Raw genomic sequence first — 112,269 nt, forward strand, 5'->3', positions numbered from 1 at the left:
GTGGCAGACCTCGTGACGGTGGCGCCCTACGAGGCGCTGCTCGCTGGTTGAGTAGGCCGCCCGCGGCCGTATCGAAACCCGGCGGGTTGAGTAGGCGCTATAGCGCCGTATCGAAACCCGGCGGGTTGAGTAGGCCGCCCGCGGCCGTATCGAAACCACGCCGTCGCACACCCGGTTTCGATACAGGCGCCAGAGCGCCTTACTCAACCCGCCAACAGGCCGGCGGAGCCCATCGCCGTCTCGACGTCGACGACGATCGCGACGCGCAGCGGGTTGACCCGCGGCTGGCGGTAGCGCGCGGCGTACAGCTCGACCGCGAGCTGCACCGAGGCCGGATCCTCGAGGACGCGGGCGGTTCCCGCCAGCGTGAGCCAGCGACCGCCGTCGACCTGGGAGACGGTGGCGCGGGCATCCCGCCGCAGGTTCTGCACTTTCTGCGACGGGCCGGAGGTGATGATGCGCACGAGTCCGTCGCGGTACGTGAAGCCGACCGGCACCACGTGGAGGCGGCCGTCGGGGCCGAGCGTGGAGAGCGTCGCGAGGTGGCGCTCGGTGGTGAAGTCGATGCCCTCGGGGGTCAGGAGCTCGCTCACAGGTTCATGGTACGGGGTCGAGGTTTCGATACGCGCGCTGGAGCGCACTACTCAACCAGCGCATAACGATATATCGTTGACCTATCGTCGAGCCGTGGTGGCTCGGCGCAGAGGAGGTCATCATGAGCAACTCATTCTTCGGCAGCGGTTTCCCCGGCGGTCGTGGCGGCGGCAAGGGCTGGCCCGACGGGATGTGGGAGGCCATGGACCAGCTCCGCGGCCAGTTCGAGCAGAAGGTCGGCAGCCGGATGGGGCGCGGCGACGTGCGCACCGCGGTTCTCGCGCTGCTCGCCGAGAAGCCGATGCACGGCTACCAGCTCATCCAGGAGATCCAGGAGCGCAGCGGAGGCGCGTGGAAGCCGAGCCCCGGCTCGGTCTACCCGACGCTCCAGCTGCTCGCCGACGAGGGCCTGATCAGCGCCGAGGAGTCCAACGGCCGCAAGACGTACTCTCTGACGACCGAGGGCAGGGCCGCGGCCGATGCCGCCGGTCCCTGGGAGGCGCCGGCGGCACGCGAGGGCGGCCACCGCTCCGGGCTCGCGAAGGCCGGGATGGAGCTCGCCCAGGCCGCGGCGCAGGTGGGCCGCTCGGGCAGCCCCGACCAGGTGGACAAGGCTGTCGCCGTTCTCGACGAGGCGCGACGTAAGCTCTATTCCATCCTCGCCCAGGACTGAGCGGGCCGACCACCGAGGCCAGATGACTGATCCAGCGCCCATGCGCGCCCGCTACCGCCGCATCCTGCGCTTCGCGACCCGCTACCTCGTCCAGGCCTGGTGGTTCGAGCTGTTCCTCCCCCGGATCGGCCTCGCGCGCTTCTCCGCGCGCGGCCGCGCCCGGCGGCTGCAGCGCATCGCCCAGCGCTTCCACGTGCTCGCCGTCGACCTCGGCGGCCTCATGATCAAGGTCGGCCAGTTCATGTCGTCGCGCCTCGACGTGCTGCCGCCCGAGATCACCAAGGAGCTCGAGGGGCTGCAGGACGAGGTGCCGGCGGTGCCGTTCCCCGAGATCCGCGCGCTTGCCGAGGCGGAGCTCGGCGTGCCGCTGGAGCGGGCGTTCTCGTTCGTCGATCCGGTGCCGCTGGCTGCGGCATCCCTCGGCCAGGCCCACCGCGCGCGCCTGGCGCCCGACGACGCCGCGCAGACCGGGCTGCTCGATGTGGTGCTGAAGATCCAGCGGCCGGGAATCGACCAGGTGGTCGACGTCGACCTGCGGGCGCTCCGCAAGGTGGCCGGATGGCTCAGCCGCGTGCGCCTCGTTGCCGACCGTGTGGACATGCCCTCCCTGGTCGAGGAGTTCGCGGTCACGAGCCTCGCCGAGATCGACTACCTGCACGAGGCCGCGAGCGCGGAGCGGTTCGGCGAGATGTTCGCCGACGACGCCCGGGTCAGCGTGCCCGAGCTCGTCTGGGAGCGCACCACCCGCCGCGTGCTCACCCTGCAGGACGTCACGGCGATCAAGATCAACGACGTCGATGCGCTCCGGGCCGCCGGCATCGACCCGTCGGCCGTCGCCGCGGAGTTCGCCGCCGTGATGTTCGACCAGCTGTTCGTGCACGGCTTCTTCCACGCCGACCCGCACCCCGGTAACATCTTCGTCACCCCGCGCGGAGACGGTGCGTGGACCTTCACCTTCATCGACTTCGGCATGATGGGCGAGGTTCCGGATGGGCTGCGCCGCGGCCTGCGCCAACTGCTGATCGCCGCGGCGTCGCGCGACGGGAAGGGCATGGTGGCGGGCATCCGGGATGTCGGCGTGCTGCTGCCCTCGGCCGACACCGCCGAGCTCGAGCGCGCCATGACCACCCTGTTCGCGCGATTCGGGGGGATGGGCTTCGCGGAGTTGCAGGAGGTCGACCCGCGGGAGTTCCGCGCGTTCGCGGTGGAGTTCGGCGATGTCGTGCGGTCGCTGCCGTTCCAGCTGCCGGAGAACTTCCTGCTGATCATCCGGGCCATGTCCCTGACCTCGGGCATGTGCAGCTCACTGGACCCGGCGTTCAACATCTGGGACGCGGTCGAGCCCTACTCGGCGCAGCTGATCCGCACCGAGGGCGGGAACATCGTGCAGGACCTCGCGAAGCGCGCCGTGTCGACGGCGGGGCTCATCGCCCGGCTGCCCCAGCGCCTCGACGATCTGCTGACGAACGTCGACGAGGGGCGCATGACGGTGCAGGTGCCGCGGCTGGAGCGGCGGCTCGAGAACCTCGACCGCACCGGGCGGCGGATCATCTCCGTGATCCTGTTCGCCGTGCTGCTGCTCGGCGGGGTGCTGCTGCGGGCACAGGACACGGTGTTCGGCACGGTCGTGATGGCGGCCTCGGTGCTGCCGCTGCTGCACGCGCTCTTCGCCGGCATCGTGGCGCGGCGCCGGCCCTAGCCCGAGATCGATCTAGCCCGAGATCGAGTACACCAGCCGGGCGAACGGGCCGAAGGCGGACGCCGACTTGAGATGCACCCGGTCGGACTCGATGCGCCGCGGCAGCAGGGGCGCGCCTCCGTCGAGGAACACGGGCGCGATGGACAGCGCCACCTCGTCGAGCGCGCCCGCGTCGAAGAACTGGCCGACGAGCTCGCCGCCGCCGATGACCCACACGTCCCCGTCGCCCGCAGCCTCGCGGATCGCGGGCAGGGCGTCGGCCACCGCGCCGCGCACGAACCGGATGTCCGCGCCCTCGGGGGCGGGGAGGTCGCGGGTGGTGAACACGAAGGTCGGCCGGTCGCCGTGGAACTCCTTCCACTTCTCGGGGTGCGCGAGGATGTCGGACTCGTTCAGGACCCACTCGTACGTGGTGGAGCCCTCGACCATGACCGTCGCGTTCTGCGGCAGCATGGCCGGATCCGGCTCAGAACCGCCCTCCACGGAGAACAGCCAGCTGAGCGAGTTCTGCTGGTCGGCGATCCAGCCGTTGATGGTCGTGGCGGTGTCGAAGACGAACCTGGTCATACGACGACGCTAGCCAGAGCCCCCGACGTCGGAGTCAGCGTCCCTTCCGCGTGAAGACGTAGTGCACGACTCCGGATGCCGACGCCGTCACCTCCACGTCGAACCTCTGCTCGAGGCCCTCCTGGCCGTCCCACAGCCGCACGCCGCGGCCGAGGATGATCGGCGAGACGACGACGTGCAGGTAGTCGACCAGGTCCGCTTCGAGGAACTCGCGCACGACGGTCGGGCCCCCGCCGAGCCGCACGTCGAGGCCGCCGGCCAGGTCTGCGGCGAGGTCGAGGGCCTCGCGGGGCGAGGCATCCCGGAACAGGAACCGGGTCTCGCCCACGGTCAGATCGGGGCGCGAGTGGTGCGTGAGGACCACGACCGGGGAGTGGAACGGCGGCTCCTCGCCCCACCAGCCGCGCCAGGACTCGTCCTCCCACGGGCCCTCCTGCGGGCCGAACTTGCCGCGCCCCATGATCTCGGCGCCGATGCCGTCGTTGGTGGCCGCAGCGAACGCGTCGTCGACCCCGCGGGTGCCGCTGCCGATCGCCTCGTCCTCGTGGCCGGACATGCTCACGAACGTTCGGGTCGGGAAGAACCACCCCATCAGCCGCTGGCCGGCGTGGCCGAACGGGGCCTCGAAGGTCCTGCCCTCGCCCGTGGCGAATCCGTCGAGGGAGATGGCGAGGTTGTGCACTCTGAGCTTGGTCACGCGATCGACGGTACCCGCTCAGGCCGCCAGGTGGAACGTGCTCGCGAACCGCTCGAGAAGATCCGCGCGGCCGTGGCGCACTTCGACGACGCCGGTCGCGATCGCGCGCTCCGGGGCGAGCTCGCCCGAGATGAGCCGGTGGATGCCCGGCCCCGCCGTGAACGCCAGGTCGACGGGCCCGTCGCCGCGGGCGACGTCGAGCGCCGGGCCGTCCACCCTGATGAGCAGGTCCGCCGAGTCCACCCGCGCCGAGTAGGACGTGGACGGCAGGCCCGCGGCCACGTTCGCGCGGAACGCCGTGCGGAGGTCGATCGTCATCGAGTCGGGTGTGATGATCTGCTCCTCGCGCTGCTCGTCCAGCGCCTTGAAGCCCCAGGCGCCGAGCGCGAGGACGACCGGCTCGAGCTCACGGCCGTAGGGGGTCAGCTCGTAGACGATGACGCGGGAGCGCGGCATCCGGTGGATCACCCCTGCTTCCTGCAGCTCTTTGAGCCGCGCCGCCAGGATGTTGCTCGGGATGCGCGGGAGGCCCCCGGCGAGCTCGCCGTAGCGGCGCGGCCCCACGAGCAGGTCGCGGACGATGAGGAGGGCCCAGCGCTCTCCCACGAGCTCAAGGGCGCGCGTGATGCCGCCGAACTGCCCGTAGTCGCGCGCGGCCATCGGCCTCAGCCCTGCTGGTCGGCGTACGCCTCGGGGCCCTGAGCGGCGGCGGTCGGGTCCATCCAGCCGAACTCGATGAGGTTGCCGTCGGGGTCGCTGAGCTGGCGCTGGTACATGAAGCCGTAGTCCGACGCGGGGCGCGCCTCCTTGCCGCCGGCGGCGAGGCCGTCGGTGACCGCCTTGTCGACCGCGTCGCGGCTCTCGACGAAGATCGCGGTGGCGACCGACGGGTTGACCGCGGGGTCGCCGATCGGGAGGTCGCTGAAGGTCTGGAAGTACTCGCGCGTGAGGATCATGAAGTAGTTGTGGTCCTCCTCCACCACCACGCACGCGGCGTTGTGGTCGGTGAAGAGCGGGTTGATCCGGAAGCCGAGCGCCTCGTAGAACGACTTGGCCCGATCAAGGTCGGTGACCGGCAGGTTGACGAACATCTGGGGCATGGCGTTCTCGCTTTCGTGGAGTCCCGTAGTGGATGGGTACACACTTGCAAAAAACAAGTAGAACGTCAAGAGCCGGGGTTGATTCGCCCCGAGCATCCCCGACAAGATGAAGTGCACGCGGCCTTCGGGGCTGCGCTACGTCTAGGGGGTTCTCGTGGCAGCAGAGCCCGCACCGCAGTTCCGCGCTCGACGCCCGCTCCCGGAGCTGGATCCGACCACCGAGACCGCCCTCGACTGGGTGTTCTTCGTCCTCGGCGGCATCGCCGCGGTGTGGCTCGCCTGGGTACTCCTGCGCGAGAGCTTCAGCTTCGGCTGGTGGCAGATCGCCTTCGTCATCGTCTTCTGGGGCCTGCTCGCGTACCTGGTGCTCCCGAGGCTCCACGGCATCCTGACCCGGATCTACGTGCCCGACTACTTCATCGGCCGCGCCCGGACCAGCGACGGCCTCCTCGGCGACCCCGTCAACATCGCCATCCTCGGCGCGGAGGAGCAGATCCACGCGGCCATGCTCGCCGCCGGCTGGACGCGGGCGGACGACCTCTCGGTACGAACGGGGCTCCGGATAGTGCGGTCCACCCTTCTGCGCCGCAGCTACCTCGAGGCTCCCGTCAGTCCTCTGCTCCTGTTCGGCCGCAAGCAGGACTTCGCGTACCAGCAGGAGGTCGACGGCACCCCCGGCAAGCGGCACCACGTCCGGTTCTGGCGCTGCCCCGACGGGTGGCTGCTCCCGGGAGGCCGCCAGACCGACTGGCTGGCGGCCGGCACCTACGACCGCAGCGTCGGCTTCTCGCTGTTCACCCTGCAGGTGACGCACAAGATCGCGGCCGACACCGACGTCGAGCGCGACCACGTTGTCACCACGGTCCTCGCCGCGAACGACTCCGCGACCTCCAGCACGATCGAGGGGTTCTCCGCCGGCTACCACGCCCGCAACGGGGGCGGCGACTCGATAGTCACCGACGGCGACCTGCCGGTCCTCGACCTGCGGGCGACACCGCGGCACGGCGATCAGCAGGATGCCGCGACCGACAGCCGCGACCGGCGGCCCGCCCCGATCGTGGTCGGCGCCGCACTCCTCGCCCTGAGCGGGCTGGCATCGCTCGTGAACGGGGTGGTGGAGCTCGTCGAGGCCGGGCCCGAGGGGGCGGCGATCAGTCCGGACGCGCCGGAGCTGGGCGCGGGCATCCTGATCGCCGCCGCCGTGGTGTTCTTCGTCGTCGGCTTCGCCAACACGCTCATCGCCTGGCGGGTGTTCCTGGGCCGGCCGCTCGCGCGCATCGTCTCCATGGCCCTCTCCGTGGTGGGCATCGCGGGGCAGATCGTCACGACCGAGCTGGGCGGCACGGAGTCTCTCACCGCGAACCTGCCGTCGGTGGCGCTGTCGGTGCTGGTGCTGCTCGCGCTCTCGAGCGGACGGGCCGCGATCTACAGCCACCGCATCCGCAAGGCCCCGAAGCGCATCTCAGGGCTGCCGGGAGACGCGGCCCCGTTCTAGCCGGGCCCGCGCCCTCCCTGCGTCACTTCGTCGAGCGACGCCGCCATCCGAGCAGCACCATCAGGGCGCCGAGCCCCAGCGCGATGGCCGAGCCGGCGGCCCACCACCCCAGCGAGTCCGAGCCGGTGCGCGCCAGGCCGGTGGACAGGTCGACGGCCACCACCGCGGTCGAGGCGGCTGACGTCACCGTCACGGGGAGGCCCGCCCGGCTGTAGGTCGCACTCGCATCGGCGGTGTTGGAGATCTTCGTGCTCTGCGAGTCCGTCGCGACGACCGTGTAGTCGGCCGTGCAGGTGGTCTGCTGCGTCGGAGCGAGCGTGGCGACCGGGCACGTCACCGCGCTCATCGTGCCCGCACCCGTGAACGCGGTCTCGTCGACCGTGAGCCCGTTGAGCGTCGTGTTGCCGTTGTTGACCACGAGGAAGCTGTACCGGATGACCGTGCCCGGTTTGGTGACGCTCGCAGTGCTGGCCGTCTTCGTGACGGTGAGCGCAGGAGCGAGCACCACAGCTACGGACACGCTGGACGTCGGCACCGTCGGCACCGGGGTCCCGGCGGGGTCGTCGCCCGCGACCTGCGCCGTGTTGTCGATGGAGCCGGCGTCGATGTCCGCCTGCGTGGCCGAGTAGGTGGCGGTGCAGGTCATATCTGCGCTCGGTGCGAGGGATGCTGCGGGGCAGCTGATCGCGCTGACAGTCCCTGTGCCGCTGAACGCCGTCTCGGTCACGACGATGCCGTCGATTGTGACGTTGCCGTCGTTGGTCACGAGGAACGAGTAGGTGAGCGCCTGTCCGGCCGTGCCGATCGAGGCAAGACTTGCAGACTTCGTGAGGGCGAGCGACGGGTTCTGGTCCACGGTGACCAGGGCCGAGTCGGGAGTCGACTGGATGCCCGCGCCGTCGAACTCGGCGGTCGCGATCGCGGTGTTGTCCACCGATCCGGCGTCGATGTCGTCCTGCGTCATCGTGTAGCTGGCCGTGCACGTGACCGAGCCCGCCGGGGCGAGCGTCGTGCTCGGGCAGGTCGCGGCCGGAGTGGGGCCGCTGCCGCCGAACGACGTCTCGGTCACTCCGAGGGACGTGAGCGTGACATTGCCCGTGTTGGTGATGAGGAACGAGTACGCGACGGCATCTCCGACACCGTCGACGGACGTCGGGCTCACCGACTTGCCCACGGTCAGGGCGGGCGACTGCACAGCGGTCACCGTCACGGCGTTCGAGGTGTTCGACAGCGCCGGGCCGCGCAGCGGCGAAGCCGAGACGGTCGCCCGGTCAGTGATCACGCCGTGCTCGAGGTCCGCCTGCCGCACCGTGTAGGTCATCGTGAAGGTCGCGGTCTGGTTCGCGAGAAGGTCGGTCGACGCCGCCGAGGTGCAGGCGCCGTTCGGGCCGGTGAGCGAGACGCAGGTCACGGCACCGGGGGTCGACCCCGCGGCAGCGTTCGTGAACTGGTCGGTCACCGAGACGCCGAACACGGGCACCGAGGCCTCGTTGGTCACGGTGTACGTGAACGTCAGCGAGTTGCCGACCGCGTTGTAGGTCGGTGCGCTCGACGTCTTCACGATGGCCGGCTGGCCATCGGCCTCGAGGCCCACGCTGGTGGACTCGGCAGCCCCGACCGGGGAGCCGGCCGCGTTGGCGTTAGCACCGGCACTGTTCCACGCGATGCGACCGGCGGTGATCGCAGGGGTCGTCACGTCGTAGCTGACGGTGAAACTCGAGGTGCCGCCACCGACGACCGCGAGCGTTCCGGCTCGGAAGTACCGCAGCGCGGTGGTGGAGGAGAGCGGGGTGGGCGCGGTCGAGCTCCAGTCGTTCGCGCACCCGGGGTTCGTCGCCAGCACTTCGGGCCGGCAGGGATTCTCCGAGGTCGAGTACTGCACGGTGACGCCGGGCGGAAGAGCCCCCAGCGACGTGAGGGTCACGGCGAACTGCGAGTTCCGCGGGTCGAGCGTCGTGGCCTTGGTGTCGCCGACGCGCGGGAGCAGGTCGTAGAAGACAGGGTCGGTCAAGACGGAGTCGCCGCTGTTCGAGAAGGTGACCGAGTATGTCGCCTCGCCACCGCTGGCGCCCACCTTGCCGGTTGTGCCCAGGGGCGCGGGCGCGGCATCCAGACTGCCCTGCACTTCTTTGTCGACGCTGAAGCCCGCGTTGACCGCGTCCACCGTGATCGGGTTGGAGTAGCCGCAGTAGTTGCCCGGGAGCGGGCTGCCGTTGGTGTTGAGGTCGTTGTTGTCCGTGGGCGCCAGGGGCGGTGCCTGCACGAACGGCGAGACGAAGTTGGTCCACATGCACGAGGCGAGCGGTGCGCCGTATCCGAGTGTCATGTCGCTCGGGTAGGTGCCGGCGCATCCCGCGGGGAGAGTGAGTGTGAACTGGAAGGACAGGATGTCGTAGACGCCCGGGAGCTGCACCGTGCCGGCGGGGATCGTCCAGGCGTACATCGTGCGCCCGGTGCCGTTGTAGTTCGCGGTGACCGTCGCCGTCAGCGCCCCCGCCGGGTACTGCCGGCTGGTGCTGTAGATCTCGCGAAGGGTCGGGCTCACGGTGGAACTGGCGATCGTGGCGCCGGGCGGCGCGAGGTAGTTGATGTAGATCGCCTCGCTCGGCCCCTTGGTGATCTCAAGGTTGTTGGCGCGGCCGGACGAGGTGCGCAGGCCGACGCTGGAGGTGCACGTTCCCGTGAGCGTGTTGACGAGGAGCGGCTGGAAGATGGCGGCTCCTGTGCCCGCGGCCTTCTGGTCGACGATGCCCGCGTTGGCGACGCCGGTCTGCGGGTTTCCGATCGGGCTGCCGGTCGGGTTGGCCGCGTCGGAGAGGTACGCCTGCGTGGTCATGGTGTTCCGCAGAACGCGGCCCGGGACGGCGGCAGACGACGCGTAGCCGTCGACGGAGATGACCATGGTGCCGCCGCTGTTGGTGCCCTCTGAGGCGAACGGTGGGAACTGCAGTTCGGCGATCGGGCTGGCCGGGGCGACCGGCATCGTCCAGGCCCCGCCGGTGAACGGGATGTCCGTCGTCGTGCCGTCGGCGAAAAGCACGTGCACGGAGTCGGTGGCCGCGGGGGTGAACGACGCAGCGGTGATCCGTACCGGGATGAACGCGGGGTTCTGGCAGAGCGTCCCGCTCGCGTTGCTGGAGTAGATGATGCCGCTCAGGGTGTCGAGGCACGGCAGCGGGTCGCTCACCGCGTACGAGACGCCGGCGGCGATGGCCGCTGGAGTCGTCGCCAGCTTGATGTCGTACGAGAGGGATGCCTTGGTCTGATCCCAGTCGCCGGGGTAGGTGTAGGGGTAGCGGACGGAGTTGAAGGTGTACTGGCCGACGTTGCCCAATGACTGGGTGAGGGCGGACTTGGAGACGACCGTCGCCAGCGTGACGATCGTCGGGCACACCGTGGTGGCGGCGTTCTGGGTCTCGGGCACCGTGCGGTCGATGTAGGTGAAGGTCGAGCTCGCCGACGCGCAGGCCGTCGTGCCCGCCGGCCCCGTGATCGATCCGCGGATCGTGATGATAATGGCATTGTCGACGTTGAGCGGCGGGTTGCCGCAGGTCGCCCCGGTCGGGTCGTCGTACGTCAGGGTACCGCCCGAACTGCCGACCGCCGGTGCTGTGTAGGTGCCCGGGAAGCCGTTGCGGGGCGTGTAGCCGGCAAACACGAAGTTCGGTGGCAGGGTCGCCTCGAGATGGATGGCGCTCAGCCCGATGTCGCCGTCGTACTGCCGATTTGCGCCGCAGCTCAAGGAGAGGCTGTACGAGAACGGCGCGCCGGAGAGGACCTTGGCCTGGCCGGAGATCGCGGTCGAGACGTTGTGCCCCGCACTCAGCGTGAGCTTGACCGCCGCGCCCGCCACGGTGGGCAGGCCGGGGCCGCTCACGGTGGGAGTGAGGGTCGCGACGGCACCGTTGAGCGTTGTGTACTCGGGGGACCGGACGGTGAAGGCGCAGTTCTGCGAGCCGGGCGCGAGGGTCGCGTAGGTGAAGGTCAGCTGTCCGCCGGTGACCGCTCGGGTGATACCGGGGCAGGCCGCTCCGCCGATCCAGGTACCGAAGTCGGTCCGGGTGCCGTTGCCGGTGACGGCGTTGGTCGGTATCGAGACGACCATGCCGTTGCAGTTGCCGGGGCCGTTGCACGTCACGCCGAGCGTGAAAGTGGTGCTGGTGTTGCTCTCCGCCGTGGTCGCGGAGGCGTTGAGGACAACGGAAGCCGTGGCCGCGCTCGCGGGCCCGGCCGTCAGCACGGCCGACCCCACCGCGAGCACGAACGCCGCGAGCGCGCCGACCAGGGCTCGCGCCCGAGCAGATCGTCCTGTGTGTGCGCCGGACATAGCCGTGCTCCCCTCCCCCGATGAGACTGTCTTCCACGACAGTGGCAGCGGGGGCGGCACGAAGCCGGGCTATGAGGCGAAATTCACCCCCGGTTTAATCGCGGAGGAGTCCCTGTAGCTGGGCGGCCCGAAGCGCCTCATCGCGGTTGGCGACGCCGAGCTTGCGGTACAGGGTCCGCACCTGCGACTTCACCGTGTTCGCCGAGACGCTCAGCTCCGCAGCGATCTCAGCGAGGCTCGCGGTGTTCCGCAAGTGCTGCAGCACCGCGGACTCGCGCGGGGTCAGCAGCACCCGGGTGGCGACGACACGAAGGGGCGAGGGGATGCCGCGGAGGGCGGCGATCACGTCGGCATCAACTCCCGCGCGCGACGCGAAGGCCCAGAGCGGCTGGCGGTGCTCGGCCGGGATGAGGAGCACCGGGCTCGAGACGCCGTGGACGTCGCGGACGGCGATGGCCCGGTGCAGTGAGGCTGCGGCGAGCGCCTCGTCGCCGCGGAGGAGGGATGCGCAGGCGGTGAGCAGCTCGGTGGCGGCACGCAGGCGCGGACCCGGGTCTCCGGAGGTGGCCCTGAGCCGCTCGATCACCAAGTCGGGGCTCTGCTCTTGGAGCAGAAGTGCCGCATGGAGGACAGCGGCCAGCGGATCGCCACGATCCAGGCGGCGCAGCGCCGCATACGCCGGGCCGGACTGGCCGAGGCCGGCGTGCAGCAGCACACGGGCGGCGGCGACGAGACGGCGGTCCTCGCCCGTGAGGCGGGCACGCGGCAGATCGGCGCTCTCGCGCAAGTCGAGAAGCTGGAGGCCGACCTCCGGCTGGCCGCGCCAGAGAGCGATCGCCGACTGCAACAGGGTGAAGAGCATCCCGTACTCCAGGTTCCTGCGGTCGCGGAAGAAGTCGGCGTGCGCCGCAGCGGCCTCGACGTCGTTCTGCTCCAGTGCGAGAATCCCCCGCGCCAGGTGGGCAAGCGCGCCAGCATAGGCATCGAGCAGTTCTGACGAGAACCCTGCCCCGTCGATGCGGTCCACCATGATCGTGGCTGCGCCGTCGCCGCGCGCTGCCTCGATCGCCGCGATGAGGGACGCCGCACCCAGGGACTCCGAACTCCCGTGGGCGAGAGAGGCCGCCGACACACCGACGTGCTCGGCAGCGGTGAGGGCCTCCGACGCGCGGCCGGACCGGAACAGCGACAGTGCGGCCTGCAGCCGGTATGACCCGAGCTGGTCGGCGATCTCGTCCAGGTCGACCGGCGCTGCGCTGTCGAGCAGGATCAGCATGCGGCGGGCCGCCACCACCGAGTCGGCCGCGCGACCCGTGATGCGCAGCACGACGGTCTCGATGAGGGCGAGGCCCGCACGCTCGGCCACCCGCTGCCTGCCGCGGCCAGCGCGGCTCGCCGCCAAGGCCAGGGTGAGCAGCTCGAGCGCCCTCAGGCGCTCACCGCGGGCATTCGCGGCGAGGCCGAGCACGACCGCGATGAACGGCAGGCGCGCAATGTACCGAACCGGTACCCGCTGGAGAGCCGCCGCCGCCCCGCCCGACCGGATCAGGCTGAAGCCGCCGTGGAGGATGACGTCGGAGGCACGGCCGAAGTCCTCGGCGTCCACCGCGTGCCGCAGCGAGGCCACGTACTGCTTGCGCGCCTCGGCGTCAGCGCTGGACAGCAGGCTGGCATGGCGGTATTCATCGGCGTTCGCGAGGCGGAACTGGCTGCGCAGCACCTCTCGGATCAGGGGGTGATACCGGAACCGAGCGCCGTCGGCATCCTCCCGCCTCATCACGAGGCCGTCTGACTCGAGCCCCGCTAAGAACTCCTCGATACGCTCGGCGTCGAGCCGGCCAAGACGCCCCGCCGAGGAGACGTCGAAGTCGTCCGGCACTGACGTCGCGGACGCGAATGCGGCGAACTCAGCACCGTGCCGCGCGAAGAGCACACGCAGATGATCGCGGACGACGGCCTCGGGCGAAATGCCGGAGGAGCCGGCGAGAATGGCGCGCAGCAGAAGCGGATTGCCGCCCGAGGCCTCGAGCAGCTCGTCGGTGCTGCCGAACGGCGAGCCTTCTGCACCAGCGAGCCGGCCGACTTCGTCGGAGCTCAGCATCAGGCTGGCGGGGTCTATCACCGCGATGTCGAGGGTGAGGGCGTTGGCCGGCGCCTCCAGCTCGCCGCGCGTGCGCGTCCCCACGATCGCGATCACATTCCGCGACGCGTGCAGAATCGCCAGCAGATCCTCGAGCGCTGCGTCGCCGTGCAATTCGTGGGCGTCGTCGACGACGAGGACCGCGGGCTCGGAGATTGCCTGGAACGCGCGCACCAGGGCGCTCCGGTCGGTGTCGGGCAGCTGAATCCCGAGGGCCTCGGCGACGATCGCCCAGAATGCTGCGCGGTCCCCGATATCGGGCTCGACGGTCACCCACGCGCCCGATCGCGCACTCGCCTCCGCCCACTGGGCCATGAGCACGGTCTTGCCACTGCCGCCGGGGGCACGCACCACGGTAAGCGGCGTGCGTCCCATCCGGTCGATGAGGGCAGCGCGTGACATCATCCCGTCGGGCACGCGCGGAACACCGCGGATCCCGTGATTCCCCATACCACTCCGCGATGTTGATCGGCGTCGCATCCCCTCGCGCGACTTCTCGGTCTCACCCTATCGGCGCTTTTCCGTCGTCGGCGGCCGGTCGATATCCTCGGACGAGTGAGTGAGTCGAACGTCACGCAGTTGCCCGGGGGGCGGGTCCTCGTCGGCCAGGTCGTCGTCAAGCTGGCTCTCTTCGCGACCTATGCCGCCTTCATCTCGGTGCTGCTACCGGCGCGGGTCGCCGAGCTCGACCCGTCCAACAAGGTCGCCGCTCTCGCCACGATCTCGACCTCGGCCTTCGCGGTGACCGCGATCGCTCAGCCCCTGGTGGGCGCCCTCAGCGACCGCACACGCACCCGCCTCGGCCGACGTCTCCCCTGGATGATCGCCGGGGCCGCTCTCGGCGGTCTCGCTATCGGCATGATGGGCGATGCGCCGACGGTGCTGGCTGTGGGGCTGCTCTGGGCTGTCGCCCAGCTCGCGCTCCACGGCCTCGAGGTCTCCGCGGACGCCTACCTCGTCGACGCCTTCGCTCCGCAGCGACGAGGCATCGCGGCCGGGGTGACGGGGTTCGCACTCGTGGCGGGCACTGCGGTCGGAGCGGTGCTGACCGGATCGTTCGCGGCCAGGCCAGTCGTGGCATCCTGGTCGCTTGCCGCGGCCGTAGGCCTATCGGTCGTGGTGTTCGCTATGCTCGTGCGCGACCGAGCGGCGCCCGCGCGCCAGGCACGGCAGCCCTTCCTCGTCGCCCTCCGGGCAGCAGCGGCAGCCTCGGCGGCGCACCCGGATTTCGTGAAGATCCTGGTCTGGCGCATCGCCTACTCGATTGCCTACAGCGTCGTCTTCGCCTACCTGCTGTATGTCCTGACCGACCTGGTCGGCGTACCGAGAGACGATGCCGCGCGGATGGTCGCCGTCGCGACGGTGTCCGGCAGCGCAGCCGCAGCCGTCACGGTCATCGGCGGCGGCTGGTTGAGCGACCGGCTGGGACGTCGGCGCCTCTTCATCCTCGTCGGCAACGGGGCGATCATCGCTGGGGACCTTCTGCTGCTCATCCGCCCGACTGCACCGACGGTGATCGTCGCGGCCATCCTGTTCGGGGCGGGCCTTGGCCTGTCCATCTCGTGCGGCCGCGCCCTCGCGAGCCAGGTGCTGCCGAGCCCCGAGAACGGGGCCGCCACCGGCCTCGGGCTGCTCAGCACGGCCGCGAACGTCGGCCAGGCAGCTGCGCCGGCGATCGGCGGACTGGTGATCGGCCTCGGCGGCTACCCTGCGGCGTTCGCAGTGAGTATCGCCGGGGCCGGGGTCGGCGCGGTCGCGGTCGCGGTGGTCAGGACGGTCAGGTAGCTCCAATCCCCGCGACGTCGGTCTTCACGCGCGCCGATCCATGGGCGAGCCCTAGAACACCACCCGCCGGAGGGCCGGTACCGCGGCGAGCGAGACAGTCGCCGAGCCGTGCGCCGCGCTCGTCGCCGTGATCGTGACGGGCCCTGGAGCGCCGGTGGAGCGGATGATCGCCAGCGCGCGCCCGTAGTAGAGCCGCGTGGTGGACCCGGTGAAGGAGAGCTCGGTGGTCGGCGACGCACTGCCGAGGCCGGCCAGAGTAGCGGCGCCGGTGACAGTGACGGTGACCTCGTCGCCGTCGAGCATCTCGACCACGCCGAAGTCGTCCGCGAGGTCGATGCTCACGAAGGCGAGGTCCTGGCCGTCGGCGGCGAGTTCGAGCGACTCGGGGCCTAGGGTCAGTCGCGGGCTCTCAGCCGATCGCAGCGTAGAGCGGCTCACCTCGCGACCCTCCCGATAGCCGATGGCTTCGAGAATTCCGGGCTCGTACCGTGCGCGGAAGCGCGCGAGGAAGCCGCGGGCGCGGCCTGCCCGGCGCCGCCCCAGGGAGACACCGTTGAGCAGCAGCTCCACCTCGTCATCGGAGGAGTAGACCTCGATCTCGGCGCGCTTGCCCTCGGAGCCCCGCCAGGCCCAGCTCGAGATCGCGTCGGTGCTGCGCCACGCCACTCGGTGGGTGGACTCGCCAGCGTGGTCGAGCGGCCGAACCGCGATGCCGGGTGCGGGGAGGTCGCTCCAGAGCGCTCGCAAGTGGAGGGCGGGTGCTCCGGGGTTGCCGAGGATGTCGATGACGCCGCAGCCCGCCAGCACGTGCGGGTAGGCCTTGCTGAGGAGGACATCGCCGCCGCCGTAGGTCCAGGTGCCGAGCCCGGTCTCACCGAGGTAGTCCCAGCCGCTCCAGACGAAGTCGCCGATCACGTTCGGCGATCCCTCGACGAGCGCCCACGCCTTCACGACATCGCCCATGAGCGTCTCGCTGCCGTAGATGACCCTCTCCGGGTACTTCTTGGTGTCGCCCCTGTATCGGCCCCACGCGTAGTTGTACCCGATCACGTCGACCTCGGGTATGGCGTCCCTCGTCACACGATCGGCGACGGGCAGCTTGGAGACCGTCTGCATGATGCTGCCGATCCGGTTCATCATGATGTTCGCCATGGTGCTGCTGGCGGCGGACTTCTTGCGCGGCGCGGGGCGCTCGGCCCCCTGCTCGTTGGCCTTGAAGAGGTCGGTCCCGCGGCTGGACATGACGTTGACCAGGAAGTTCATGGCGAGCGTTGTCGGCCGCGCGGGGTCGAGGTCGTGGAAGAAGGCGTTGAGCTCGCGCGCGGTCTCGACGCCTTTCGCGGTGGCCGTTTCGCCGACCTCGTTGCCGATCGAGTACATGATCACCGACGGGTGGTTGCGGGCCTTGTCGACCATCGATCGTGCGTCCTCCCGCCACGACTCCTCCCAGAGCGGGGCGGCGTCGTGGGGCGTCTTGCGCTGGTACCAGGTGTCCGCGAGCTCGTCGATGACGTAGAGCCCCACCTCATCGGCGGCGTCGAGGAGGTCCCGGGAGATCGGCTGGTGGGCGCTGCGGATCGCGTTGAATCCATTCGCCTTGAGGATGCGCGCCCGGCGGAACTCCGCCGCACGCAGCGTCGCGGAGCCCAGCAGCCCGTTGTCGTGGTGCACCGCGGCGCCCTTGAGCAGCACCGCCTCCCCGTTGACGCAGAGCCCGTGCGCTGCATCGATCACGATGGTCCGCAGCCCGAAGGAGAGCTCGCGCTCGTCGACGACCGTGGTGCCGCGGGTGACCTCGACCGAGACGGAGTAGAGGTACGGGTCATCGTGCGACCACGCGCGGGCGTGGCCGACGAGGATCTCGAGGGATGCCGCGCCCGCTTCGACCGGCGCAGACGCTTCAGCCACGACGCCCGACCCGTCGGCCAGGGTTACCCGGGCCACGAGGTCGCGAGCGTCTCCGTCCACGAGGATCGTCGCGTCCACCACGGCGTCGACGCCGACAGACCTGGTGTGCAGCCGGATGCCGCCGTCCGCGATCCGCGTGGCCTCGAGATCCTCCAGCCAGACCCTGCGGTAGATCCCGGATCCCGTGTACCAGCGGCTGTTCGGCGTCTGCGAGTTGTCCACCTCCACCTCGAGGACGTTCGCGCCGGCCACGAGTGCCGGCTCCAGCTCCACGGCGAACTCCCGGTAGCCGCTCCGGTTGGTCGCCACAGTCACGCCGTTGAGTCGTACTGTCGTGTCACCGTAGACGCCCTCGAACACGAGCCTGAGCATCCCGCCGCTCTCCCGCTTGGGCACGTCCCAGGTCTTGGTGTACAGGTACGTGCCGCCGGGGAAGAAGCCGCCGTGGTGCGAGGTTCCGCCCTGCGGCGTGCGCGCCTCGTGGATCATCGCGTCGTGCGGCAGGGTCACCGCCACCGACTCTGTGTCGTCGGCTCGACGGAACGTCCAGCCGTCGTTGAAGGGTTCCGGGGTCATGGTCAGCTTCCGACGGCCGTGCTCGTGGTGTCGAGGGTCGCGCGGCGACCGATCGAGATGGGGAGGATAGCGAGCGCACCGAGCACGGAGACGATAGCTCCGACGATGTACACGATCGTGTAGTTGCCCGCCGCGAGCGCGATCAGGCCGCCCGCGATGAGCGGGCCGACCGCCTGCGGCACCTGGTTGGCGAGTTGGATGATCCCGAGGTAGCGGCCGTTCTGCTTCTCGGCGTGAGGCAGCACATCGAGCTGGATCGCCTGGTCCACGGCGCCGTAGACGCCGATGGCCAACGAGGTGATGAGGCCGCCGATGATGTACTGGGTGGTGCTCTGCGTGGCGGCGACGACCACCATGCCGATCGCGAGCAGAGCCGCGCTGGCCACGAGGAACGGCTTGCGGCTGTGCAGCTTGTCGGAGAGGAATCCGCTGATCAGGGCGCCCGCGATAGCCACGATGATGCTCAATCCGCCGGCCGTGGCCACGATTCCCGCGATCACCGCGGGCTCGAGGCCGAGTCGAGAGCCGAGCAGGTAGACGCCGTAGGTCGTGGAGAAGGACAGTGCGAGGAAGATGAACGCGCGGCTGATCCAGACCCAGCCGAGGTTGGAGTACTTGCGCGGGTTGAAGTAGAAGCCCCGAACGAGCTCCTTGACGTCGACGGGACCCGGGCGGGTGGTGATCGCCCTGTCCTTCATGACGATCACGAAGATCACCGCGAAGACGAAGGCGAAGCCGGCGGGCGCCAGGAACATGATGAGCGGCACGCCGACGAAGATGCCGGCGAAGACGATGCCGATGATCGGCCCCACCTGGGTCACCGCGCCAGAGATGCCGGCCACCTTGCCGCGCTGCTCCTCCGGCAGGAGGTCGCTGAGGTGGGTGAGGATCATGGCGCCGCACGCGGAGTAGCCGATGTACGCGATCGACCAGCCGATGACGACAACCGCGACGCTCGGCGCGAGGCCCACCATCGCGGAGCCGACCACACCGAGGACGGCACCGCCGAAGAACCACGGACGGCGCCGGCCGAAGCGCGACAGGGTGCGGTCGCTGAGCACGCCGATGAGCGGGCTCGTGAAGACGACGATGATGCCGGGGATTCCGACAGCCAGGGCCAGGGCGGTGTCCTTGCCCGCGGGATCGATCTGCTGCACGCGGATTGCCAGCGAGAACCCGATCGGGGTGATCCAGGCCACGTAGAGGGCCATGTAGGCCGCGATGAGGGGAACGAGGTAGCGGCGGCGCACCTTGGTCAGGGGAGCATCGGCATCGCTCAGTGCGGCGCCGATATCCTCCGCTCCCAGTTCGAGTCCCGCCGCAGTGCCGAGCGGCACGTCTGTCGTTTTGGCCATGTCATAACTCCATTGTCGTGATCGGGTGAGGTGTATCTAGTGGTCGCTAGATTAGACCTAGTGCTCGGTAGATTACAATACGAAGCGTGACCGCGCAGACCGTTCCGCCGAAGAAGCGGGTTCAGACGCGGCTTGCGCCGGCCGTTCGGCGCCGGCAGATCGTCGAAGAAGCAACTCGCCTCATCTCGATCTCGGGCTTCAAGTCGGTCTCCCTCGTCGATATCGCGGAGGCGTGCGGCATCCGCGGCCCGTCAGTCCTTCACCACTTCCCCTCGATGAACGACCTGCTCGCCGCCGTCCTCGACCACCGGGACGAGGTCGATACCGAGGAATCTCCCACGCTCGAGGAGACCGCCTCCCCGAGCTCGACGAGCGCCTTCCTGCGCAGGGCGGCGGAGCGCAACCTGGCCAGGCCCGAGCTGATCCGCCTCTACGTGATTCTGGGCGCCGAGGCCGTGGACGCGGCCCACCCCGCACACCAGTACTTCCTCGATCGCGAGGAGCGGAACTACAACGGGTTCGCGCAACTGCTCAGCTGGAAGGCGAACCCGCTGTGGGCGGCCCGGGAGCTCATGGCGTTCTGGACGGGCCTCGAACGCCAGTGGGTCATGGACCCCGCCGTCGACTTCCTCGCGATCTGGGACAACTTCGCCGAGCGGTTCTTCGTCAGCGACTAGCGCCCCGCGCGGAGTTCGACTACACGCGTTCTTGCGCAGCCCCGGTCTGGGTGCTACTTTCGTCGAAGCGGTTCGACGATGAGCAAGGGATGACACGTGGCAACCATCGAGGATGTGGCCAGGGCAGCGGGCGTTTCCCGCAGCACGGTGTCGTACGCCCTCTCGGGGAAGCGGTCGATCTCGAGGGAGACCCGGGAGCGCATCGAGGCGGCGATCGCCGAGCTCGGCTTCACCGTAAATGCTGGTGCGAGGGCACTTGCCACCTCTCAAACGATGTCCATCGGGCTCCTCTCGCAGTTCCACCAGGACGAGTTCGCCCCCGCGATGCTGCAGTACATCAGGTCCGTCTCCGACGCCTCGCGCGAGCTCGGCTACGACGTGCTGTTCGTCACCGACTCGGACGGCGCAGCCGCGGTGCAGCGCATCACGTCGTCGAACATGGTTGACGGCGTCGTGCTGCTCGACGTGACCCACCAAGACCCGCGCCTCGTGCCGCTGCGCGCCGCGCGCCAGCCGGGCGCCCTGATCGGGCTGCCGGGCGACACCGAGGATCTCGACGTCTTCGACCTCGACTTCGGCGAGTCCGCACGGGTTGTCGTCGACCACCTCTACGGCATGGGGCACCGCGAGATCATCCTCATCAGCCCCCCTCAGCACGTCTTCGACCGCGGTGGCGCCTACGGCTGGCGGTTCAGGGACGCCGCCGTCGAGCGGGCCGGCCGCTACGGCATCCGGATCCACGCCTACTACGGCGAGTCGCAGCAGCCCGCGATCACCACGAACATCAATGCGATCCTGGATGCCCGGCCCACCGCAACCGCGCTCATCGTGCACAACGACGCGACGATCGCCGCGCTCCCCCTAGTCCTCCAGGCCCGAGGCGTGGCGGTCCCCCAGGACCTCTCCGTCATCAGCCTCTACTCCCGCGATTTCGGGCGGATCTTCTCACTGCAGTACACCGCGGTGGAGAGCTCGCCCGACAAACTGGCCCGTTTCGCGGTCCAGCAGTTGGTGCGACGAATCATCGACCCCGACCAGGCTGGTCCGGCGGTCGTGAAGTTCATCGCACCCGAGTTAGTGGATCGAGGAAGCACCGCCTGAGCGGAGGAGCGCTCAGCGCGCTTTTCTCAGGGGCGTTGTCGAACCGGTTCGACACCCGCACCACCCACAGATGCAGTATTCAGAGAGGAATATCGTGATCACCACAACCCACCGGGTGCGCGCAGGCGCTGCCCTTCTCCTGGCCACGGCCTTCATCGGAACGCTCGCCGCGTGCTCGACCCCCAGCACCGGCGGTGACTCCGCCGGCGGCGGCACCTACACGCTCTGGGACCCGTACCCCGACCGTGACGCCTCGTCGACCTGGGCCAAGGCTATCGACGCCTGCGCCACGACGCTGGGCATCACGATCGAGCGGAACTCCGGCAACACCGGAGACACCGTCAAGGACATGACGACCGCCGCCGCGAACCTTCCGGACATCGCGATGGTCGACAACCCCAAGGTCTCGACCCTCGCGGACGCCGGGCTCCTCACCAAGGCGGCGGAGAACGGCCTCGATGTCTCGAACATCGAGCCGAACATCCTGAGCGCCGGCGAGATCGACGGTGACGTCTACGGAGTGCCCGTCGGGGCGAACACCCTCGGCCTGTACTACAACCCCACCGTGCTCGAGGGTGCGGGCGTCGACATCGCGTCGGTGACCGACTACGCCTCGCTCACCGCCGCTCTGGAGAAGATCGTGGCATCCGGCAAGAAGGGCATCACCTTCTCCGCCGTCGGAACCGAGGAGGGCTCCTTCCAGTTCCTCCCCTGGTTCTGGGGAGCGGGCGCCGACCTCACGAAGCTCGACTCGAGCGAGGCCGACGCGGCCCTGCAGCTCTGGACGGACTGGGTCACGAAGGGCTACGCGCCCAACTCCGTGATCTCGAACACGCAGGGCACGAGCTGGGACGAGTTCAAGACCGGTGACTTCGGGTTCGCCGAGAACGGCTCCTGGTTCAAGGGCGACGCGGACGCGGCCGGCTACCTCTCGATCCAGATCCCGGGCATCGACGGCGGTGCGGCTCCCGCTCCGACCGGCGGCGAGTTCATCACCATCCCGGTGCAGAAGGATGCCTCGCGCTACGCCACCTCGGCGAAGATCGTCGAGTGCCTGAGTGACGGCTCGGCCGGTGCCGACGCCCTCGGCTACGTCGCCCCGACCGCCGACGGACAGGCTGCCCAGCTCGCCGCCGACCCGACCCTCAAGTTCTGGATCGGCGCGGTCGGAGACGCGAAGCCGCGCACCGCCGACAACCTCGGCATCTCGTACGGCATCATCTCCGAGCAGCTCTACACGGCAGTGCAGAACGCCCTGAGCGGCGCGGCCTCCCCGGCCGACGCGCTCAAGGAGGCGCAGGCAGCTGCCGCCGAGAAGCTCAAGTAGTACAACTCACCTCACGTAAGGAACTTGCCATGTCAGTCATCAAGGCCATCGACGGGTCGGCTGTGCGTGGCAGTACACGGGGGGCGGGGTCCGCGTCCGCGGATGCCGCCCCCCTGCCCCTGCGCCGCAAGCGCCAGGGGCAGGGGCTCAAGGCCCAGCTCGCCGCGTGGGCCTTCATCGCCCCCGTCGTCATCTACCTGGTCGTGTTCTACGCGTACCCCCTGTACCGCAACCTCGACCTGAGCTTCCGCGACTACACACTGCGCTCGTTCATCGACGGAACCGCCGACTTCGTCGGGTTCGACAACTACGTCGAGGTGCTCACGAGCTCGACATTCGGGCCGGCGATCCTCAACACGGCAGTCTTCACCTTCGTCTCCATCGCCTTCCAGTTCACGCTCGGCCTGGCCCTTGCCGTGTTCTTCTTCCGCAAGTTTCCGCTCGGGTCGACCCTGCGCGCCCTCTTCCTGGTGCCGTGGCTCCTGCCTCTACTGGTCTCCGCGTCGGTGTGGGCCTGGATGCTCAACAGCGACTCCGGCGTCATCAACTCGCTGCTCGGGGCTGTCGGCATCCCGCAGATCAACTGGCTCACCTCGCCGCAGTGGGCGATGGTCTCGGTGCTCATCGCCAACATCTGGATCGGCATCCCGTTCAATCTCGTGCTGCTCTACAGCGGGCTGCAGAACATCCCCGACGAGGTATATGAGGCGGCGTCGCTGGACGGCGCGAACGGCTGGCAGGTGTTCTGGCGCATCACGTTCCCCCTCCTGCGGCCGGTCTCGGCGATCACCCTGCTGCTGGGTCTCGTGTACACGCTCAAGGTCTTCGACATCATCTGGATAATGACCAGGGGCGGGCCCGGCAACTCGTCGACGACGCTCGCCATCTGGTCGTACCGGCTGGGGTTCGGCAGCGGCTCGCCCGACCTGAGCCCTGCGGCGGCCGTGGCGAACCTGCTCATCCTGCTGGCGTTCGTCTTCGGCCTCATCTACATCCGACTGCAGTCACGAATGGCGAGAGCATGAGAACTACCTCGATGCGGAGAACGCGCTCCCTCACGACAACGGCGGTCGGTGTCATCCTCACCGCCATCATGCTGTTCCCCCTCTACTGGATGATCAACGTCTCGCTCACCCAGCCGACGGACCTCCGTAAGGACCCGCCCAACCTGTTCCCCGTGAACCCGAACTTCGAGGGCTACACCCGGGTGCTCGGGGAGCAGCTGCCGTACCTCGGCACGAGCCTCGTCATCGGGCTCGGGACGGTCGCGCTCACCCTCGTGCTCTCCGCGCCCGCCGCCTATGCTCTGGCGAAGCTCCGCCCACGTGGAGCGACGACCCTGAGCTTCGTGCTGCTGACCGCCCAGATGATCCCGGGCATCATCATGGCGATGGGCTTCTACCTGATCTTCAACAGCTGGGGCATCCTCGATACCCCTGGCGGGCTGATCCTCGCCGACTCGACTCTCGCCGTGCCGTTCGGGGTGCTCATCTTCACCGCCTTCATGTCGGGAATCCCCGACGAGCTGATCGCCGCGGCGAAGATCGACGGCGCGGGCGCCTGGCGCACCTTCCGGTCGATAGTGCTCCCGGTCAGCCGCAACTCGATAGTGACGGTGTCGCTCTTCACGTTCCTGTGGGCGTGGTCTGACTTCATCTTCGCGTCGACGCTCGACCGGGGCGGCGACTTCCAGCCGATCACCATGGGCATCTACCGCTACATCGGCAACAACACCCAGGACTGGAACGCGATCATGGCCACCGCCGTCGTCGCCTCCATCCCCGCGGCCGTCTTGCTCGTCGTGGCCCAGCGGTACGTCGCCGCCGGGGTCACCGCCGGCGCCATCAAGGACTAGCCGTCCCCCGACCACCCTCATTCAGGAGAACCATGCCCAGTTTCGACATCGACGAGATCCCGTTTAGCATCAGGGGGTCGTGGCTCGACATCTCGCGGGTCGTCGCCCTGCACACGCGCGCCGAGGACCTGCACGTCGTCTCCCATCAGAACGGGATGCACGGGGTGCTGGCACTGATCCCCCTCGCTCACGGCGAGCGCGCGGACGTGGGGGTGACCGCGACGGAGTCGATCCTGCGCCTGTCCCACCCGACGGGAACCATTGAGGCCGCCTTCGACGGCACCGAGACCGTGCGCCTCAGAGGGCGTGGGCTGGGCATCCGGATCAAGGACGCCGCTGCCGGCCTCACGCCGTTCACCGGCACCTACCTGTTCACCGAGCCGGGTACGGACTCGGCCGTGTTCACCTCCTACGAGACCGGCCGCCGGTACCGGGTCACTCCGTTGGCGGGGGCGGTTGCCGTCGAGGGCGCCGGAGCGCTCGGGGTGGGCGAGCGCGCGGTGGTTGCCGAGGCCGGCGACTGGGAGGTGGCCATCGAGGAGTTCACCGCGGCACGCAGCCCGTACGTGCCCGCCCGCCAGTTCGACGAGGTGGTGGCCTCGGCAGCGCGCGAGTTCGGCGACTACGCCGAGGCGATTGCGCCGTGGCGCAGCGAACGCACTCCCGCGGCCGATCGTGCCGCCTACGTCCTCTGGTCGGCGACGGTGCGGCCCCTGGGCTACCTCGGCCGCGAGTCGATCCTGATGTCGAAGCACTGGATGGACAAGGTGTGGAGCTGGGACCACGCGTTCAACGCCCTCGCCCTGGCGCCGGGCCTCCCGTCCCTCGCCCTCGACCAGTTCCTGGCGCCGTTCGACCACCAGGACGAGACGGGCGCCCCGCCGGACTCGGTCACGCACTCCGAGATCCTCTACAACTACGTCAAGCCGCCCATCCACGGCTGGGCGCTGGCCAAGCTGCGCAAGCTCTCTCCCGAGGGCCTCTCCGGCGCGCAGCTCGAGGACGTCTACGACAGGCTCGCGCGCTGGACCGGCTTCTGGCTCGACCACCGCCGCGTCGAAGGCCATGCCCTGCCCTACTACCAGCACGGCAACGACAGTGGCTGGGACAACGCGACCACGTTCGACCGCGACCGGCTCATCGAGTCGCCGGATCTCGCGGCGTTCCTCGTCGTGCAGCTCGACGTTCTGGCCGGCATCGCGGACGACCTCGGCCACGACTCGGGCCGGTGGCGCACGGAGGGAGAGCTCATCCTCACCGCCCTGGTCGAGGAACTGTGGGACGGGAGCGACCTCATCGCGAAGGGTGCCGACTCTGGACTGCCCAGCTCCGCAACGAGCCTGCTCACTCTCCTGCCGATCCTCATCGGCGACCGCCTCCCCGACCAGATTCGCGAGCGGCTCGCCGAGGGCATCCGGTCCCATCTCACGGCGTTCGGCCCGGCCACGGAGATCCCCGGCACGGCGCACTACGAGCCCGACGGGTACTGGCGCGGCCCGATCTGGGCACCCTCCACGGTGCTGATCGAATCGGGTCTGCGCACGAGCGGCTTCGTCGAACTTGCCGATCTCGTGAGTGAGAGGTTCCGGTCGCTGTGCGAGCTCTCGGGGTTCGCGGAGAACTTCGACGCCGTGACAGGCGCCGGCCTCAGGGACCGGGCGTACTCGTGGACGGCGAGCGCGTACCTGCTGCTGGCGGCGGAGGCGGAGGCGCGGGAGTCCTAGCTCCAGGCCACGGACTCGTCGATCGTGCCGCCCTCGAGAGAGAACTGCTCCCGCCCCGGCAAGCGCACGGTCGCCCGCACTCCCGCGGGCACCTGGGCTTCAACGCGCAGAACCCCGTCGGCGATCGTCCAGTGCACGGACACCCGGCCGCGCCTCGTCTCGATCGCTGTCGAGACATCCGTCAGGCCACCGCCCGGCTGGGGTGCGATGAGCACCTCGCTGTACCCGGGCGCGAGCGGGCTGATGCCCCCGACCACCCTGTGCATCCAGTCCGCGACCGCGCCGAGGGCGTAGTGGTTGAACGAGGTCATCTCGCCCGGGTTGATACTGCCGTCCGGCAGCATGGAGTCCCACCGCTCCCAGATGGTGGTCGCGCCCATGGTCACGGGGTAGAGCCAGGACGGGCACTCCTCCTCCAGCAGGAGACGGTAGGCCTCGTCGAGGTGGCCGGTCTGCGAGAGCGCGTCGCAGATGAACGGGGTGCCCGCGAATCCTGTCGAAATGCGGTAGCCGCTGGCCGCCGCGAGCTCGGCGAGCCGGTTGCCGGCGAACACGGCATCCGGAGCGTCGAGGATGTCGAAGACGATCGCCAGAGCGTAGACGGTCGTGCAGTCGCTCCGAATGACTCCGTGATCGAGGTAGTGCTCGGTGAACGCCGCGCGGAGCCTCGACGCGATCGCGCCGAACTCCTCGGCCTCCGCCTGCCGGCCGAGTACCGCCGCGGCATCCTGGACGATCCGCGCCGAGTGGTACAGGCTGACGGTCGCGACGACGCCGGTGTCGGCCTTCGCCGCCGCCGGGTCCTCGGGCGGGGCATCCGGGTCGAGCCAGTCGCCGAACTGGAAGCCCGTGTCCCACAGGCCGGTCGGCGAGAGCAGCGTCTCGACGTGCCGCACGTGGGAGGCCATCGAGTCGAACTGGGCGGCGAGCACGGCGCTGTCGCCATAGGCCTCGTACAGGTCCCACGGCACCCAGACGCCGGCGTCGCTCCACACCGCCGTCGACTCCTGCTCGGTGGTGATCTCCACCGGGATCTCGAGGTACTTCAGCGGGTCGGGCACGACGTACGGGATCACGCCGTTCGCGTGACCCTGCTCCAGCGCGACATCCACCAACCATTCCGCGAGGAAGGCCTCGACGTCGAAGAGGTAGGCGGCTGTCGGGGCGAAGGCGGCGATGTCGCCCGTCCAGCCGAGACGCTCGTCGCGCTGCGGGCAGTCGGTGGGCACGCCGACGAAGTTGCCGCGCATGCCCCACACGACGTTCTCGTGGAACTTGTCGAGAAGCGGATTGGACGACGCGAAGGTGCCGGTGCGCTCGAGCTCTGAGCCCACCACGACGGCGGTGATGTCGCCAGCCGTCAGTTCGCCCGGCCAGCCGGTGACCTCGGCGTAGCGGAAGCCGTGGAAGGTAAAGGTGGGCTCGAAGACATCGGGCCCGCCACTCAGGATGTACCGGTCGGTCGCCAGCGCCGTGCGCAGCGGTCGCGTGCCCAACTCGTCGTGCTCGAGCACTTCTGCATGTCGGATCACGATCTCGGTGCCGACCGGGCCCTGCACCGTGGCGCGCACGTAGCCGACGAGGTTCTGGCCGAAGTCGACGAGCGTGGCGCCCGCGGGCGACCGCCAGACGGCCACCGGGGCCACCTCGGCGAGCGGCCGGATGGGCGGGCCCGCGTTCGGCACCAGAGTCGCCAGGTCGAACTCGAGCTCGTGCACGCCTGCCCAGCCGGATTCCTCGAACCCGGGCTCGAGCCAGGCCCGGCTGTCGCGGCGGGCGTCGATGGTCTGCCCGTCGTAGAGGTCGTTGGCGGTCACGGCGCTGGGGCCGGCGGCCCAGCTGCTGTCCGTGCCCAGCACCTCGACGTGCCCGTCGGCGTAGGTCACCTCCAGCTGCGCGAAGCCCCCGAGGGTGTCGCCGTAGATGCCGCTCTTGCCCGACCAGCCGAGGCGCCCCCGGTACCAGCCGTTGCCGAGGGCGAGCCCCAGCACGTTGGTGTCGCCGAGAAGCGCACTCACGTCGTACTCGGTGTACCGCACCCGCCACTCGTAGCTGGTCCAACCGGGTGTCAGCAGGTCGGGCGAGACCCGCTCCCCGTTCAGCCACGCCTCGACGACGCCGAGCGCCGACAGAGTCAGTCTCGCCGCGACCACGTCACCGTGCCCGGCCTCGAGCGCGAACTCGCGACGGAGCAACGGCGCACCGTCGAAGTCGAGGTCGGCGGCGATCATGCGGGCGTGCCAGTTCATGGTGGTTCCTGTCGTAGTTGTGGAGCGGGAAGAGAGGGATCAGCCCTTGACCGCGCCGCTGGTGAGGCCGGCGACGATCTGGCGGTTGAAGAAGATGAACGCCACGAGCGGCGGGATGGTGATGAGCAGCATGTCCATGAACAGCAGGTTCGGGTAGCTCATGTTCTGCCCCTGGAACTGGTAGAGCGTGAGCTGCACTGTCGCGTTCTCCGACCCGGGCAGGAAGTACAGCGGCCCGCTGAAGTCGTTGAACACGAACACCGACTGCACGACGATCACCGTCACCATCACCGGCCGCAGCAGCGGCGCGATGACGAGGAAGAAGAGCCTGATCGGCCCGGCGCCGTCGATGATCGCGGCCTCGTCGAGCTCCTTCGGGATGGTGCCCACGAAGGCCCGGAACAGCAGGATGCAGAACGACAGCCCGAACGTGGCCTCGATCAGGATCATCCCGGGCATGGTCTTGAACAGGCCGATGCCCTGCAGCAGCCAGATGGTCGGCACCACGGCCGGCGGCACGATGAGCCCGGCGAGGATCAGGAAGTTGGCCACCGGGTTGATGCGGCTGCGCTTGCGCTGCAGCACGTAGCCGACCATCGCCGAGACGACGACCATGATCGCCACCGACCCGACGGTCAGGATCGCGCTGTTGAGGAACGCCCGCCAGATCAGCCCGTCGCTCGCCGCGAGCACGGCGACGAGGTTCTCGAAGAACTGCCACTGCGTGGGCAGCGAGAACGCCTGGTCGGATGCCTCGGTCGAGGTCTTGGACGCCTGCAGCACCACGAACGCGAACGGGACCAGGAACACGCCGACCGACACCGCGATCGCGGCGATGCCGACAGTCCACTTGCGGATGCGCTGGCGCTTCACAGCTCGACCGGCCTTCTGTTGATGAAGTACGAGATCGGCACCATGATCGCGGTGACGACGATGAACAGGACGACGTTGCCCGCCGTCGAGAGCCCGTAGAACCCGGCCTGGTACTGCTTGTAGATCACCGAGGCGATCACGTCGCTCGTGAAGCCGGGGCCGCCGCCGGTGGTCGCCCAGATGAGGTCGAACGACCGCAGGCCGCCGATCAGGGAGAGGATGATGACGGTGCCGGTGGCGGCGCGCGACAGCGGGATCGTGATGGTGCGGAGAATGCGCCAGGGGCTCGCCCCGTCCATGCGCGCAGCCTCGTAGTACTCCGTGGGGATCGCCACGATGCCCGCCATGAAGATCAGGGTCGCGATGCCCACACCCTTCCAGACGTCGACGCCGGCGATGGTGAACAGCGCGAGGTTCGGGTCGGTGAACCAGCCCGGCTGGGGCAGGCCGAAGACCCCGAGGATGCCGTTGACGAGCCCGTGGAACGGATCGAGCAGCGACTTGAACATGATGCCGACGCCAATCGTCGAGATCAGGACCGGGAAGAACACGACCGCCCGCAGGTACCCGCGGCCGAGGATCGGGGAGGTCAGCAGCACCGCGAGCGCGAACCCGATCACGACCTTCAGGCCCGAAGTGAGGAAGCCGTAGATGAAGGTGTGGATGAACGCGTTGTAGAGCTGCGGGTCTTGGAAGAACGTGACGAAGTTGGCGAACCCGACGAACTGCACGCTGAACAGCGACCACCGCGTGAAGGCGAAGTAGAACGACGCGAACGTGGGGACGGCGAAGAACACGAGGTAGAGCGCTGCCGCCGGAAGGTAGAACCACGACGGGTACGTCGATCTCATCTTCCTGCGGGGTGGCGCGAGGGCTGCCGTCGTCATGTCCTGTGGTCTCCGTCGTCGTTGTCGGGGGATGGGAGGGTGGGGCCGCACGCGCGGCCCCACCCCGCTCAGAGGTCTACCAGCCGGGGAGCCCGAGCTGCTGCGCCTGTGCCTTCACGTCGTTGTCGTACAGCCCGGCGCCAGCCTCGGCCGTGGTGATGCCGGAGCCCACCTCGACGAGGATCTTCTCCAGGTTCGGGCCCTTCACCGGAGACAGGAACTCGAGCGCGGGGCTGGTCTTGCCCGCGTCCTGGTACGCCTGCTCGTCCGCGACCAGGGCGGGCGCGTCATCCGGGACCTTGCAGGTGCTGATCGCGTACGGGCCCGCAACCGTGCCGGCCGCGTTCTGCACCTCGCAGCCGGCGGGAGAGTTGATGAACGCCACGAACTTCTTGGCGGCCTCGAGCTTCGCGCCCGTCGTGCTCTTCGGGATGTATGCGCCGTTGGCCTCCCACACCGTCGCGTGGGAGTCGCCCGCGTCGGACGGCATCGCGAAGTAGCCGATGTCGTCGACGTTGTCGGGGTTGTTCTGGATGACGTTGCCGATGGTCACGGTCAGCATCGGGTACTGGGCGGCCGCGCCGGTGGCGAGCAGCTTCAGCGCGTCGACGTTGGTGAGCGAGGCGAAGTCCTCGTTGAGGAGGCCGAGGTCGTGCACCTCGGCGGTGTGCTCGAACGACGAGAACGCGGGAGCGTCGACGAACTTGGCCTTGTTCGCCGTGTAGTCGTCTGCCCAGTTCGAGTCGGCGGCGTTGACGTTCGCGAAGTCGGCGAGCACGAACAGCTGGCTCGTCCAGGTGTCACCGTACGACTGGAGCACGGGGATGATGCCCGCGGCCTTGATCGCCTGGCTGTTGCTGATGAAGTCGTCCCAGGTGTCGGGCACCTCGAGGCCCAGCTGCTCGTAGACCTTCTTGTTGTAGAGGATGCCCCCGTCGAACGTCGAGCCCCACGGCGCTCCGTAGACGCCGTTCTCCGTGCTGACGGTGGTCTTGAAGTCGTCGGAGAGGTCGGCGACCCACGGCTCGTCGGTCAGCGGCGCGAGGGTCGAGTCGGGGTTGAGCGCCTGGAACAGCGAGCCCGAGTTGTAGAAGAAGACGTCGTCCATCGTGCCCGTGGAGAGCTGGGTCTTGATGAGGTTGTCGCCGTCAGTACCGGCCGGTCGGGTGTCGATCTTGACCGTGATATCCGGATTCTCCTTCTCAAAGGCATCGACGAGGCCGTTCGCCAGCGCGATGGCCGCTGCGTCATTGCCGCCCGCGAGGAAGGTTATGGATGTGGCGCCGCCCGAGTCGCCGGAGGGCGCGCAGCCCGCGAGGCCGATGCCGAGGAGGGTCACACCCCCGACCGCTGCGATTCGGAGGGCGGATCGGCGCAGGCTTGTTCCCTGGTGCTTTCTCAACATTGAGAGTCCTTTCGAGGGTGCTGGGTGAGGGAAGTCAAGCACAATGTAGAGCGATCTACAATGTGCTGCGTACGATTATGCACGTTTGTAGATCCATCTACAACAGCTAATATCAGAATCCCGCTCCCCACAGCGGAATCTCGATCAAGGCCGCGCTGCGGCGGAGGACCCATGGCCAAGCCCGGCGAACGCGCGGCGACTATCGAGGATGTCGCTCGTGCCGCGGGGGTCTCCCGGGCCGCCGTGTCGAAGGTGCTGCGCAATGCCTACGGGGTGAGCCCGGCGATGCGCCAGCGGGTCGGAGATGCGATCGAGGAGCTGCACTACCGCCCTAGCGTTGCCGCCAGGGCGATGCGCGGGTCGAGCTTCACCCTCGGGATCGAGATACCGGATTTCGGCAACCCCTTCTTCGCCAAAGTGCTCCTGGGAGCCACCGGCGCGCTCGTCGGCACGCCCTACCAGCTCATCATCGCTCCCGCCGAGGCCGGGTACCGGGTCGGCTACCGCGCCATCGAGGCCCTCGTCGACCAGCAGGTGGACGGCGTGATCGGCGTCGCGCCCCTCGTCACCCGGGAGTGGCTCGAGAGCATCGCCGACCGCACTCCGGTGGTCATGTTCGGGCGGCACGACCTCTCCGACATCTACGACACGGTGGCGGGCGACGACGAGAAGGGCGCGCTCGCCATCATGAACCACCTGTTCGAGCTCGGCCACGACGACATCCTCCACCTGAGCATCGAGGTTGTGGAGAGCGAGCAGCAGACCCACACCCCGCACGACGTGCGCCGGCGCACCTACCTCCGCGCGATGGAGGAGTCCGGGCGCGCCGAGTACATCCGCATCGCGCGGGTCGAGGACAGCCGCGACTTCTCCGAGGTGGCCCTCGAGATCTTGAGCGAGGCCGTCGCCTCGGGCACCGCGCCTACCGCGATCTTCGCCGCCCACGACGAACTGGCACTGGCCGCCCTGGGCGCGATCACAGAGCTCGGCGTGGATATCTCGGTGGTCGGCTACGACGATGTGCCCATGGCGGCGCATCCGAAAGTCTCGCTCACCTCGGTCGACCAGAAGGGCCAGCAGATGGGCGCCCGGGCGATCGAGATGCTGCTCGAGCGGCTGCAGGGCCGCACCGAGGCCCTGCACGAGACGTTCGACCCCACCCTGCGGATCCGCGGAACGACGCGCCCGCCGCGGAGCCCGTAGCTCTCGGGGCGTCAGTTCGCACCAGTCGCGCGGCGCAACGGGCACTGGGCACCGCGCACCGGGCACCGGGCACCGCGAAAGCGGGATGTCAACCGAGAGTGACATCCCACTTGTCGTGGTGGGCCCGGAGGGATCTGACTCCCCTACTGAGCCGCCAGAAAACAGCGCGGTTAGGCGTCGGCGAGAAGTAGTGGCCGGGCGCTATTTTCTGGACTGCTCAGCGGGGGCCCACGAGTAGCTTCGCGTCCACCCGGGCGCACCGATAGATCGAGACATCCGGTTAAACAGATCGAGACGCCACTCGAAAGTGACGTCTCGATCTATCGGTGCGCCCGGAGGGATTTGAACTCTATTAAGCCGCCCGGATGAACCACGTTCTCCGCCTCGATCCCAGTGTTCATAAGGCATCTCCCGCAACTATGATCATGTCGTCACCCGTTGGGTTCGACACGTTTGTAGGGTTTTTGTAGGGATTCCGAGCTGTCTCGCTTGACCGTTTGAGGTCTCTCTACCTCGCTCACAGGCTGAATCAGCCAGCCGCCCTTCGTGGTCGCTCGCTTGCAGTACGACCACGAAGCACACAGCGCGAGCCACATCTACGTCCGCGAACTCGGCGAGGCGACACGACCCCCGCTCAATGATTAGACACTCTGTCTGTAGCGTTCGGCGACGTATGGTGTAGCCGCGCGGCAGAGCTGCGTCCAAGGGTCGGGATCTCCCGACCCTTCTTGTTTCGTGAGACCATGGGAACACTCAGGTGAGGTGTGCCCGCATTCGAGTTGACACAAGTGGCACAGCGCGGCGCTAGGCTCGCCTCGAGGCCATGGGCGTGCGAGTCGCTGGCTTGACAGTGACCACCTCGCCGTTAGATTGAGCCTGTCTCCCTTCGTGACACTCTGAAGGATGCTTGACAAGGTTTCGAGATCTCGCGATACATTCGCTAGGCGCTGCATCTCTGCGCCCATAACTTGCCAGCCGTCGCGCTGGCTTTTTTGATGCGCGACGATGACACACTTTCGGATGTACTCTAAATCCGCTTGGTGCATCTGCGCCCACTGCCGGCCAGTCCACGGAGTGGGTTCCTTCTTGCATAACGACTTCATAGTCGCGGCAGTAGACTCGCCTCAGCACGGCACGTCTGTGCCAATTCCTAGCCCGCCATCGAGCGGGCTTTTTCTATGCCCAACTTCTAGGTAGTACTTCATAGACCCTGCGCCCGTACTCACGGGAGCAGCACTCGCCAGCTCTCCCCATGGGGCTGGCACCCTCCATCGAGGAAGGGGGACGCCCATGTGCACGCTCATGGACTCTCTCGGATCGTTGCTGGGCGGCTTGGGTAACTTCGCGCTCGGTGTGGTGGCCATTTGGACCATCGTCACCGTCAAGCGCAAGAAGCCTAAAAAGCGCAAGAAGCGCCGCTAAGCGAAAACGACCACCCCCATGGGTAGGGAGAACTCTGCCCAAAATCGACTCCACATGCCCCTGACGTGATGCAGGCCGGTGAAACTCATCCCCGCGGCGGGGTGCTGGTCCAGTCGTCGTGACGCCACGTTCAGTCGGGCCCGCACTCGTCCGGATACCTGCTCGCGCGTAGGGCGGAGTTCAGAGAGACGAATCGATGATTCGCTTGAGCTGGCTCGAGTCGTGAACTTCGATGCCCAGCACCTGGGCTTTCTCACGCACGCGGCTGTCGTCCGTGACGAGCACCCATGAGCTGCGAAGCAGCATTCCGTCCTCGACCTGATTTGAGAGCAGGATGGTCGCCAGCAGACCCGGGTCGGCAGCGCCCTTGTTCCGGTACAGGTCCACTAACCGGACATCGCCGACAGGCTCCGAACTCATCACGAACCGCACCATAGAAAAGAAGTCTGCGCTGACATTCGTCACGCAATCTTCGAGTACGCGACGTTCCGGTCTGCTCGATGCCTCGCGAAGCACGTCAGGCGTGATGTGACAGTTCGCGGCGAAGAAGTCGCTTTCGATGCGTCGACCAGTCAGCGCAGTGAGCGCGTTGTTGTCAACTAAGTACCGAACTTCGTTCAACTCAGCACCCGCCGGAAATCGCCCACTTCAGCCTTGTTGAAGAGCATGATGCGACGGAAGTCTCCGCGACTCATCTGGCCAGCGTCGAGAAGCCTCATCATCCGCCTCGAGCACTCGAGGCCGTTGTATTTGCGTAGCGACTTGGCCGGATCCGACGCGCTGAACGGATGCTTGGGAGGCCGCACAAACTCGGCCTTCAGAACGTCCATATACGTCTCAAAGCGATCCTGGGTGATCAGGTCGAGGTGGCGTGCGCGCATGGTCATCGCGCTCGGGGTCACCATGAAAGTGTCGGCGGCAGACTTAAGGAGATCTAAATCAGCGAACTGGGCGCGTTGGAGCTGTCCAGCTGGCATCAGGATCTCTTCTACCAAGCGATACTCTCGGGCGGTCGTCTTCTCCTTGGAATGCCCCTCGTAGTTGACAGGCGCGAAAATGTCACGAGATATCAGCACTGCGAGAAGCGTCAGTGTGAATAGTTTCCGACCCTCGGGTTGCCATTGGGCACCTTCGTCCCCGCTTGCGAGGAATAGATAGGGAACCTTTCTGTCCTTCAGCGTGATGCCGCTGAATTTCGCCCAGTTCGGGATTCTCTGGGGCATGAAGATGTCTTTGGTGCTCCGAGCCACGAGAATTTGATGTGCTTCTAAGCGCCCGACCAAATAGTCGACGGCTGCGGTCTTCTTGCCGCGTCGAAGCACCTGCTCCTCAATGCCGAGCGCTGTCTTCAACGCGATCGCGTCCTGTGGCACTGTCTGTCGCGACCGCCTCAGCAGGCCAACAATTTCGTTCATTTGCAGAGTTGAGTCGTTCTCTCGTAGAAGCTTCTGCTTCATTCGAAGGTCTTTGACAATCAACTCCACGTCACGCAGCGCGATGCGCTGGCGAGTGTGCATCGAGAACGACTCCTGCGTAAACCCTTGGGTCAGCTTCTTGTTCTTCAATCGCACTTGCTCCAGCACCACAGGAGGCGGAGCAAAGAATAAGGGATAGGGAATCTGGGCTTGCCCTGTCAACTTGACGAAGCTGGCCAGTTTCATGGGCTCGCCCTCAAATGCTTGGAGCACTTCCGCGCGCTGAGAAACAATCGAGTTATCGAACAGGGCCGCGAAAACTTCCCTGTCGATCGGCACGAGTGAGCCATGCACCATTAGGGTGACCGGTTCTGCCCCGGTGTCGGGAAGCGCGCTCTCCATGGTTTCCGTTCGGCAACCGTTTGAGGCTCCAAATTCGAGCACTGTCGCAGACGAAAGTACAGCAGTAAAACCTATTCACGGCCCACATCCGCACGATCACGCAGCTCATGGGTCCGATACACGGCGCGGTCTACCTCGCGGTCGTGGTGATGGTCCTTCCCGCGCCAAGGTTCCGCCCCATCGATCGTCTCCTTGGCTGTGTTCCCGTGATAGGTGGAGCTGTCGCACTCGCGCGAGCACTCAGGCTTCAACACATAGGGCCCACGGATCCATTGGGCCCCATCGCAGCCGGAGAGCCTCGGAGACGACTCTGCCTGCTAGCTGGGACGGTGCCCGGCTCATCGCCGGGCACCGTTCATTTAGGCGGTTTGGACTTCGCCATCCGGCTCTTCGTGAGTGTGATTCCTGGAGAAGTTGGTCGTGCCCCACATCAGGTCATGTCCGATCGCGTCGGCTTCGACTTCGACGGACGTGCCGACCTTCTCCCCGTTGTCCCACTCACGAATACGGAGGGTGCCCGTCGCGATCACTCGCTCTCCCCTGTTGACGCAGCGGCCGACGTTGGTGGCCAACTGGCGGAAACAGGTGACGGTGAACCAGTTGGTCTCTCCGTCGATCCACTTCTCGGTGTCCTTGTCATATCGGCGATGAGTTGAAGCGAGCCGGAACGAGCTGATAGTCAGACCCTCGCCGGTGGTGATGAGTCGCGGGGTAGTTGCGACGAGTCCGGTGATGGTGATGGTGTCGTTGCTCATGGTTCTTCTCTCCTTGTTTGAATCGATCACTTTTTCTGCCTTCCGGCACCAAGAGAGATGAAGCGGTGCGGGAGGAGAGCGGCAACGGTCGTGGAATACCGGAGCTTGCGAGGATATGCCGCGAAAGCCGTTGCGCTCGGGGGACGCCCGCGCATGATCGCCAGTGCGGAAGGCAGAAAACAAGTAGGGGCTCTCTACAGCGCCGGCCTCCGTGCCGGCTCGGATTCCCAACGCGCCCGGAGGGCGCCGCGGGTGGCCCCCGGCTGTTGCCGGGGGCCGAGTGTGACTAGTCCACCTCCTCAGATGACACGTCCGCCGTGTCATCATCCTGCTCGTCGACGCCGTCCGTCCCGCTCGCTTCGGTTGTCGTCGCGTGGTCGATGACGATCTGCTCGACCTCCGACGCGGCGTAGCCCCATGCGGTGAGCTGGCCGAAGTAGGCGCTCATGTCGCGGGTGGGGTGACGCCACGTGTCCTTGCTGGTGTGGGACTCGATACCGGCGAGCACCACCGCGAGGCTGATCGTGGCAGCTTTGCCGTGGTTCGCCTCGATGAGGGTCGCGAGCTTGTCGCCGCTCCACATGCTGCCGCCGTGCTCGATGCCTAGCAGGGTGTGGGCGAGGCTGTTGCCTCGCCTCATGGCGTCCGCGACGGTGCTGCGGTTGCTCGTGAGTCCGCGCGCGACGAACAGACCCACGTCCTTGGGGAGGGTCTTGCGGCCCAGGAACGTGGTGAGCCATTCGCGGCGCACAGTCTCGGCGGAGGCCCATGCCTTGTTGTTGGCGATCAGCTCGCGACGATCGGCCTTCTGCTCGTCGGTCATGGGCCCCGATGGTGCCGTGCTTCCGTCTTTGCGAAACCCGAGCGCCTTGTAGTCGGTGACGAAGTGGGTCGTCTCGACGCTGCCGGAGATGTAAGAGCGCACGAACACGAACCGCTCCCCCTCGGTTGGCAGGTCGTCGGGGGTGACCCGCTTGCCCTCAGCGGTGACGAGGTCGCCGATGCGGATGTAGGTGTCGTCGTAGTAGCCGGGGTCACGGTCGAGGACCGTGTAGCCCTGCTCGCGCAGTTCCACGCTCACGCGGGCGACTTCCTCCGCTCGTGCCTTGTCGTCGCGAGCACGCTGGGCGGCATGGGCGAACTGCTCCGGGTGGCTCGTGGCGACCTCGATCAGGTCAGCGACCCGCTCGTCGTCTCCCTCGAACTCGATCAGCGCTGCCGCCTGATCGAACGTCAGCTGGTGCTCGACCACTGCAGTCGTTGCGAACTGCGACTCGGCGACCTTCAGACCCTGCTTGACGTCGACCTGCTTCGTGGCGGTCCGCTTGGCGATCACCTGCGGGGTGAGTCCCTCGAACGCCAACTGCTGGAATGCGCCGACCCGGTCGCCGTCCGTCAGGGCGGTGCGGTGCTCGTTCTCGACCAGCTGCTGGATGATGCGATCGGCGATGGCCTCGGACGCCTCCACCACGAAGGCGGGGATGCTGGTCAGTCCGACCTCGCGTGCGGCGAGGGTGCGGCGCTGACCGGCGCGAACGATGATGTTCCCCTTGTCGTCTCGTCTGGCGAGGATGGGGGTGAGTACGCCGTTCTCGCGGATGCTGGCAAGGAACTCTTTGTCCAGCGGCGCGGTCGTGCGTACGTTCGCCTCGACGATCACCGTGGTGGGGTCGACGTGCTCGATGGTTCCGGTGGTGGTGCTGGTGTTAGTCATGTCGTTTCTCTCTCTTTGATCGACTGTTTTGTTTGCCTTTCCGGCACAGAGATCTGTTGAGAGTGGACGGACCGCAGTGCCCGGTCGTGGAATACCGGAGGGAGCGCAGCGAGTGAGGATATGCCGCGAAAGCCGGGAACGAAGGGCCGGGAGCGAACTACAGTCGGCGGACGGAAAGACAACAAACCGAAAGCACTGCGCCGACCAGGTCGGCTCCAATCGAGGTCGGCCTAGGCCGACTGGAGTCAGTCATTGCGTGCAGGACCTTAGGAGATTCCGTCCCAGCCTCTCGATCCGCGGGATGTGATGCCGCTCGCTCTCGCTCGACTGATTGCTCGTAGAACGGCGTTGGCGATCACGTGTGCCGCATGTGGGTCCGCGCGCGCTAGCACCGAGCTGCCTGCTAAGTGTGCTGAGTGTCAGTGCGAACCCGGAATGCCACCCAAAGCCCACACCGGCGACAGATGTACTCGGGTTGAGTGCCTAGTGCGTGCAAACTCTTCCGGGGGTATGTTCGGCCACAACATGAGCACTTCGCTGTGAGCTCCTCACTCACAATGCCGCCTCCAGCGCCTCAGAAATTTGAACCTGGGTCGGCAGACCAGCCAGGCCGATCGGGGTGAAGTAGACGCGGCACGCGAGATCGGACGTACGGCCCTCGGACGGGAAGATATCCACGCCGTCCAGCGTGAGGGTGGGAGAACCAGCGAACGCCGTTTGTTTTGCGGCAACTGGGTCGTCGATAAGCCGGTAACCGACCAAGATGTCCGAGCGTCCATGCTCAAGCAGAGCTGCCTTCGCTCTTGCACCGGCTTGCTCCCAGTTCGGGCATTCCGCTATGTGGAGAATCTCCAGCTTCATATCTCCATTGTCTCCCACGAACGGATTTATCTATGGTCGGGCCAGCGATTCGCAAGGCTGAGAATCGCGGCAACCAACTCGTCTGCGGCGCTCAACTCGACCTCGACAGAAGAGGCAGGTCCGGAACCGATGTAGAGCCACGTCGTTTGGTGGCCGTCGTCCCGGGCTATGCCGATTTCGAGGTCGACCTCTTCAGAGGTTGTAACGAGCTTGTCTCCTACGAGGTGCCGGCGCCGCCCGACTGTGATGACGGTGATCCCGTCGCTGTGGTGCACCCTGTCGTCGGGATGATCGTTTTCGCGGTGCGTCGCGGTGCACCAGGCGGGGCACGCGTCGCGTTGCCAGCTAGGGCGGTCGCCGAGGTTGAGAGCTATTAGTTTCATCAACTCAGAATCCGGGACTGCCTTTCGGCCGGTTCCGGGAACGAAGTTTCCGGAACCGGCCCGCCCATCTGGCGACTGGGGAGGAACGACTACCATCCCCCGCCACGCGCGTCCAACACCGCGATCGCTATCTCGAGCGCTCGCTCGGGAGTGAGTCCTGCTGGTCGCACTTGCCCGACCACGTAGTGCCAAGGCTCGAACGATCGTGGAATCAGCTCCGGTCCTTCATGGACTGGCCCGTACTGCGGATGCTCGAGCAGCCAGTGGATGAACTGGTGATTCTCGTCGCGCAGCGCCCTGCCGAGTCGCCGGCTGCTGATTCTGGACAGTTCGTGGAACCACGCGGTGCTTCTGCTGAGGCTCGCGACCCGCTCCTCCTTCGTTTTAGTGCCGAGGCGAGGCGAGGGCATCGTCAGTCGAAACGCCGGATCTATGAAGCGGCGAAGGTTCTCGTCGCGCCGCTGGGAGAGGGGGTCGGCCGCTCGCCGGGCAGCACGGCGTGCTCGACGGTCGGACTCGTTGTCGTGCTGGCGACCGGCCCACTCCCGTCCTTCGCGGTCGGCAAGGAGCAGCTTGTAGTTGTAGGACTCGTGCTCGATGAGGCGCCGAAGGTGCGGGTTATATCTGGGCAGCCGTTCCCAGAACTCGCTTGCTGCCTCCTCGTCAGCTCGGATGTGGTCTTCGGTGCGTTCGGGTCGCGTATGGACGATGGTCATGGTCTGTCTCCCGGTGATCGTTTCTTCGGCCTTTTCCGGCAGGAGTGATCAGGGGTGAGCGCAGGGTCAACGATCTGGGGTCCGTGGAATACCGGACGAGCGCAGCGACGGAGGATATGCCGCGAAAGCCCTAGTCGTCGGCGCGGAGGGAGCTACGATCGCGGGACGGAAAAGCCGCAGCAAGTGCCGCTATAAGCGGCCGATATTCAGGCGCGCTCGTCGCGCTCCACGGCGTTGGCCCATACCCAGGCGCGGTCCTCGCGCCCTGCAGGCGTGGTCCACCGCACCGCGCAGGCTCGCGGTGTCCAGGCGACGATCTCGACGCGCAGTCGTAGAGAGACGGTCTCGTAGTGGATCCAGGCCCAAGCAGGTATCGCTACGGGCGTTCGGGTCAGAGGAAGCCGATCAAGCTCGAGCTCTTCCTTCTTGAGAGAGGAGGGCTGGCGGTCGCGCATGATGATCTCGTCGGTGTGTGCGGCCATGCGTTTGTCGATCGCGTCGGCGTAGCGCTTGTTGGTGCCCACAAGTTCCTCTTGGCGTGTCGCGGGAGCCGGGTTTAGCCTCGTGACACTCGAACATACTTTCGAAGGTCAGGAGCGGTCAACATGAGCATGGCGCACGCGCACCATCCCGCTAGCGGCGCCCAGATCGCGGTCTGGATGGCCAACGAAGCACCCGCGCGCATCGTCTACCGGGGCATCCGCTACCGCGTGACTGATACGCCGACTCGTCTCGAGGACGAGATGTTCATGATGACCCACCCGCTGCCGATCACCGGGTGGCGGTTCCAAGGCACCGACCCTCAGGGGCAGTCGCTGATGTTCGACATCCGCCCTGACGGCGACGGTTGGGCGTTGATCCGCGCGTTCGTCTAACCGAGGTAATCATGCCGTCGGTGTCGTCGACATCGACGAGCGCATTGGCGCAAATGTCGGCGAACTGGGTCAAGTGCTAGAAGGCCGACGAATACGCCTTCGCTGGGATGGCGGTCGCGCATAATGATCTGGCCGGTTCCGCCTGTCGATCGATCTCGTCGGAGCAGCTATAACCGCATAGCCCCGGCCGGGCGGGTTAGTCACCCACGTTGAGCTGCCGAGATGGTCACAATGAGCGTGATCTGGCGATATAATCGGGATATGCCGATGATAGATGCCCCTGAGCAGCTCGCTGCGGTTTCTTTGTTCCATTCCCTCGCGGACCCGACGCGGCTGCGCATTGTCCAACGGCTGATGGGGGGTGAGACGCGGGTGCGAGATCTAGTGAGCGAGCTGGGGCTCGCGCAATCCACGATTTCCGAGCACGTCGCCTGCTTGCGCGACTGCGGGTTGGTGAACGGTCGGGTGGAGGGTCGGCAGGTGTTCTACTCGCTCACCCGGCCGGAGCTGATCGACATCCTGCAGGCCGCCGAGGTGCTGCTGGATGCGACCGGACACAAGGTCGACCTGTGCTCTGTCTACGGACGACACGACACCACAGAGGCCCGACGATGATCGGAACGATCGCCGCGGCGATCGGACTGTTCGCCGCGACCAACATCGACGACATCGTGGTGCTCACCGTGCTGTTCTTGGCCACGACCCGGGGCTCCCTGAAGGGCTGGCAAGTGGTTCTGGGGCAATACCTCGGCTTCATCGCCCTCGTCGCGATCAGCGTGATCGCCGCCCTCGGCCTGACCATCGTCCCCGACGAGTGGGTCGGGTTCCTCGGCCTGATCCCGCTCGGGATCGGCCTGTACGGGCTGGTGCGCTACCTGCGCCGCCGCGGCGAGGAAGACGACGATGACGACGAGAGCTCCATCAAAGCCGGCGGGCTGCTCGGGGTCGCCGGGATCACGATCGCCAACGGCGCCGACAACATTTCCCTCTACACGCCGGTGTTCCGCACCCAACCGATACCCGACACGGTCGTCACCATCGTCGTGTTCCTGCTGCTCGTGGCGGTGTGGTGCCTGGCCGCTCGGGCCATCGGCACAAACCGACGGGTTACCGAGGCTCTGGAGCGGATCGAGCACTGGCTGGTCCCGGTCGTGTTCATCGGCCTCGGCCTCTACATCATGATCGGGTCGGGGGTCGTGCCCCGTTTGATTGAAGTCCTGATGTAAGCGGCTACACGAACCGAGGCCCAGATCCCTGTCGGGATGGCGATGAAGCGCCCGCGCGCACCGTCAGCCGAGGCGCCCGGTACCGCCGACGCATATCGAGCACGAGATGTTCATGATGACCCGCCCGTTGCCGTCCCCGGCCGACGGTTTCAGGGGACTGACCCGCAGCTTCCAGTCGCTAATGTCATCATTTGTGCTGACGGCGACGGCCGGGCGTTGATCCGCGCTTTCGCCTAGCCGAGGGTAAGCACGCCGTCGGTGTCGGCGAAGTCGACGTGTAGGTGGGTACAGGTGTCGATGAACTGGGTGAAGTGCTGTAGCGACAGCGGGACGCCGTCGCTGGCGCGGCAGTTGGACTGCCCAATTCGGGATCCAGCCGGGACGATCGGGTCGAGCATTCCGATGAGTCGGAGGGTGAGGCCGTCGGAGCCGGAGAGGCTCCGGGCGTCGAGCATGTAGAAGTCGACGGACTTGCCGCCGCCCTCGCGCACGTGTGGGAGTGTTCCGCCTCCGGCGTCGTCGTGGGTGCAGAGGCGGTTGATGGAGCTGACGCCGACGCGGTCGAACTGGCGGGTGGCGAGGACGATGATCTGCAGGGTGCGGACGTCGATGCCGCAGTCGGGGACGGTGGTGCCGGCAGCGATCCAGCGGATCTGCTGCTCGGGGTCGGTGAATGCGGTGAAGGTTCCGTCGTCCATGCGTTGGACGAGCTCGAGGGCTAGCGCTTGCGAGTCGCCCGACACCTGGCATTCCTGGCCTTGGGTCGGGGTGAGGGTGGAGACGATCTCGGTCGCCGGCTTCAGCGCTGCCGTGTAGTCGGCGCTGCCGTTGCCCGTGGCCTGGGTTGCGACGACGGCGGGCGTGCTGGTCTGCCAGTCCGGGATGCGCTCGAGCTGCGCATAGAAGAGGAGCGCCGCGTGAGCTGGGTCCAGTCGCTCCTCTGCACTCCCCCACTGGGCGCTCTGAGCGAAGAGTCCAATCTCGCCCGTGCTGTCGCTGGCCGTGGCGTTGCGGAGTTTGGACTCGGCGATCGCGGTAGTGACGCCGATGATCTGCGCGGTCTGGCCGAGACCGCGGGCGGTGGCGGCGTTCATGATGATGGCGGCGTTGACGAGCTGGTCGCCGGTGTAGCCGGCGACGCTGACGTCGAGGGCGGCGACCTGGTCGACGTCGACGGGGTTGGCGGAGCATCCGGTGCCGGAGGACATGACGACGGCGCCGACGAGCGACAGCACGATCCCGGTCATTCCGATGGCGATCCCGCGCAGCATGGGGCTATCGCTGCCCTGCGGCGGCGAGGGCCTCGTCGGTGTTGGTCACCTGCGCTTCCCAGCTGGAGAGGATGTGCTGCACGTGCGTCTCCGGGTGGGAGCCGTACTTGAAGATGTAGTGCCCGTCGCGGAGCTTCTCGATGGTCTCCGCGGTTTCTGGTGCGAGGCCGAAGGTCTGCTGGCACCAGGTCGCGTCCTCGGGGCGGGACTGCCGGTAGATGCACACGGTCTGGGCTTCTTGGATGATGGCCATGCCGGGTGAGTCCGTCGGGATGTCGGATCCCTTGTGCATGACGAAGACGTTGCTGATTCCGAGGCCTCGGGAGAGTTTTTGGTTGGCTTTGATGAGGCCGGCTGCGGGGCCGCCGATCATGTGCCATCCCTCTTCGTAGACGACGGTGGTGGCCCAGCCGCGTTCGCGGCGCAGGCGGCCGAGCATCCACATGTTGCCGATCGCCATGACGACCGGCACCGCGGGGCCGTCGTCGGGCAGTTGGGAGATGTCGAACGAGGTGAGCTTGCCTGCGAGGTCGACGGCTCTTGAGGTTTCGCCGTCGAGGAGGCCGGCGTATTCGTCGAGGAGGCCGTTGAGTGTCCAGCGGACGGAGAGGCCGGCTTTGTGGAGGTCGTCGCGGGCGGAGTCTGACAGAGTTCGGTAGTCCGGGTCGTCGGCGAGGTCGCCGAGGTTGGGCAGGATGTCCGCTAGGACTGGAGCGCGGTGGTCGCCGACCTTGTCGACGGTCATCCGCAGCGCCGCCCTGAGGGCTTCTTCTTCCCAGGAGTCGAGCTGTTGGTCGCCGCGGGCGAGGCGGGTGACGATGTTCAGCAGCCGCGCCTGTCCCTGTAGTCCGGTGCCTTCGAGGATGGTGGGGTCGAGGAGGTTCAGGGTGGTGCCGGTTCCGTCGGGGCTGAACTTGATGGGCTCGTACCCGTAGCGGCGCACGACGCCTGAGTATTCGCCTTCCCCTGCTTGGTCCTTCTTGTCGAAGACGACGCAGCGGCGGTTCTTCAGCAGCAGCGGCCGCAGGACGTGGTTGGCCTTGGTGTGGGTGGACTTGCCGGCGCCGACGTCGCCCATGATGATGACGTTCGGCGATGACACCTCGCGCGGTGTGGAGTTGTAGGCGGTGATCGGGTCGTGGGCGATGGAGGTCCGCGACAGTACGTCGCGGCCCGTGACCACGCCGGTCGTTCCTGTGGGCGGGCCGATGAGGGCGGTGTTGAGGATCTCTGCCTGACGTGTCGTCGATGGTGCGCCTTGGATGGCGGGCGCGTATTGGCCGCGAGCTGCCGCGCCCGGCTTCATCCGCAGTCGCGTTCCGGGCTGCCCCCACGGCGTGATCTCGACCGGGGTTTCAGTGCCCTCGGCCGTCGGTTCGGCGGGTGGCGCGAAGGCTCGGAGTATGGGTGCGTCCCAGAGCTTGGAGCGGGCGGGCTTGAGGTCGGTCATGAGATGGACTCCTTCTCGGTGCGGCCGGCGAGTTTGGCGTAGAGGCGGGATGACATGGACCGGCCCGCGGTGGCGAGGCCGCGGCCGATGGGCCAGGTGGTGCCGGAGGCGGCGGACTGGAACGAGTCCTGCCAGTCGAGGTGGTCGATGCCGGCGGAGCCCGCGCAGGTCTCCTCGAGCTGGCGAGAGAAGCGGGCGAGCTCGTCCCGGTCCCTCGCGGAGATGGTGATGTAGCCGACCCACTCGGCCCCGTGGTGGTGGGAGCCGGCGGTCAGGTCCGCGCGACGTCGCTGCGCGGCCGACATGGCAACGTCCGTGTCGTCGGTGTCGAACTTGCCCGCCTCGTGTCGCGACAAGGCTTCTGCTTGGTCGCGCACGAGGTCCTGACGTGCTGCGGCTTTGGCGTCGTTGGCGGGGATGAGGTGGATGTGGAACGACACCGATCGGATGAACTGCATGTCCCGGCCGATCAGCAGGTCCAGGAGCCACAGCTGGGTGCGAGGTGCGGTGGCCATCGCGTCCGCGCGGATCGCCGCCGTACGGTGCCACCACTCCACGGGAAGTCCGGCGATCGGGTCGATGCCTTGCACGACGTGTGCGGAGAACTCGTCGTGGGAGGTGATGCCCATGTGGGCGGGGTCGACGTCGGCGACGAAGTCGATTGGACGTGACGGGTTCTGCTGGTGCAGCATCACTGCGACGGTCTGCCGTGCGGTGAGCACCTCCACGGTGCCCAGGCGTGCGTCCTCGAGCCCGCGCAGGGTCGAGGCGATCTCCTGCGCCATGAGTCCGCGCCACCCGTCGCGGGCGGGGCCGTACTTGGCGGCGGCATCGGCGAAGCTCTGGTTGACCGGCCAGCTGATGATGATGAAGTGCCGCTGCACCATCGCGTCCTCCCCCGTCAGCCGCAGCACCTCCTCATAGGACGCGACCGCCTCGGCAGGCGCCGCCGGGTCGAGGGCGCCGGAAACCCAGTACTCCTGCATCGCCGTATCGGCCGGCAGGACTCGGGTCATGGTCTGCACATTGCCGACGAGGTTCGAGGCAGCAGCCCTATTGGCGAGGAACGTGCCCCACCCCTCGGCGGCTCGGGTCATGACGGAGGTGGATTCGATGCCGCGCAATTGCCCGGTGACTACGAACGTCACTGACAGATACTGGGCTTCCCCGGTGGGAGCATGCCAGCCGATGCCGGGTTCGCCGCGGCCGTGCTGCAGCCACCCCATCCCGTCAGCACCGTCAGGGTTGGAACGCATCGCGGTCAGCACTCGCTGCGCCTCCCACGTCGCGTCGCGGCGGGCGCGACCGCGCAGGTGCCGGGCATCGCGAAGCGCCTGCTCGGCTTGGTCCCATGCTGCGATGTCGTAGGGGACGAATGCGTCGACCCCTGAGGACACGCGCTCCTTCCAACGGTTGCGGCGCGTGCGACGTTCCATGATCGTGCCGCGGTGCGTGCGGGTCGTGACAAGGAGCGTGACCCCAGATCCGACGACCCCGACAACGAGGCCCGGCCACCCGATCAGCGGAGTAAAAATCAGCCCGGACACAATGAAGACGCCGAGGAGGATGATCCGGCTACGGGAGTGTGTCCCGCCGAAGAACGAGCGGTGCCCGGTCTCGCCGCCGAGGTAGCGGACGGTCGCCCGCGTTTGCGTCTCGGTCATGGTCGCTCTGCTCCGATCGTCGAATCATCCAGTGCTGCGGTGGCCTGCCGGCCCGCTGCTTCCGTCAACTTCACGCCCTTCGACGCCGCGGTCACGCCCGCAGCCAGCACAAGCGTGGGAATGCCGATCGCGGCCCCAGCCCCCGTCGCCGTCTCGGCGGCACCGGCAGCCGCCAGTCCGCCGCTCGCGGCCGCGGCGCCTTCAGCCGCTCCAGCGGATGCTGCTGCACCGCCGGCGCTGGCACCGGCTCGGGCGGCCGAAGCACCAGCCATGCTCATCCCCTCGGCTTCAGGGGCGGCCGCGCTGGCGGAGCTCGGCGCGGCACTCGTGGATGCGCCCCTCGAACCGCGCCCTGAGGAGGCACCGCGGTCGAAGCGCGCCGTGGCCTCGCTCATGTTCTGCGGGCCGATGGAACCGGCGGCGACCGCGGGTCCGCGTGTTCCGCCGAAGCCATTGGGGATGACTGGGGCGAGCTTCATCAGAAGCAGCGGCGAGCACGCCGCCAGGAAGAGGGCAATGACCGCGACGCTGAGCTGTACCAGCGAGTGGAGGTTGAGGTTGTTGCCGAAGGTTGCCACCGAGTTGGCCATCATCACGAACGAGAACCCGAGCAGGAAAAACAGCAGCGGGTGGGCGGCGAGGATGCCGATCCAGACCGACACGATCTTCGTCCCGAAGCCGCGCTTACCTGGGTCGATGATCCACACCAGCCCGAGTGGCAGGAGTACCCCGGTGAAGTAGAGGGTGACGAGCTGCACGACGAGCATTGCGAAGACCAGCAGTAGCCCGACGACCATGCAGAGCATCAGCAGCACCGCGATGGGTAGGCCGCCTGTGATGCCGACGGGGTCGGCCTCGGAGATCATCGTCTGGAAGTCGCCGATCACGCCCGAGACCGTGCCTCGCAGCCCCCATTCGACGACGTCATTGGAGAGGGCGTGGAAGAAATTGACGAGCATCATCCCCAGCGCCGGCCCGAACATCGCGCCAATGAGGAAGAGGCCGAAGTAGAGCCCGACTGACTCGACGAGGTCGCGGCCTGCTTGGGCGCCGCGGGCTGTCCGGAGTATCTGGGGGATCAGGAGGGCTACGGCGACGAAGATTGCCCCGGCGAACGAGATCGCGTACGCCCGGAGGAACCAGTCAGTCGAGAGGTCCGGTAGAGTGGCGTCCGTGAGAGCCGGGAGCACGTCCTTGCTCAACCCCTTGGCGGCATCCTGCAGCGCCTTGAACGTGTTGCCCCACGGGTCCGACCAGTAGGACACCGCGCCCGTGAATCCGTTGATCACGTCGCCAAGTCCGCCGATGATGGAGCCGATCCCTCCGGCATCGTCACCGTCTTCGAAGTGTGCCATTAGCAACCTCCTGAGAAAGGCCGTCCGATCGAGTAGAGCTCTTCGGTCGACCGAGTTCCTTGGGAACTCACGAACTTCCAGCTGTCGTCTTCCCATTTCATGGTGACTGTGATGGACCCCTTGAGGGTCGAACTCAGTTCGCCATCGATCACCAGCGCCGTGCCGATGGACGCAGTGACGTCATCGGAGGCAGTGGCCTCGAGGTAGTAGACGCCCGGAAGCGTTGATAGGTAGTAGTCGGTGCCGTCAGGCACGAGACCACCAGAGAGGTTCGGGTTACCAGCGAAGAACCCCGCGATGTCCTTCGTCGGCGCATTCGAGGCAAGTCCGTTCTCCTCGATAGTCGCGAAGTCCGATGTGGCGGGGTAGGGGTACTGGTTGAGCCAGCGCACGAAGGCAGTCGCGACCTCGATCGCTCCGTTGGAGGTGTGCGGCGCTGCCGCTTGGGCTGCGAGCACCATGGCTGCGTCGCGCTCTGACCCGCCGAGGCATCCGGTGGGTTCGGCGTCCGGCCCCGGCGAGCCCGAAACGGTCACCGTCGGGCTCGCGGTCGGCTGGGATCCGCCCGGGTTCCAGACCAGCACGGTCAGTGCGGCGATGATCGCCGAGATGACGATGAGGGCGAGGAGGATCCAGGGCCAGATGCGCCGGGGGCGCGTTGCTTGTGCTCGCATCTTCTATCCCTACCCGAATACCGACAGGATCGCGCCCACGATCACGGCGAGAGCGGCGAGGACGCCGAGGGAGATGCCCGCCCACATCGCCTGGGTGCGTGCGTCCTTGTAGGCGGCGGGGTTGCTGCCGCTGGTGGCGACGGCCATGTTCCCGACGCCGATGATGACGAAGATGATGGCTGCGATGATCGCCAGCGCCCAGAGGCCGCCGAGGATCTTCTGCCACAGCTGGGTGAACTCGAGGCCGAAGATGCTGAAGTCGGGCAGGATCCCGTCGAGGGGGTTGTCGATCATGGGGAGGATCGCGAGGGTGCCGATGATGCTCATGGTTGGTTAGTCCTTTCGGTTCAGCGTGCGGTGTTCTGGAGTGTGCGGACCACGTCGGCGGCAGCGCCGGTGAGGGCGTGCCGGGTGGCCGGGGCGAGCTTGGCCAGGGTGAGCTGGCCGCGCTCGGCGATGTGGGCGTCGAACGGGATCGAGTGCTGGTGCGTGATCCCGTGGGAGCTGAGGATGCGGTCGACCCGAGCGACGACCTGCGGGTGCTCCGGTCGACCGTCATGCAGTCGCAGCACGATCGCGTTCGCCGCGAGCTCGCCCGCGCGACCTCCTGCAGCCTTCAGTCCCTCGAGCAGCTGCGCGGCCTCGAGGGCTGCGTCGCCGGCGTCGAAGATCGGAACGACGAGCACGTCGGCCGACATCACCGCAGCACCGAAGGCCGGCGACGAGGGCTGATTGCCGGAGTCCATGACGCGGACCGCGTAATAGTCGTCGACGACCTTGACGATGCTGTTGACGGCGGTGTCGTCGAGGCGCGGCCGCCATCCGACGGAGCCGATGACGGCCGCGAACGACGACTGGGGTGCCGTATAGCCGGCGAGTTGTCCGGCGGAGCGGATTTGCTCGGCGTCGGCGACGAGTTCGCCGAGCCCACGGTTGGGTGAGCCCTCGCTGCGGAAGGTCAGCGCCCCTGGGTCGTCGGAGACTTCGATGATGCACACCGATCCGCCGCGGATGGCGGCGATGGTGCCGCCGAGCATCAGCGAGGTGGGGGTCTTGCCGACCCCGCCCTTCGGGTTGGCCACGAGCACGGACACGGCCCGCGTCCACGTCGCCTGCCGGATGGTCTCCTCGAACCCGGCGAGCTGCTCGCCGGCTACGATCGCGGCGGCCTCGGCAGCACCAGGCGCGACCTTCACACCGACCTTGGTCAGCAGCCCGCGCAGTCCCTTCTGGGCTGTGCGGGCAGGGGCAGCGACGGAGAGGGCTCCGAGGTCGATGTCGTCCTGCTCGAGCTCGACCGATGCGGTGGCGTCGGGGATCGGCTCGGGTTCGACCGGGGGTGCGGCGGGCGGGACCGACGGAGCGGCCACCGCGACCGCCGGGGCGTCCCGGCCTTCGACGTAGGAGGCGGCGCGTGCGGCTCCGGCGAAGGCGGGGCCGTCGGTGCGAGTGGGGGTGGTGGTTGTCATGGGCGCGATTCCTTTCCGTGTTGTGCGTCCTGGTCCGGGTGGAAGGTGCGGCTGTCGGGTGCGGGTCGCGGAAGTGAGGTGGGCGTCGGGCGCTTCGCGTGATGAGCGCCGACAGGTCGGCACCGTAAGGGGAGCCGCTTCGCGGCGATGACCTTGGTTGTTTGTTTGAACTTTCCGGCTGCCGATCGTAGCTCTGTCCTCTGCTGCGTTCGCAGATTTTCTGACGCGCCCTGCGGGCTTACTTCGCCCGAAATTCTGCGCACTGCGCCTCGTCTCCTCGCACTCGATCTCTCTGCCGGAAGGCAAACAAAACGATCGATCTGAGAGGACTGCATGACCATGACCAGCCGTAGCTCAACCATTCCGTCCACCTCCCTGCGAGTTGACGATGACACCGCCGCGCGAGTGGCCCTGGCCTGCGCCGGGGTCAGCGGAGAACCCTCCGTGAACGTCGGCATCCAGACCTTCGGCGGTGCTGCCGACTTCGTCGCTGCGGTCCACGACGGTGAGGATGCTCCCGCCGCGCTGTCGAACCTGGTGCGGCAGCGCATCCGCGCGTTCGCGACCGCCCACCGGGTTGGCCGGGTGCTCGAGGAAACCAAGCGTCACGGGTTCGGGATCCTGACCCCGCAGTGCGAGCTGTGGCCGACACAGCTCGACGCCCTGCGCGGGCTTGCTCCCCAACTGCTGTGGGTGCACGGCGACCCCGGCATCCTTCTGAACCCGGCCGTCGCGATCACCGGCACCGCGAGCCCCACCAGGTACGGCATCCACATGGGCATCGAGCTGGGTACCGGCCTCGCCTGCCGCGGCTGGGTTGTCGCCGCCGGTGCCGGGGCCGGCATCGACCAGCTTGTCCTGCGCTCCGCTGATGCGATGAAGGGTCGCGGTATTACCGTCGCCGCAGCATCCCTCGAACGTGTTCGCACCGCGGTGACGAAGGGCGTCGCCGTCAGTGAGCTCCCGCCGACCGGGCAGCTGACGGTCCGTGCGCAGCGCCGGGCGAAGTACCTGCTCGCTGCCCTCGCGGTGAAGACGATCGTCGTCGAGGCCGGCCTGTCCTCCAGTGCGCTGCGTACCGCCGAGGCAGCCCACGCCATGGACCGGCCCGTGGGTGTGGTGCCGGGTCCGATCACGTCGCCCTTCAGCGCCGGATGCCACTGGCTGGCCCAGCAGCATCATGTGTCCCTGGTGACGTCGATCAAGGACGCCGACCGCCTGCGCTGAGATCACGGGGTCACCTCCGCTACCTCGAGCTCCTCGACCGCGTCCGACGTCGGCTCGGCAGGGAGTGCGGGGGTGACCGTGATCGTCGCGTGTGGGAGGGCACGGAACGCGGCGATCGCTCCGGCCTGCACCATCCAGAAAGCGCCGTCTGCGGCTTCGCGGACGTCCTGCGGCGGGATCACGAACGTGTGCTGTGCACGGGCCGTGCCCTGGGCATCGCCGCCCGACTGGGTCGATGCCTCCATCCGAAGGACGGTCCCGGCGTACTTGACGACATCCTCGGGGTCTTTCGACCGACCGAAGATCAACGCGGCACCGGAAGTCAGGGCGCGGCGCCTGCGGGTCTCATCGTTCGACAGCCCGGCGGGGCTCTGCGTGGCCAGCACGAGACCAACTCCGGCGGAGCGGGCGGTCTCGAAGAGCGAGCCCGCGGTGTCGCCGGGGTCCTGGCCCGCGGTGACGAGCTGTGGGAACTCGTCGACGATCACGACGACCGGCGACTTATCGCGGGCGGTCAGTCGTGCGGCGAGGAAGTTGCGCAGGTCGAGCATGAGCAGGTCGCCGAGCTTGGCCTGCGCGTCATCGACCGGAGACAGCGGCACCATCGTGACGTCTGCCGGGGCGTTGCCGTAGGACCAGCCGCGCTCGTCGATGTACCGCTCGATCGGACGAAGAGCCACCAGCAGCGAATGCAACGCACGCAAGCCGGCGGTGGTGCCGTTGCGGTCGACCGCGGTGTTGACCATCATCAAGTCGAACTGATCGCGCACGTGCGGTCCGGGATTGCTCAGCCGCTCGCGCAAGTCGGCGACGCTGCGGATCGGCTCAACGTCCTGGACGGCTTGCAGGCATCCGCGGATCTCGTCGAGGTAGTGCTGGTTGGCGCCGTCCGCCGGCGGCATGAGCCGCATGAGCTTCGCGGTGACCTGCTCAGCGGTTCCGTTGAACAGATCCCACCCTTCGGCGATCACCGCGCTGTGACCGTGGCTGCGGGCAAGGGCTGTCAGGTGTTCGGCGTCGGCCGGGTCGCCCTTGGCGTCAAGGACGAACACCGGCCATCCGGACTCGAGGGCGCAGAGCACGAGTCCGTTGATGAGGACGGTCTTGCCGGAGCCGGACTCCGCGACGATCAGTGCCCGCACCGCAGATGACGTCTCCGGCAGCATGAGGAACTGCCCGGTCGGGTCGACCCAGTCGCGCACCGAGCGGGAGTCATGGAAGCGGTCAGCGAGCAGTCGGATGGTGGCGAGGTTCATGAACCCGAACGACTGCCGACCGGCCACCTCGTGGGGGACGGTGAGAACGTCTGCGGTGGTGCCGGTGATCCGGCCGGTGTTGGTATCGAGCTTGACCCCGATGCGGCGCGCCGCGGCCGCGTCCGCGGCGCGCTTGCGGGCGGACTCGATGCGCTCCTGCACGAGCACGTTAGTGATGCGGCGGGTGCGGACGCGCTCGGCGATCGTGCGACGGCGGTGCGACCACACGACCGGCAGCAGCAGCACGCCGGAAAGCAGGTTCAGGATCAGCCACCCGCCGAAGGTCGGCAGCAGCTCCCCGACCCAATCCCCTTCGGCAAACTCGCGCGCCTCACCCGACTCGACCCATCCGGTCAAGAGCACGACCTCCACCGTGACCAGTGCGGCCACAAGGAGGATACCGACGACGTTGGCGATCCAATGCCAGCGGTGGACCATCCAGAATCGCGTCTTCGTCGCGATAATGTCCGGGACCAGCCGGTTGGCCGCCATCGGAATCAGAAATGGCGCAGCGGACAGGGCGACCAACACGACAAGGACAGCACCAAGCAGACGAGACAGCGCATCGCCCATCGGGTCGGAGGACGGCATCGGGGTCGTGCGCTTGTCGGTCATGAGGACACCTCCTCCCGCTCCCACAGGTGCGGGGTCGGGATCTCCCCGGCATTGCTGACCGGCTCGGGCACGCCCTCCCAGAGGTCGGTGTCGTTGCCGATCCACCTGCCCTTCACGTCGAACACCGGAAGTGCGACAAGGCGGTGCCGCTGGGCGCGGAAGATGAACCTGTCGGCCTCCTTCGCCACGACGCGGGCCGCGTCCTTCGTGCAGAGATACACGACCCGCGACACTCCCCCGGTGGCCATCCGCTGGCCGTGGTGATTATGGATGAGCTTGTACCGCGCGAGCTTCTTCGCGGTCAGCTCGACCTCGATGAGCTCGACCACGTCGCCCTTCACAGCGACCCCATCGACTTGGTGATCCTGCAGCGACATCGGCCGTCGATCCCGGAACCACTCGTACCCGCGAGCAAGGTAACGGGCCGACACGGCGGCGACGGCTAGCTCGTGGCGGGTGGTCTGCCGGTACAGGTTGGGGGCGGTCCTCCCGACCGCTGCGTGGGTGGCCCACACGACCTGACCCTCTTGGTACGTGAGCCGCTCGCGGTTCGCCAGCCCCAGGTCGACCATGCGCGAAACCCATCGCTGCGCGACACGTCGACCTGCCGGTCCACCGAAACCGTTGAGGGCTCCCAGCGCCCACTGGATGGCTTCCATGTCGGCCATCCGAACAGTGCCCAGCCACTCCAACATCTCGTCGTCTCGCCTCGTGATCTGCACCACTACTTCGACCTCGACTCCCTGCGTTCCGTGCGTTCTGTCTGTCTTGCTTTTTGCATTTTCTTGTTTCTTGTTTTTCCCTGTCCCACCGCCACTTCTTTACTTCCCAACCTCCCGTGGACAACTTGTTGGGTGCGGGAGGTTGGGAAGCTGGCCCTGCCAGGAAGTGGCGGTGGGACAGGGAAAAACAGGCCTTAGGTACTCGTTTGGGTACTCGCGACAGGTGAGTACCCAAACGAGTACCTTCATGCACGCTAGGCAGGCACCCCCGCATGGGGGTAGAACGCTCGTGCGCGTGTCGCAGATCAAACATTGAATTCGTCTCAATCACTGCTTGAGGCTTCGAAGGATGCCCGCCTCGTCGTCGCCGGAGGCTCGTGAGACGCGATCCAGGAGCAGGTCGACGGCGATGCGGATGAGGGTGTTGTCGGTGATGCGCGGGGTTCCCGCCGCCCTCGCACGGTTGAGTCGCCGGGCTTCGACGGTGAGCTGGTTCTGCTGGTCGTCGCGCAGCCGGGTCTCCTTGCGGACGAGGCGCAGGTAGGTCGGCAGGTCGGCCCCGTCGCTGCTCATTGGACTCGGTAAGGGTCGCACGGTTCTCGTCCGCGCGACCTTCGGGCCGGCTTCGAGCGGCCTAGCAGGCCGCGCTGGCTCCGGCTCGTGCGCCTCGGTAGCGACGCCGTCAGGAGTCGGCTTCTCGTCGAGATTGCCCAGCAGATCGCCGAGGCTTTGGCGTGCCATCAGGCTGCGCCTTCACGTGCGTGCGCCCAGATGGTCATGAGCTCCAGGGCCACTGCGCGGTAGTCGTCGATGGCCTTCGCGGTCTGCCGCGACTCAACGTACTGGGTCACGACCTTGCCCTCGATGGGGGCGTCGGAGTGGACCTTGTACTTGCGGATCGCCCGGTTGAAGCGCGGCAGCTTGAGGCTGTCGACGAGGGCCTCGGCATCCTCGAGCTGGCCCGGCACGCGCATGTCGATCTTCGACAGCAGCACCCTGTAGGGAGTCTCGGACGGCTCGACCAGGGTGCGGATCGTGCGCACCATCGGCGGGATGCACAACGCCTCCGGCTCGGTGGGGATGATCGCGAAGTCCGCCACCGACAGGACCGAGGCGAGGATCTTGGAGTCGGTGAGGTTGCCGGGGGTGTCGACGAAGATCACGTCGAACGGCAGGGTGCGCAGGCGGCTGAGGTTGGTGGCGTCGGTGTCGGCGGCGAAGTCGAACGGCAGGTTGTCGGCGGCGGTGGATGCCCACCAGGTTGTGGACTGCTGGGGATCGACGTCGACGACGAGGACGCGTGAGTTCTCGGCGGCGATCGCAGCGAGGTTCATGGTGGTGGTTGTCTTCCCGGCACCACCCTTCTGGTTGGTGACGGCTACGAGCTTCATGACTTCGGTCCTTTCGAGGTTCGTTTCATCCACAGTCCGGTCGTTCCGGACTCTGTAAGTTCCGCTGTCTGTAACTGCGGTTCTACGGGGGATCCGAAGTTCGGGACTAAGGGAAGAGAGAAACCCTGCTCCCGAACTTCGGAAATTCGTGACATCGGAAGAACCGCAGACACGAACTCACGAACATCCGGCATCCCGCGCCTCGCGCGTACTGGTCCTGTTCTGTTCATTCCTGTTCTTCCTGTTAACGGGGCCACTCAGTGGTCCCCTAATCGACAACTTTTCGGTCCCCTAAGGGGCCTAGAAATTGGCCCTCTGTGGGGACCAATCAGTCGCCCCCTGAGAGGGGAACGGGATCGGCTCATCAGCACCCCGGCGAGGCACTTGGGGTCGTGAACTGTCGAGCAGCAGCTCGTACTCGGATGTCTCACCGCGACCGCCGAGACGCACTCGACAGATGGCTCCACGATCGATTAGCTCCTTGATCGCGCGTTTCACGGCACGATGTGCGGCCTCGCTCGCGTTCTCGGGAGCGCCGAATCCGAGAGCTATCGCGGAGGATTCTCGGCCGGCGAAGTAGCGTCGCGCGGCCTGCTCGCCGCGCGGTTCGTCCCAGCACTCGAGGGCCATGTGGTTGAGTAAGCGCGCAGCAGTGTTGCCCAGCTGCAGCCTCATGGCCACCAGCACGGCGTTCTTCGCGGCGTACAACCCCATCACCGTCAGGCGAAGCTCGGAGTGGCTCGCGACGTGCTCTCGTGAGCGCTGGCCTCGACCCAGGCGACGACCTCCGAGCGCTTGTACAGCACGGTTTTCGGCGTCGGCTTGTAGAACCTCGGACCAGTGCCGGTGTAGCGCAGCTGCGCCAAGGCGCCGGTGGACATGCCTGTCATCTCGCTTACCGCGGCAGGCTGAATGAAATCGTCTTCCATGATCACTCCCGTCTATTCACGAGATACATGGGCTGTTTCTCGTTGTTTTGACGGTAATGGATTCTCGTTGTTTTCGCAAGAGATTTGCCGAGTATCCTGCCAAAATGACGGATTACCGGACTGCGCCGTCACTCGGCGAAAGAATTCAAGCTGCGCGGAAGGCTCGAGGCCTGAGTGCCCGCGAACTGGCGGAGGCTATAGGTGGCGTGCCCACCCAGTCCACGATTGAAAACATCGAGCTCGGACGCAAGGCTGCTATTGACGTAGCGCAACTGCTCAATATCGCCATGGCGTTGAAGATGCCGCTGAGCTACCTTCTTGTACCCTTGGGATCACCCGACCGTGCCCTCGATCTGTCCGGCCTGAGTGCAGCGTTCGACTCTATGACGGTCGCGGAATTCGATGCGTGGGTGTCGAGCGTGCCCGACGGAGCACATGTTCCATCGTCATTGGATGAGCGCAATTCGATCACCGAACTTCAAGCGCTCCGGGAGTGGAGGGCGCGAATGAGCGAGACCGCCCGCTTGCGTATTGCGCTTGATCTTGAACGGACGACCATCGTCGACGAGGACTCGACCTACCTCCGGTCAACCGCGGATCGTCTTGAACAATCTGAACGCGAGGTCGAACGAATCGCTGCCTTCCTGCGCTCGGCTGGATGGCCTTTCTAGGCCCGTCATTCGGCCGGGGAGTGTCTTTCGGTGCGCGTTCATGGTTTCGGTCACCGCGCGCCAGTTGTCGCTCCGCGCCCCGTCAGATGCAGAGCGGCCCACGCGACGATGCCAACGACCGCAAAGATGTCGGCGACGTTGAAGATCGCAAACCAGTCGACGGCGATCATGTCGATCACCGTGCCGGATAGTGGGACCCTGTCGGCTCGCGATATCCGGTCGTACATGTTGCCCCAGCCTCCGGCTGCCGCGGCGGTCAGGAGCAGGAGTGACCAGCGAGGTCTTCCACGGGAGATGCCCCAATAGATCCAGGAGCTCAGGGCGAGCAGGATCACCAGGATTCCGACTGCCATCACGGGCCCGGAGTCGGCGCCCATCCCGAAGGCTGCTCCGGGGTTGAACGCCAGTTGAAGACGGACCCCAGGCAGCAGGGGCGCCGTCTCGCCATCCGCCAGCGCGCCGAGCGCCCATGCCTTACTTAGCCGGTCAGTCGCCAGTGCTGCCGCGACCACCAGGATCGCCGTGCCGCCCAGCGCGAGTCGCGACTTCGCGCTGGGCTTGGGCGGAGATTGCAGATCGGTCACTGCGCCGTCCGCGTGAGAGCGGCCTCCGTCCCGGCGGGGCGGACGATCGCGGTATCCAGCCGTGGTCGACGCGCCGCGCGGATGCCGTTCAAGATCACGATTACCTCCGCGATCTCGTGGACGAGCACGACACCTGCGAGGCCGAGGATGCCGAGGAGTGCGAGAGGGAGCAGCACGATGATGATGGCCAGCGAGAGGACGATGTTTGAGGTCATGATCCTTCGCCCTCGACGAGCATGCAGGAAGGCAGCGGGCAGCAGACGCAGGTCTTTTCCGGTGAACGCGACTGATGCCGACTCGATCGCGGCGTCGGATCCGGTGATGCCCATGGCGATTCCAACATCCGCAGCCGCGAGGGCAGGGGCGTCATTGATGCCATCGCCGATCATCGCGGTGGGCTGACCTGCGGAAAGGCTCTCGATTGCCGCAGCCTTGTCGGAAGGAAGGAGCTGTGCTCGCACATCGGTGATGCCCGCTTGGGCCGCTAGTGCGCCCGCGGTCCGATCGTTGTCGCCAGTGAGCATCACGCTCTTGATGCCTGCTGCAGCGAGCTGCTGCACGGTTTCCCGCGCCTCCGGCTTCAACTCGTCGCGTATGCCGATGATCCCGATGGCGCTACCGTCGACCTCGACGACGACTACTGTCATGCCTTCGTCTTCGAGCCAAGTCGCCTCTTCGGCAAGCTCGCCGGCGGCCACCCATCGCGGGCTGCCGACACGGGCGCGCTTGCCCTCGACATATCCTGTCAGTCCGCGACCAGGTTCCTCGGCGACGTCAGTTACGTCGGCGGTCGTGGTGGCTGATGCGATGATCGCGGCGGCGAGCGGGTGTGTGCTGTGCGCCTCGAGTGCGGCCGCAATGCTGATGACGTGCGCGCTCTCGTAATCGCCGACGCTGGTCACGGTCACTACTTCGGGGCGCCCGCGGGTGAGGGTCCCCGTTTTGTCGAAGGCTACGGTCCTGATAGTGCCAAGCTGTTCGAAGGCCTGCCCGGATTTGATGACGACTCCGATTTTGCTGGCTGAACCGATGGCGGAGATCACCGTCACGGGGACCGCGATCGCCAGGGCGCATGGAGACGCGGCGACGAGCACAACCAGCGCTCGCTCCGTCCAGGTCAGCGGGTCGCCGACGAGGAATCCGAAGACGATCACCAGGCCGGCCAGCACGAGAACGGCCGGCACGAGCGGCTTCGCGATCCGATCGGCGAGCCGCGCCCGCTCCCCCTTGCGGGAGTTCGCCTGCTCGACCAGCTCGACGATCTTCGTCAGTGAGTTGTCACGACCGTCGGCGGTTGCCTCGATCTGCAACGCACCACTGCCGTTGATCGAGCCAGCGGGAACCGCGTCGCCCGCACCGACTTCGACGGGGATGGATTCTCCGGTCACCGCAGCCGTGTTGATACTGCTTCGCCCAGTGACCACGACACCATCTGTGGCGACCCTGTCGCCGGGGCGGATGACCAGGATGTCCAGCACCCGAAGATCCCTCGCGGGGATGGTGACGTTCCCCGCGATCTTCGAGATGACGGCGGTGTCCGGTATGAGCGAGAGAAGCGCCCGCAGGCCGGTCTTGGCTTTGTCCATTGCTCGGTCTTCCAGCGCTTCGGCGATGGAGAAGAGGAAGGCCAACGCGGCCGCCTCGCCTACCTGTCCGAGTAGCACGGCGCCAATGGCGGCGATCGTCATGAGTAGGCCCACGCCGAGTCTGCGTCGGATCAGCCTCCGGATGGCGTTGGGGACGAAGGTCAGCGCACCGGCGATGAGGCTGAGCCCCAGGACGATGCTTGCGGCGATCCCCACGCCAGACCACTCGAGGCCGTATCCGATCGCGAGGAGAAGGCCAGAGCCTATAGGAAGCAGCAAATTCCGGTCTCCCCACCAAGGACCGAGCTCCTCGCTGGCGCCGTGGTCGTGCTCGTCGTCGTCCTGATGTTCGTCTGAGTCGTCGTGGGGTTCGCGCTGCTCGACGGGGGCGGAATCGGACCTACGAGGAGTGAGCTCGATGTTCCGGGGTTCAGAGCTTTCGTCCGGACCGCAGCATTCTCGGCTCATGCGCCGACCCCGCAGCACAGTGGGACGTCGCAGTTTTCGTCTGTGCATTCAAACCCGTCGTCGACAGCAAGTACCGTCTCGAGAAGCGCAGCCAGTGCCCGGGTCAGGTGAGCGTCGGCGATCTCATAGCGGGTCTGCCGGCCCTCTGGGGTAGCAACCACGATGCCGCATCCGCGCAAGCAAGCGAGGTGGTTGGACACGTTGGAGCGGGTGAGGTTCAGTTCGCGGGACAGTTCCGCCGGGTGCCCGGGGCCCTCCAGCAGGCTGAGGAGGATACGTGAGCGGGTGGGGTCGGCCATCGCCCGACCTAGTCGATTCATGACGTCGAGACGTGTGGCACTGGTCAGCATTCGATGACTATACAGTGTTGACTGACCAAACAGGATGCGTTCTCCTCGGGTGAGGGAATAACGACCCGGCGAGCACCGCAAGTGCCAGACCGGAAGCGGCGAGCTCGATTTGGCCCCCGAATGCCGCAGCCGGCGTTGTGGTTTCGACAAGGGGAACGTCCTGGATGAGCCTTGCGGCCGTGAACCATGGGAGCCGTTGCAGGATCTGCCCGTCCGGGCCGATGACCGCGGTCAGCCCGACTGTGGAGACGTTGACCACTGAGCGCCCGAGCTCCAGCGCACGTATTCGCGCGATGGCGAGCTGTTGTGCGCTCTGGTCGGACTTTCCGAAATCGGCGTTATTGGATGAGGAGATGATCGCTTGGGCACCTTGGAGCACGGAGGCGCGCAGCACCCGATCATCCACGATGTCGAAGCAGATGTTCACTCCCACGAGCACTCCACCAATGTCGAAAATCGGGTCGGTGCTTCCCGGCGTGTAGTCGCGCTGCACGAGGTCTATCAGGTCCGGGGCGAAGGGTCGCCAGAACGCTCGATCGGGGATGTACTCGCCGAACGGCACGGGGTGCTTCTTGTCGTAGAGATCGGTAGCGCCGTTCTGCGCTGTCCAGAGGATCTCGGTGTTGTAGGTGCGGTCTCCGCGCTCGGTGACGGCCCAGCCGAGGAAGGGTGCGTTCATCTCCCGGGAGACTTCGTCGAACACCCTGGCGGTGTACGGGTCCGTGAGCGGGCTGCGGTCGGTGGACCCTTCCGGCCAGACCACCACGTCGACAGGCGCTCCGAAGAGCGGCCTGGTGGCGTCGAGCTGGGCGGCGGTGAGGTCGCCGGGTGCTCGTGAGTCGAAGTAGCCGGCGGCGCCGTTGCCTTGGACGGCGGCGACTCGCAGCGTTCCGGTGACTGGACTCGGCCAGCTCGGTATTCCCACCATCGCCGCGGCAAGGGCAATGGGTGGCAGTGCCCGGGTCAGGGGCTGTGCGCCGTGATGGCGTATTGCCTCGATTGTGATGGCAACCAGCAGGACCATGGCGAAGCTCACCCCGGAGATGCCCAGCCAGCTGAACAGGGAAGCGATCGGGCTGTCGGACTGTGACATGGCCACTCGTCCCCACGAGAATCCGCCGTAGGGCCACGTGCTAACGATGGCTTCGCGGAGGCTCCACAAGCCGGCAACGGTGGCCGGGAGCAGGCAACTGCGCCCGGCGCCAGCTCGGAAGGCCAGCGGCACCAGCCGATAAGCAAGCGCGATGGACGCCCCGCCGGCACCGAACAGGAGCGACTGCAGGGCCACCAGTGCGACCATGGGCACCGGTCCCAGGAACGACGACGCCCATTCGATATGGATGAGGTAGAACGCCGCGCCTCCGACCAGCCCGACGAAGAATGCAGCCGCCAGTCGGCGGCCGATGAGCGCCGCGAGGATCAGCCCGATGCCGACGAAGGCGAGCGGCCACCAGCCGCGGTCTGGGAAGGCGGCGTCCAGAACGATGCCGCCCGAGGCGGCGAGCGGGATAGCCGCCCACAGCGGGATCACTTCGCCCGCCTGGTGAAGACGAGGACGCGACTTGTCCCTCGCGGGAGCACCATCTGGCTGAGCCTGTCGTCCTCGAGCATGTCGAAGGACTGCTGGGTCAGATAGCTCTGCCAGTCGCTGGCGTCCCGGGAGTTGGCACTCGTGATGACGATGTACCGTTCGACGGAGGGCGTGAAGAAGACAGCTCGCTCGAACGCATTGCCCGGGGGCGGCCAAGAGCAGATCACGACGGTGGGTCGAATACGTCGCAGCGCCGCCAGCGCGCCCATCCGTTCGACATCGTCGGCATACTCAATCGAGCTTGCCCAGCTGAAATCGTCGGTCGCTCGCGTTTGAACCCCGGCATCGCGCAGGAATCGTGCCAGCGTTCCATCGCCTGCGGCGATCTCGAGGACGGGATGTCCCTGCGCGAGGGTGGCAATCTCGCGGATGAGTCGCTGAGAGTAGAAGCAGTAGATTCCCTGAGGCCTCACCAGGGGAAGGAGCCGCCGACGTTGCCGGACCAGCGGCCACACCAGAGCGTAGAAAGTCATCGATGCGGGCTTGCGAGTAAGTCCCTCTGAGAAGAAGAGGCGCTGGAGGATGGTTCCATCGAGCCAGTTGAACTTCACCGTTCCGCTGTCAACGCCAGTCTCTGCTTGTAGTCCCGCCGCGCGCAGGGCGCGCAGGATCATCTGGCCGTGCACGAGCTCGGCGAGTTGTTGGCGCTCTGGCTTGAGCCGATCTCGGGGCTGGCCCTGCACACTCGAGATGCTGGAAATGAGGGACGACGTGGTGCCGGACTTGGTTGCGGCGATCATGTCGGCGCGCGCACGCGCCCACTCAGACGGGTAGCGGGCGATGAGTTCGTCCAGCTTGGGCGAGGTCCGCAACCATCTCCGGAGCTCGTCGAGGCTGCCGATGCGCGCCGATCTACTCATCTCGGCGCCCCGGAAGCTTGGGGCGGGCGGCGATTGCCGCCGCTGCGCGGGCGGAGAGCATCCGGTTGTACTCTTCGAGTTCGGCGTCGCCGTCCCGATCGGCTTGGCGGTCGTAGCGTTTGCTTTCACGCCCGTCGCTGCGAGACCACAGGAACACGACGATGATCGCTAGGGCGACGGTGGGGATCTCTCCAACGCTCCAGGCGATTCCGCCTGCAGCTTGTTGATCGGCCAGAGCGTCGATCGCAGGCCAGCCCATCGCCCCGTACCAATCGGGTAGCAATAGCGCTGTGCCGCTCAGCAGCGCGAGTCCGAAGAATGCGTGGAACGCCATCGTGGCCAGCAGCGTGAGGAGTCGGATCGGGTAGGGCGCTCTGTGGGGTGACGGGTCGACCCCGATGAGCGACTGGACGAACAGGTATCCAGTCAGCAGGAAGTGCACGACCATCCATTGGTGGCCGATGTGGTTGGAGGTCGCCCAGTCGAAAAGTGGCGTGTAGTAGAAGGCCCAGAGCGATCCGACGAACAGACCGGCCGCCACGAGAGGGTTTCCCACGATCTCGAATGGCTTGGAGCGCACCGCGAGCATGATCCATTCCCGCGGACCTCTGCTGCCGTCGGTGCGCTTGGTGATCGTGCGGAGTGCGAGTGTGATCGGTGCCGCAGGCACCAGAAGTATCGGCACGACCATGCCCAACGCCATGTGCCCGAGCATGTGCGAGGAGAACAGGTACTTCTGGTACAGGTTGACCCCGCCGTTGGTGATGTAGAACAGGAGCCCGATTCCCGCGATCCATAGAGCCGTGCGGTACCAGTGCCAGCTGTCACCGCGTCGCTTGAGCCGCACGACGGCGGCAAGGTAGAAGAAGATCGCGAAGGCGCAGATCAGTATCCAGAGCAGATCGAAGTTCCACAGCGTGAAATAGGTCGCGAATGTGGGGGGTGGCGGAAGTGGGCTTCCAGTAAGAATCTCTGCGGGCGTGGGAATGCTGGGCACGAATTCGGGTACGGGTGTCGGCGTTCTCGCGAGGGCTGCCGCCACACCGGAGGCGATGCCCATGAACGTGATCTCCACGCCGACGATGCCCCAGAACCATCGCGTCGATGAGAGCGATCGGCTAATGGCCGCGCGTCGCCAGATGGCCCCGAGCACGCCAAGCGCGATCAGCGCGACCGCCTTCACAATGACTAGCGCGCCATAGGGAGAGGCGAGAGTCTCCCATCCGTCGAGACGAGTCTGGGCGCTCAAGAATCCGGAGGCCGCGACGGCGAGGAAGCACATGAGGGCGATGGTGGAGTAGCGGCGGAGGAGTACCACAAGCGCCGACCGGTCGAGGGTGCGGTGGACGATCACGATAGTCAGCAGCCCGCCTAGCCAGACGCCGGCGAAGAGTACGTGGAGGAAAACCGCCATCGTCGCCGAGTCGTGGTCGGCGGTTCCGCCCTGATGGCCCTGAAGGGACATAGGGACGAGACCCGCCACCGCTACAGCCGTGAGAGCGGCAATTGCCGTCAAGTTGCGGACCGCGAAGCAGGCGACGGTGAGGGTTGCGGCGATGAGAACAGTCGCCAGCCACGCCTGGCCCAGCTCAGTGGACGTCAGGAACATGCCAAGGATGTTGCCGAACGTCGCATCGAAGGTGACGGGCTGGTTGTACGCGCTAATGAAACTGAAGAAGCCGGTAGCGCCCGCCGCCACTGTCCATATGGCGGCGGAGGTCGATGCGACGTCGAGAGCCTTGGCAAATGCAGGGGAACGTGGTGGAAGCGCAAGACAGGCCAGCAGCAGGGACCCAATGGTCAGGGCACTCGCGAGGTTGACCACCATCTTGGCGGCCGGTAGCCCGTAGCGCGTTGCGGCGCCCGGGTCCAGAAGGAGGGGTGCGTCCGCCCCGCCGCCGAACGCGAGAGCGAGTAGTAGCGCTGCGGTCGAGATCGCCACGAGCAGCGCTGGCCCCACGATACGCAGCGTCATCATCCGACCTGGATTCCGCGGTCGGCCATGTACTGGACGGGGTCGGTGGTGACCCCGTCCAGTCGAACCTCGTAGTGAAGGTGGCAGCCCGTGGAGTTGCCTGTTGTTCCTGCCCGTGCGATGTTTTGGCCGACCACGATCTGCTGGCCAGCGGATACGAGAATCCCGCCCTCGATGATGTGAGCGTAAGCAGTCTGGACGCCGTTGCCGTGGTCGATGATGATGTAGTTTCCGTACCCGCCGTTCCAGCCGCCCGCGGCATAGACGACGGTTCCGCTGGATCCCGCGTAGATGTTCTGATTGCAGCCGGCACCCAGGTCGACGCCCTTGTGGAAGCTTGAGCCGTACTGTGCGCTCCAGCCGTAGACGGAGTTGATGTACCCGGATGCGGGCCGGGCCCACCCAGCGAGGCTGATCTCGCCTGCGTCGAGGCTTGCACCGCTCCCGATTCGGGCTTCTACGCCCGCGAGGTAGTCCGCCTCTGTGGCGGTCCGCCTTTCGGAGAGCACCGCGAGTTGCTGTTGCAGGGTCGCCTGATTGGCTAGCTGCGCGTCAAGAGCGGCCTGGGCGGCGGCCGCCGCACTCTGCGCGGCAAGGAACGCCGACTCTGCCTCCGCTTTCAGTTGCTCGAGTTGGTCCTGTGCAACTTCGGCTTGGTCCGTGAGTGCCTGGCCGGTGTTGCGGTCCTGGATGGCCTTGTCGGAAATGCGGCCAGCCTGTTCGCCCACCTTGGACCACAGTCCAAGTGCGTTGAGGAGGGAGTCGGCGTTAATCGAATCTGAGAACAACATCAGGGTGATGTCGCCACCGCCAGCCCGGCCCATTTGGGCCGCGATCTGCCCTGCTCGGCGCGCAGACTCGGCGGCCACTGCGCTAGCTTCGTCGGCCTGGGCGAGCAGTTTTTGGGTGCGGCTATAGGCCTCTTGGAATTGTGTATCGGCTTCTACCCAGACGGCCGCCTTGGCGTCGGACTCTTGCTGCGCGATCATCGCCGCGCTTTGCAGCCCCGAGACCAGCCCCTCGATCTCGGCGATCTTCTGCAGCGTCGCTGCCTCGTCACCTCGAACGGCAGCAACGTCATCCCACGTCGGATAGTCGTCGGCACTGGCCGACGGGGCGCCGACGATGCCGGTCGTCACGATCAGAAGCGCAACGGCCGCAACCACGAGGCCGCGCATCATGCCGTTCACTTGTCGAACCGCTTGTCGTAGTTGCGGAACATGATGTGCGCCCAGACGCCAATGCCGATCAGCACGGCGATCATCAGGATGGGATAGAGCCACATCAGGAGTTCTCCTCTGTCGAAGGTGCGGTGATTCCGTACCGCTCGTCTCGTTTCCGAAGCCGAGCAAGGTATTCGTTATAGGCGTCCAGTTCGGGGTCGCCGAACCGGTCTGCTTGACGGTCGGCGGCCTTTGCCCTACGGGTGTCGTCACGGAACCAGCGCGGCAGCAGGAACAGCAAGATGATCACTGTGGGCAGTTCTCCGTACGACCACGACAGTGCGCCGGCGATCTGCTGGTCATAGACGAGATCCACCCCCCAGGAGGCAGGAGGAGTGGTGAAGGTGCGCACCAGCGGCGCCGGCGCCATCATGATGATCACTCCGAAGAACGCGTGGAGCGCCATCTCGCCGAAGAGGTCCATGAGTCGGCCCGCGTACGTCTGCCGGCGAGGCAGAGGGTCTGCGCTCAGGATCGGGATGGTGAAGAGGACGCCCGATACGAGGAAGAACACCTCCAGTCCGAGGTGCCCCGCCCACGTTGCGAGGAAGAAGTCGGCGAGGCCGCCGAGGTAGAGGCCGTAGAAGCTGATGAGGAAGACGGGGAGGGTGAACCCGGGGTGGATAAGGAATCGACTGACACGCGATCGCAGGAACCGGATCGACTGCCTGTGAATCAGTCCACCAATTGTGTTGTGCGGGAGTGACCGGAGAAGCAGGGTGCCCGGCGATCCGAGCACGAGCAGCGGGGGCACGGCCATCATGAGGGTGAGCTGCTGGAACATGAACACGGAGAAGAGTTCGAACCCGTAGCCCTCGACTCCCAGTCCGGTGGTTGCGAAGATCGCGAGGCAGCCCAGCAGGAACAGAGCGGTTCGCCACACCGGCCATGGCCGTCCGGCCGACCAAAGTCGGATGGAGCCGGCCAGGTAGACGGCGGCCAGTGCGATGGCGATCGCGGGCAAGAGGGGCAACGGCTGCAGATTGAAGGAGAGGAACTCCGCCAGAGACGGCGGAGCTGTGGGCACCCAGGTAAGGTCGTCGGCGCGCATCATGCTGGACCGCATTCGTAGGTGAACCGGCCTTCACCGTACGTTCCCGGCTCGAGCCCTTGGCAGGGCCCGACCTGCCCCTCGAGCAGCTGGACGACGTACCAGAGGGCTAGGAAGAACACTCCAATGCCGATGATTCCGACGACGATGCCGGCTATAGCGGCGGGCTCCCAGCGGCCGGCTCGGCGGGCCCGGATCAGGGCGACGAGCGATACGACTAGGCCCGCAACCGAGATTGTCAGTGAGAGCACGAGTCCGAGGATCGCTAGTTGGCGGGTGCCGCGCGGAGCCGCGGCCTGCTCTTTCACGGTGGGATCTTCCCTGCTCATACGACCACCGCGAAGGAGCCGATGAGGCCTTGAAGTGCGCGGATTAAGCGTCCCCACAGTCCGCTGATCATGAGAATCCCGAGTGTGATCAAGATGCCGCCTCCGATGATGTTGATGAGTCGAACGTGGCGTCGAAGAAGAGCGACCGCGGATGTGGCAGATTGCAGGCCGAGGGCCAAGGCGAGGAACGGCAGCCCGAGTCCGATGCAGTAGGCGAGGCCGAGGATCGCGCCGCGCGGGCTGGAACCTCCTGCGAGGCTGAGGGCCACAACAGCGCTGAGGGTGGGGCCGATGCAGGGCGTCCAGCCCAGTCCGAAGACAATGCCCAGCAGCGGCGCTCCTGCCAACCCGATTCGAGGTTTCCAACGCGGTTTGATGGTGCGCTGCAGGAAGGGGATCCCGCCCAACATGCCGATACCCATGATGATCACGACGGCGCCGAGCACTCTGATCAGGGTGTCCTGCCACTGCGTCAGCCAAGCGCCTATGGCGCCGAACGCCGCACCGTAAGCGATAAATACTGCCGAGAAGCCGAGGATGAAGAGCGCAGTGCCGAGCATGACCTTGCGTCGATCAGGCGCTGTGGCACTGGTCATCCCTGAGACGTATCCCAGGAACCCGGGTGCAAGCGGCAGCACGCAGGGCGACAGGAACGACACCAGTCCAGCGATAGCTGCCACGGGGATGGCGAGCAGCAGCGCGCCGGACATGGCTGTCTCGGCGAACAGTTCCCCGATCGGATTCACTGTGCGCCTTCGGCAAGCGCAGTTTGGATGAGGGCACGCAAGGTGCTCTTGTCGAGCAGTCCTACGATGCGGGATGCTGGCCGGCCGCTGCGGTCTAGGACGACGGTGGTGGGGACCGCAGCCGGAGACGCGGTCCCTGTGAACGCGAGAGCTACCTGCCCGTCCGTGTCGACGATGGACGGGTAGGAGATCCCGAACTTCTTGGCGAACGTCAGCGACGTGTCCGCACCATCCCTAAGGTTGACGCCGAGGAACTGCACTTCGTCGTTGGCGAACTCCTCGTTGAGCGCTTGCAGGTCGGGAGCCTCCATCCGGCATGGTGGGCATGACGCGTACCAGAAATTGACGACGACGACACCCCCGCGGTATTCGTCGCTCGTGACGGTCTCCCCCAGGTCGGTGGTGCCGGAGAAGTCGATGGGCTCGCCACGGTCGAGGACATCGAACTCCGTGACGGTGCCATCGCCGGATACGTAGTTCTGGCCGACAGGTTCGTCCCCACTGGCAGCGCATGCACTGAGGCTGAGCAACATCGTCATGCTCACTCCGACGGCCAGGAGCCGGTGCTGGGTGAGACCTAGTAGTGACCTCACGTTCCTAATGCGTCCGCGATAGCCCTGTCGAGGTCATCGAAAGATGACAGTTCGAGCTTCTCGTCGTTGATGAAGAACGTGGGTGTGCCGGTGACGCCTAACGCGCGACCGGCTTCGAAGTCGAACTTGATCCGTTCCAGGGACTTCGGATCGGCGATGGACGCATCGTACTGAGCCATGTCCAACCCAATCTCCTGTGCGTAGGTGCGGAAGAGGTCGGCCTTCGACTCGCTGCTCTCACCCCAACTCGTCTGGGTTTCGAACATGCGGTTGTACATGGCCTCGAGTTCACCCTGCTGCGCCGCCGCCTCGACGGCGAGGGCTGCCTTCTCGGCGTTGAAATGAGAAGGGATGGGGAAGTACCGAAGGATGTAGGTGATCTGCCCGTCGTACTTGTCGCGAAGGTCCTCCACCACGGGGTAGAAGGCGCCGCATGCCTCACATTCGAAGTCGAGGAACTCGACGACGGTTACCGGGGATGCGGGCACGTCGTCGAGGCGATAGCTGTTGGCTTCGACGGTGGACGCGAGACCGGTGGCTTCGTTCAGCTCAGGTTCGGCCTTGGGGCCGGAGTTCTGCACAAGGGCTATCGCGCCGAAGGCGATCACGCCCGCCACCAGTACACCGGCGAAGGACAGGGCTACTTTCGTGTTCGTATTCATGAAGTCTCTCCAAATCGGGGAGAGGGCGCGGAGGCGCGACCTATCCCGTTCCGTTCAGGGGAAGTGGGCGAGCTAGAGCTCGCGCGCTTCGCCTAGGTACGGCTGATGGAGAGAAGGGTGAGGCTGGGCGTCTGAGGTAGCGAGCTCGCCAAGAATGCAAGTAGGGATGGCCGTAAGTGACGGAAGACGCCGGGAAGGGTGCGCGCGGCGCCGCGGATGGCGAGGAGAACGGTCAGGGCAACGACGCAGCAGAGGACGAAGATCGCGCATCCGGTGAGAAGAACCGATCCCGGTGAGGAGGTGGTCGCTTGTGGCCCGTCCGCATTCTCACTGATGTGAACGATCTCCGTCAGACCGGCGGAGTCGTTGGCTGCGCCGGTGTCGGAGTGGTGCACCGCCATACAGGCCAGCAAGGCGGTGATGACGACGATCATGCCCACCAGGATCTGGCGGGCGCCGTCGAGCCCACGCGCACGTGATGTGCGCGAGGACTCAACGGGTTTGTGCATACCTATATCTTCCGTGCGACTATCTTGTGGCGCGCTTGCCGCGCCGAACAAGCACCACCGCGAGAACTGCGATCGCGATGAGCGCCACGATCACAATGACAACGATCCAGATCCAGCCGGGCCCCGCGTTGGAGTTCTGCTGGTCGTCAGCCACGACCGCGTCGGCGCAGGTGACGCCGCTGTCGGCACCCTCCGCGACGGCCACGCCGTCGGGCTGTTCATAGCTGAAGACGAAGGAGTCGGAAGTGGGGTGACCATCGGAGGACACGACCTGCCAGACGACCTCGTATTCGCCGGACCCCCCTAGGGCGGCGCCTGTGGAAATTGTCGCTCCGTCAAGGGCGACGCATCCGGTGTTGTAGAACTTGCCGTCGGGCCCGGAAACCTGGATCGCGAACGCAGACGTGGCGGTGCCGAGGTCGAGGAAGTCCTCGCTGAACTCGAGGTCGATACTGGTCACCTCCGTCGTGACTGTGGAGTCGGCTGCTGGCGAGCTGTCGACGAGTCCATCGTGTGCGTTGGCGGCCGCCGCGGTGGCGAAGGTGAGGATGCCGGCGAGTGTGACGGCGAGAATGGTGCTGCGGAGCACTGTTTTCGAACGTGCTGAGGTCAAGGGTGTTCCTTCCAGGGTGCGGGGTCGTGCGGTCGATCGCATTCTTCGGATGCATCGGGGGAGGCTGACGTGAGTTGTTCCGCCGGGTGGAGCAGGATGCTGTGGCCAATGTGTTCGAGAGCGAGTCGGAGCAACTCCCGAACGTGAAGGTCAGCAAGCGCGTAGAACGCCATGCGCCCTTCGCGTTCCACCCCGACTACCCGATGGGCCCTGAGTAGCCGCAGGGCGTGAGACACAGCTGATTCGCTGAGCTCGACAACGGCGGCGAGGTCTCTTACTGCCATGCGTCCGCCCGAGAGGGCGATGAGTATTTTGACGCGGTTCGGATCGCCGAGCAGGTGGAAGACGTCGGCCAGGTCGTCGATGTCACTGTTGTCGGGCATCGATGCCTTCGCCTCCCACACTTGCGCGGCGTTCACCGTACGGGGGTTCGAGTGGTCGTCGGATGTCTTGCGTTCGCTCATCGTCATACGTTATCCACCTAGATTGCGTTCTTGGTTTCGTCGAATTCACGGGGTTCGCATTGGATTGTGGCGTGATCGATGTGGTGCTTCTCGCGAAGCACTGCGAGCACGCCATCGAGGACGGGGCCGTACTCTGCCCCTTCTTTCAGAACGATGTGCCCGCTGGCACTTTCCATGCCGGAGGTGATGGTCCAGACGTGGAGGTCGTGGATCGCCTCAACGCCTGGTACAGCGAGCACGTCGGCTCGAACGGCTTCCATGTCGATCTCTGGCGGCGCGACCTCGAGAAGGATGCGCAGCGCCTGACGGGTGAGCTTGAACGTTCTCGGCAGGATGAACAGTCCGATTCCCACTCCGATGATCGGGTCTGCATATGCCCAACCAGTGGTGAAGAGGATGATCGCCGCTGCGATAACCCCGATCGAACCGAGAAGGTCGCCCATCACCTCGAGATAGGCCCCCTTCACGTTGAGGCTCTCCTTCGACCCCGCGGTGAGAAGGCGGAAGCTGATGAGGTTGATGATGAGCCCGATGACTGCCGTGATCAGCAGCGGGAGCCCGGGAACGTCTGGGGGTTCGCTGAACCGTCGGATTGCCTCGTAGAGCACGTACCCGGCGACCGCGAAGAGCAGAATGCCGTTCGCGAGAGCCGCCAGAACCTCGAGGCGATAGAGCCCGTAGGTTCGCTGCTGTGTTGCCGGCCGACTGGCGAGCGTGATCGCAGCCAAGGCCATCCCGAGGCCGAGGACATCAGTGCCCATATGGGCGGCATCGGAGATCAGGGCGAGCGAGTTGACGGAGAAGCCCACTACGAACTCCACCACCATGTATGACGCGGTGAGGACGAAGGCGATCACCAGGGGCCGGCGGTGCCGGCCCCCGGCGCTAGCCGCCGTCGGGTGCGAATGTCCTTCGCCCATCACAGCCCTCCGTTGGCACTATATGTGTTCATATGAACAAGCATACATACTTTATTGAAAGTGCTTAGTCGAAGAGCTCGCTCAGCCAGCTTTCTTTTTTGCGCGGCCGACCGTACTGGTCGGTTCTGTTGCCGTGGTGTCCGCCACCGCGGCCGAACATCGACTGAGGCTGTTGCTGGGGCGGAATCTGCTGGCCTGCTGCAGGTGGTGCGTCGATAGATCGGTCGATGATCTTGTCGAGTTCGCCGCGGTCCAACCAGACTCCTCGGCATTGGGGGCAGTAGTCGATCTCGATGCCTGACCTTTCGGACATCACCAGCTGGGTCTGGTCTATGGGGCACTTCATGTTTCTGTTCTCCTTCTCTAGTGATGGGTTGAGTCATGAGGGGGGTGGGTAGAGGAAGGCGACGACCGAGGAGGTCTCGACTGTTCGTTGGCTGTAGACGTGCGGGATGTAGTTGTATTCCTCGAGAACGACGTAGCCGCCGTCGAGCACTTGCTTGACGTACGCCACGTGATTGCCGCCGGTGTATGCCACGGAGCCCGGGATAGGGGTGTCGCTGACGGGCCAGCCCTTCGACTGCCACGCACCCAGCCATTGGCTTCCGTCGCCTCCGGACGGCGTGAGGTCGGCCCACTTCCATTTGAAGGGCGCCGCCGGGTATCCGGCGTCGCGGTTCAAACGCCACGCGACGAAGTCCACGCACTCGCGGTAGTAGTAGTTCAAGGGAGAGAGCGGACCACCTTCATCGTCCGTCGCCTCGTAGGGCCACGGGTAATCGTCACCCTGGGCCTGTGCGCCGGAGGCGAGGTAGGTCTGCTGGCGCACTAGCTCTGCCAGCTGTTCGGGGCTCGTTGCTCGGAAGGAGTCGCGGGGCTGCGCGAAAGTTGCCACGTCGTCGCTCACCTCGAGGCTCTGCGGAGGTGCGGGGGCAGCGCCGGCCGGCACGGTCGACTCCGTCGCTGAGTATGCGGGCAGTCCTGCGACAGCGAATAGCCCGGCGACGACGCTCATCGTCACGAGTACGCTCGCCGGGTGTCGCCCGCGCGCGGCCTTGCGTGGCCGTACCGGTCGGGATGCGAATGCCGTTGCGAGCCGCGCAGAGTGGTGCTCGGCCGCCTCCCGTGCACGGGCTTGACGCCGCGTCTCTTGGATGTGGGGCCGGCTCATCCGTCAGCCCTCTTCGCGGCCAACTTGGCGCGTTCTTCCGCCTCAACCTTGGCCATCATCTTGCGTTCGTTCCGATCGGCGTTGATGATCGCGCGGATGACGAACCAGAAGATGAGACCCATGATCACCGTCGGAAGCAAGGACCAGAGCGCGTTGAGCCACCAGTTCTCCAGGTTCATTTGCTTCTCCTTGCCGCAGGGTCGGGCTCGGCGATGAGTTGGGTCAGTCTGCGCAGCGAGTCCTCTAGTTGGGGGTCGTCGCCGCGTGAGAGTGCGCCTGCTTCCAAGGTGACTTGCGTCTCGCCGGACGACGAGAACCGGAACCAAACGCGTCGTCTGGGGACGAACAGTCCGAGGCCGAGGCCGAGTACGGCGAGCATCGTGAAGACGAAGACCGGAAGTTTGGTCGGGTCGTAGGCGAAGTCGAACGATGCGAACCTTTTGACGTCGACGAGTTCCACAGAACCCAGTCCGTTGGGAAGGTCCTCAGTGTCGCCGGGCCGAAGCTCTACCGAGTCGACGCCGGTGTCTCCGCCGGTGAGCTGCGTCATCTCCGAGGTGTCGAGGGAATATACGGACTTTGGCGTGCCGTCATCGACGCCTAGGTCGCCGGTGAAGATGTTGAGAGTCAGTACCGGATTGAGCAGGTCTGGGTACACGGATGCGTATGCGCCGGACTCCAGGGTGGACTGAGTGGGGTAGAAGAACCCGATGGCTCCCACCTGTGCCTCGAGTCCGTCCGGGACTTTCAGGACCCCGAGGCTGGTCAGGTTCGAGTCCTGCGGCAGGAACGGGATCTCTTCGCGGAGCACCGTGCGGCCGTCGGGATCCCTGAAAACGATCGTTGGCGCGTACCCATTGCCGAGGAGGTAGATCTCAGTTCCTTCGATCGCAAGGGGTTCGTTGACCCGGATCGTCGACGGCGTTGTTGTGGAGGACCCGGGGCCGCGGGTGTTGACGGTGGCGGTGTAGTCGGTGATGAATCCGAGGTTGGATGGGTCGCCCTCCAAGTAGCTCACCGAGAAGGCCTCGAGGTTGAGGGAGAACGCCGGTAGGGCGGAATCGGAGAAGAGTTGCCCGGCAGTGAAGGTGTCGTATGCGCCGCGCGTGTTCACGAAGGTTTCGCCCTCGACGATGACTCTCTGCCCTGCGTACCGATACCCACCTCCCACTGCAATGGAAATCAGAACCCCGATGAGGGACACGTGGAAGAGGAGGTTGCCTGTTTCGCGAAGGTAGCCGCGCTCTCCCGCGACCGATGAAGCGCCGCCGACAGTGTCGTAGTGGGCAATTCGGTATCCGGCTTTGCGGAGAACCTCACCCGCCTCTTCGGCGAGTTCGCGTACGTTCCGATCGCGCTTCGGGATGCTGGCGACCTCGCTCGCCGGGAGCCGAGAGAATCGTGCGGGGGTGCGGGGCGGCGCTTGCCGCAGCGCAGTGAAGTGGTGGCGTGCGCGCGGGATCACGCAACCGATGAGGGAGACGAAGAGTAGAAGGTACACGGCTGAGAACCACACCGATGTGTACACGGTGAAGAGCTGGAACGTCTCGAGCACCTGTGCACGCACCGGGTCCTCGCGGTAGATCAGGGCGACACCGTTGGGGTCGGCCGTTCGTTGCGGGACCAACGAGCCCGGAATGGCGGCGATCGCTAGAAGAAGAAGCAGGAGCAACGCTGTGCGCATGCTCGTGAGCAGGCGCCAGCTCCACCGGAGCCAGCCGGTCAACCCCAGTTTGGGTTGCCGGATCTCCTGTGACGGGTCTTGCTCAAAGTGGTCGTCGGGGCGGACGTCCGGCGCGTGCGTAGGTGTACGCAACGAGATTCCCTTCCTGATTCTCTCGATCGGTCGACAAATTGACATGCCAATGGACCCGCAATCGCGAGTCGTTGGGCAGTCGAATCAGGTTCGGCTGATCGAGAGGAGGTCGAGAGAAACCTGCGGTTGCGGCAGTTGGCTACGCGCGAGGAGCGGCCCTTGGGTGAGCCTGCGGGCGAGTGCGCCGAATCTCGGCTCGACGAGCGGGAGCAGGAAAAGCAGACCGAGCACGAGCCCGAAGACACAGGCGACGGTGACGATGTTGTGAAGGATTCCGCAAGACTGGTCGCAGTCAATGCCGTCGTTCTGCCCACCGCCAGCAGAATCCATAGATACGTCGGGGGCGGTGAGCACCTGGGCAATGACATGTGAGTCCGGCGAGATCGATGTCTCTGGGCTCAATGCGTGCATCGCCATGAACCCTAGAAGAAGTGCTGGGATGCCGATCAGCGCCAACAGCGCCCGCTCCCAAGGAGTGAAGCGGGCTGGTAGTCGTGTGTTTGACAATGACATGGCTCCACCTCCTCTGTGTCGGGAACTGCCCCGAGGGTACCAGCCGTCCCGTTTTGAACTCTGGGAGAGTCCGTAGAGTGTTTGACCCCGCTCTCTCTCGGGCCTTGCTCAGGCTGGGCGTTTAGTTTGGGTGCTCCCAGAGCCCGTGCGAGTCGTCGGACTGACGATTCGCTCGGTCGGTGCCTGGCCGGCCCTTGATGGTCGTCCACTGGCGAGACTCGCCTCTCAACCGGCCGCCCTCCGAAAGTGATTGTTTTGATACGCCCCCTTACGTTTTGCGCTGTCGGCGCGCTCATAATCGGCCTCAGCGTGCCGGCGGTAGCCGTGGCCGCACCCGAGCAACTGCCGGCCGACGCAGCTCCCGCCCTTTGGGAGGAACTGCCGCCTGAGCCTCAGAGCCTGTACGTTGCGAGCTTCCCCAGCGCGCCCCTGCAGCGCGACGCCTTTGGTGTCGAGACAGTTTCACCGCTGGAGATCGCCATCGCTTCCCGCACTGGCAGACTCGAGGTATGGCCCTCGACCGCTCCCGTGAACGACGGTTACGGATGGCGCGACGGGGGCGAGTTCCACAACGGCATCGACATCATGGCGGACTACAGCTCGCCGATCGTCGCCGCTTCCGCCGGCGTCGTGACCACCGTCACCGAGGACAATGGTTGGGGTCAGTACGTCAAGATCGACCACGGCAACGGCGTGTCTACCTTGTACGCACACATGATCTCGGGCTCACCGACTGTTGTAGAAGGCCAGACGGTCAGCGCCGGCGAACCAATCGGGTCCGTGGGTGACACCGGGTATGTGACGTTCTTCCATCTGCACTTCGAGGTGTACGTGGACGGGTCGCGAGTCGATCCCTACATCTGGCTGCCGTAGCCGCTAGCGGCAGCCCCTTCGTCCTTCCGGAGCGTTGATGGCGGCGGGGGCGCTAAAGGTGCTGGCCTTGGGGATCAGCGAGCGTGGCGTTTTGCTTCATTGATCGTGATCGGTGCCCGCAGACGCCGACCCAGCCGCGTCAACCTCTTGGCACTGATGATTTTCCTGTCGCTGCTTCGTCCACCGTGGATGCGGCCGCAGGTTTCGGTCCGCGGCCGTCTCTATACACCGAGGTCTCTGGTCCCGGGTGGCGTCGTGTCTGGACGATAAACAGCACGACACCCAGTGCGATCGCCACAAATGACGCCCAGATGTTCGCGGGGATCCCGAACAGGGCGTTGCTGGTCGGGTCGATCCGGATGGCCTCGAGCCAGCTGCGACCTAGGCCGTACCAAATGAGGTACAGCGCGAACGTGCGCCCCCACCGCAAGGTCAGACGCCGTTCGAGGAGCAGGATGATCGCAACCCCGACCAGGTTCCAAAGGATCTCGTACAAGAACAACGGGTGGAATAGGGTGCCCGCGGGCAGGTCCTTCGGGAACATGGTGTCGGTGGGCAGTATCTCCAGCCCCCACGGCAGGGTTGTCGGCAGGCCGAACAGTTCATGGTTGAAGTAGTTGCCGAAGCGACCGAGCGCCTGCGCGACGAGCATTGCCGGGGCTAGCGCGTCAGCGAACGACCAGAACCGGATCCCCGCCCGTCGACAGCCTATGTAGGCGCCGAGAGCACCGCCCAGCAGCGAGCCGTAGAGGGCGTTGCCCCCATCCCAGATCGCAAATATGTTCCACAGGTTGGCGTCGGGGAAGAAGTAGTCCCCGATGTGTGTGAACACGTGATAGAAGCGTGCCCCGACGATCCCGAGCGGCACAGCCCAGATGATGATGTCGAGCACGACACCGTTGTCGGCCCCACGCCTCGACAGTCGGCGTTGGGAGATGATCACCGCGGCGACTATGCCCGCGAGGATGCACAGGGCGTAGGTGTGGATTGTCAGCGGGCCGAGGTGGAACTGGGCCCACACCGGCGGAGGGCTGGGGATGCTGCTAGGAAGCATGTGCGGCGGACCTCCTGTGGCTGGCGGCACGGTGACGCCGTGGACAATCATCGTCGCGTGCTGTCGAAGTCACAATTTCGGTATCTAGTCGTGGGTGTGCGGGGTGGTGCGGTCGCCCGCGCTTGTGACGGTGCGGATCAGCATGTCGTCGAGATTGGGCAGGGCGTGGCCGAGTTCGTGTTCGGCCCTGTGAGCGATTGCTTCGGCCTCAGCAAGGCTGAGCCCTGGTGCGACCATGATGGTGGCGGTGCCTTGGAGTCGGTGGCCCACCCATCGGAGTTGCAGCCTCGGCACGGAGAGCACGCCTGTGGTGTGCTCAAGGGTGTGCTCGGCCTTGTCGACGAGTTCGGGTTCGATGCCGTCCATGAGGCGTCGGCCGATTGAACGGACGGTGCCCCACAGCAGAACGATGATCGCCGCGGAGATGATCAGGCCGACGATCGGGTCGGCCAGCGGGAAGCCGAGCATCACCCCGATCGCTCCGATGACTACGGCCAGTGAGGTGAACCCGTCGGTGCGGGCGTGAACGCCGTCGGCGACGAGGGCCGCGGAGCCGATCTTCTGCCCGACCCGAATCCGGTAGACGGCAACGGCTTCGTTGCCGATGAAGCCGATCACGCCGGCGGCGAGCACCCACCACAGGTTCTGTAGCGGCTGCGGGTTGATGATCCGCTCGATGGACTGCCACGCGGCGACGACCGCGGACAGGGCGACGACGGCAACGATGAACAGGCCGGCGAGGTCCTCGGCGCGACCGTAACCGAACGTGTAGCGGCGGGTCGCGATCCGTCGCCCAAGGAGGAAAGCAATCCACAGCGGGACTGCGGTAAGCGCGTCGGAGAAGTTGTGGATCGTGTCCGCCAGCAGCGCCACGGAGCCGCTGATGAGAACCACGGCGAGTTGGAGGATCGTTGTGCCGAGCAGGATGAACAGGCTGATCTTCAGCGCTCTAACGCCCTCCTTGCTCGCTTCCAGGGCGTCGTCGATGGAGTCCGCGGCATCGTGGGAGTGTGGGACGAACAGGCCGTAGAAGAACCCCCTGATGCCGGTCGGATGGCGATGCCCTCCAGCACCGTGATCAAGGTCGCCGTGTGCATGACCGTGATCGGCGGCGACGCCATGAGGGTGCTCGTGCACATCGTCGATACCGTCGTGCCCCGTGGCTGGCGTCTCATCACGAGGGTGCGGGTGTGTGTGGGGGCTGATCATGATTCCTCGGTGCTCTGCTCGTGGTGATGGCGGGGTGTGCTGCTGAGCGAGTGCTCCGCCTGGAAGATCGCGTCAGTGACCAGTTGAGAGGCGTGCTCATTCTCAAGTCGGTAGAAGACGCGCTGGCCCTCCTGGCGGGCCGTCACGACCCGTCCGAGGCGCATCTTTGCCAAATGCTGCGAGACCGCCGCCGGGGTCTTGTCAACGATGTCGGCCAGATGGTTGACCGAGAGCTCACCGTCGCGCAAAGCGAGGATCAGCCGAACGCGAGTTGCGTCGGCGAGCATCGCGAACACCTCGACCGCGAGCTCGACGAACTGACTGTCTGGCTCACGTCCGCACACCTGCTTATCTGCATCCATACGCAGATGATGTCACACGTCCGCTCTAGCGGCCACTCGGGGTGCCGCCGCCCGACCTCCGCTTGATGTCTCTGTGATGTCTCAGGGCCGTTCTAAAACTGACGGACCTCGTTGACAGTTGGGTCTTCCTTTTGGAAGGAAGATTCCATGACCAAAACTCTCTCAGCGGTGGCCGAGCGACAGCTCGATCGGCGCGCGAATCACAAGCTGGCCGTGCTGCGGCACGTCGAGGAAGTCAGCGGCAGCGTCGCGGCGACCTGCCGCTACTACGGCATCAGCCGCCAGGCCTACTACCACTGGCTCAAACGCTACGAGGCCGAAGGTCTCGAGGGGCTGAAAGATCGCTCCAGCGCCCCGCACCACTCACCCAACGCCACCCAGGCGGAGGTCGTGGAGAAGATCCTCTGGCTGCGCCAGCAATACCATTTCGGGCCGCAGAAGATCGTGATGTATTTGAAGCGCTACCACGACCTGAGCATCAGCGCCTCCGGGGTCTGGCGCATCCTGCACAAGGTCGGCCTGGGGCGCCTGCCCGCGTCGCAGCGATACAAACGCAAAGACACCAAGTGGAAGCGCTATGAGAAGCAGCGCCCCGGCCACGCACTGCAGGTCGATGTGAAGTTCATCGAGCCGCTCGGCCAAACAGGGAAGAAGAAGCGCTACTACCAATACACGGCCATCGACGACTGCACGAGGGTGCGGGTGCTGCGCGCCTACCCGACCCACGACCAGAAGACCGCGATCCGCTTTGTCGACCACGTGCTGTCGAAACTTCCGTTCAAGTTCGAGAAGGTCCAGACCGACAACGGCACCGAGTTCGGGCAGTCCTTCCACTGGCACCTGCTCGACAAGGGCATCAACCACGTCTACATCAAGCCGGCCACTCCGAGGCTGAACGGGAAGGTGGAGAGATCGCATCGAATCGATGCCGAGGAGTTCTACCGCCTCCTCGAAGGCCAGGTCATCGACGACGTCAACCTGTTCAACGACAAACTCCAAGAATGGGAGGACTACTACAACTACGATCGACCCCACGGAGCTCTCGCCGGCAGCACACCCTACGAACGTCTCAAACAGAAAACCCAAGACCCTCTGTCATAGGCCTACGTCAGTTGCACATGTCTCAGGGCCGTTGACGCTTCCCCACATTTTGCCCACGAATGCACAGGATCCACCCTGATCACGTCGACCAACTTTGATTCAGAGATCGGCTAGATTCCACGGAATTGCCGCCTGTTTGCTGGGCTCCGCTAGCGCCCGATTGTCCTGAAAATCGTGAGGTCACGGGATCGACGCCCGTCGGAGCCACCATATTTAGTGCTGGTCAGAGCCCCTTTTTCACGTAGGTCCGGTGCGCGAATCTTCATGAATCTGCATGGTTTGCCCACATTTGCCCACGGATCACCCACCGTCGCTTAGATCATTCGTGGGCAGTGATCTCGAAGGAGCCCGGAATCTCGCGGTTGTTCCACGATCAAAGGTCGTGAGGTCAGACGAGCTCGCTTCCCCACATCCAGCCGACCCACTCACCCGGGCGGATTCCTACTTGGTCCGGGCCGATGAGGGTTTCCGGTCGTCCTCATGGTTCGGATTCACCAATCGCCAGACGCTCCGCGCGTGCGGTGCGCCACACGGCACGCGCAGCATCCGCATTGAGTAGTCCGATAAGAATCCCCACGACAATGTCGGGCCACCCCGTTGTGAAGATCAGCCCGATCACTGCGGCGATGATCATCCCAATATTTGCCAGGGAGTCATTGCGTGCGGAGAGCCAAGCAGCTCGAACCAGGCTTCCCGGATGCTGGCGATGCCTCGCGAGGAGGATGGCGCACCCGAGATTCACGACAAGTGCGCCGGCTGCGGCGAGTGAGAATGCCGTGAATTCCGGCGATACGGGGTGAAGGATCTTCTGCACCGCCGTCCACACCGTGGCGATAGCCGGCACGAGGATCACAAACGCGAGCGCCCCGCCGACGGTGGCGCGAGCTCGGGGCGTCCAGGCGAACGCGAAGTAGACCAGCAGGTTGACGCTGGTGTCCTCGAGAAAGTCGACACTGTCGGCGAAGAGCGACACCGAGCCGATGAGGCGGGCGATGATGAACTCGACCACGAAGTAGCCGAAGTTGAGCACGGCGACAACCAACACGACCCTGCGAACTGCTGTATCCATCCGGAGGCTCACGCTAGGGGAATGTACACATCGACCGTAAGTCCGTCGCCCGGACGGTTGTCGAGGGCAATCTCTCCGCCCGAAACTGACACGATTCCGGCGACGATGGAGAGGCCGAGGCCCGCTCCCCCTCCAGTCCGCGCGTGATCAGCCCTCGAGAACCTGTCGAATGCGAGGGGCACGAACCCTTCCTCCATTCCCCCGGCAGTATCGGCGACTCGGAGCAAAACGTCCCTGTCGCGGGCGACGAGTGAGAGCTCGATGAGCCCCGTCTCCCCCATTGCGGCGAGGGCGTTGTTGACGAGGTTGTCGCAGACGCGTGCAAAGTCGGCCCCGCTGACTGCGACGGTGCGTTCGTCACCGGGTGCACTCGAATACTCGATCCGGATGTCGCGCCCACCCACACGTTGCCTCCCCCGATCGGCGGCATCCGACAGCTCGTTGACGAGCTCAAGGACGGTCGCGGAGCCAGGCGTCGCCTGCGCATCGATGCGGGAAAGCTCGAGCATCGAGGTGGCGAGGGCCGACAGTCGTGCGAGCGTGCGCTGAGCCGCCTGCACGTCAGCCTGCATCTTCGGAAGGGTATCCGCCTGGCTCTGCGCGAGTTCGAGTTGAGTCTGGATAATCGCGAGCGGAGTGCGGAACTCGTGGGAGGCGTCGGAGACGATCTGCCGCTCGCGCTCGGCCGATGTGCGCAGTTGGCTGATGAGTTCATTGAGGGTGCTGGCCAGCTCGGAGATCTCGTCCTGGGCGGGGCCCACTGGCAGCATCTCGTCGCCCGGAGTGGATACCAGCGTGGCAGCGCTGCGCCTCAGGCGGTCGACCGGGCGCAGTGCCGCAGTTCCGATGAACCAGGTCGCCGCACCGAAAGCGATGTTGATGCCGGCGATGCTCGCGATGAGCAGGAATGCGACCTGGTTGAGCACGGAGGTCTCGACGTCAATGCGGTTGGCAGTGACGACCTTCCAGACGCCGTTGTCAGTCTCCACACTCGTGACTCGGACGAGGAAGGTCACAGATCCGGCGAAGACGTTGCGTGTCGCGTCTGGCCGGTCGGTGAGGGTGTCCAGCTGAGCGGTGAGGGAGTCCGGGAGCGTATTGACCTGCACACCGGCATCCGGGCTGACGACCGCGACAAGTTGGTCCGCACCCGGCGGGTCAACCTCGTCGGTGCCGTCAGCGGTCAGGGCAGTGAGATACGGGCCTTCGACGTTCTCGAGCACCCTTACTTGCCCGTTGTAGACGATGCGCTGCACTTGGGTGAATATGACGATCCCCGCAACGATCGAGATCAGGATGGCGATGATGAGGCTGCCGCCGGTGATGCGTGCCCGGATGGTGAGCCGGGAGAGATTCATTTCGTTGTCGCGATCAGCTGGAAACCCACGCCGCGCGCGGTCACGATGCTCACGGGAGATTGCACGGTGTCGAGCTTCTTACGGACATAGCTGATGTACTGGTCGACGATATTCGGGTCGATGTACGACACCGAGCCCCAAATGGTGTCGATGATCTCGGCACGGGGCATGACTCGCGTGGCGTTCTCGGCCAGCAGGCGCAGCAGGTCGAACTCGGTGCGGCTTAGCCGCAGTTCCTTCCCGCCCGCGGTGATCTCGTGACGGGTCATGTCGATGTGCAGGCCGCCCACATCGAGCTTGGAGGCGCCGATCGAGTCCCGGCGACGAAGCGCCCTCAGTCGGGCCGCGAGTTCGGCGAACTCGAAAGGCTTCGTCAGGTAGTCGTCCGCCCCGGCGTCCAGGCCGCGCACGCGATCCTCGACGGCATCCCGTGCCGTCAGCAAGAGGATGGCCATGCCGTTGGTCTGCTCGCGCAGGCGCCGGCAGAGCTCGAAGCCGGACATGCCGGGAAGCATCACGTCGAGCACAGCGATGTCGTAGGGATCCTCGCCAGCGAGAGTGATGCCGTCGATACCGTTGTCGGCGAGGTCGACCGCGTAGCCCTCTCCCCGCAGTCCCCGGGCGAGGAGGGCTGCCATCTCGGGCTCGTCCTCGACTACCAGGATGCGCAGGGCCACGCGGTCCACCTTCCGTTGTGTTGCGATACTACGGCTACGCCGCGACTGCTTCGCCCACTGGCATCTCGAGTGCTGCCGCCTTGCGCTGACGTCCCACCTTGATTCCCAGGTAGGTGGCCACTCCGACAATGACGATCAAAAAGACGACGCTGGTTGCGGTCGCACCGATACCTAGACCGCCATCCGCGGGAGCCTGCGACAACAGGTCGCCGATGGAGGCGCCGAGCGGTCGGGTGAGGATGTATGCCGCCCAGAAGCAGAAGACGACGTTGGCGTGGAAGACGAACCGGGCGATGACGATCACACCGATGAGAGAGGCGAACAGGATGACCCCGACGAGGTAGCCGAGCCCCAGGCCTTCGGTGATGAGGTCACCGGAAGCGGTGCCCAGCGCGAAGGTGAAGAGGATCGCGACCCAGTAGAACGCCTCCCGCCGGCGCGTGAAGATGGTGTGGATCGACAGCGTCCGCTCCCGGTAAAACCAGATACCGAAGGTGACCGCAAGGAGCACACTGAAAATGATCGTGCTGGCCCACAGCGGCAGACCGATCACATCGGTCAGGTTGTCGGTGATGAGTGTCCCGACAACGCTGATGAGCACCACGACCGTCCAGTAGATACCGGACGTGTAGCGCTTGGTCACGAACTGGGCGATGAGCGCCGCGACAAGAAGCGCCCCCATGATGTAGCTCGTGATCTGGAGCCCCAGGCCGACATCGACATTGAGATAGTCGGCGAATGTCTCGCCGGTAGTGGTGGAGAGGATCTTGATCACCCAAAAGGCGAAGGTGATCTCGGGCACCCTGTTGAACAGGATGGTGCGGACGTGATCGGGCAGAGTGGCGTTTGTCATGCCCGTAGGCTCCCGGGGTCTGCTGACTGTCAGCCCGTGATCGGGGCCCGATCCGGTGAAGGTTCTTTCAGGATGCGAGCCCTGACGGCGCTCACGGCCGCAGTAACGAGCAGAGCAACAGACGCCCCCAGCACCGCGCCGGCGAGCACGTCGGAGAGCCAATGCACTAGCAGGTAGTTGCGGCTGGCCGCCATGAGGGGGATCCACACCGCCGCCAGAACCCTCGACCAAACAAACGGGAAGGCGATCACCAGGGCGACCGTGATCGCTGCCGCTGTGGTGGTGTGACCAGAGGGGAATGACGTCGACCCCGCCGGAACGATCCCGTCCGAGGGGCGCGGGCGGGCCACGGCCAACTTGATGAGCGAGGACAGCCCGGAGGCGACGGCTACTGTGAGGGCAACCGAGACGGCCGCAGTGAAGTGTCGTCGAATCGCAAGACCAGCAGTAAGAACAGCGGTGACGACCGTCATGGAGAGCGTGCCCCCCGCCACGTTGAGAAAGCGGGCCACCGCGAACGCGACAGGGTTTTTCTGACTGAGGAGGAAGTCGTGCCAGGGCTGGTCGAGCCCGAACGGCAGGTCGCGGCCTGTCGTCGCGATGACTAGACCCGCAACTATCACGATGACGATGCCGAGGGCGCCTAGGAAAGCGGCGGGGGGTCTGGTGGGGGTCATCCCGCCGACGCTAGATAGTGCAGCTGTGCAGTGACGCGAGATGGCGGCGCCCGCTCCTGAAAGTCTTCTCACAGAATCGGCCCGCTCGGGCAGGGTTTGAGAGATCTCGGACTGCGAGCATGTGCCGTGCCCATCAATCGCGTCCCTCAGGTCACTGCTCTGTTTTGGATACTCAAACTGCTCACCACTGGAACCGGCGAGACCGCATCCGACTTCCTCGTGAAGACTTTTGATCCGGTGCCGGTAGTTCTCATCGCCGCGGCGGTGTTCGTCGCAAGCTTTCTGCTGAAGATCTCAGTCGGCAGGTACTCGACCTGGCGGTATTGGCTCTTCGTGCTCATGGTCGCCGTGTTCGGCACGATGGTCGCGGATGTCATGCACATCGCACTCGAGGTGCCCTACGCCATTTCGACAATGGTGTTCGCCATCCTCCTAGGTGTCGTGTTTCTCCTGTGGTGGCGGGTCGAGCGAACCATCTCCATCCATTCGATCACCTCCCGCCGCCGCGAGATCTTCTACTGGTCCGCAGTGCTGGTGACCTTCGCACTCGGAACGGCTTTTGGTGACCTAACCGCGGTTACTCTCGGGCTCGGCTACCTCGCCTCCGGCCTGATTTTCGCAGGGCTCTTCGTCATCCCTCTAACTCTGACGAGCCTCCGAATCACGGAGATCACAACGTTCTGGATTGCGTACGCGCTCACCCGCCCGCTCGGCGCCTCCTTCGCGGACTGGATCGCCGTCGACGGTAGCCGCGGCGGGATGGGCGTCGGCACCGGGGTAGTGAGCCTGATCGGACTAGCCGGGATTGCTGCCCTGATCACTGGGGTCCAGCGGCGGTCTACTTCCTGAGAGCCTTCTCACCCGCCACCGTTCTCAGCGGGTGGTTCTCCGATGTTGACCGTGAAGGGTGCATACCAGCTGCTCGAGAGTCGAATGGCCGGAGGGAACCGGATGACAGTCCTAACGGCACCCCCAACCCGTCCGTCGGCGGCGCGGGGCACGCGCATCCGACCCGCACTTCTGTTGGGTGTGGTCGGCGGCATCGTCGGCTTCCTCGGCTCCTGGAATCCGTCGTACTGGGGCGACGAGGCCGCGAGTGTGATGTCCGCGTCGCGCAGTTGGCCGAGCCTTGCCGCCGAACTCTCAACGATCGACGCCGTCCACGGGGTCTACTACGTCTTCTTGAAGCTGTGGACGACCTTCTTCGGAACTTCCGAGCTTGCGACCAGACTCCCGAGCGCGATCGCCGCCGGGCTCATGGTCACGGGCACGGTCGTTCTCGTGCGGCACTTCGGAGATTCGCGACTCGCCGTCATCGCCGGCGTCGTCGCGATCGTGCTACCGCGAACGACGTTCATGGCAACCGAGGCGAGGTCATACGCCATGGGGGCGGCCGCCGCGGTCTGGTTGACGGTGCTGCTCGTAACGTTGATCCGTCGACGTTCGGCCTCACGATGGTGGATCGTCTACGGCGTCGCCATGGCGGGCAGCGTCTACCTGTTCCTGCACCTCGGCCTGCTCCTTGTGGTGCACGGGGCCTACCTGCTCCTTGCTGGGCGGGACGTCGTTCGGCACTGGGTGAAGTCCGCGATCCTGGCGCTCGTGCTCGCGGCACCCATGGTTCGGCTCGGATACGCGCAGCGCGAGCAGATCGACTTCCTCTCCCGACGCCACTATGCGACTGCTGAGAACGTGCTCGTCAACCAATGGTTCGGAAGCGTGCCCCCGGCCGTTCTGTGCTGGACGCTCATCGTGGTCGCCCTCGTCGTGCTGATCAGGAACCGTCGACCGCTGGGCATTCTCGCGCTCGCATGGTTGGTGGTGCCGACCGCCGCGCTGCTCGTCGGCAACGCGACCCTCTCCCCGATATACAACGTGCGGTACTTGACGTTCAGTACTCCCGCCGCAGCGATTCTGATCGCGGTGGGCGTCGCGACGGTCGCGCGATTCCGGATGCCCGCGGCGGCGGTCCTAGTCGCCGCAGTGGTCCTACTCGCCGTTCCGACGTACTTCGCCCAGCGCACGCCGTGGGCGAAGGATGGCGGAAGCGACTGGCGGCTCGTCGCCGAGTACGTGCAGGCCAACGCACATCCCGGAGACGCCGTCATCTTCGACCAGACCACCAAGCCGTCGCGAGACCCACGCCTGGCACTGCGTCTCTACCCAAACAGCTTCACGGGGCTGCGTGACATCGCGCTCGTCACACCGTTCGACGAGACATCCGGGCTCTGGGATCGTGTGGCCCCGCTCGCGGACACTCCCGCAGGGACGGACGTGTGGGCCGTCGAGCTAGCCCACGGGAACGAACTACCCGCTGACGTTGCCCTGCTCGAAGCACAGGGCTACCGCCTCGACTCGAGCACCCTAATCCATCGCACGACCGTCTACCACCTGATCAAGGAGTGACCATGCCCGAACGCACCCTCGTCGTTCTCCCGACGTACAACGAGAAGGACAACCTCGTCGAGATGGTCACACGGATCGGCGCGAGCGCACCGGAGGTCGACATCCTCGTCGTTGATGACAACTCCCCCGACGGAACGGGACAGCTCGCCGACCGTCTCGCGCGGGCCAACCCGCGCGTCCGCGTGCTCCACCGCGCGGCTAAGAACGGGCTCGGCGCCGCCTACCTCGAGGCCTTCGCCTGGGCGATCACCGCCGGCTACGACGTGGTGGTCGAGTGCGACGCGGACGGCTCGCACCACCCCGAGGAGCTTCACCGCCTGCTCGATGCGCTCGACACGCACGACATGGTGCTCGGCTCGCGCTGGGTGTTCGGCGGCAGGGTCGTCGACTGGCCGCGTTCGCGCGAGCTGCTCTCGCGCGGCGGCAGCTTCTACGCACGAATCCTTCTCGGGCTGCACCAGCGCGACGTGACGGGCGGGTACCGGGCATTCCGCACCGGCGCGCTGGAGGCGATCGGGCTCGGGAACGTCACGAGCCAGGGCTATTGCTTCCAGATCGAGATGCTCTGGCGCGCCAACCGCGCGGGCCTTCGCATCGCCGAAGTACCGATCACCTTCACTGAGCGTCGCTGGGGCGTCTCCAAGATGCGCGGGATGATCGTGCTCGAAGCCATGGCGCGAGTCACGATATGGGGCATCCGGGCGATGTTCGACCATCGAGCATCCGTACCCGCGAGGCACCTGACCCGTGTATAGGCGACTGCTGCGGGATCTGCTTCGATTCGGGCTCGTCGGGGGCCTCGGCTTCCTGATCGACGTCGGCCTGTTCAACCTCCTGCTGCTCACGGCCCTTTCACAGGCGCCGCTCGTCGCGAAGTCGATCTCCGTTCTCGCCGCGATCGGCGCCAACTGGGCGGGCAATCGGTGGTGGGCGTTCCGCGATCGACGCGGGTCGCATGCCGGGCGTGAAGCTCTCGCCTTCCTCATAATCAGCCTCGCGGGCAGCGCGATCTCGCTCGGATGTCTCGGCCTCACCCACTACGTCTTCGGATTCACCACGCCGCTGGACGACAACCTCTCAGCTAACGTCCTGGGGCTCGCCCTGGGTTCAGCATTCAGGTTCGTTGCGGTGCGAGCCTGGCTGTACCGCCACCCCACAACGAGACTCGCCCCGGCGACTGACGCGGTAGTCGTCACTTAGGGTCATCGGTATGGCCCTGTGGATCGGAACGGCAGTGGCACTTCTGCTGCTCGCGGCCATCGCGACAATCGGTCTCACGGGCTTCCGCATTGCCCAGCCTCGCGCTGCCCTGCTCGCCCTTGGTCGGGCCGTACTGCAGCTCGGCGCGCTGAGCCTCGTGCTCACGGGCATCCTGAAGGATCCGCTCTGGGTGGGTGTCGGGCTCGCCGTCATGTTCGTAGCGGCAGTGGGTACGGCTGCCCGACGATCGCGGTCCCCGTGTCTGCCACTGGCGGCATCCATGCTGCTCGGCCCGCTCATCGCCATGACCATCGTCTTCCTCACCGGAGCCATCGAGTTCTCACCGCGCTACGTGCTCGCGATCGGCGGCATCGTCATCGGCAACACAATGACCATCGCGATCCTGACTCAGCGCGTGTTCCGCACCTCAGTGCTCGACCACTGGGACGAGGTCGAGGGCTGGCTCGCCCTCGGCGCTACCCCGCGCCAATCGACACTCGACCTCGGTCGCCGCGCCATCCACACTGCACTGCTGCCGTCCATCGACCAGACCCGGACCACGGGAATCGTGGTGCTGCCCGGCGCTTTCGTCGGCGCCATCTTCGCGGGCGCCTCCCCGCTCGAGGCCGGACGGTTCCAGGTCGTCGTGCTCGCCTGCATCCTCGCCGCCGGCGTGCTCACGAGCGTGACCCTTACTCGCCTGGGTAGCTCGGTGGCGGAGCGCCCGCTCGACGAGACGATCTCCTGAGAAGAGTCTCACCGTGCGGGGCCCGATTCCGGGGCTGCGTCGGAGCCGCAATCGCAAGAGTCACTCCATGGCCAGTGAACTCCAGCTCGATGTCGTCATCCCCGTGCACAACGAGGAACTGGGGCTCGCAGCGAGCGTACGCGAACTCCATGCCACGCTCTCCGAACTTCTGCGGAAACCATGGCGCATCACCATTGCCGACAACGGCAGCACGGATGCCACGCCTCTGATTGCCCAAGGGCTCGCCCTCGAGTTCCCGGAAGTCACGCTGCTCAGCGTTCGCGAACCGGGTAGAGGACGCGCACTCAAGACTGCCTGGCTGGCCTCCGACGCCGAGATCGTCGCCTACGTGGACGCCGATCTCTCGACCGACTTGCGCGCTCTCGCTCCGCTTATCGCTCCGCTTGTCTCGGGCCACTCCGACCTCGCGATCGGAACGCGCCTCACTCCGACTTCGCGAGTAGTGCGCGGTGCCAAGCGAGAGTTCATCTCCCGGTCCTACAACGCCATACTCAAGTACGGCATGGGGGTCTCGATCACCGACGCCCAATGCGGTTTCAAAGCGATGCGCCGCGACGTGGCCGAGCGCCTGCTGCCATTGGTGCAAGACACCGGATGGTTCTTCGATACCGAGCTGCTCGTCATCGCCGAGCGGTCAGGTCTGCGCATCCATGAAGTACCCGTGGATTGGATTGATGATGAGAACTCCAGCGTCGACGTCGTCACCACCGCTATTGCTGACCTCAAAGGGCTGGCGCGTATCGCACGATCACTGGCCGACGGGACGATTCCCGTCGAGACGCTCTACGCGGAGATCGGCCGGCATCCGTTCGAGCGCCCGAAGCAGAGCTTTCTGAGCCAAGTGGTGCGGTTCGCGCTCGTGGGTGGAGCATCCACCGTCGCGTACGCGCTGCTCTACCTTCTGCTTCAGACTGTCATGCCCGCTCAAGTCGCGAACTTCGTCGCCCTGCTCAGCACAGCAGTCGCCAACACCTGGGCAAATCGCCGATTCACGTTCGGGGTGAGGGGCCGCCCCGGCGCGGCACGTCACCACGTGCAAGGCCTCGTGGTGTTCGCGATCGCATGGGCGATCACAGCCGGCGCGCTCGGATCGCTGCATGCTGTCATGCCGGCCGCGTCCCCTCAGCTCGAGCTGGTCGTTCTGACGGGCGCTAATCTGCTCGGCACGGCCGTGCGGTTTGTCCTCCTGCGGGTGTGGGTGTTCCGCAACCGCGCGGTTCCCGCGATTCTCTCCCTCACGCCACGCGATGAGATGTCGCGCGACAGGGTTCTCGGCAGATGAGCATCTGGATCAGTCGGCACGGCGAGAAGCTCGCGCTCGGCGCACTGCTCGGGCTCACCGCACTGCTTTATCTCGTGAACCCCGCCGTGAACGGCTGGGCCAACTCCTACTACTCGGGCGCCGCACAAGCCGGCTCTTTGGACTGGACGGCGTTCCTTTACGGATCCTCCGACCCCGGCAACACCATCACCATCGACAAGCCGCCCGCAGCGCTCTGGCCCATCGCGCTTTCGATCCGCCTGTTCGGGTTGAATGCCGCGTCGATCCTGCTGCCACAAGCCCTGATGGGAGTCGCAACTGTCGCGGTGCTCTACGCGAGCGTGCGTCGCGGATTCCCGGCAGCGACGGCGCTCCTTGCTGGTGTGCTCGCGGCGGTGACCCCAGTAGCCGCTCTCATGTTCCGGTACAACAACCCAGACGCGCTCCTCGTGCTGCTGCTGACTTCAGCCATCTACTTCACCGTGCGCGGGATCGAGCGTCCGAGTGCGAAGTGGATGGCCCTCGCGGGGACGGCCGTGGGCGTGGGCTTCCTCACCAAGGAGCTGCAGGCGTTTCTCGTCCTTCCCGCGCTGGTCATCATGTACCTCGTCTTCGCCTCGACCAGCCTCCGGCGACGGATCGGCCACCTCCTGGTTGCACTAGGTGCCCTCATCGTGTCGGCGGGTTGGTGGGTCGCCCTCATCCTCTTAGTACCCGCGACCTCTCGCCCGTTCGTCGGCGGATCGCAGTCCAACAACTTTCTCGACGTCGTGCTCGGATACAACGGCATAGGCAGGATCACCGGCAACGGGTACGGCAACGGCTCATCATCGTCGAGCTCCGCTGGAATCGATCGACTCCTCAGCGGCTACCTGGCCGGCCAGATTGGCTGGCTTCTACCCGCAGCCATCGTCCTGCTTGCGATCGCGCTCATGCTCGTAGGTCGGGCGAGTCGCTCAGACCTTCCCCGAGCGATAATTCTGCTCTTCAGTGGCACACTCGTCGCAACGACGCTCGCCCTTAGCTTCATGTCGGGAATCTTTCACGGCTACTACGTCGTCGCAATGGTCCCGAGCATCGCGGCTCTCGTCGCCATGGGTGCGACGCTTCTCTGGCAGGAGCGCCGCGACTTACGCGCCCGCGTTGCCCTCGCGGTTATCGTCACAGGTTCAGCCGGATGGGCATTCGCCATCCTCCGCCGCTACCCGGTTCTCGGCGGGCTCGACTGGGTCACGCTCTTGCTTGCCGTGATGGCGTCGGTCCTGCTCACCCTCCCACCGCGGGGACGGTTCATCGCGGCGCTAGCTGCAACTACCGCCCTCGCCAGCCTTACGTCGGGCCAACTCGCCTACTCGATCCAGACCACTACGGCCTCGCACACAGGATCCGGTCCGATCGCCGGGCCAGCATCGGGGCCCAGCAAGAAGAGCGCCAACGGGATCTCGGCTTCTGCCGCAGCGGCTCTGTCAAAGGACGCCGCGTCCTACCGTTGGGTTGCCGCCGCCGTGGGATCGTCGCTCGCAGCCGACCTGCAGCTCGCCACGGGCCATCCAGTCATGCCGCTGGGCGGCTTCAAGAGGAGCGATCCCGCACCAACACTCGAGGCCTTCCAAGCACTGGTCGGGGCACACGCGATTCACTACCTTCTGCCGAGCTCCACGGGCGGCTCCTCCCAATCCGCGTTGATTGTCAGATGGGTAAAGGCAAACTTCGCGCGAGTGAATATCGGCGGGATCGACGTCTACGACCTCGCTGTCGCGCCGTCTGCCGCGAATGCGACACAGGGCCCGACAGCACTGATCTCGCTGTGAGAAACCCCAGGGCGATGCACTCCGGGTCGTTGTCAGAGCGACACCTCGACGATGGGCGGAGTCACTTCCGCGGCGCGAGCGACAGCGGCCGGGATCGACTTCGGCCGGCGCGCAGCTCTCACGCCGTTGAGGATGACCACCAGCTCCGCGATCTCATGCACGAGTACAACACCCGCGAGCCCCAGCACGCCGAGGAGGGCCAACGGGAACAGCACGATGATGATGCCGAGAGACAGAACAATGTTGCCTGTCATGGTCCGTCGGCCGCGGCGCGCATGCAGAAGTGCGGTGGTGAGTAGTCGAAGGTCGTTGCCGGTGAATGCGACGGACGCGGACTCGAGGGCCGCGTCGGAGCCGGTGACACCCATGGCGATACCTACGTCCGCGGCTGCGAGGGCGGGCGCGTCGTTGATTCCGTCGCCAACCATTGCTGTGCTCTGAATCGCAACGAACGACTCAATTGCTGCCGCCTTGTCAGCGGGAAGCAATTGAGCCCGTACGTCCGTGATGCCCGCCTGCGCGGCAAGCGCGCGAGCGGTGCGCTCGTTGTCTCCCGTGAGCATGACGGTGCCGATGCCCGCGGCGGCGAGCTGCTTGACCGTTTCGACTGCCTCGGGCTTCAATTCATCACGGATGCCGAGCCGTCTGTGGTGATGGGCCGAGAAACTCGGTGGATGTCAGATTGGCGATCGGCGAGAGGCTTCAAGGTGAGGTCTCCAGCCGTCGATCGGGATCGACCTCATCGGCACCTGCTAGCGCATTCTTTTGTCCACGTGGAGCTCCGTCGGAGGGCGCATTGCTGCCGGCCTTGATCGCCGCAAGAAACGCCTTCACTGCTTCGGATTGGTACCGGCTGGGGTCAAATCTCGCCGTTGGTACCTTCCCGGCAAGAAAGGACTCCATCCCTGCGGCGAGGGCATCGTCAGACTGCTGAACCACCAGGCCGGCGCCCGGTGCCAGCGCACCTCCAACTGACTTGAAATCCACGCTAACGATTGGCGTCCCGATGATCTGCGCCTCGAGGAGGACCATCGGCTGACCTTCGTAGTCGCTCGAGAGCACGAAGCAGTCTGCTGCGGCCATGAGGGCGAAGGGGTTTTCGGAGTGGCCGCAGAGGAGAACTGAGCCGCCGAGCCGCAGCCTATCGGCGAGGTCGCGGAGGTCACTGGTGAGTGGCCCATCGCCGACGATGAGCAACTGGGTCGCAGGGTCGCGGGCATGCACTTGGGCGAACGCCCGAATGAGTCGCGCGTGGTTTTTCTCCGGCGATAGTCGGCCCACGTTCACGAAGGTCGTCATCATCGGTCGGGCAAGAAAGTCGGCCGCCGGACCATCGATGGATTGCCTCGCGTTCCATTCGATTTGCGTTGAGTCGATGGTATTTGGTGCCGATGTGAACTTTGCAGCGGGGCCGTACGCGCCGAGAGATTGGCGGTTGATCTCGGATAGTTCGGCCGAGACGGAGACGAGATGGTCGTACTCGTCGTAGAGCTTGAAAATCTGAGTGAGGCTGTGCCTCATGCGTTTCCGGCGGCGAACGACGCGATGAGCGTCAGCCGCGAGGTCGTTGTGGAGCCAGATAGATCGCACCGCCCCGGGCGCGTGCAGAAGCAGAGCGGCCCAGAACGGGCCGTACCCACTGAAGTCGATAACGTGGTCGAACCGAGTGTCAGATCCGAAGCAGCGTGTCCATTCGTCATCCCAGAGTTGTTGTCGCCGAGCGTCCCGGTTGTGGTTTCGGATGCGGCCGAGACGAAAGTCCATGTACCGCACGAACTGGTCGGCTTTGGATCCGTTCATGCCGCCCACCCGAGGGAATTGACGCACCCGCGGATCGATCGCGTGCTGGTTTCGGAGAGAGTCTGCGGAGGCGGAAGCGGGGTAGAAGACCGACACGTCGAACCGATCGTGGTCAAGCGAGGTGAGAAGGTTCAGCGCCGAGGAGGTAATTCCGTTCGATCGCATTCCACCGAGGTGGATCAGCATCGAGGTCCGCCCGTCCTCGGTGCCCCTGTGCATCCGGGCGCCGTCAGGGATACCTCGAAAGACTATGTCGACGATTCTGTGGGTGCTGTGTCCGTCCTCGTATGGAACCACCGTGTGACTCGTCGCCCGATAGCGTTCTTGGTCGGCAACGGAGGTCGGGGTAACGTTCGAGACTGCGTTCGCCAGATCCCGCACTGAGGTGCAGATCGGACCGGGCCAGTCCTTGGGATCGGCATACAGCCCGCGGGAGCCGTCATATTCGTCGAAGTCCGGGATGAAGTAAAGAACGGGCTTGCCGGTCGCGAGAAAGTCGTAGGCGATGCTCGAGTAATCGGTGACGAGGATCGTGGTCAGGCCGAGCACCACGTTGGTTGGAATGTCGTTCGGCACGAGCGCACCGCGCACATCGGGGCGGTCTCGTCCCAGTGAGTAGATCGACTGGTGAGTCTTGAGGAGCACGACGTACTCGTCGGAGTTGATCAGCCCGGTGAGCTCGGCGACGTGGTCGGCCAACGCATCGAGATCATCTGTAGGGCGGGCGAAGGTGGCGCCTTTCCACGTTGGCGCGTAGAGGATGACTTTCCGGTCGCCAATCGGCAGCCCCGCTTCGATCAGCTTCCCGCGCTCGATGTTGATTGCCGCGGAGGCGAGCATCTGGCGATCGATGCGGGGATACCCCTCCTCGATGATGGTGCCTCGATAGATGCCCTTGAGGCGGTATGCGCGCCAGTACATGTCGGTCATGACTGGATTCGCGGAAATGAGGAAGTCCGCTGCGACGAAGTTCCGGATGACGTTGGCGGCCTCTTTCGCGCCGCCTGGCATGTCGTATCCCATCTTCTTGAGAGGGGTTCCGTGCCAAGTGTTGATGTATTGCTGCCCGGGCCTTTTGGCGAAGTCGGCCGGGAACGTGGCGTTGTTAATGAGGTACTGGCTCGTCGAAAGCGCCCTCAAATACGCAGCCGATCCGTATCGAACGATGGTCACTCGGGGGTCAGCGGCGAATTCTGACTGCGCGGAACGATTGTGACGCGGTTGGGAGATCGCCCAGATGTGTCGAAGGTGGGCCATGTCGGGGGCACTCAGTAGTTCGCGAAAGATGGCTTCGGGATTGCACAGCATCCCGCTGCCGGCGAAGGACTCGTAGAGCACGGTGCTCGCTCGGATCTGGTGTCGGCGCCAGTAAGCGTGGACTTCGAACCGGGCGATCCTGCGGATGCGCGCCAAAATGCGCGTCAGCGGCTTGATCGTCATGACAGGTGAGACTGCGGGCCGACCAACGACTGCTGGCCGGCCCGCTGCCCTACTTAGTCCTGAGTGCCGTCTTCAACAGCGACGCCACCGATGTCGTCGCTGGTGTCCTCGGTTCCGGTGTCGTCGGCGGTCTCGCCGTCGTTCGTGCCGTCCTCGACCGCTGCGCCGTTGTCGTCGGCGGTCTCGCCATCGGCGGTGCCGTCTTCGACCTCGTTCTGGACGTTGTCGGTGTCGGTGGCGTCGACGGGCTCGACGACCGACACGGACTTGCCGACAGGGGCCGCCTGGGCGGGCAGCGCAATCGCGAGCCCTCCAGCGACGAGGATCGCGAGCGCAGCTGCGGAGCCTGCGGCGACCTTTGCTTTCTTCTGCATGGTCATGTCCTTTCATGTAGCTGCGCCATGCGAAGTGCATGACGTTGGCTCAACGCTAGAAAGGTGACCGTGAGATGAGCGTGAGAGTGACGGGCGAATGGGTCCAGTTCACGGCTTGCGCTCAGGCAAGCTCGACAGGGCTCAGTGCCCACATTTGGCGAGTGCTGTGAAAGCGACGCCATACCGGTCGGGAACGTCGATTCAGGCCTGCAGCTCGGGGAGCGTGAGGGTGACAGTAGTTCCGGATCTTGGCGCAGAGGCGATGCTCACCTTGCCCCTGTGGGCGGAAATGATCTGTTTCACCAGCGGCAGCCCTAAACCGAAGCCGGGTGTTGCTCTCGCGTCTTGGGCACGCCAGAAGCGGTCGAATGCGTGCGCCGATTCGGCGTCGGTCATTCCGATTCCGTTGTCGGTGACTTGGATGTACGCAATACGGCCGGTGGCCGAAATGATGATGTCGATGCTGCCGGACGCATCGGTGAACTTGGCTGCATTGTCGACGAGATTGGTGAGTGCGCGGGTGAGAAGCTCGGAAGAGCCTTGCACGAGGACGCTTCGAGACCCGGTAACGACGATTCTTGAGGCGGCTCCGTGATTGCGTGCGATCTTGTGAGCGAGATCGTTGAGGGAAATTGGTTCGAAGGTTGCTTCTAGCTCGTCGGAGTCCTCACGCGTGAGAAGGAGCAAGTCGTTGGTCAACCTAGTCAAACCTTCAGCAGATTCCAGGGCAGCTGCCATTGCTGCACGATATTGGGCCGGCGTTCGTGATCGCGAGAGGGCGAGCTCAAGTTCGCCTTGAATGACGCTCAATGGACTGCGGAACTCGTGTGAGGCTCCGTCGACGAAGCGTTGTTGCAACTCGTAGCTGCGTCGCACCGGCGCCAGAGCACTGCGAGCCATGAGGTAGCTCGATACAGGCAGCACCACGACGAGTGCCGCATATCCCACTAAAAGTCCGTTTCGCAGCAGCGCAAAACCTTGCTCGGCGCTGGCGATGAAAGCTTCACCATCGAGTTCGGGGACGTCGAAGTCGAAGGTTCCGGTCACAAAGGCGTAGATGCCTAGTGCGAACGCTCCGAAAAGCAGCAGCTGCACGATGGTGTAGGTCAGGGTGAGCCGGACGATGGCTCGGCGGAAGATCATCGGTCGGCGGCGATCACGTAGCCAGCGCCGCGGCGGGTCTCGATGATCTCGATCTCGCCGGGCAGGGTCAGCTTCTGCCGGAGATATCTGATGTATGTCTGCACCACGTTGCTGTACCCCTCGTAGTTGCTGTCCCAGGCGTGGGTGATCAGCTCCGAGGCGCTGATGATTTGACCGGGATTTCGCATGAGGTATTCCAGCACAGCGAACTCCTTCGCGGTCAACACGATGGTGCGTCCGTTGCGCGTTGCGGTGCGGGTTGCAGGGTCGAGGGCCACTCCCTGTGCGGTCAGGATGGGCGCGTGCGCCCGCGGGGCTCGCCGAAGCAGGGCGCGAACGCGAGCGACGAGTTCAACGAGGTGGAACGGTTTGACGAGGTAGTCGTCGGCTCCCGCATCCAGCCCCTCCACGCGTTTGCGAGTGGAGTCCAGCGCAGTGAGCATGAGCACCGGGATGTCGCGGTTGAGTTCGCGAATGCGGGCACACACATCCATGCCCCCTCGCGGCAGCCCGGGAAGCATCAGGTCAAGTACCACAAGATCATAGGTCTCGATCTCGAATGCCTCGACCCCGGCGGGAGCGGTGTGGACAACATCGACCGCGTAGCCGGCTTCAGAGAGCGTTCGTCGGACGACGTCCGCGATGCGGACGTCGTCCTCGACGACAAGCAGTTTCATAGGGAGACCTGGTGGCCCGGGTCAGTCTGCTGCATCTCCTGCTCCTGATCCCTTCGTCGCCGTGGCGTTGGCCACCTGGACTCCGGCGGCGCTGACCTCGATGGTGAAGTCCACCTGATTCTTGGAGCTGCGGTAGATGCTGAAGGTGTTCTCGGGGAAGTGGCCAGGACCCGTCTCACCGTCGAACGACAGCGTACTCGTCGCACCTGCCGCGAGCGTGAACCCGGTCAATGCTTGGTAGTACGCCTCACTCTGGCCCGTCTTCACGTCCTTCATGACGTAGTAGATCTCGAAGGTAGACAGCTCACTTGTGGTGTCGTTCTTCAGTGTCACTTGGAGCCGGTCGTCGATCGCCGCTTTCGTGACGGGGTCTACATTGTCTTCGGCCGCCGCGGACACGATCGTGAGTCCCGGTGCGGTGCTCGCGTTGACGATCGGGTTCGAATTCACCGGGAGAACCGCCGTAGTCGTCGAGCCGGCGGCCGCGGATGAACTGGCCGGAGTCGGGCTCGATACTTGGCAGCCGGTCAGCGCGACCACTGAGAGGGACGCCACGAGGGCGACGGGAACGAGCAGTCGTAATTTCATGAGATCTTCCTTTGCAAATTGCGTCGGGTAGTGGTCCCGACGGCGAAGGTCACGGAGGCGAGGGTCGCGACCGCGAGTGTGATGGCGTAGCCCCACATGTCAGCCCAGATGAAGGCGAGGGGTTGCTGGTTGTACTTGTCCTTGATGCCCAGGAAGGCGAACGACAGTCGCTCGAAGTGCTTGGTGATCGAGGAGACTTCCAGGCCATTGCGGATCCCGTCGAAGGCCGCGAAGTTCGCCAGTACCTTCAGCTCGTCCGGCTTCTGGATTTGAAGGGTGGCGAACAGTCCGCCTGGAACTTGGTTATCCGGATCCATGGTGTCGCCGATCTGCGGGATGATCAGCACGAATGCCAACCAGACCACGATGGACACGATCAGACCCGTGCTCAATCGGGGTGAGAGGGCCGTGATCCCGATCGCCAGGGAACTCCAGAAAACGAGATACACCCACGCCACGACCGCGGCGATAAGGATCCTCGCAAGGTCGATCCCCTGCAAGGGCGCGTTGCCGATAAGGAGCATGGCGAGGGTCGTCAGCACTGTCAGCACTGCGACCACGACGAGCCACACGATAGCGAGGCCGAGCACCTTGCCGGCCGGGATCGCGAACCGGCCGACCGGCCGACTGAGAAGCAACTGCAGAGTGCCCCGGTACTTCTCCTTGGCGACCGTGCCGTATCCGAGAACGATCGCGAACAGCGCGCCGAGGATCTCGAGGTACTCCACCCCGCCTCGCAGCAGCTGTAGCGGGAACAGCTGCGGAGCCGCGGGCGCAGTCGTGCTGCCACTAGCGGCGAGCTGCTGAACATAGAGGTTGTAGGCATCCAGCTCGGTACGGAAGGCCGCCGCCGCGACGCCCACTGAGATCAGCGTCGCGATCGCGAGGAATCCAATGAGTACGGCGAAGAGGCGATCCCGGCGCAGGTCGAGCAGCTCCTTGCTGGCGATGACCCAGGTGCTACTCATTAAGACCACTCCTCATTCGATTGCGCGGAGTCACCACGACGACGACCGTCATGACGACGAGAAAGGCGAGAAGGATGAGGATGCTCGACGTCGCCTCGCCCGTGACGTTCGGGTCCTGCAGGATGATGCTGGACGCCCGCTTGAACTGCTCGGTCAACGACAGGGGACCGGTGAAGGCGGACACCACGTCGAAGTAGCCGCCCGTCGATGCCACCGCTGGTACGGGATTAAGTAGGGCGACCGGGCGGGCCGCGGTGCCGATCTGCGGGAGCACGAAAGCGACCGCACTCCAGATCACGAATGGCACCAGCAACGCGGTGGTCTCCTGCTTGCTTCGCAGACCGGTGAGCATCCCGAGAAGGGCGAATGTGGTCAGGAGAACCCAGGACAGCAGGCCGAAGGCGATGAGGCGGCCCGTGTCATCCCAGCCGAGCGGCGCCCCGTTGATGATACTGATGATCAACCAGCTCACCGAGAAGCTGAGTCCGATCACGGCCGCGAGCACCACCGCGAGCCCGGCGAGCTGCCCCAGCAGCCGCGCAGGGGTCGCGACCGGTCGACTGAGCACCAGGTCGACGGTGGCGGCCTTGCGGTCGCGCAGCGTGGCCTGCACCCCGAGCACGATCGCCATGAGGGACCCGATGAGCAGAACGTAGATCACTGCATTACGGGCGTAGTACAGCGGCGTCATGCCGGCGAACGGATTCGGTGCTGTGGTCAGACCGTCGGCCACGACCTTCTCATACACCCCGGTGACGGTCTGGTTCGTGACCCAACCAATCACAGACGAGGCGATCACCATCCCGACAAACACGATCAAGAGGATGTGGGCGGTTCGAGCACGACGCGTGTTGAGCATCTCGTGCCGAGCGCTCACCAGGAACGTATTCACGAGACCGGCTCCGATTCAAGCTGGAAGTAGATCTCCTCCAGAGAATCCTCGCCCGGGAAGTCGGCGAGGGTCTTAGCCAGCGTGTCGTGATGGACGAGGGTGCCGCCCCGGAGTATCCCGATGCTCGTGCACGTCTTGGTGACCTCGGACAGCAAGTGCGTATTCATGAAGATCGTCATGCCGAACTCGGAGTTCAGGCGCACGATCGTCTCGCGAAGGGTGCGCACACCTTCCGGGTCAAGGCCCGAGGTCGGCTCGTCCAAGAACAGCACCGACGGCGCATGCAGGATCGCCTGCGCGATTCCCACGCGCTGACGCATCCCCTTGCTGAAGGTGCCCAGCCTCTGCCGGTCGTGCCCCTCGAAGTCGAGGATGCGCAGCACATCGCGGATGCGCTGCTCGGGGCGGCGCAGGCCCGACAGCTCGGCGAAGAAGCGCAGGTTCTCCATGAGCGTGAGGTTGTCGTAGAACTGCACGTTCTCGGGGAGGTATCCGATCGACCGCCGCACGCCCATGGCATCCGCGGTGACGCTATGGCCCGCCACCGCGGCATTGCCGTAGGTGGGCTCGAGCAGAGTAGTGAGCACATTGACCGTGGTCGTCTTGCCGGCGCCGTTGTGGCCGAGCAGGCCGAAGACCTCGCCCGCCGCGACCTCCAGCGAGAGTGCGTGGAGGGCCAGCGTGGATCCGTAGGACTTCGACAGGTTGTCCGTCGCGATTGCTGAGTTCGTCATAGTGCCGACCGTATTCAGGGCACCGTGAGAGCACGATGAGAGCCCTGAGGTACGGTCAGAGGCACTACGCGAGTCGATCCGGGCGCTCGAGGGGTGTTGGCACAATGTGCTCAAGTGGCCGCAAGCTCACCTGACCTCGCATCCGGCACGCTGGTGCACCCGTGCCGCAGAATTCAGCTCGCTGGTGAGTCTCGTGTTCGTGCTCACTGTGCTCGGCGCGCTCAAGCTGGAAGGTTGAGTGCTCGATAGAGACGGCGAAGTGTTCCGCTACACACTTTTGAAGGTCGTCGACCATTTGCGGGGCGCGCCCGTCGTAGAAGCACTCGTCATCGACGACGACGTGGGCCGTGAGGATTGGCAGACCAGTGGCTATCTGCGTCGCGTGAAGGTCGTGAACGGCCCGCACATGCGGCAGTTCCAGGATGTGGCTTCGCACGGAATCCAGGTCGAGATCGCGCGGGGTGGATTCGAGGAGTACGTCGATCGTCTCGCGCAGAAGGGTGAAGGTTCGCGGGAGGATCAGCACCCCGATGAGCATCGCGGCAGCATCATCCGCTCTTGTCCAACCTGTAGTCGCGATGATGATGACTGCGACGATCACAGCGACCGAGCCGAGGGCGTCGTTGACGACCTCGAGGAAGGCGGCTCGCAGGTTGAAGTTGGAATTTCGGCCACCGGCGAGCACCACGATTGAGGCGATGTTTCCGAGGAGCCCGATGATGCCGAAGATGATCAACTCCCCTGAAGCGATCTCAGGCGGGTTGATGAGGCGCTGGACACCCTCGACGAACACAAAGATCCCGACTGCGAGGAGCACGGCAGCTTGAACGGTTGCCGCGAGTACCTCGGCGCGGGCAAATCCCCAGGTGCGCTTAGACGTCGCAGCTCGGGTGGTCAAATTCGCGGCGACTAGCGCCAGCAATAGCCCGCCGGCGTCAACGACGCATGTGGGCTGCGTCTATTAGCAGCGCAAGGCTTTCTGCTCAAGCGGACCGCACCTGGTGGCGCGGTGCCGCAACCACGCGTGCCGCTGCCGGGGCGCCTAGAGATCCTTCACAACGCTCAGCAGGAACGCGCAGTCTTCAACCGCTGTCAATGAGTGTCGGCTCTCCGGTATAGCGAGGAGATCGCCCACCCATCCGCTCCAGCTGTCGTCGCCCGCGCTGAGCAGCACGCGCCCGTGGAGCACGTGGATGGTCGCTTCTCCCGGGCTCTCATGCTCTGACTGGACCTCACCGGCACGCATCGCCATCACCGTCTGGTGTAGGTGGTGCTCATGACCGCCGAACACCGTTCGCGCGCTACGACCGCTCGGCACGGTCAGCGCCTGGGCCAGCTCTTCCCGGGCGAGGGCGGTTAGTGATGTCTTTTGCATATGTGCATGTCTCCTCGTCGGCGATCTGGATCGTTCTACCGAATCCGCGCGGAATGTATCTATCCACAGCCAACTTATACCCCTAGGGGGTATAGTCAACGCAGTCCCTGCCGCAGTGCGGCCTGGGCGAGACCAAGGAGCACTCTTTGTGAATGTGATTGTCGTAATTGGCGCCGTCGTTCTGACGGCCCTGCTCGCCTGGTACTTCTTCGCACCTCGCGCATCGAAACGTGCCGCGATCGAGGGAGATCTACAGGTGCAGACCGTCACGGTCCGAGGGGGCTACTCCCCCAGCGTTGTCGAGGTGGTGCAGGGAGTACCCACGCGTCTCCTGTTCGACCGCCAAGAGACCGGCGACTGCTCCTCCCGTGTGGTGTTCCCCGATTTCAAGGTGAACCAGACCCTGCCAGCCTTTGTAACGACAGCCGTGGAGTTCACTCCCGACGAGGTTGGCGAGTTCAGCTTCGCCTGCGGAATGAACATGTTGCACGGCACGGTACGGGTCGTTGCCGCAGCTGAAGGCCAAACTGCGACGGCACTGCTCGACGCCCCCTCAATCACTGAATCTCACGAGGGCGGCATCGACGAGTTCGCTCTGGGGGATGACGGAGACCACGAGGCGGAGGAGCACGCAAAGGAGATCCGCGATCTGATTCGCCGCGTGATCGTCGGCGCCGTCTTAACGCTTCCCGTATTCCTGTCGGTAATGGCCGTTGACCTCTTCGGGGCGATGTGGGTGCCCGCCTTGCTGATGACGCCGTGGTTCCAATTCCTGCTGATCACCCCAGTCATGATTTACACGGGCTGGCCGATTCACCGCACTGGCTGGTTGGCGCTGACCCACCGGGCAGCGGAGATGAACTCGCTCATCACACTCGGCACGATCGCTGCTTACGGATTCAGCCTCGTCGCCACGTTTCTTCCCTCGGCACTGCCCGCGGAAGCACGCGGAGTGTACTTCGAGGCTGTCGGCGTCATCCTCACGCTGATTCTCATTGGCCGGCTGTTGGAGACGCGCGCCAAGGCGGGCACAGGACAGGCGATCCGCACACTGATCGGCCTGCAGCCGCGCACCGCTCGGGTCGTCCGTGGCGACAGCGAGCTGGAAATCCCAGTCGGCGAGGTCTTGGCTGGCGACATTGTGGTCATCCGCCCCGGCGAGAAACTTCCTGTTGACGGTCAGGTCGTCGAGGGCAGCTCCGCGGTGGATGAGTCGATGATCACGGGCGAGCCGCTGCCGGTGGTCAAGACTATTGGCGACACGGTGATCGGGGCGACGATCAACCAGACCGGCTCATTCCGGTACGCGGTTACCAAAGTGGGCGCGGATACGATGCTCGCTCAGATCATCAGGCTCGTGCGCGAAGCCCAAGGTTCAAAGGCGCCCATCCAGCGCTTGGCCGACAAGGTTTCGGGCTACTTCGTACCGGCGGTGATCGCCATTGCCATCTGGACGTTCACCGCGTGGTGGGTCTTCGGTCCGCCGCCGTCCGGCGTTTTTGCTCTGGTTGCCGCGGTTGCCGTCCTCATCATCGCCTGCCCCTGCGCGCTCGGTCTCGCGACGCCACTGTCCATCACAGTCGCCACCGGGAAGGCAGCGAGCAACGGCATTCTCATCCGGTCCGCTCAGGCGCTCGAGAGCGCCCACAAGATCAACACTGTTGTGCTCGACAAGACGGGCACGATCACCAACGGCACCCCCCTCCTCACCGACGTGCTTCCTGCAGTCGGGTTCGACTCGGACGAGTTGCTCGCGCTGATCGCAACCGCCGAACGCGACTCTGAACATCCCCTGGCCGCCGCGATCGTCGCCAGCGCCAAAGAGCGCAGCATCAACGTGGGCCGCTCGTCGCTGTTCGAGTCGATCACCGGCCAAGGCGTTCGCGCCACCGTCGACGGCAGAACAGTCCTGATCGGCAACACTCGTCTTCTGTCGGCGGCAGGCGTAGACAGCTCAGCTCTCACCGCTGATCTGGAATCGTTGGCCGCTGACGGCAAGACCCCGATGCTCGCGGCCGTTGACGGCCGTGCAGCTGGGGTTCTGGGTGTTGCAGACACCATCAAAGAAGGCTCCGCGGCCGCGATCGCCGGGCTAGTCGCCCGCGGCATCGACGTCGTAATGATGACCGGCGACAACCGAGCCACTGCGGCGGCCATCGCCCGACAGGTCGGCATCGGCAGGGTCGTGGCGGAGGTCATGCCCGAGCACAAGGCACGCGAGGTTCGCCGCCTGCAGGAGGAGGGCCGCGTTGTCGGCATGGTCGGGGATGGAATCAACGACGCCCCGGCCCTCGCCCAGGCCGACGTGGGCTCGGCGATCGGTACGGGCACTGATGTTGCGATCGAAGCGTCCGACATCACCCTGATCTCCGGAAACCTGTCCGGCCTTGTCACTGCGATCGACCTATCCCGCGCCACCATGCGCAACATCAAGCAGAACCTCGGGTTCGCCTTCGGTTACAACATCATCGGCATCCCCCTCGCCGCTGGGGTCCTGTACCCGGCGTTCGGCTTGCTACTGAGCCCGATGATCGCCGCCCTCGCAATGGCGCTCTCGTCGCTGTCTGTCGTCACCAACTCGAGTCGGCTTCGCCGGTTCACCCCCAAGCCCGCGGCCATCCCGGCCACGGCCTCCATCACCAATCCGGTGGTTGAGATCGGCACCCAACACGAAAGCAAGGACACTGCCATGGCACACGACCACGACACCGCACCCGCAAGCGCAACGGCGCTCGTCACCGACCCTGTCTGCGGCATGAACATCGACCCGAAGACCGCGGCAGCATCGCGAGAGCACGACGGAACGACGTTCTACTTCTGCTCCACTGGCTGCGCTGCCAGCTTCGACGCCGACCCGCACAAGTACGGCCACCCCCACGCCCACTGAGTCAGCGGAACAGGAGAACAATCAGTGCACGGCTATGTCGGAAACAAGGATGCCCTGCTGGCCCGTCTGCGGCGAGTAGAAGGGCAGGTGCGCGGACTTGCCCGAATGGTCGAAGACGACACCTACTGCATCGACGTTCTCACCCAGGTGTCCGCCACGACCAAGGCCCTCGAAGCGGTCGCTCTCGCACTGCTGGACGACCACTTGATGCATTGCGTCGCTGAAGCCACCGAACAGGGCGGCCCCGTAGCCGAAGAGAAACTGCGTGAGGCAAGCGCGGCGATTGCGCGCCTCGTCCGCTCCTAAGCTTCACTCGCCGCAACGCGGATATGATGCGGACATTAGGTTTGGAAAGATACACAAACGTGAAGGAGGTGCGGAGATGAAAGCGATCCTTGTTGCGCTCCGCGCCTCCCCGCATGGCCGCTTGGCGCTTGCCTTGTTCGCGGTGCCCGCGATCGTTATTGGGCTTCTGGCCATGCACGTTCTCACCACCGGGAACATGGCCGACACCGCCGATCACCACTCCAGCGTCTCACTCGCAGCGGCTGCGGTCGACGAAATGGCGATGGCTCCGAGCTCTGAATCCGGGTCCCTTGCGGATGATTGTGGCGGGGTGTGCATGCCCGCCCACGACATGCTCGGGATGATGTGTGTTCTCGCACTCCTCGCGGGTGTCATCTTGTTTGCCCTGCAGTTGGCACTCACGGGCTGGCCGACTCTCGTGCGAATTCTCAGACCACTCCGTCTGACGGTTGCTGCGCTAGCGCCCCCTAATCCCCCATCACTGCACGTTCTCTCGATCAGTCGAACCTGATTCGGACGATCTGGCCCGCCCAGACCGTATCCACCCCACCGGGGTGCCCGAATTCTGTTTTTCCCACTGAACAAGAGAGAACTTTGATGAACATTCGAACCGCCGCGCTGGCTGCCAGCGCCCTCACTGTTGCGCTCGTCCTCGCGGGCTGCAGCACGACCACAACTACAACAATGCCCTCGGATATGCCGGGGATGGATCACGGCTCGTCCAGCGACGCATCCCAGTTCAACGACCCGGACATCGCTTTCGTCACGCAGATGATCCCCCATCACCAACAGGCGGTCGAGATGGCCGACATCCTTCTGGGCAAGACTGGTGTTGACCCGCGCGTGGTGGATCTCGCCACGCAAATCAAGGCCGCACAGGGCCCCGAGATCACCACGATGACCTCGTGGCTGAAGTCCTGGGGTCAGCCTTCGCCGGAGCCGATGGATGGCATGGCGATGGATGGAATGATGTCGCCGGACGATATGAACGCGCTCACCAACGCCTCGGGCGCGGACTCGTCGAAGCTGTTCCTCCAGCAAATGATCCAGCACCACCAGGGTGCCATCGACATGGCTAACGAGGAACTGTCCACGGGCAAGAATGCCGACGCGCTCGCCCTGGCCAAGACGATCGCCGATGCGCAGACGGCCGAGATCGCGAAGATGAACGAGATCCTCGCGACCCTCTAACGGTCACCCCTCTCGTGCTGCGGTCGACTCATCGAGTCGGCCGCAGCACGTCACCGCACGCTGCCGTTGTCATTTCGCGCGGCGCTGAAGAGAGGACGTTCCCTCATGGGTTCACGTTCCATTGCACTGTTCCTGACATGCTTGGTGGCCCTCGCCGTCGCCCTCGGGGTCGCTGTCATCGCTGTGGCCAACATCGGTGGCTGACAGGACTTTCGGCCCTGCCGCCACGCCCGCACACGGGCCAGCGTTAATTCTCACGATTGGATATCCATGAACTCCGCACTTCCCGGCGCAAGCTTCTCTCGGCGCGGCTTCCTCGCGGTCGGCACCGGCGCGCTTGCTGCCATGGTGCTCGCGTCGTGCGCAGCGACGCCGCGCTACGTCACCCCGACCGGTGCACCTGTGCGCAGCGCTGAAGCAGCTCGTGTCGGCACCGGTCGGATCACCACCATCGACCTGACTGCTGCCCCTACTCAGATCGATCTTGCCGGAACCACCGCGAACACCTGGAGCTACGGCACAATCCCTGGTCCCACGATCCGGGTGAGTGCCGGCGACACCCTCCGGGCGACACTCCACAACAAACTTCCGACCGACACTTCCGTGCACTGGCACGGCCTCCGATTGCGCAACGACATGGATGGGGTGCCCGGAGCAACCCAAGCACCCGTCGCGGCCGGCCATGACTTCGCCTACGACTTCATCACAGACCAACCGGGCACCTACTGGTTTCATCCCCACGTCGGAACGCAACTGGATCGGGGCCTCTACGGCGTCCTGATCGTCGAGGACCCCCACGAATCACTCAACTACGACGCCGAGTGGGTAATCGTCCTGGATGACTGGCTCGACGGCGTCACCGGAACCCCTGACGACGTGCTCAAAGAGCTCAGCGGCGGCATGGGTGGGATGATGAGCGGCTCGAGCAGCCACATGATGATGGGAACCCGCTCCGACCTGCTCGGCGGAGACGCCGGCGATGTCGCCTACCCCTACTTCCTCATCAACGGGCGCCCCTCCGCCGACCCAGAGACCTTCACCAGCACGCCGGGAAAGCGGATCCGCCTACGCATCATCAACGCCGGCAGCGACACCGCATTCCGGGTGGCGCTTGGCGGTCACCGCCTCACCGTCACCCACAGCGACGGGTACCCGGTGAACCCCGTCGATACCGACGCCATCCTCCTCGGGATGGGCGAACGGTACGACGCGCTCGTCACCCTTGGCGACGGCGCGTTCCCGCTGATTGCCTCCGCAGAAGGCAAAAGCGCCAACGCCCTGGCGATCGTCCGCACCGGTGCTGGCGCGAAACCGGTGTCGGCAGCGTCGATCCCAGAGCTGACTCGCACGGTCCTGACCGCGGCCATGCTGTCCGCGACCACCGAAGTTTCCTTGGCCAAAAAGAGCGTTGATCGCGAACTGACCGCTGCGCTGACAGGTTCGATGATGGCTTACGACTGGGGAATCAACGGTCACCGCTTCGACGCGAGCAACCCCATGGCCGCTGCCCTCGGCGTTCAGCAGGGTGAGCGTGTGCGTCTGCGGATCGACAACACGACCACGATGTGGCACCCGTTCCACCTGCACGGTCACACCTACCAGCACCTCGGCGGCGGTCCCCGCAAGGACACCTCGATCGTGCTGCCCGGCAAGAGTCTCACTGTCGAGTTCGACGCGGACAACCCGGGCCTGTGGGCGGCACACTGCCACAACATTTACCACGCCGAGTCCGGGATGATGACAATCCTCGGCTACCTCGCGTCATGAGCAGCACCGGAGAGAAGCAGCACATGAGTGCCGACATTCGTACCGTCGTCCTGGAGGTTTCGGGGGTCCAATGGGCGTCCTCAAAATCAGTCGTCGAGTCAACCCTGCGCCGTCAACCGGGGGTGATCTCGGTGGAGGCGAACCCGGTCGCCCAAACCGCCAATGTTTCATACGACACCCAAGCCACCTCCCAAGCTGAACTGCAGAAGTGGATCGTCGAGTGCGGCTATCACTGCGCAGGACAATCCGTTCCCGAGCACATCTGCGATCCCGCCTTCGACAGCGCCGCGATGCAGAGTGGATCGCCGACCACGAAACCAGATCAGCTACTTCCCCCAACCGCAACCGGCGCACCAGACACCTCGGCAACAGCCCATGCGCACAGCCAACATGCCGCTCCCCCTCGGACAAGTCAGGACGTCATGGGGCACGGTGGCGGTCACGGCAGCATGTCGATGGCGTCCATGATCCGCGACATGCGAAACCGCTTCCTGGTGGCAGCTATCCTCTCGGTCGCAATCATCCTGTGGTCACCGATCGGTCGGCAGGTATTCGGGTTCACCGTGCCCGCCCCATTCGGATTGCGCGACGACGTCTTCGCGCTGATCCTGTCCCTGCCGGTGATCTTCTACTCCGCATGGATCTTCTTCGATGGCGCCTTCCGGGCACTGCGGGCACGCACGCTGGACATGATGGTGCTCGTCGCCGTAGGTGTCGGTGCTGGCTGGATCTACAGCCTCGCCGTGACCCTGACTGGCGGCGGGGAGGTGTTCTATGAGGCGGCCACAGTGCTGACCTCGTTCGTGCTCCTAGGGCACTGGGTTGAGATGCGTGCCCGCGGGGGCGCCAACGATGCCATTCGCACTCTGCTCGAGCTCGCACCGGCACGAGCGATCGTACTTCGCGATGGCGAGCCGGTCGAAGTCTCCACCGCGGACGTGATGCCCGGTGATCTGCTGCTGGTGCGCCCCGGCGCGAAGATCCCAACTGATGGGACGGTCGAGGAGGGAGACTCGGATGTCGATGAATCGATGGTCACGGGTGAGAGCCTCCCGGTGGCGAAGTCGACCGGGTCTGCGGTCATCGGTGCGACGGTGAACACCACCGGCACTTTGAGAGTGCGGGCAACGAAGGTTGGTGCCGACACTGCCCTGGCGCAGATCGTGGCCCTGGTTCAGGAAGCGCAGAACTCGAAGGCTCCTGGCCAGCGTCTCGCTGACCGTGCCGCGTTCTGGTTGGTTCTTGTCGCCCTCATCGGCGGCAGCGTGACATTCGTCACCTGGCTGCTTCTTGGCGCGACGCCCCAGGCCGCGCTCCTGTTCGCCATCACGGTGGTGGTCATCACCTGCCCCGATGCGCTCGGCCTAGCAACTCCGACCGCAATCATGGTGGGCACTGGCCTCGGCGCCAAACGCGGAGTGCTGTTCAAGAACGCTGCAGCGCTGGAAACCGCAGCCCATATTGACACGGTCGTCATGGACAAGACCGGAACCCCGACCAAGGGTGAACCGGAAGTGACGGACTTCATCAACATCGGAATCCCCAGCAACGAACTCCTTGCCCTCGTCGCTGCGGTCGAGCGAGAGTCCGAACACCCCCTCGCGGCGGCGGTCGTCACCTACGCCGAAGCCCAAGGTGCCCAGAAGGTGGTGGCCACCGAGTTCCGAAACGTGCCCGGACATGGTGCGGGCGCCACGGTCCAAGGTCACCGTGTGCTCGTCGGTAACCGGAAACTGATGGCCACCGAGAACGTCGATATCACCACAGTCCTCGACGAGCGCGAACAGTTGGCATCCACCGGCCGCACCGCGGTGCTCGTCGCCGTCGACGGGAAAGCCGCAGGAGTGATCGCGCTGGCCGACGCCGCCCGCGACACCGCCCAAGCGGCAATCACGGCCCTCCACGACGCCGGTATCGAGGTGGCGATGCTGACCGGCGACAACGAGGCGACAGCTCAGCGGATCGCGACAATGCTGGGTATCGACACTGTTATCGCCGAGGTCCTGCCGCAGGACAAGTCCGCTAAGGTCGCTGAGTTGCAAGCCGCCGGCAAGAAGGTGGCGATGGTCGGGGACGGAGTAAACGATGCGCCTGCACTTGCACAAGCCGACCTGGGCATTGCGATCGGTGCGGGCACCGATGTCGCGATCGAGACCGCAGATGTCGTACTGATGCGCTCCGACCCCTTGGATGTAGCCATCGCACTGCGCATCGGCAAGGGAACAGTGCGCAAGATGCGCCAGAATCTGGGCTGGGCGGTCGGCTACAACGCCATCGCACTGCCGATCGCCGCCGGGGTCTTCGCGGGCGTCGGTCTCATGCTCAGCCCTGAGATCGCCGCCATCTCCATGTCAGGTTCCAGCGCCATTGTCGCCATAAACGCGCTGCTCCTTCGGCGGCTGCGGCTGCCCGCGAACTGATCCGTCTCGCAACGCCGCAGGTGCTTCAGGGCCGGTCTGAAACTGATTGTGTGCCGGTCAGGATCCCGAGTCGCTTGAAGCGTCGCCGGCGTCGTAGATCTGGTCTCCGCGCCATTGCGTGACGAGCCAGAATCCGCATAGACGACAGATATAGGCCGACTCGGAGCCCAGCGCGTCGACGTAACAGAAACCCCTGGCCCCGATCGCGTCGAGCGACTCTGGCGCTCCGCGGCAGGGGCGGCGCACGGCAAGCGCTGGCCAGAATGGGAGTTTCAGCCTGTCGTGGATGAACCCGATGGCGAGTACGCAATACCGGACGTCCGGAAGATGACCGAGGTACTCCAACTGGCAGAGAGCTTCGCCTCGGCGGGCATTGTGCTGTTAGCTCATCGTTCCGGACATGAAGCCATGTTCCCCTCCTTATGGACTGAGGGGGCGGCGCACATCACCGCGAATATGACTCCTCGCGAGTACTCTGCGCCAATCTCCGGATAATGCTGAGTGGCGATGCTTAGACGCCGTCGGAGTCGCTACCTAAAATCGAGAGCGTGGGAAGCATATCTAGCTACGACACGAAGGACGGTAAGCGCTACCGAGCCCATTACCGAGACCCAGATCGCCGCAATCGCGAAAAGGCTGGCTTCAGGCGCAAACGCGACGCCGAAGAGTTTCTCGCCAGCGTGGTCGTCACCTCGCTCCGCGGCGAGTACGTCGATCCGTCACAGGGCAAGGCCACGGTTAGAGAGCTCGGCACAGAGTGGCTTGCGAACCAGGCGCACCTGAAGCCATCCTCCTTCAGTGCCGTCGAAGTTGCATGGAGAGTGCACGTCGAACCGATCTGGGGCGCTCGACGAGTCTCGGAAATCCAGCATTCAGAGATTCAGAGCTGGCTCACTCGGTTAGCCGCGGGCAGCCCGACGGCAAAGCCTAAATCGGCGACCGTGACGCTTCGCGCGTACGGCGTGCTCGCATCCATCCTGGATGTCGCCGTACGAGATAGAAGAATCTCCGTCAACCCGGCGAGGGGCGTTAAGCTCCCTCGGAAGTCTAAGAAGAGGCGGGCGTACCTTTCGGCGGCACAGGTCGAGCTGTTGATCTCGAAACTGCGCGGGGATCACGCGTCCCTGATCTACACGTTGGCGTACACCGGGCTGCGCTGGGGTGAGGCTACGGGCCTCCGCGTACAAGCGGTCGACGACCGACGTAGGCGCCTCTTGATTCAGGAGAACGCCGTCAGCATCGGCGGCCGGATTGTGGTGGGAACACCCAAGACGCACGAACGTCGCAGCGTGCCGTACCCGGCGTTCCTCTCGGAGATGTTGATAGCCGAGTGCTCCGGCAAGTCGCCACAACAGCTGGTCTTCGGCGATGGAGTCGTTCACAAGGTGGCTCCGAAGAGCGGGGTCGGCTGGTTCTGGTCCGCGGTACAGCGGGCCCGAGTAGAAGATCCGACATTCCCTGAGGTCACTCCCCACGACCTCCGTCACACGGCCGCGAGCCTCGCAATTAGCTCCGGTGCGAACCCCAAGGCGGTGCAGCGAATGCTCGGGCATGCGTCGGCTGCTATGACCCTCGACACCTATGCGGATCTGTTCGAAGACGACCTTGACGCCGTTTCGGACCGCATGGATAAGGTCCGCGCGGATGCGTATGTAGGGTTTTCGTAGGGTTTTTGCCCTTCCCGCGACGAAAACAGCCCCGTAATCGTTGAGATTACGGGGCTGTTGGCTGGTGCGCCCGGAGGGATTTGAACCCCCGGCCTATTGATCCGTAGTCAATTGCTCTATCCGCTGAGCTACGGGCGCAGACCATCGGCCGAAGCCAACCTGAAAACTATACCAGCGAGTCGGGGGCCACTTGTACCCTGTGGGCATGGCGACCTGGGATGACGTCAACCGACTGGCCCTCGAGCTGCCCGATGTCGTGGCCGGCACCGACAGCCAGGGCTACAAGTGGGAGGTGCACAAGGTGCACTTCGCCTACGAGCGCCCGATGCGCAAGCGCGACCGGGAGGAGCTGGGCGACGCGACGCCCGAGGGCGACATCCTCGGAGTCCGAGTCGCCGACCTCGACGACAAGCGCGGCCTCATCGGCAGCAACCCGGACGTCTTCTTCACCATCCCGCACTACGCCGACTACCCGGCCGTGCTCGTGCACCTCGAGAAGATCGACCTCGAGCAACTGCGCGAAGTGCTGACGGATGCCTGGCTCTGCCGTGCCCCGAAGCGACTGGCCGCGCGGTTCCTGGCTACGGAATCTCGAAGCTGAACGGCTCACTCTCCGCCGTCACCGTGCCGGAGGAGTACGTGAGCACCGCGGTGTA

The 112,269-nt window shown here is 65.5% G+C and carries 106 protein-coding genes, 1 tRNA gene and 2 pseudogenes (1 of these 109 running past the window's edge); 34 read left to right on the forward strand and 75 right to left on the reverse strand.

Features of this window, described 5'->3' with window-relative positions; all coding sequences use genetic code 11:
- Positions 1-203: 203 nt before the first annotated feature.
- Positions 204-593, reverse strand: coding sequence for a PPOX class F420-dependent oxidoreductase (locus AC1RTC_RS07525; RefSeq protein ID WP_493154879.1), 390 nt, complete (start codon positions 591-593; stop codon positions 204-206).
- 122 nt (positions 594-715) lie between these two features.
- Here AC1RTC_RS07525 and AC1RTC_RS07530 point away from each other — a divergent pair, with 122 nt between their 5' ends.
- Complete coding sequence (locus AC1RTC_RS07530; protein WP_493154880.1) at positions 716-1,267, forward strand: PadR family transcriptional regulator; 552 nt, start codon at positions 716-718, stop codon at positions 1,265-1,267.
- A 22-nt stretch (positions 1,268-1,289) separates the two neighbouring features.
- Positions 1,290-2,966, forward strand: coding sequence for an ABC1 kinase family protein (locus AC1RTC_RS07535; protein ID WP_493154881.1), 1,677 nt, complete (start codon positions 1,290-1,292; stop codon positions 2,964-2,966).
- A gap of 12 nt (positions 2,967-2,978) precedes the next feature.
- On the opposite strand, the gene AC1RTC_RS07540 is transcribed toward AC1RTC_RS07535, so the two are convergent.
- The 4 genes from AC1RTC_RS07540 to AC1RTC_RS07555 are packed head-to-tail and all read right to left on the reverse strand — an operon-like array spanning position 2,979 to position 5,330.
- On the reverse strand, positions 2,979-3,533 hold the full coding sequence (locus AC1RTC_RS07540; protein WP_493154882.1) for a dihydrofolate reductase family protein: 555 nt from the start codon (positions 3,531-3,533) through the stop codon (positions 2,979-2,981).
- Between the two features lie 34 nt (positions 3,534-3,567).
- Positions 3,568-4,230, reverse strand: a complete 663-nt coding sequence (locus AC1RTC_RS07545) for a dihydrofolate reductase family protein (protein WP_493154883.1) — start codon at positions 4,228-4,230, stop codon at positions 3,568-3,570.
- An 18-nt stretch (positions 4,231-4,248) separates the two neighbouring features.
- Positions 4,249-4,890: a winged helix-turn-helix transcriptional regulator gene (locus AC1RTC_RS07550; RefSeq protein ID WP_493154884.1), complete on the reverse strand. Its 642-nt coding sequence runs from the start codon at positions 4,888-4,890 to the stop codon at positions 4,249-4,251.
- 5 nt (positions 4,891-4,895) lie between these two features.
- The gene (locus tag AC1RTC_RS07555; RefSeq protein ID WP_493154885.1) at positions 4,896-5,330 is read right to left on the reverse strand and encodes a VOC family protein; all 435 of its coding nucleotides are present in this window, start codon (positions 5,328-5,330) and stop codon (positions 4,896-4,898) included.
- 154 nt (positions 5,331-5,484) lie between these two features.
- Here AC1RTC_RS07555 and AC1RTC_RS07560 point away from each other — a divergent pair, with 154 nt between their 5' ends.
- Entirely contained in the window at positions 5,485-6,825 is a 1,341-nt protein-coding gene (locus AC1RTC_RS07560) for an LssY C-terminal domain-containing protein (protein ID WP_493154886.1), read from the forward strand.
- 22 nt (positions 6,826-6,847) lie between these two features.
- Here AC1RTC_RS07560 and AC1RTC_RS07565 read toward each other — a convergent pair whose 3' ends face one another.
- Positions 6,848-11,152, reverse strand: coding sequence for a DUF7507 domain-containing protein (locus AC1RTC_RS07565; protein WP_493154887.1), 4,305 nt, complete (start codon positions 11,150-11,152; stop codon positions 6,848-6,850).
- Between the two features lie 94 nt (positions 11,153-11,246).
- Positions 11,247-13,709 (reverse strand): LuxR C-terminal-related transcriptional regulator, encoded by a 2,463-nt coding sequence (locus AC1RTC_RS07570; protein ID WP_493154888.1) that lies wholly within the window; start codon positions 13,707-13,709, stop codon positions 11,247-11,249.
- A gap of 138 nt (positions 13,710-13,847) precedes the next feature.
- Between AC1RTC_RS07570 and AC1RTC_RS07575 the strand changes: the two genes are divergently transcribed.
- The gene (locus tag AC1RTC_RS07575) at positions 13,848-15,077 is read left to right on the forward strand and encodes an MFS transporter (protein WP_493154889.1); all 1,230 of its coding nucleotides are present in this window, start codon (positions 13,848-13,850) and stop codon (positions 15,075-15,077) included.
- A 51-nt stretch (positions 15,078-15,128) separates the two neighbouring features.
- Here AC1RTC_RS07575 and AC1RTC_RS07580 read toward each other — a convergent pair whose 3' ends face one another.
- Together AC1RTC_RS07580 and AC1RTC_RS07585 are read right to left on the reverse strand one after the other, a co-directional pair.
- Entirely contained in the window at positions 15,129-17,561 is a 2,433-nt protein-coding gene (locus AC1RTC_RS07580) for a glycoside hydrolase family 2 TIM barrel-domain containing protein (protein ID WP_493154890.1), read from the reverse strand.
- 2 nt (positions 17,562-17,563) lie between these two features.
- On the reverse strand, positions 17,564-18,916 hold the full coding sequence (locus AC1RTC_RS07585) for an MFS transporter (protein WP_493154891.1): 1,353 nt from the start codon (positions 18,914-18,916) through the stop codon (positions 17,564-17,566).
- Positions 18,917-19,002: 86 nt separating this feature from the next.
- Here AC1RTC_RS07585 and AC1RTC_RS07590 point away from each other — a divergent pair, with 86 nt between their 5' ends.
- From AC1RTC_RS07590 to AC1RTC_RS07615, 6 genes are all read left to right on the forward strand, one after another.
- Positions 19,003-19,593, forward strand: a complete 591-nt coding sequence (locus AC1RTC_RS07590) for a TetR/AcrR family transcriptional regulator (protein WP_493154892.1) — start codon at positions 19,003-19,005, stop codon at positions 19,591-19,593.
- A gap of 96 nt (positions 19,594-19,689) precedes the next feature.
- Positions 19,690-20,694, forward strand: coding sequence for a LacI family DNA-binding transcriptional regulator (locus AC1RTC_RS07595; protein WP_493154893.1), 1,005 nt, complete (start codon positions 19,690-19,692; stop codon positions 20,692-20,694).
- Between the two features lie 94 nt (positions 20,695-20,788).
- The gene (locus AC1RTC_RS07600; RefSeq protein ID WP_493154894.1) at positions 20,789-22,021 is read left to right on the forward strand and encodes a sugar ABC transporter substrate-binding protein; all 1,233 of its coding nucleotides are present in this window, start codon (positions 20,789-20,791) and stop codon (positions 22,019-22,021) included.
- A 29-nt stretch (positions 22,022-22,050) separates the two neighbouring features.
- On the forward strand, positions 22,051-23,046 hold the full coding sequence (locus AC1RTC_RS07605) for a carbohydrate ABC transporter permease (RefSeq protein WP_493154895.1): 996 nt from the start codon (positions 22,051-22,053) through the stop codon (positions 23,044-23,046).
- Positions 23,043-23,876 carry a carbohydrate ABC transporter permease gene (locus AC1RTC_RS07610; protein WP_493154896.1) on the forward strand — a complete coding sequence of 278 codons (834 nt, stop codon included), beginning with the start codon at positions 23,043-23,045 and terminating at the stop codon, positions 23,874-23,876. The genes AC1RTC_RS07605 and AC1RTC_RS07610 overlap by 4 nt, the downstream gene beginning before the upstream one ends.
- A gap of 32 nt (positions 23,877-23,908) precedes the next feature.
- A complete protein-coding gene (locus tag AC1RTC_RS07615) occupies positions 23,909-25,600 on the forward strand; it encodes an amylo-alpha-1,6-glucosidase (protein WP_493154897.1) in 1,692 nt (563 codons plus the stop codon).
- Here the strand turns inward: AC1RTC_RS07615 and AC1RTC_RS07620 are convergent.
- The 4 genes from AC1RTC_RS07620 to AC1RTC_RS07635 form a co-directional block, all read right to left on the reverse strand.
- Positions 25,597-27,849, reverse strand: a complete 2,253-nt coding sequence (locus AC1RTC_RS07620) for an alpha-L-rhamnosidase (protein ID WP_493154899.1) — start codon at positions 27,847-27,849, stop codon at positions 25,597-25,599. The genes AC1RTC_RS07615 and AC1RTC_RS07620 overlap by 4 nt on opposite strands.
- A 39-nt stretch (positions 27,850-27,888) precedes the next feature.
- Entirely contained in the window at positions 27,889-28,722 is an 834-nt protein-coding gene (locus tag AC1RTC_RS07625) for a carbohydrate ABC transporter permease (RefSeq protein ID WP_493154900.1), read from the reverse strand.
- Positions 28,719-29,573: a carbohydrate ABC transporter permease gene (locus AC1RTC_RS07630; protein WP_493154901.1), complete on the reverse strand. Its 855-nt coding sequence runs from the start codon at positions 29,571-29,573 to the stop codon at positions 28,719-28,721. Before AC1RTC_RS07630 ends, AC1RTC_RS07625 begins: the two co-directional genes overlap by 4 nt.
- A gap of 112 nt (positions 29,574-29,685) precedes the next feature.
- Positions 29,686-30,948 carry an ABC transporter substrate-binding protein gene (locus tag AC1RTC_RS07635; RefSeq protein WP_493154903.1) on the reverse strand — a complete coding sequence of 421 codons (1,263 nt, stop codon included), beginning with the start codon at positions 30,946-30,948 and terminating at the stop codon, positions 29,686-29,688.
- 237 nt (positions 30,949-31,185) lie between these two features.
- On the opposite strand from AC1RTC_RS07635, the gene AC1RTC_RS07640 reads away from it, so the two are divergent.
- Both AC1RTC_RS07640 and AC1RTC_RS07645 read left to right on the forward strand, forming a co-directional pair.
- Positions 31,186-32,217, forward strand: coding sequence for a LacI family DNA-binding transcriptional regulator (locus AC1RTC_RS07640; protein WP_493154904.1), 1,032 nt, complete (start codon positions 31,186-31,188; stop codon positions 32,215-32,217).
- A 1,290-nt stretch (positions 32,218-33,507) separates the two neighbouring features.
- Entirely contained in the window at positions 33,508-33,639 is a 132-nt protein-coding gene (locus AC1RTC_RS07645) for a hypothetical protein (protein ID WP_493154905.1), read from the forward strand.
- Between the two features lie 180 nt (positions 33,640-33,819).
- Here the strand turns inward: AC1RTC_RS07645 and AC1RTC_RS07650 are convergent, their stop codons facing one another.
- The 8 genes from AC1RTC_RS07650 to AC1RTC_RS07685 all read right to left on the reverse strand — a co-directional run bounded on the left by AC1RTC_RS07650 (position 33,820) and on the right by AC1RTC_RS07685 (position 40,409).
- Positions 33,820-34,260 (reverse strand): hypothetical protein, encoded by a 441-nt coding sequence (locus tag AC1RTC_RS07650; protein WP_493154906.1) that lies wholly within the window; start codon positions 34,258-34,260, stop codon positions 33,820-33,822.
- Positions 34,257-35,456: a hypothetical protein gene (locus tag AC1RTC_RS07655; protein WP_493154908.1), complete on the reverse strand. Its 1,200-nt coding sequence runs from the start codon at positions 35,454-35,456 to the stop codon at positions 34,257-34,259. Before AC1RTC_RS07655 ends, AC1RTC_RS07650 begins: the two co-directional genes overlap by 4 nt.
- Positions 35,457-35,815: 359 nt before the next feature.
- The gene (locus AC1RTC_RS07660) at positions 35,816-36,211 is read right to left on the reverse strand and encodes a single-stranded DNA-binding protein (RefSeq protein ID WP_493154910.1); all 396 of its coding nucleotides are present in this window, start codon (positions 36,209-36,211) and stop codon (positions 35,816-35,818) included.
- A gap of 286 nt (positions 36,212-36,497) precedes the next feature.
- Positions 36,498-37,925 carry a ParB/RepB/Spo0J family partition protein gene (locus AC1RTC_RS07665; protein ID WP_493154912.1) on the reverse strand — a complete coding sequence of 476 codons (1,428 nt, stop codon included), beginning with the start codon at positions 37,923-37,925 and terminating at the stop codon, positions 36,498-36,500.
- 552 nt (positions 37,926-38,477) lie between these two features.
- Positions 38,478-38,786, reverse strand: a complete 309-nt coding sequence (locus AC1RTC_RS07670; protein WP_493154913.1) for a hypothetical protein — start codon at positions 38,784-38,786, stop codon at positions 38,478-38,480.
- A 26-nt stretch (positions 38,787-38,812) separates the two neighbouring features.
- Positions 38,813-39,169 carry a DUF6907 domain-containing protein gene (locus tag AC1RTC_RS07675; protein ID WP_493154914.1) on the reverse strand — a complete coding sequence of 119 codons (357 nt, stop codon included), beginning with the start codon at positions 39,167-39,169 and terminating at the stop codon, positions 38,813-38,815.
- 89 nt (positions 39,170-39,258) lie between these two features.
- Complete coding sequence (locus tag AC1RTC_RS07680) at positions 39,259-39,885, reverse strand: hypothetical protein (RefSeq protein ID WP_493154915.1); 627 nt, start codon at positions 39,883-39,885, stop codon at positions 39,259-39,261.
- A 206-nt stretch (positions 39,886-40,091) separates the two neighbouring features.
- Positions 40,092-40,409, reverse strand: a complete 318-nt coding sequence (locus AC1RTC_RS07685) for a hypothetical protein (RefSeq protein WP_493154916.1) — start codon at positions 40,407-40,409, stop codon at positions 40,092-40,094.
- An 81-nt stretch (positions 40,410-40,490) separates the two neighbouring features.
- On the opposite strand from AC1RTC_RS07685, the gene AC1RTC_RS07690 reads away from it, so the two are divergent.
- The 3 genes from AC1RTC_RS07690 to AC1RTC_RS07700 all read left to right on the forward strand — a co-directional run bounded on the left by AC1RTC_RS07690 (position 40,491) and on the right by AC1RTC_RS07700 (position 41,986).
- On the forward strand, positions 40,491-40,760 hold the full coding sequence (locus AC1RTC_RS07690) for a hypothetical protein (protein WP_493154917.1): 270 nt from the start codon (positions 40,491-40,493) through the stop codon (positions 40,758-40,760).
- A 261-nt stretch (positions 40,761-41,021) separates the two neighbouring features.
- Positions 41,022-41,375, forward strand: a complete 354-nt coding sequence (locus AC1RTC_RS07695) for an ArsR/SmtB family transcription factor (RefSeq protein WP_493155235.1) — start codon at positions 41,022-41,024, stop codon at positions 41,373-41,375.
- Positions 41,372-41,986 carry a cadmium resistance transporter gene (locus AC1RTC_RS07700; RefSeq protein WP_493154919.1) on the forward strand — a complete coding sequence of 205 codons (615 nt, stop codon included), beginning with the start codon at positions 41,372-41,374 and terminating at the stop codon, positions 41,984-41,986. Before AC1RTC_RS07695 ends, AC1RTC_RS07700 begins: the two co-directional genes overlap by 4 nt.
- A gap of 233 nt (positions 41,987-42,219) precedes the next feature.
- Here AC1RTC_RS07700 and AC1RTC_RS07705 read toward each other — a convergent pair whose 3' ends face one another.
- The 7 genes from AC1RTC_RS07705 to AC1RTC_RS07735 are packed head-to-tail and all read right to left on the reverse strand — an operon-like array spanning position 42,220 to position 49,869.
- Positions 42,220-43,257, reverse strand: coding sequence for a hypothetical protein (locus AC1RTC_RS07705; protein ID WP_493154920.1), 1,038 nt, complete (start codon positions 43,255-43,257; stop codon positions 42,220-42,222).
- A 4-nt stretch (positions 43,258-43,261) separates the two neighbouring features.
- The gene (locus tag AC1RTC_RS07710) at positions 43,262-44,707 is read right to left on the reverse strand and encodes a putative type IV secretion/conjugal transfer ATPase (RefSeq protein ID WP_493154921.1); all 1,446 of its coding nucleotides are present in this window, start codon (positions 44,705-44,707) and stop codon (positions 43,262-43,264) included.
- On the reverse strand, positions 44,704-46,371 hold the full coding sequence (locus AC1RTC_RS07715) for an SCO6880 family protein (protein WP_493154922.1): 1,668 nt from the start codon (positions 46,369-46,371) through the stop codon (positions 44,704-44,706). Before AC1RTC_RS07715 ends, AC1RTC_RS07710 begins: the two co-directional genes overlap by 4 nt.
- A complete protein-coding gene (locus AC1RTC_RS07720) occupies positions 46,368-47,726 on the reverse strand; it encodes a hypothetical protein (protein ID WP_493154924.1) in 1,359 nt (452 codons plus the stop codon). The genes AC1RTC_RS07715 and AC1RTC_RS07720 overlap by 4 nt, the downstream gene beginning before the upstream one ends.
- Positions 47,726-48,400, reverse strand: a complete 675-nt coding sequence (locus tag AC1RTC_RS07725) for a hypothetical protein (RefSeq protein ID WP_493154925.1) — start codon at positions 48,398-48,400, stop codon at positions 47,726-47,728. Before AC1RTC_RS07725 ends, AC1RTC_RS07720 begins: the two co-directional genes overlap by 1 nt.
- 9 nt (positions 48,401-48,409) lie before the next feature.
- Complete coding sequence (locus AC1RTC_RS07730) at positions 48,410-48,727, reverse strand: hypothetical protein (protein WP_493154926.1); 318 nt, start codon at positions 48,725-48,727, stop codon at positions 48,410-48,412.
- Positions 48,728-48,747: 20 nt separating this feature from the next.
- Entirely contained in the window at positions 48,748-49,869 is a 1,122-nt protein-coding gene (locus AC1RTC_RS07735) for a ParA family protein (RefSeq protein ID WP_493154927.1), read from the reverse strand.
- A gap of 339 nt (positions 49,870-50,208) precedes the next feature.
- Between AC1RTC_RS07735 and AC1RTC_RS07740 the strand changes: the two genes are divergently transcribed.
- Positions 50,209-51,096 (forward strand): DNA-processing protein DprA, encoded by an 888-nt coding sequence (locus tag AC1RTC_RS07740; RefSeq protein ID WP_493154928.1) that lies wholly within the window; start codon positions 50,209-50,211, stop codon positions 51,094-51,096.
- Between the two features lie 2 nt (positions 51,097-51,098).
- Here the strand turns inward: AC1RTC_RS07740 and AC1RTC_RS07745 are convergent, their stop codons facing one another.
- The 5 genes from AC1RTC_RS07745 to AC1RTC_RS07765 form a co-directional block, all read right to left on the reverse strand.
- Entirely contained in the window at positions 51,099-52,967 is a 1,869-nt protein-coding gene (locus tag AC1RTC_RS07745; RefSeq protein WP_493154930.1) for a type IV secretory system conjugative DNA transfer family protein, read from the reverse strand.
- Positions 52,964-53,635 carry a hypothetical protein gene (locus tag AC1RTC_RS07750; protein WP_493154931.1) on the reverse strand — a complete coding sequence of 224 codons (672 nt, stop codon included), beginning with the start codon at positions 53,633-53,635 and terminating at the stop codon, positions 52,964-52,966. The genes AC1RTC_RS07745 and AC1RTC_RS07750 overlap by 4 nt, the downstream gene beginning before the upstream one ends.
- A gap of 381 nt (positions 53,636-54,016) precedes the next feature.
- A complete protein-coding gene (locus AC1RTC_RS07755; RefSeq protein ID WP_493154933.1) occupies positions 54,017-54,262 on the reverse strand; it encodes a hypothetical protein in 246 nt (81 codons plus the stop codon).
- Positions 54,263-54,429: 167 nt separating this feature from the next.
- Complete coding sequence (locus AC1RTC_RS07760; protein WP_493154935.1) at positions 54,430-55,080, reverse strand: ParA family protein; 651 nt, start codon at positions 55,078-55,080, stop codon at positions 54,430-54,432.
- Positions 55,081-55,799: 719 nt separating this feature from the next.
- Positions 55,800-56,009, reverse strand: coding sequence for a helix-turn-helix transcriptional regulator (locus AC1RTC_RS07765; RefSeq protein ID WP_493154936.1), 210 nt, complete (start codon positions 56,007-56,009; stop codon positions 55,800-55,802).
- A 104-nt stretch (positions 56,010-56,113) separates the two neighbouring features.
- Here AC1RTC_RS07765 and AC1RTC_RS07770 point away from each other — a divergent pair, with 104 nt between their 5' ends.
- Positions 56,114-56,680 (forward strand): helix-turn-helix domain-containing protein, encoded by a 567-nt coding sequence (locus AC1RTC_RS07770; protein ID WP_493154937.1) that lies wholly within the window; start codon positions 56,114-56,116, stop codon positions 56,678-56,680.
- 50 nt (positions 56,681-56,730) lie between these two features.
- Here the strand turns inward: AC1RTC_RS07770 and AC1RTC_RS07775 are convergent, their stop codons facing one another.
- The 21 genes from AC1RTC_RS07775 to AC1RTC_RS07875 form a co-directional block, all read right to left on the reverse strand.
- Positions 56,731-57,264 carry a signal peptidase II gene (locus tag AC1RTC_RS07775; RefSeq protein ID WP_493154939.1) on the reverse strand — a complete coding sequence of 178 codons (534 nt, stop codon included), beginning with the start codon at positions 57,262-57,264 and terminating at the stop codon, positions 56,731-56,733.
- Positions 57,261-59,318 (reverse strand): heavy metal translocating P-type ATPase, encoded by a 2,058-nt coding sequence (locus tag AC1RTC_RS07780; protein ID WP_493154940.1) that lies wholly within the window; start codon positions 59,316-59,318, stop codon positions 57,261-57,263. The genes AC1RTC_RS07775 and AC1RTC_RS07780 overlap by 4 nt, the downstream gene beginning before the upstream one ends.
- Entirely contained in the window at positions 59,315-59,668 is a 354-nt protein-coding gene (gene cmtR / locus AC1RTC_RS07785; protein WP_493154941.1) for a Cd(II)/Pb(II)-sensing metalloregulatory transcriptional regulator CmtR, read from the reverse strand. Before cmtR ends, AC1RTC_RS07780 begins: the two co-directional genes overlap by 4 nt.
- Positions 59,669-59,675: 7 nt before the next feature.
- Positions 59,676-61,199 (reverse strand): apolipoprotein N-acyltransferase, encoded by a 1,524-nt coding sequence (lnt, locus tag AC1RTC_RS07790; protein ID WP_493154942.1) that lies wholly within the window; start codon positions 61,197-61,199, stop codon positions 59,676-59,678.
- Positions 61,196-61,999 (reverse strand): hypothetical protein, encoded by an 804-nt coding sequence (locus AC1RTC_RS07795; RefSeq protein WP_493154943.1) that lies wholly within the window; start codon positions 61,997-61,999, stop codon positions 61,196-61,198. The genes lnt and AC1RTC_RS07795 overlap by 4 nt, the downstream gene beginning before the upstream one ends.
- A 112-nt stretch (positions 62,000-62,111) precedes the next feature.
- Positions 62,112-64,094, reverse strand: a complete 1,983-nt coding sequence (locus tag AC1RTC_RS07800; RefSeq protein WP_493154944.1) for a bifunctional copper resistance protein CopD/cytochrome c oxidase assembly protein — start codon at positions 64,092-64,094, stop codon at positions 62,112-62,114.
- Positions 64,094-65,275 carry a peptidoglycan DD-metalloendopeptidase family protein gene (locus AC1RTC_RS07805; protein ID WP_493154945.1) on the reverse strand — a complete coding sequence of 394 codons (1,182 nt, stop codon included), beginning with the start codon at positions 65,273-65,275 and terminating at the stop codon, positions 64,094-64,096. The genes AC1RTC_RS07800 and AC1RTC_RS07805 overlap by 1 nt, the downstream gene beginning before the upstream one ends.
- A 103-nt stretch (positions 65,276-65,378) precedes the next feature.
- Positions 65,379-66,371 carry a cytochrome c oxidase assembly protein gene (locus AC1RTC_RS07810; protein WP_493154946.1) on the reverse strand — a complete coding sequence of 331 codons (993 nt, stop codon included), beginning with the start codon at positions 66,369-66,371 and terminating at the stop codon, positions 65,379-65,381.
- On the reverse strand, positions 66,368-66,676 hold the full coding sequence (locus AC1RTC_RS07815; protein ID WP_493154947.1) for a hypothetical protein: 309 nt from the start codon (positions 66,674-66,676) through the stop codon (positions 66,368-66,370). Before AC1RTC_RS07815 ends, AC1RTC_RS07810 begins: the two co-directional genes overlap by 4 nt.
- Before the next feature lie 17 nt (positions 66,677-66,693).
- Positions 66,694-67,434, reverse strand: coding sequence for a cytochrome c biogenesis CcdA family protein (locus AC1RTC_RS07820; protein ID WP_493155236.1), 741 nt, complete (start codon positions 67,432-67,434; stop codon positions 66,694-66,696).
- A gap of 5 nt (positions 67,435-67,439) precedes the next feature.
- Positions 67,440-67,982, reverse strand: a complete 543-nt coding sequence (locus AC1RTC_RS07825; RefSeq protein WP_493154948.1) for a TlpA family protein disulfide reductase — start codon at positions 67,980-67,982, stop codon at positions 67,440-67,442.
- Between the two features lie 50 nt (positions 67,983-68,032).
- The gene (locus AC1RTC_RS07830) at positions 68,033-68,698 is read right to left on the reverse strand and encodes a DsbA family protein (RefSeq protein ID WP_493154949.1); all 666 of its coding nucleotides are present in this window, start codon (positions 68,696-68,698) and stop codon (positions 68,033-68,035) included.
- A 92-nt stretch (positions 68,699-68,790) separates the two neighbouring features.
- Entirely contained in the window at positions 68,791-69,132 is a 342-nt protein-coding gene (locus tag AC1RTC_RS07835; protein ID WP_493154950.1) for a hypothetical protein, read from the reverse strand.
- Between the two features lie 94 nt (positions 69,133-69,226).
- Complete coding sequence (locus tag AC1RTC_RS07840) at positions 69,227-69,820, reverse strand: copper resistance CopC family protein (RefSeq protein ID WP_493154951.1); 594 nt, start codon at positions 69,818-69,820, stop codon at positions 69,227-69,229.
- Positions 69,817-70,290 carry an ArsR/SmtB family transcription factor gene (locus AC1RTC_RS07845; RefSeq protein WP_493154952.1) on the reverse strand — a complete coding sequence of 158 codons (474 nt, stop codon included), beginning with the start codon at positions 70,288-70,290 and terminating at the stop codon, positions 69,817-69,819. Before AC1RTC_RS07845 ends, AC1RTC_RS07840 begins: the two co-directional genes overlap by 4 nt.
- A gap of 11 nt (positions 70,291-70,301) precedes the next feature.
- The gene (locus tag AC1RTC_RS07850) at positions 70,302-71,141 is read right to left on the reverse strand and encodes a cation diffusion facilitator family transporter (protein ID WP_493154953.1); all 840 of its coding nucleotides are present in this window, start codon (positions 71,139-71,141) and stop codon (positions 70,302-70,304) included.
- A 127-nt stretch (positions 71,142-71,268) separates the two neighbouring features.
- Positions 71,269-71,550, reverse strand: a complete 282-nt coding sequence (locus AC1RTC_RS07855; RefSeq protein ID WP_493154955.1) for a TFIIB-type zinc ribbon-containing protein — start codon at positions 71,548-71,550, stop codon at positions 71,269-71,271.
- 33 nt (positions 71,551-71,583) lie between these two features.
- Entirely contained in the window at positions 71,584-72,219 is a 636-nt protein-coding gene (locus tag AC1RTC_RS07860) for a CHAP domain-containing protein (protein ID WP_493154957.1), read from the reverse strand.
- Between the two features lie 152 nt (positions 72,220-72,371).
- Positions 72,372-72,554, reverse strand: a complete 183-nt coding sequence (locus tag AC1RTC_RS07865) for a hypothetical protein (RefSeq protein WP_493154958.1) — start codon at positions 72,552-72,554, stop codon at positions 72,372-72,374.
- Positions 72,551-74,101 carry a cytochrome c biogenesis protein ResB gene (resB, locus tag AC1RTC_RS07870; protein ID WP_493154959.1) on the reverse strand — a complete coding sequence of 517 codons (1,551 nt, stop codon included), beginning with the start codon at positions 74,099-74,101 and terminating at the stop codon, positions 72,551-72,553. Before resB ends, AC1RTC_RS07865 begins: the two co-directional genes overlap by 4 nt.
- Before the next feature lie 174 nt (positions 74,102-74,275).
- Positions 74,276-74,704 carry a hypothetical protein gene (locus AC1RTC_RS07875; protein ID WP_493154960.1) on the reverse strand — a complete coding sequence of 143 codons (429 nt, stop codon included), beginning with the start codon at positions 74,702-74,704 and terminating at the stop codon, positions 74,276-74,278.
- Between the two features lie 324 nt (positions 74,705-75,028).
- On the opposite strand from AC1RTC_RS07875, the gene AC1RTC_RS07880 reads away from it, so the two are divergent.
- Positions 75,029-75,577, forward strand: coding sequence for a M23 family metallopeptidase (locus AC1RTC_RS07880; RefSeq protein ID WP_493154961.1), 549 nt, complete (start codon positions 75,029-75,031; stop codon positions 75,575-75,577).
- A 139-nt stretch (positions 75,578-75,716) separates the two neighbouring features.
- Here AC1RTC_RS07880 and lgt read toward each other — a convergent pair whose 3' ends face one another.
- The 3 genes from lgt to AC1RTC_RS07895 all read right to left on the reverse strand — a co-directional run bounded on the left by lgt (position 75,717) and on the right by AC1RTC_RS07895 (position 78,202).
- Positions 75,717-76,631: a prolipoprotein diacylglyceryl transferase gene (gene lgt, locus AC1RTC_RS07885; RefSeq protein WP_493154962.1), complete on the reverse strand. Its 915-nt coding sequence runs from the start codon at positions 76,629-76,631 to the stop codon at positions 75,717-75,719.
- Between the two features lie 84 nt (positions 76,632-76,715).
- On the reverse strand, positions 76,716-77,840 hold the full coding sequence (locus AC1RTC_RS07890; protein ID WP_493154964.1) for a cation diffusion facilitator family transporter: 1,125 nt from the start codon (positions 77,838-77,840) through the stop codon (positions 76,716-76,718).
- The gene (locus AC1RTC_RS07895) at positions 77,837-78,202 is read right to left on the reverse strand and encodes an ArsR/SmtB family transcription factor (RefSeq protein ID WP_493154965.1); all 366 of its coding nucleotides are present in this window, start codon (positions 78,200-78,202) and stop codon (positions 77,837-77,839) included. The genes AC1RTC_RS07890 and AC1RTC_RS07895 overlap by 4 nt, the downstream gene beginning before the upstream one ends.
- 147 nt (positions 78,203-78,349) lie before the next feature.
- On the opposite strand from AC1RTC_RS07895, the gene AC1RTC_RS07900 reads away from it, so the two are divergent.
- Positions 78,350-79,303 carry an IS481 family transposase gene (locus tag AC1RTC_RS07900; RefSeq protein ID WP_493154966.1) on the forward strand — a complete coding sequence of 318 codons (954 nt, stop codon included), beginning with the start codon at positions 78,350-78,352 and terminating at the stop codon, positions 79,301-79,303.
- Positions 79,304-79,781: 478 nt separating this feature from the next.
- On the opposite strand, the gene AC1RTC_RS07905 is transcribed toward AC1RTC_RS07900, so the two are convergent.
- Genes AC1RTC_RS07905 through AC1RTC_RS07925 form a run of 5 tightly spaced genes read right to left on the reverse strand, consistent with a single transcriptional unit; the run spans position 79,782 to position 83,937 of the window.
- Positions 79,782-80,372 carry a cation efflux transmembrane domain-containing protein gene (locus AC1RTC_RS07905; RefSeq protein ID WP_493154967.1) on the reverse strand — a complete coding sequence of 197 codons (591 nt, stop codon included), beginning with the start codon at positions 80,370-80,372 and terminating at the stop codon, positions 79,782-79,784.
- An 8-nt stretch (positions 80,373-80,380) separates the two neighbouring features.
- Positions 80,381-81,730 carry a sensor histidine kinase gene (locus AC1RTC_RS07910; protein ID WP_493154968.1) on the reverse strand — a complete coding sequence of 450 codons (1,350 nt, stop codon included), beginning with the start codon at positions 81,728-81,730 and terminating at the stop codon, positions 80,381-80,383.
- Complete coding sequence (locus AC1RTC_RS07915; protein ID WP_493154969.1) at positions 81,727-82,407, reverse strand: response regulator transcription factor; 681 nt, start codon at positions 82,405-82,407, stop codon at positions 81,727-81,729. The genes AC1RTC_RS07910 and AC1RTC_RS07915 overlap by 4 nt, the downstream gene beginning before the upstream one ends.
- Before the next feature lie 34 nt (positions 82,408-82,441).
- Complete coding sequence (locus AC1RTC_RS07920; protein ID WP_493154970.1) at positions 82,442-83,260, reverse strand: COG4705 family protein; 819 nt, start codon at positions 83,258-83,260, stop codon at positions 82,442-82,444.
- A gap of 29 nt (positions 83,261-83,289) precedes the next feature.
- On the reverse strand, positions 83,290-83,937 hold the full coding sequence (locus tag AC1RTC_RS07925; protein ID WP_493154971.1) for a phosphatase PAP2 family protein: 648 nt from the start codon (positions 83,935-83,937) through the stop codon (positions 83,290-83,292).
- Positions 83,938-84,063: 126 nt separating this feature from the next.
- Here AC1RTC_RS07925 and AC1RTC_RS07930 point away from each other — a divergent pair, with 126 nt between their 5' ends.
- The 7 genes from AC1RTC_RS07930 to AC1RTC_RS07960 all read left to right on the forward strand — a co-directional run bounded on the left by AC1RTC_RS07930 (position 84,064) and on the right by AC1RTC_RS07960 (position 91,384).
- Positions 84,064-84,786, forward strand: a complete 723-nt coding sequence (locus tag AC1RTC_RS07930) for a COG4705 family protein (RefSeq protein WP_493154973.1) — start codon at positions 84,064-84,066, stop codon at positions 84,784-84,786.
- 102 nt (positions 84,787-84,888) lie between these two features.
- On the forward strand, positions 84,889-86,343 hold the full coding sequence (locus AC1RTC_RS07935) for a glycosyltransferase family 39 protein (RefSeq protein ID WP_493154974.1): 1,455 nt from the start codon (positions 84,889-84,891) through the stop codon (positions 86,341-86,343).
- Positions 86,344-86,345: 2 nt separating this feature from the next.
- Positions 86,346-87,098 (forward strand): polyprenol monophosphomannose synthase, encoded by a 753-nt coding sequence (locus AC1RTC_RS07940; protein WP_493154975.1) that lies wholly within the window; start codon positions 86,346-86,348, stop codon positions 87,096-87,098.
- Positions 87,091-87,543 carry a GtrA family protein gene (locus AC1RTC_RS07945; protein WP_493154976.1) on the forward strand — a complete coding sequence of 151 codons (453 nt, stop codon included), beginning with the start codon at positions 87,091-87,093 and terminating at the stop codon, positions 87,541-87,543. The genes AC1RTC_RS07940 and AC1RTC_RS07945 overlap by 8 nt, the downstream gene beginning before the upstream one ends.
- Before the next feature lie 10 nt (positions 87,544-87,553).
- Positions 87,554-88,291 carry an ABC transporter permease gene (locus tag AC1RTC_RS07950; protein ID WP_493154977.1) on the forward strand — a complete coding sequence of 246 codons (738 nt, stop codon included), beginning with the start codon at positions 87,554-87,556 and terminating at the stop codon, positions 88,289-88,291.
- Between the two features lie 67 nt (positions 88,292-88,358).
- A complete protein-coding gene (locus AC1RTC_RS07955; RefSeq protein ID WP_493154978.1) occupies positions 88,359-89,594 on the forward strand; it encodes a bifunctional glycosyltransferase family 2/GtrA family protein in 1,236 nt (411 codons plus the stop codon).
- Positions 89,591-91,384 carry a glycosyltransferase family 39 protein gene (locus AC1RTC_RS07960; RefSeq protein WP_493154979.1) on the forward strand — a complete coding sequence of 598 codons (1,794 nt, stop codon included), beginning with the start codon at positions 89,591-89,593 and terminating at the stop codon, positions 91,382-91,384. Before AC1RTC_RS07955 ends, AC1RTC_RS07960 begins: the two co-directional genes overlap by 4 nt.
- A 32-nt stretch (positions 91,385-91,416) precedes the next feature.
- On the opposite strand, the pseudogene AC1RTC_RS07965 reads toward AC1RTC_RS07960, so the two are convergent.
- The 11 genes and pseudogenes from AC1RTC_RS07965 to AC1RTC_RS08015 all read right to left on the reverse strand — a co-directional run.
- A pseudogene (locus AC1RTC_RS07965) lies at positions 91,417-92,028 on the reverse strand (HAD-IC family P-type ATPase); the annotation flags it as partial.
- 58 nt (positions 92,029-92,086) lie between these two features.
- Positions 92,087-94,624, reverse strand: coding sequence for a CDP-glycerol glycerophosphotransferase family protein (locus AC1RTC_RS07970; RefSeq protein WP_493154980.1), 2,538 nt, complete (start codon positions 94,622-94,624; stop codon positions 92,087-92,089).
- Positions 94,625-94,677: 53 nt separating this feature from the next.
- Positions 94,678-94,998 carry a hypothetical protein gene (locus tag AC1RTC_RS07975; RefSeq protein ID WP_493154981.1) on the reverse strand — a complete coding sequence of 107 codons (321 nt, stop codon included), beginning with the start codon at positions 94,996-94,998 and terminating at the stop codon, positions 94,678-94,680.
- 201 nt (positions 94,999-95,199) lie between these two features.
- Positions 95,200-96,141: a sensor histidine kinase gene (locus AC1RTC_RS07980; RefSeq protein ID WP_493154982.1), complete on the reverse strand. Its 942-nt coding sequence runs from the start codon at positions 96,139-96,141 to the stop codon at positions 95,200-95,202.
- Positions 96,138-96,818: a response regulator transcription factor gene (locus tag AC1RTC_RS07985; RefSeq protein WP_493154983.1), complete on the reverse strand. Its 681-nt coding sequence runs from the start codon at positions 96,816-96,818 to the stop codon at positions 96,138-96,140. The genes AC1RTC_RS07980 and AC1RTC_RS07985 overlap by 4 nt, the downstream gene beginning before the upstream one ends.
- A 21-nt stretch (positions 96,819-96,839) precedes the next feature.
- Positions 96,840-97,406, reverse strand: a complete 567-nt coding sequence (locus tag AC1RTC_RS07990) for a hypothetical protein (RefSeq protein ID WP_493154984.1) — start codon at positions 97,404-97,406, stop codon at positions 96,840-96,842.
- A complete protein-coding gene (locus tag AC1RTC_RS07995; RefSeq protein WP_493154985.1) occupies positions 97,403-98,374 on the reverse strand; it encodes an ABC transporter permease in 972 nt (323 codons plus the stop codon). The genes AC1RTC_RS07990 and AC1RTC_RS07995 overlap by 4 nt, the downstream gene beginning before the upstream one ends.
- Positions 98,367-99,251, reverse strand: a complete 885-nt coding sequence (locus AC1RTC_RS08000) for an ABC transporter permease (protein WP_493154986.1) — start codon at positions 99,249-99,251, stop codon at positions 98,367-98,369. Before AC1RTC_RS08000 ends, AC1RTC_RS07995 begins: the two co-directional genes overlap by 8 nt.
- Positions 99,252-99,262: 11 nt before the next feature.
- Complete coding sequence (locus tag AC1RTC_RS08005; RefSeq protein WP_493154987.1) at positions 99,263-100,000, reverse strand: ABC transporter ATP-binding protein; 738 nt, start codon at positions 99,998-100,000, stop codon at positions 99,263-99,265.
- A 184-nt stretch (positions 100,001-100,184) separates the two neighbouring features.
- Positions 100,185-100,977, reverse strand: a pseudogene (locus tag AC1RTC_RS08010) (cation diffusion facilitator family transporter); the annotation flags it as partial.
- A 65-nt stretch (positions 100,978-101,042) separates the two neighbouring features.
- The gene (locus AC1RTC_RS08015; protein WP_493154988.1) at positions 101,043-101,375 is read right to left on the reverse strand and encodes a cupin domain-containing protein; all 333 of its coding nucleotides are present in this window, start codon (positions 101,373-101,375) and stop codon (positions 101,043-101,045) included.
- Positions 101,376-101,523: 148 nt separating this feature from the next.
- Here AC1RTC_RS08015 and AC1RTC_RS08020 point away from each other — a divergent pair, with 148 nt between their 5' ends.
- From AC1RTC_RS08020 to AC1RTC_RS08050, 7 genes are all read left to right on the forward strand, one after another.
- A complete protein-coding gene (locus AC1RTC_RS08020) occupies positions 101,524-104,262 on the forward strand; it encodes a heavy metal translocating P-type ATPase (protein WP_493154989.1) in 2,739 nt (912 codons plus the stop codon).
- A 24-nt stretch (positions 104,263-104,286) separates the two neighbouring features.
- Positions 104,287-104,568 carry a metal-sensitive transcriptional regulator gene (locus AC1RTC_RS08025; RefSeq protein WP_493154990.1) on the forward strand — a complete coding sequence of 94 codons (282 nt, stop codon included), beginning with the start codon at positions 104,287-104,289 and terminating at the stop codon, positions 104,566-104,568.
- Between the two features lie 76 nt (positions 104,569-104,644).
- Positions 104,645-105,079, forward strand: a complete 435-nt coding sequence (locus AC1RTC_RS08030; RefSeq protein WP_493154991.1) for a DUF6153 family protein — start codon at positions 104,645-104,647, stop codon at positions 105,077-105,079.
- Between the two features lie 86 nt (positions 105,080-105,165).
- Positions 105,166-105,759, forward strand: coding sequence for a DUF305 domain-containing protein (locus tag AC1RTC_RS08035; protein WP_493154992.1), 594 nt, complete (start codon positions 105,166-105,168; stop codon positions 105,757-105,759).
- 270 nt (positions 105,760-106,029) lie between these two features.
- On the forward strand, positions 106,030-107,526 hold the full coding sequence (locus tag AC1RTC_RS08040; RefSeq protein WP_493154993.1) for a multicopper oxidase family protein: 1,497 nt from the start codon (positions 106,030-106,032) through the stop codon (positions 107,524-107,526).
- Complete coding sequence (locus AC1RTC_RS08045; protein ID WP_493154994.1) at positions 107,523-109,946, forward strand: heavy metal translocating P-type ATPase; 2,424 nt, start codon at positions 107,523-107,525, stop codon at positions 109,944-109,946. The genes AC1RTC_RS08040 and AC1RTC_RS08045 overlap by 4 nt, the downstream gene beginning before the upstream one ends.
- 548 nt (positions 109,947-110,494) lie before the next feature.
- Positions 110,495-111,613, forward strand: a complete 1,119-nt coding sequence (locus tag AC1RTC_RS08050) for a tyrosine-type recombinase/integrase (protein ID WP_493154995.1) — start codon at positions 110,495-110,497, stop codon at positions 111,611-111,613.
- Between the two features lie 62 nt (positions 111,614-111,675).
- On the opposite strand, the gene AC1RTC_RS08055 is transcribed toward AC1RTC_RS08050, so the two are convergent.
- Positions 111,676-111,751: transfer RNA gene (locus AC1RTC_RS08055), tRNA-Arg, on the reverse strand.
- Between the two features lie 67 nt (positions 111,752-111,818).
- Here AC1RTC_RS08055 and AC1RTC_RS08060 point away from each other — a divergent pair.
- Complete coding sequence (locus AC1RTC_RS08060; protein WP_493154997.1) at positions 111,819-112,214, forward strand: MmcQ/YjbR family DNA-binding protein; 396 nt, start codon at positions 111,819-111,821, stop codon at positions 112,212-112,214.
- Here AC1RTC_RS08060 and AC1RTC_RS08065 read toward each other — a convergent pair.
- Positions 112,195-112,269, reverse strand: the final stretch of a protein-coding gene (locus tag AC1RTC_RS08065; RefSeq protein ID WP_493154998.1) for a hypothetical protein. 303 nt of this gene lie beyond the right edge of the window; only the last 75 of its 378 coding nucleotides appear in the window; the start codon falls outside the window, past its right edge; it ends in the stop codon at positions 112,195-112,197. The two genes, AC1RTC_RS08060 and AC1RTC_RS08065, sit on opposite strands and share 20 nt — an antisense overlap.

The organism is Rhodoglobus sp. GW821-FHT12B09, assembly GCF_058809925.1.

What these genes read in the sequence shown, in the direction of transcription:
- AC1RTC_RS07985 (WP_493154983.1), bottom strand. Translation starts at nt 96,818, where the DNA reads ATGAAACTGCTTGTCGTCGAGGACGACGTCCGCATCGCGGACGTCGTC.
- AC1RTC_RS07550 (WP_493154884.1), bottom strand. Translation starts at nt 4,890, where the DNA reads ATGGCCGCGCGCGACTACGGGCAGTTCGGCGGCATCACGCGCGCCCTT.
- AC1RTC_RS07665 (WP_493154912.1), bottom strand. Translation starts at nt 37,925, where the DNA reads ATGACTAACACCAGCACCACCACCGGAACCATCGAGCACGTCGACCCC.
- AC1RTC_RS08035 (WP_493154992.1), top strand. Translation starts at nt 105,166, where the DNA reads ATGAACATTCGAACCGCCGCGCTGGCTGCCAGCGCCCTCACTGTTGCG.
- AC1RTC_RS07990 (WP_493154984.1), bottom strand. Translation starts at nt 97,406, where the DNA reads ATGAAATTACGACTGCTCGTTCCCGTCGCCCTCGTGGCGTCCCTCTCA.
- AC1RTC_RS07900 (WP_493154966.1), top strand. Translation starts at nt 78,350, where the DNA reads ATGACCAAAACTCTCTCAGCGGTGGCCGAGCGACAGCTCGATCGGCGC.
- AC1RTC_RS08030 (WP_493154991.1), top strand. Translation starts at nt 104,645, where the DNA reads ATGAAAGCGATCCTTGTTGCGCTCCGCGCCTCCCCGCATGGCCGCTTG.
- AC1RTC_RS07750 (WP_493154931.1), bottom strand. Translation starts at nt 53,635, where the DNA reads ATGGCCGACATGGAAGCCATCCAGTGGGCGCTGGGAGCCCTCAACGGT.
- AC1RTC_RS07620 (WP_493154899.1), bottom strand. Translation starts at nt 27,849, where the DNA reads ATGAACTGGCACGCCCGCATGATCGCCGCCGACCTCGACTTCGACGGT.
- AC1RTC_RS07760 (WP_493154935.1), bottom strand. Translation starts at nt 55,080, where the DNA reads ATGAAGCTCGTAGCCGTCACCAACCAGAAGGGTGGTGCCGGGAAGACA.
- AC1RTC_RS07825 (WP_493154948.1), bottom strand. Translation starts at nt 67,982, where the DNA reads ATGACGATGTTGCTCAGCCTCAGTGCATGCGCTGCCAGTGGGGACGAA.
- AC1RTC_RS07895 (WP_493154965.1), bottom strand. Translation starts at nt 78,202, where the DNA reads ATGGATGCAGATAAGCAGGTGTGCGGACGTGAGCCAGACAGTCAGTTC.
- AC1RTC_RS07535 (WP_493154881.1), top strand. Translation starts at nt 1,290, where the DNA reads ATGACTGATCCAGCGCCCATGCGCGCCCGCTACCGCCGCATCCTGCGC.
- AC1RTC_RS07745 (WP_493154930.1), bottom strand. Translation starts at nt 52,967, where the DNA reads ATGACCGACAAGCGCACGACCCCGATGCCGTCCTCCGACCCGATGGGC.
- AC1RTC_RS07960 (WP_493154979.1), top strand. Translation starts at nt 89,591, where the DNA reads ATGAGCATCTGGATCAGTCGGCACGGCGAGAAGCTCGCGCTCGGCGCA.
- AC1RTC_RS07980 (WP_493154982.1), bottom strand. Translation starts at nt 96,141, where the DNA reads ATGATCTTCCGCCGAGCCATCGTCCGGCTCACCCTGACCTACACCATC.
- AC1RTC_RS07975 (WP_493154981.1), bottom strand. Translation starts at nt 94,998, where the DNA reads ATGCAGAAGAAAGCAAAGGTCGCCGCAGGCTCCGCAGCTGCGCTCGCG.
- AC1RTC_RS07770 (WP_493154937.1), top strand. Translation starts at nt 56,114, where the DNA reads ATGACGGATTACCGGACTGCGCCGTCACTCGGCGAAAGAATTCAAGCT.
- cmtR (WP_493154941.1), bottom strand. Translation starts at nt 59,668, where the DNA reads ATGCTGACCAGTGCCACACGTCTCGACGTCATGAATCGACTAGGTCGG.
- AC1RTC_RS07835 (WP_493154950.1), bottom strand. Translation starts at nt 69,132, where the DNA reads ATGATCGTCGTCATCACCGCCTTGCTGGCCTGTATGGCGGTGCACCAC.
- AC1RTC_RS07800 (WP_493154944.1), bottom strand. Translation starts at nt 64,094, where the DNA reads ATGACGCTGCGTATCGTGGGGCCAGCGCTGCTCGTGGCGATCTCGACC.
- AC1RTC_RS07795 (WP_493154943.1), bottom strand. Translation starts at nt 61,999, where the DNA reads ATGATCGCCGCAACCAAGTCCGGCACCACGTCGTCCCTCATTTCCAGC.
- AC1RTC_RS07905 (WP_493154967.1), bottom strand. Translation starts at nt 80,372, where the DNA reads ATGGATACAGCAGTTCGCAGGGTCGTGTTGGTTGTCGCCGTGCTCAAC.
- AC1RTC_RS07565 (WP_493154887.1), bottom strand. Translation starts at nt 11,152, where the DNA reads ATGTCCGGCGCACACACAGGACGATCTGCTCGGGCGCGAGCCCTGGTC.
- AC1RTC_RS07655 (WP_493154908.1), bottom strand. Translation starts at nt 35,456, where the DNA reads ATGGAGAGCGCGCTTCCCGACACCGGGGCAGAACCGGTCACCCTAATG.
- AC1RTC_RS07935 (WP_493154974.1), top strand. Translation starts at nt 84,889, where the DNA reads ATGACAGTCCTAACGGCACCCCCAACCCGTCCGTCGGCGGCGCGGGGC.
- AC1RTC_RS07605 (WP_493154895.1), top strand. Translation starts at nt 22,051, where the DNA reads ATGTCAGTCATCAAGGCCATCGACGGGTCGGCTGTGCGTGGCAGTACA.
- AC1RTC_RS07585 (WP_493154891.1), bottom strand. Translation starts at nt 18,916, where the DNA reads ATGGCCAAAACGACAGACGTGCCGCTCGGCACTGCGGCGGGACTCGAA.
- AC1RTC_RS08005 (WP_493154987.1), bottom strand. Translation starts at nt 100,000, where the DNA reads ATGACGAACTCAGCAATCGCGACGGACAACCTGTCGAAGTCCTACGGA.
- AC1RTC_RS07645 (WP_493154905.1), top strand. Translation starts at nt 33,508, where the DNA reads ATGTGCACGCTCATGGACTCTCTCGGATCGTTGCTGGGCGGCTTGGGT.
- AC1RTC_RS08040 (WP_493154993.1), top strand. Translation starts at nt 106,030, where the DNA reads ATGAACTCCGCACTTCCCGGCGCAAGCTTCTCTCGGCGCGGCTTCCTC.
- AC1RTC_RS07695 (WP_493155235.1), top strand. Translation starts at nt 41,022, where the DNA reads ATGCCGATGATAGATGCCCCTGAGCAGCTCGCTGCGGTTTCTTTGTTC.
- AC1RTC_RS07920 (WP_493154970.1), bottom strand. Translation starts at nt 83,260, where the DNA reads ATGACAAACGCCACTCTGCCCGATCACGTCCGCACCATCCTGTTCAAC.
- AC1RTC_RS07580 (WP_493154890.1), bottom strand. Translation starts at nt 17,561, where the DNA reads ATGACCCCGGAACCCTTCAACGACGGCTGGACGTTCCGTCGAGCCGAC.
- AC1RTC_RS07875 (WP_493154960.1), bottom strand. Translation starts at nt 74,704, where the DNA reads ATGTCATTGTCAAACACACGACTACCAGCCCGCTTCACTCCTTGGGAG.
- AC1RTC_RS07530 (WP_493154880.1), top strand. Translation starts at nt 716, where the DNA reads ATGAGCAACTCATTCTTCGGCAGCGGTTTCCCCGGCGGTCGTGGCGGC.
- AC1RTC_RS07995 (WP_493154985.1), bottom strand. Translation starts at nt 98,374, where the DNA reads ATGAGTAGCACCTGGGTCATCGCCAGCAAGGAGCTGCTCGACCTGCGC.
- AC1RTC_RS07910 (WP_493154968.1), bottom strand. Translation starts at nt 81,730, where the DNA reads ATGAATCTCTCCCGGCTCACCATCCGGGCACGCATCACCGGCGGCAGC.
- AC1RTC_RS07735 (WP_493154927.1), bottom strand. Translation starts at nt 49,869, where the DNA reads ATGACAACCACCACCCCCACTCGCACCGACGGCCCCGCCTTCGCCGGA.
- AC1RTC_RS07690 (WP_493154917.1), top strand. Translation starts at nt 40,491, where the DNA reads ATGAGCATGGCGCACGCGCACCATCCCGCTAGCGGCGCCCAGATCGCG.
- AC1RTC_RS07720 (WP_493154924.1), bottom strand. Translation starts at nt 47,726, where the DNA reads ATGGCACACTTCGAAGACGGTGACGATGCCGGAGGGATCGGCTCCATC.
- AC1RTC_RS07615 (WP_493154897.1), top strand. Translation starts at nt 23,909, where the DNA reads ATGCCCAGTTTCGACATCGACGAGATCCCGTTTAGCATCAGGGGGTCG.
- AC1RTC_RS07660 (WP_493154910.1), bottom strand. Translation starts at nt 36,211, where the DNA reads ATGAGCAACGACACCATCACCATCACCGGACTCGTCGCAACTACCCCG.
- AC1RTC_RS07830 (WP_493154949.1), bottom strand. Translation starts at nt 68,698, where the DNA reads ATGAATACGAACACGAAAGTAGCCCTGTCCTTCGCCGGTGTACTGGTG.
- AC1RTC_RS07540 (WP_493154882.1), bottom strand. Translation starts at nt 3,533, where the DNA reads ATGACCAGGTTCGTCTTCGACACCGCCACGACCATCAACGGCTGGATC.
- AC1RTC_RS08045 (WP_493154994.1), top strand. Translation starts at nt 107,523, where the DNA reads ATGAGCAGCACCGGAGAGAAGCAGCACATGAGTGCCGACATTCGTACC.
- AC1RTC_RS07955 (WP_493154978.1), top strand. Translation starts at nt 88,359, where the DNA reads ATGGCCAGTGAACTCCAGCTCGATGTCGTCATCCCCGTGCACAACGAG.
- AC1RTC_RS07765 (WP_493154936.1), bottom strand. Translation starts at nt 56,009, where the DNA reads ATGGAAGACGATTTCATTCAGCCTGCCGCGGTAAGCGAGATGACAGGC.
- AC1RTC_RS07845 (WP_493154952.1), bottom strand. Translation starts at nt 70,290, where the DNA reads ATGACGATGAGCGAACGCAAGACATCCGACGACCACTCGAACCCCCGT.
- AC1RTC_RS07640 (WP_493154904.1), top strand. Translation starts at nt 31,186, where the DNA reads ATGGCCAAGCCCGGCGAACGCGCGGCGACTATCGAGGATGTCGCTCGT.
- AC1RTC_RS07710 (WP_493154921.1), bottom strand. Translation starts at nt 44,707, where the DNA reads ATGACCGACCTCAAGCCCGCCCGCTCCAAGCTCTGGGACGCACCCATA.
- AC1RTC_RS07740 (WP_493154928.1), top strand. Translation starts at nt 50,209, where the DNA reads ATGACCAGCCGTAGCTCAACCATTCCGTCCACCTCCCTGCGAGTTGAC.
- AC1RTC_RS08015 (WP_493154988.1), bottom strand. Translation starts at nt 101,375, where the DNA reads ATGCAAAAGACATCACTAACCGCCCTCGCCCGGGAAGAGCTGGCCCAG.
- AC1RTC_RS07755 (WP_493154933.1), bottom strand. Translation starts at nt 54,262, where the DNA reads ATGAGCAGCGACGGGGCCGACCTGCCGACCTACCTGCGCCTCGTCCGC.
- AC1RTC_RS07805 (WP_493154945.1), bottom strand. Translation starts at nt 65,275, where the DNA reads ATGATGCGCGGCCTCGTGGTTGCGGCCGTTGCGCTTCTGATCGTGACG.
- AC1RTC_RS07555 (WP_493154885.1), bottom strand. Translation starts at nt 5,330, where the DNA reads ATGCCCCAGATGTTCGTCAACCTGCCGGTCACCGACCTTGATCGGGCC.
- AC1RTC_RS07810 (WP_493154946.1), bottom strand. Translation starts at nt 66,371, where the DNA reads ATGATGCGCGCCGACGACCTTACCTGGGTGCCCACAGCTCCGCCGTCT.
- AC1RTC_RS07950 (WP_493154977.1), top strand. Translation starts at nt 87,554, where the DNA reads ATGGCCCTGTGGATCGGAACGGCAGTGGCACTTCTGCTGCTCGCGGCC.
- AC1RTC_RS07925 (WP_493154971.1), bottom strand. Translation starts at nt 83,937, where the DNA reads ATGACCCCCACCAGACCCCCCGCCGCTTTCCTAGGCGCCCTCGGCATC.
- AC1RTC_RS07865 (WP_493154958.1), bottom strand. Translation starts at nt 72,554, where the DNA reads ATGAACCTGGAGAACTGGTGGCTCAACGCGCTCTGGTCCTTGCTTCCG.
- AC1RTC_RS07890 (WP_493154964.1), bottom strand. Translation starts at nt 77,840, where the DNA reads ATGATCAGCCCCCACACACACCCGCACCCTCGTGATGAGACGCCAGCC.
- AC1RTC_RS07970 (WP_493154980.1), bottom strand. Translation starts at nt 94,624, where the DNA reads ATGACGATCAAGCCGCTGACGCGCATTTTGGCGCGCATCCGCAGGATC.
- AC1RTC_RS07725 (WP_493154925.1), bottom strand. Translation starts at nt 48,400, where the DNA reads ATGCGAGCACAAGCAACGCGCCCCCGGCGCATCTGGCCCTGGATCCTC.
- AC1RTC_RS07780 (WP_493154940.1), bottom strand. Translation starts at nt 59,318, where the DNA reads ATGAGCCGAGAATGCTGCGGTCCGGACGAAAGCTCTGAACCCCGGAAC.
- AC1RTC_RS07730 (WP_493154926.1), bottom strand. Translation starts at nt 48,727, where the DNA reads ATGAGCATCATCGGCACCCTCGCGATCCTCCCCATGATCGACAACCCC.
- AC1RTC_RS07705 (WP_493154920.1), bottom strand. Translation starts at nt 43,257, where the DNA reads ATGCTGCGCGGGATCGCCATCGGAATGACCGGGATCGTGCTGTCGCTC.
- AC1RTC_RS07700 (WP_493154919.1), top strand. Translation starts at nt 41,372, where the DNA reads ATGATCGGAACGATCGCCGCGGCGATCGGACTGTTCGCCGCGACCAAC.
- AC1RTC_RS07860 (WP_493154957.1), bottom strand. Translation starts at nt 72,219, where the DNA reads ATGAGCGTCGTCGCCGGGCTATTCGCTGTCGCAGGACTGCCCGCATAC.
- lgt (WP_493154962.1), bottom strand. Translation starts at nt 76,631, where the DNA reads ATGCTTCCTAGCAGCATCCCCAGCCCTCCGCCGGTGTGGGCCCAGTTC.
- AC1RTC_RS07940 (WP_493154975.1), top strand. Translation starts at nt 86,346, where the DNA reads ATGCCCGAACGCACCCTCGTCGTTCTCCCGACGTACAACGAGAAGGAC.
- AC1RTC_RS07610 (WP_493154896.1), top strand. Translation starts at nt 23,043, where the DNA reads ATGAGAACTACCTCGATGCGGAGAACGCGCTCCCTCACGACAACGGCG.
- AC1RTC_RS07715 (WP_493154922.1), bottom strand. Translation starts at nt 46,371, where the DNA reads ATGACCGAGACGCAAACGCGGGCGACCGTCCGCTACCTCGGCGGCGAG.
- AC1RTC_RS07630 (WP_493154901.1), bottom strand. Translation starts at nt 29,573, where the DNA reads ATGAGATCGACGTACCCGTCGTGGTTCTACCTTCCGGCGGCAGCGCTC.
- AC1RTC_RS07670 (WP_493154913.1), bottom strand. Translation starts at nt 38,786, where the DNA reads ATGAAGCTGGAGATTCTCCACATAGCGGAATGCCCGAACTGGGAGCAA.
- AC1RTC_RS07855 (WP_493154955.1), bottom strand. Translation starts at nt 71,550, where the DNA reads ATGAAGTGCCCCATAGACCAGACCCAGCTGGTGATGTCCGAAAGGTCA.
- AC1RTC_RS07680 (WP_493154915.1), bottom strand. Translation starts at nt 39,885, where the DNA reads ATGACCATCGTCCATACGCGACCCGAACGCACCGAAGACCACATCCGA.
- AC1RTC_RS08060 (WP_493154997.1), top strand. Translation starts at nt 111,819, where the DNA reads ATGGCGACCTGGGATGACGTCAACCGACTGGCCCTCGAGCTGCCCGAT.
- AC1RTC_RS07675 (WP_493154914.1), bottom strand. Translation starts at nt 39,169, where the DNA reads ATGAAACTAATAGCTCTCAACCTCGGCGACCGCCCTAGCTGGCAACGC.